Annotated in this window: 101 protein-coding genes and 3 tRNA genes (2 of these 104 only partly in view); 41 read left to right on the top strand and 63 right to left on the bottom strand. The window is 71.4% G+C overall.

Going from position 1 to position 112,639, the window contains the following annotated elements; genetic code table 11:
• Positions 1-378, top strand: the 3' portion of a protein-coding gene (locus ACZ7OU_RS42015; protein WP_470245873.1) for a hypothetical protein. Its footprint begins 240 nt before the window's first position; the window shows 378 of its 618 coding nt (coding positions 241-618); its start codon lies beyond the left edge, outside the window; it ends in the stop codon at positions 376-378.
• Here ACZ7OU_RS42015 and ACZ7OU_RS42020 read toward each other — a convergent pair.
• From ACZ7OU_RS42020 to ACZ7OU_RS42035, 4 genes are read right to left on the bottom strand one after another with little or no spacing between them, the layout of a single operon-like run.
• Positions 375-1,412, bottom strand: coding sequence for a thiamine-phosphate kinase (locus ACZ7OU_RS42020; RefSeq protein ID WP_470259568.1), 1,038 nt, complete (start codon positions 1,410-1,412; stop codon positions 375-377). The two genes, ACZ7OU_RS42015 and ACZ7OU_RS42020, sit on opposite strands and share 4 nt — an antisense overlap.
• The gene (dcd, locus tag ACZ7OU_RS42025) at positions 1,396-1,980 is read right to left on the bottom strand and encodes a dCTP deaminase (RefSeq protein ID WP_470259569.1); all 585 of its coding nucleotides are present in this window, start codon (positions 1,978-1,980) and stop codon (positions 1,396-1,398) included. The genes ACZ7OU_RS42020 and dcd overlap by 17 nt, the downstream gene beginning before the upstream one ends.
• Positions 1,981-1,985: 5 nt before the next feature.
• Positions 1,986-2,735, bottom strand: coding sequence for a hypothetical protein (locus tag ACZ7OU_RS42030; protein WP_470259570.1), 750 nt, complete (start codon positions 2,733-2,735; stop codon positions 1,986-1,988).
• A gap of 13 nt (positions 2,736-2,748) precedes the next feature.
• A complete protein-coding gene (locus ACZ7OU_RS42035) occupies positions 2,749-3,969 on the bottom strand; it encodes a helix-turn-helix transcriptional regulator (protein ID WP_470245869.1) in 1,221 nt (406 codons plus the stop codon).
• Between the two features lie 336 nt (positions 3,970-4,305).
• On the opposite strand from ACZ7OU_RS42035, the gene ACZ7OU_RS42040 reads away from it, so the two are divergent.
• The 4 genes from ACZ7OU_RS42040 to ACZ7OU_RS42055 all read left to right on the top strand — a co-directional run bounded on the left by ACZ7OU_RS42040 (position 4,306) and on the right by ACZ7OU_RS42055 (position 8,698).
• Positions 4,306-4,623 carry a hypothetical protein gene (locus ACZ7OU_RS42040; protein WP_470245868.1) on the top strand — a complete coding sequence of 106 codons (318 nt, stop codon included), beginning with the start codon at positions 4,306-4,308 and terminating at the stop codon, positions 4,621-4,623.
• Positions 4,620-5,192, top strand: a complete 573-nt coding sequence (locus ACZ7OU_RS42045; protein ID WP_470245867.1) for a hypothetical protein — start codon at positions 4,620-4,622, stop codon at positions 5,190-5,192. Before ACZ7OU_RS42040 ends, ACZ7OU_RS42045 begins: the two co-directional genes overlap by 4 nt.
• A 405-nt stretch (positions 5,193-5,597) precedes the next feature.
• A complete protein-coding gene (locus tag ACZ7OU_RS42050; protein WP_470259571.1) occupies positions 5,598-6,854 on the top strand; it encodes a bifunctional glycosyltransferase family 2/GtrA family protein in 1,257 nt (418 codons plus the stop codon).
• Positions 6,854-8,698 carry an ArnT family glycosyltransferase gene (locus ACZ7OU_RS42055; RefSeq protein WP_470259572.1) on the top strand — a complete coding sequence of 615 codons (1,845 nt, stop codon included), beginning with the start codon at positions 6,854-6,856 and terminating at the stop codon, positions 8,696-8,698. Before ACZ7OU_RS42050 ends, ACZ7OU_RS42055 begins: the two co-directional genes overlap by 1 nt.
• 40 nt (positions 8,699-8,738) lie before the next feature.
• On the opposite strand, the gene ACZ7OU_RS42060 is transcribed toward ACZ7OU_RS42055, so the two are convergent.
• Together ACZ7OU_RS42060 and ACZ7OU_RS42065 are read right to left on the bottom strand one after the other, a co-directional pair.
• Positions 8,739-9,305 (bottom strand): hypothetical protein, encoded by a 567-nt coding sequence (locus tag ACZ7OU_RS42060; protein ID WP_470259573.1) that lies wholly within the window; start codon positions 9,303-9,305, stop codon positions 8,739-8,741.
• A gap of 51 nt (positions 9,306-9,356) precedes the next feature.
• Complete coding sequence (locus tag ACZ7OU_RS42065) at positions 9,357-9,779, bottom strand: nuclear transport factor 2 family protein (protein ID WP_470259574.1); 423 nt, start codon at positions 9,777-9,779, stop codon at positions 9,357-9,359.
• An 85-nt stretch (positions 9,780-9,864) separates the two neighbouring features.
• On the opposite strand from ACZ7OU_RS42065, the gene ACZ7OU_RS42070 reads away from it, so the two are divergent.
• Positions 9,865-10,623, top strand: coding sequence for a hypothetical protein (locus ACZ7OU_RS42070; protein ID WP_470259575.1), 759 nt, complete (start codon positions 9,865-9,867; stop codon positions 10,621-10,623).
• On the opposite strand, the gene ACZ7OU_RS42075 is transcribed toward ACZ7OU_RS42070, so the two are convergent.
• Positions 10,602-11,330: an AfsR/SARP family transcriptional regulator gene (locus ACZ7OU_RS42075; protein WP_470245861.1), complete on the bottom strand. Its 729-nt coding sequence runs from the start codon at positions 11,328-11,330 to the stop codon at positions 10,602-10,604. The two genes, ACZ7OU_RS42070 and ACZ7OU_RS42075, sit on opposite strands and share 22 nt — an antisense overlap.
• A 113-nt stretch (positions 11,331-11,443) precedes the next feature.
• Here ACZ7OU_RS42075 and ACZ7OU_RS42080 point away from each other — a divergent pair, with 113 nt between their 5' ends.
• The 3 genes from ACZ7OU_RS42080 to ACZ7OU_RS42090 all read left to right on the top strand — a co-directional run bounded on the left by ACZ7OU_RS42080 (position 11,444) and on the right by ACZ7OU_RS42090 (position 15,824).
• The gene (locus ACZ7OU_RS42080) at positions 11,444-12,154 is read left to right on the top strand and encodes a PP2C family protein-serine/threonine phosphatase (RefSeq protein ID WP_470259576.1); all 711 of its coding nucleotides are present in this window, start codon (positions 11,444-11,446) and stop codon (positions 12,152-12,154) included.
• Between the two features lie 83 nt (positions 12,155-12,237).
• Positions 12,238-14,265 (top strand): hypothetical protein, encoded by a 2,028-nt coding sequence (locus ACZ7OU_RS42085; RefSeq protein ID WP_470259577.1) that lies wholly within the window; start codon positions 12,238-12,240, stop codon positions 14,263-14,265.
• A gap of 20 nt (positions 14,266-14,285) precedes the next feature.
• Positions 14,286-15,824: a type 1 periplasmic-binding domain-containing protein gene (locus ACZ7OU_RS42090; protein ID WP_470259578.1), complete on the top strand. Its 1,539-nt coding sequence runs from the start codon at positions 14,286-14,288 to the stop codon at positions 15,822-15,824.
• Here ACZ7OU_RS42090 and ACZ7OU_RS42095 read toward each other — a convergent pair.
• The 7 genes from ACZ7OU_RS42095 to ACZ7OU_RS42125 all read right to left on the bottom strand — a co-directional run bounded on the left by ACZ7OU_RS42095 (position 15,810) and on the right by ACZ7OU_RS42125 (position 22,179).
• Positions 15,810-16,295: a DUF2127 domain-containing protein gene (locus ACZ7OU_RS42095; RefSeq protein WP_470259579.1), complete on the bottom strand. Its 486-nt coding sequence runs from the start codon at positions 16,293-16,295 to the stop codon at positions 15,810-15,812. The genes ACZ7OU_RS42090 and ACZ7OU_RS42095 overlap by 15 nt on opposite strands.
• Before the next feature lie 266 nt (positions 16,296-16,561).
• Complete coding sequence (locus tag ACZ7OU_RS42100) at positions 16,562-16,789, bottom strand: HC3 family zinc finger protein (RefSeq protein WP_470259580.1); 228 nt, start codon at positions 16,787-16,789, stop codon at positions 16,562-16,564.
• A gap of 24 nt (positions 16,790-16,813) precedes the next feature.
• Positions 16,814-17,368, bottom strand: a complete 555-nt coding sequence (locus ACZ7OU_RS42105; protein ID WP_470259581.1) for a TetR/AcrR family transcriptional regulator — start codon at positions 17,366-17,368, stop codon at positions 16,814-16,816.
• A 62-nt stretch (positions 17,369-17,430) separates the two neighbouring features.
• Positions 17,431-18,879: an amidohydrolase gene (locus tag ACZ7OU_RS42110; protein WP_470259582.1), complete on the bottom strand. Its 1,449-nt coding sequence runs from the start codon at positions 18,877-18,879 to the stop codon at positions 17,431-17,433.
• 221 nt (positions 18,880-19,100) lie between these two features.
• On the bottom strand, positions 19,101-20,657 hold the full coding sequence (locus ACZ7OU_RS42115) for an ABC transporter permease (protein ID WP_470259583.1): 1,557 nt from the start codon (positions 20,655-20,657) through the stop codon (positions 19,101-19,103).
• The gene (locus tag ACZ7OU_RS42120) at positions 20,654-21,562 is read right to left on the bottom strand and encodes an ABC transporter ATP-binding protein (RefSeq protein WP_470259584.1); all 909 of its coding nucleotides are present in this window, start codon (positions 21,560-21,562) and stop codon (positions 20,654-20,656) included. The genes ACZ7OU_RS42115 and ACZ7OU_RS42120 overlap by 4 nt, the downstream gene beginning before the upstream one ends.
• Positions 21,563-21,564: 2 nt before the next feature.
• Positions 21,565-22,179, bottom strand: a complete 615-nt coding sequence (locus ACZ7OU_RS42125) for a TetR/AcrR family transcriptional regulator (RefSeq protein WP_470259585.1) — start codon at positions 22,177-22,179, stop codon at positions 21,565-21,567.
• A 235-nt stretch (positions 22,180-22,414) separates the two neighbouring features.
• On the opposite strand from ACZ7OU_RS42125, the gene ACZ7OU_RS42130 reads away from it, so the two are divergent.
• On the top strand, positions 22,415-25,648 hold the full coding sequence (locus tag ACZ7OU_RS42130; protein ID WP_470259586.1) for a S8 family serine peptidase: 3,234 nt from the start codon (positions 22,415-22,417) through the stop codon (positions 25,646-25,648).
• A 157-nt stretch (positions 25,649-25,805) separates the two neighbouring features.
• Positions 25,806-27,194 (top strand): galactose-binding domain-containing protein, encoded by a 1,389-nt coding sequence (locus tag ACZ7OU_RS42135; RefSeq protein WP_470259587.1) that lies wholly within the window; start codon positions 25,806-25,808, stop codon positions 27,192-27,194.
• Here the strand turns inward: ACZ7OU_RS42135 and ACZ7OU_RS42140 are convergent.
• On the bottom strand, positions 27,182-28,345 hold the full coding sequence (locus ACZ7OU_RS42140) for an ROK family protein (protein WP_470259588.1): 1,164 nt from the start codon (positions 28,343-28,345) through the stop codon (positions 27,182-27,184). The genes ACZ7OU_RS42135 and ACZ7OU_RS42140 overlap by 13 nt on opposite strands.
• Positions 28,346-28,443: 98 nt before the next feature.
• Between ACZ7OU_RS42140 and xylA the strand changes: the two genes are divergently transcribed.
• Together xylA and ACZ7OU_RS42150 are read left to right on the top strand one after the other, a co-directional pair.
• Complete coding sequence (gene xylA / locus ACZ7OU_RS42145) at positions 28,444-29,592, top strand: xylose isomerase (RefSeq protein WP_470245847.1); 1,149 nt, start codon at positions 28,444-28,446, stop codon at positions 29,590-29,592.
• Positions 29,593-29,612: 20 nt separating this feature from the next.
• A complete protein-coding gene (locus ACZ7OU_RS42150; RefSeq protein WP_470259589.1) occupies positions 29,613-30,002 on the top strand; it encodes a VOC family protein in 390 nt (129 codons plus the stop codon).
• A gap of 43 nt (positions 30,003-30,045) precedes the next feature.
• Here ACZ7OU_RS42150 and ACZ7OU_RS42155 read toward each other — a convergent pair whose 3' ends face one another.
• The 11 genes from ACZ7OU_RS42155 to ACZ7OU_RS42205 all read right to left on the bottom strand — a co-directional run bounded on the left by ACZ7OU_RS42155 (position 30,046) and on the right by ACZ7OU_RS42205 (position 43,758).
• Positions 30,046-33,924 carry a carbohydrate-binding protein gene (locus ACZ7OU_RS42155; RefSeq protein ID WP_470259590.1) on the bottom strand — a complete coding sequence of 1,293 codons (3,879 nt, stop codon included), beginning with the start codon at positions 33,922-33,924 and terminating at the stop codon, positions 30,046-30,048.
• 104 nt (positions 33,925-34,028) lie between these two features.
• Complete coding sequence (locus tag ACZ7OU_RS42160) at positions 34,029-35,030, bottom strand: sugar phosphate isomerase/epimerase family protein (RefSeq protein ID WP_470259591.1); 1,002 nt, start codon at positions 35,028-35,030, stop codon at positions 34,029-34,031.
• Between the two features lie 11 nt (positions 35,031-35,041).
• Positions 35,042-36,409 carry a nucleotide pyrophosphatase/phosphodiesterase family protein gene (locus ACZ7OU_RS42165; protein ID WP_470259592.1) on the bottom strand — a complete coding sequence of 456 codons (1,368 nt, stop codon included), beginning with the start codon at positions 36,407-36,409 and terminating at the stop codon, positions 35,042-35,044.
• A complete protein-coding gene (gene eboE / locus ACZ7OU_RS42170) occupies positions 36,409-37,533 on the bottom strand; it encodes a metabolite traffic protein EboE (RefSeq protein ID WP_470259593.1) in 1,125 nt (374 codons plus the stop codon). Before eboE ends, ACZ7OU_RS42165 begins: the two co-directional genes overlap by 1 nt.
• Complete coding sequence (locus tag ACZ7OU_RS42175) at positions 37,530-38,381, bottom strand: TatD family hydrolase (RefSeq protein WP_470245841.1); 852 nt, start codon at positions 38,379-38,381, stop codon at positions 37,530-37,532. The genes eboE and ACZ7OU_RS42175 overlap by 4 nt, the downstream gene beginning before the upstream one ends.
• On the bottom strand, positions 38,381-38,926 hold the full coding sequence (locus tag ACZ7OU_RS42180; protein ID WP_470259594.1) for an EboA domain-containing protein: 546 nt from the start codon (positions 38,924-38,926) through the stop codon (positions 38,381-38,383). The genes ACZ7OU_RS42175 and ACZ7OU_RS42180 overlap by 1 nt, the downstream gene beginning before the upstream one ends.
• The gene (locus ACZ7OU_RS42185) at positions 38,923-39,744 is read right to left on the bottom strand and encodes a sugar phosphate isomerase/epimerase family protein (RefSeq protein WP_470259595.1); all 822 of its coding nucleotides are present in this window, start codon (positions 39,742-39,744) and stop codon (positions 38,923-38,925) included. The genes ACZ7OU_RS42180 and ACZ7OU_RS42185 overlap by 4 nt, the downstream gene beginning before the upstream one ends.
• A complete protein-coding gene (locus tag ACZ7OU_RS42190; RefSeq protein WP_470259596.1) occupies positions 39,741-40,580 on the bottom strand; it encodes an SCO3242 family prenyltransferase in 840 nt (279 codons plus the stop codon). Before ACZ7OU_RS42190 ends, ACZ7OU_RS42185 begins: the two co-directional genes overlap by 4 nt.
• Positions 40,565-41,674: an inositol-3-phosphate synthase gene (locus ACZ7OU_RS42195; RefSeq protein WP_470259597.1), complete on the bottom strand. Its 1,110-nt coding sequence runs from the start codon at positions 41,672-41,674 to the stop codon at positions 40,565-40,567. Before ACZ7OU_RS42195 ends, ACZ7OU_RS42190 begins: the two co-directional genes overlap by 16 nt.
• A 108-nt stretch (positions 41,675-41,782) precedes the next feature.
• A complete protein-coding gene (locus tag ACZ7OU_RS42200) occupies positions 41,783-43,054 on the bottom strand; it encodes an ROK family protein (RefSeq protein WP_470245836.1) in 1,272 nt (423 codons plus the stop codon).
• Positions 43,055-43,296: 242 nt separating this feature from the next.
• On the bottom strand, positions 43,297-43,758 hold the full coding sequence (locus ACZ7OU_RS42205; protein WP_470259598.1) for a MarR family winged helix-turn-helix transcriptional regulator: 462 nt from the start codon (positions 43,756-43,758) through the stop codon (positions 43,297-43,299).
• 135 nt (positions 43,759-43,893) lie between these two features.
• Here ACZ7OU_RS42205 and ACZ7OU_RS42210 point away from each other — a divergent pair, with 135 nt between their 5' ends.
• Both ACZ7OU_RS42210 and ACZ7OU_RS42215 read left to right on the top strand, forming a co-directional pair.
• Positions 43,894-45,078 (top strand): MFS transporter, encoded by a 1,185-nt coding sequence (locus ACZ7OU_RS42210; RefSeq protein WP_470245834.1) that lies wholly within the window; start codon positions 43,894-43,896, stop codon positions 45,076-45,078.
• Between the two features lie 23 nt (positions 45,079-45,101).
• Positions 45,102-45,935, top strand: a complete 834-nt coding sequence (locus tag ACZ7OU_RS42215; protein ID WP_470245833.1) for an aldo/keto reductase — start codon at positions 45,102-45,104, stop codon at positions 45,933-45,935.
• Between the two features lie 57 nt (positions 45,936-45,992).
• Here the strand turns inward: ACZ7OU_RS42215 and ACZ7OU_RS42220 are convergent, their stop codons facing one another.
• The 6 genes from ACZ7OU_RS42220 to ACZ7OU_RS42245 form a co-directional block, all read right to left on the bottom strand.
• Positions 45,993-46,832, bottom strand: coding sequence for an SAM-dependent methyltransferase (locus tag ACZ7OU_RS42220; RefSeq protein ID WP_470245832.1), 840 nt, complete (start codon positions 46,830-46,832; stop codon positions 45,993-45,995).
• Positions 46,833-46,968: 136 nt separating this feature from the next.
• Positions 46,969-48,063 carry a sialidase family protein gene (locus tag ACZ7OU_RS42225; protein ID WP_470259599.1) on the bottom strand — a complete coding sequence of 365 codons (1,095 nt, stop codon included), beginning with the start codon at positions 48,061-48,063 and terminating at the stop codon, positions 46,969-46,971.
• A 57-nt stretch (positions 48,064-48,120) separates the two neighbouring features.
• The gene (locus tag ACZ7OU_RS42230; protein ID WP_470259600.1) at positions 48,121-48,264 is read right to left on the bottom strand and encodes a hypothetical protein; all 144 of its coding nucleotides are present in this window, start codon (positions 48,262-48,264) and stop codon (positions 48,121-48,123) included.
• The gene (locus ACZ7OU_RS42235) at positions 48,261-48,572 is read right to left on the bottom strand and encodes a hypothetical protein (RefSeq protein WP_470259601.1); all 312 of its coding nucleotides are present in this window, start codon (positions 48,570-48,572) and stop codon (positions 48,261-48,263) included. The genes ACZ7OU_RS42230 and ACZ7OU_RS42235 overlap by 4 nt, the downstream gene beginning before the upstream one ends.
• Positions 48,523-49,116: an alpha/beta fold hydrolase gene (locus tag ACZ7OU_RS42240; protein WP_470259602.1), complete on the bottom strand. Its 594-nt coding sequence runs from the start codon at positions 49,114-49,116 to the stop codon at positions 48,523-48,525. The genes ACZ7OU_RS42235 and ACZ7OU_RS42240 overlap by 50 nt, the downstream gene beginning before the upstream one ends.
• Positions 49,113-49,541, bottom strand: a complete 429-nt coding sequence (locus tag ACZ7OU_RS42245) for a helix-turn-helix domain-containing protein (protein ID WP_470259603.1) — start codon at positions 49,539-49,541, stop codon at positions 49,113-49,115. The genes ACZ7OU_RS42240 and ACZ7OU_RS42245 overlap by 4 nt, the downstream gene beginning before the upstream one ends.
• A 168-nt stretch (positions 49,542-49,709) precedes the next feature.
• Here ACZ7OU_RS42245 and ACZ7OU_RS42250 point away from each other — a divergent pair, with 168 nt between their 5' ends.
• Complete coding sequence (locus ACZ7OU_RS42250) at positions 49,710-50,135, top strand: hypothetical protein (protein WP_470259604.1); 426 nt, start codon at positions 49,710-49,712, stop codon at positions 50,133-50,135.
• Positions 50,136-50,187: 52 nt separating this feature from the next.
• Here ACZ7OU_RS42250 and ACZ7OU_RS42255 read toward each other — a convergent pair whose 3' ends face one another.
• From ACZ7OU_RS42255 to ACZ7OU_RS42265, 3 genes are all read right to left on the bottom strand, one after another.
• Complete coding sequence (locus ACZ7OU_RS42255; protein WP_470259605.1) at positions 50,188-50,349, bottom strand: hypothetical protein; 162 nt, start codon at positions 50,347-50,349, stop codon at positions 50,188-50,190.
• A 123-nt stretch (positions 50,350-50,472) separates the two neighbouring features.
• A complete protein-coding gene (locus ACZ7OU_RS42260; protein WP_470245826.1) occupies positions 50,473-51,015 on the bottom strand; it encodes a type 1 glutamine amidotransferase domain-containing protein in 543 nt (180 codons plus the stop codon).
• Positions 51,016-51,091: 76 nt separating this feature from the next.
• Positions 51,092-52,645: a SpoIIE family protein phosphatase gene (locus tag ACZ7OU_RS42265; protein ID WP_470245825.1), complete on the bottom strand. Its 1,554-nt coding sequence runs from the start codon at positions 52,643-52,645 to the stop codon at positions 51,092-51,094.
• 139 nt (positions 52,646-52,784) lie between these two features.
• Between ACZ7OU_RS42265 and ACZ7OU_RS42270 the strand changes: the two genes are divergently transcribed.
• A complete protein-coding gene (locus ACZ7OU_RS42270) occupies positions 52,785-57,446 on the top strand; it encodes a HAMP domain-containing protein (RefSeq protein ID WP_470259686.1) in 4,662 nt (1,553 codons plus the stop codon).
• Here the strand turns inward: ACZ7OU_RS42270 and ACZ7OU_RS42275 are convergent.
• A tRNA-Gly gene (locus ACZ7OU_RS42275) sits at positions 57,401-57,471 on the bottom strand. The genes ACZ7OU_RS42270 and ACZ7OU_RS42275 overlap by 46 nt on opposite strands.
• Before the next feature lie 78 nt (positions 57,472-57,549).
• Here ACZ7OU_RS42275 and ACZ7OU_RS42280 point away from each other — a divergent pair.
• Positions 57,550-57,626 (top strand) — tRNA-Pro (locus tag ACZ7OU_RS42280).
• Positions 57,627-57,721: 95 nt separating this feature from the next.
• Here the strand turns inward: ACZ7OU_RS42280 and ACZ7OU_RS42285 are convergent.
• A complete protein-coding gene (locus tag ACZ7OU_RS42285) occupies positions 57,722-58,699 on the bottom strand; it encodes a hypothetical protein (RefSeq protein WP_470259606.1) in 978 nt (325 codons plus the stop codon).
• Between the two features lie 282 nt (positions 58,700-58,981).
• Between ACZ7OU_RS42285 and ACZ7OU_RS42290 the strand changes: the two genes are divergently transcribed.
• Positions 58,982-59,881: a pentapeptide repeat-containing protein gene (locus ACZ7OU_RS42290; RefSeq protein WP_470245824.1), complete on the top strand. Its 900-nt coding sequence runs from the start codon at positions 58,982-58,984 to the stop codon at positions 59,879-59,881.
• On the opposite strand, the gene ACZ7OU_RS42295 is transcribed toward ACZ7OU_RS42290, so the two are convergent.
• Complete coding sequence (locus ACZ7OU_RS42295) at positions 59,848-60,627, bottom strand: haloalkane dehalogenase (protein ID WP_470259607.1); 780 nt, start codon at positions 60,625-60,627, stop codon at positions 59,848-59,850. The two genes, ACZ7OU_RS42290 and ACZ7OU_RS42295, sit on opposite strands and share 34 nt — an antisense overlap.
• 17 nt (positions 60,628-60,644) lie before the next feature.
• Complete coding sequence (locus ACZ7OU_RS42300) at positions 60,645-61,424, bottom strand: SDR family oxidoreductase (protein ID WP_470245822.1); 780 nt, start codon at positions 61,422-61,424, stop codon at positions 60,645-60,647.
• Between the two features lie 66 nt (positions 61,425-61,490).
• Here ACZ7OU_RS42300 and ACZ7OU_RS42305 point away from each other — a divergent pair, with 66 nt between their 5' ends.
• Positions 61,491-61,862 carry a winged helix-turn-helix transcriptional regulator gene (locus ACZ7OU_RS42305; protein ID WP_470245821.1) on the top strand — a complete coding sequence of 124 codons (372 nt, stop codon included), beginning with the start codon at positions 61,491-61,493 and terminating at the stop codon, positions 61,860-61,862.
• A 31-nt stretch (positions 61,863-61,893) separates the two neighbouring features.
• Here ACZ7OU_RS42305 and ACZ7OU_RS42310 read toward each other — a convergent pair whose 3' ends face one another.
• The 3 genes from ACZ7OU_RS42310 to ACZ7OU_RS42320 all read right to left on the bottom strand — a co-directional run bounded on the left by ACZ7OU_RS42310 (position 61,894) and on the right by ACZ7OU_RS42320 (position 64,911).
• Positions 61,894-63,462 (bottom strand): carbohydrate-binding protein, encoded by a 1,569-nt coding sequence (locus tag ACZ7OU_RS42310; protein WP_470245820.1) that lies wholly within the window; start codon positions 63,460-63,462, stop codon positions 61,894-61,896.
• A 115-nt stretch (positions 63,463-63,577) separates the two neighbouring features.
• The gene (locus ACZ7OU_RS42315; RefSeq protein ID WP_470245819.1) at positions 63,578-64,030 is read right to left on the bottom strand and encodes a nuclear transport factor 2 family protein; all 453 of its coding nucleotides are present in this window, start codon (positions 64,028-64,030) and stop codon (positions 63,578-63,580) included.
• A 5-nt stretch (positions 64,031-64,035) separates the two neighbouring features.
• A complete protein-coding gene (locus ACZ7OU_RS42320) occupies positions 64,036-64,911 on the bottom strand; it encodes a TIGR03619 family F420-dependent LLM class oxidoreductase (protein WP_470245818.1) in 876 nt (291 codons plus the stop codon).
• 148 nt (positions 64,912-65,059) lie between these two features.
• Here ACZ7OU_RS42320 and ACZ7OU_RS42325 point away from each other — a divergent pair, with 148 nt between their 5' ends.
• Positions 65,060-65,878 (top strand): hypothetical protein, encoded by an 819-nt coding sequence (locus tag ACZ7OU_RS42325; RefSeq protein ID WP_470259608.1) that lies wholly within the window; start codon positions 65,060-65,062, stop codon positions 65,876-65,878.
• Between the two features lie 23 nt (positions 65,879-65,901).
• Positions 65,902-66,741 (top strand): type 1 glutamine amidotransferase domain-containing protein, encoded by an 840-nt coding sequence (locus ACZ7OU_RS42330; RefSeq protein ID WP_470259609.1) that lies wholly within the window; start codon positions 65,902-65,904, stop codon positions 66,739-66,741.
• Here ACZ7OU_RS42330 and ACZ7OU_RS42335 read toward each other — a convergent pair.
• Positions 66,729-67,538 (bottom strand): Fpg/Nei family DNA glycosylase, encoded by an 810-nt coding sequence (locus ACZ7OU_RS42335; RefSeq protein ID WP_470259610.1) that lies wholly within the window; start codon positions 67,536-67,538, stop codon positions 66,729-66,731. The two genes, ACZ7OU_RS42330 and ACZ7OU_RS42335, sit on opposite strands and share 13 nt — an antisense overlap.
• Positions 67,538-68,011: a ribose-5-phosphate isomerase gene (locus ACZ7OU_RS42340; protein ID WP_470259611.1), complete on the bottom strand. Its 474-nt coding sequence runs from the start codon at positions 68,009-68,011 to the stop codon at positions 67,538-67,540. The genes ACZ7OU_RS42335 and ACZ7OU_RS42340 overlap by 1 nt, the downstream gene beginning before the upstream one ends.
• Before the next feature lie 45 nt (positions 68,012-68,056).
• Between ACZ7OU_RS42340 and ACZ7OU_RS42345 the strand changes: the two genes are divergently transcribed.
• Together ACZ7OU_RS42345 and ACZ7OU_RS42350 are read left to right on the top strand one after the other, a co-directional pair.
• The gene (locus ACZ7OU_RS42345; RefSeq protein WP_470259612.1) at positions 68,057-68,779 is read left to right on the top strand and encodes a 2-phosphosulfolactate phosphatase; all 723 of its coding nucleotides are present in this window, start codon (positions 68,057-68,059) and stop codon (positions 68,777-68,779) included.
• The gene (locus tag ACZ7OU_RS42350) at positions 68,776-69,585 is read left to right on the top strand and encodes an MBL fold metallo-hydrolase (protein WP_470259613.1); all 810 of its coding nucleotides are present in this window, start codon (positions 68,776-68,778) and stop codon (positions 69,583-69,585) included. Before ACZ7OU_RS42345 ends, ACZ7OU_RS42350 begins: the two co-directional genes overlap by 4 nt.
• Before the next feature lie 7 nt (positions 69,586-69,592).
• Here the strand turns inward: ACZ7OU_RS42350 and ACZ7OU_RS42355 are convergent, their stop codons facing one another.
• Entirely contained in the window at positions 69,593-70,213 is a 621-nt protein-coding gene (locus tag ACZ7OU_RS42355) for a mycothiol-dependent nitroreductase Rv2466c family protein (RefSeq protein ID WP_470245811.1), read from the bottom strand.
• A 161-nt stretch (positions 70,214-70,374) separates the two neighbouring features.
• Between ACZ7OU_RS42355 and pepN the strand changes: the two genes are divergently transcribed.
• Complete coding sequence (pepN, locus tag ACZ7OU_RS42360) at positions 70,375-72,942, top strand: aminopeptidase N (RefSeq protein WP_470259687.1); 2,568 nt, start codon at positions 70,375-70,377, stop codon at positions 72,940-72,942.
• A 65-nt stretch (positions 72,943-73,007) separates the two neighbouring features.
• Here pepN and ACZ7OU_RS42365 read toward each other — a convergent pair whose 3' ends face one another.
• Together ACZ7OU_RS42365 and ctaJ are read right to left on the bottom strand one after the other, a co-directional pair.
• Complete coding sequence (locus tag ACZ7OU_RS42365) at positions 73,008-73,496, bottom strand: DUF5130 family protein (protein WP_470245810.1); 489 nt, start codon at positions 73,494-73,496, stop codon at positions 73,008-73,010.
• Positions 73,483-73,737, bottom strand: a complete 255-nt coding sequence (gene ctaJ, locus ACZ7OU_RS42370; RefSeq protein WP_470245809.1) for an aa3-type cytochrome oxidase subunit CtaJ — start codon at positions 73,735-73,737, stop codon at positions 73,483-73,485. Before ctaJ ends, ACZ7OU_RS42365 begins: the two co-directional genes overlap by 14 nt.
• 278 nt (positions 73,738-74,015) lie before the next feature.
• Here ctaJ and ACZ7OU_RS42375 point away from each other — a divergent pair, with 278 nt between their 5' ends.
• Complete coding sequence (locus tag ACZ7OU_RS42375; protein ID WP_284742168.1) at positions 74,016-74,387, top strand: hypothetical protein; 372 nt, start codon at positions 74,016-74,018, stop codon at positions 74,385-74,387.
• Between the two features lie 100 nt (positions 74,388-74,487).
• Here the strand turns inward: ACZ7OU_RS42375 and ACZ7OU_RS42380 are convergent, their stop codons facing one another.
• Positions 74,488-74,985, bottom strand: a complete 498-nt coding sequence (locus tag ACZ7OU_RS42380) for an HNH endonuclease (RefSeq protein ID WP_470259614.1) — start codon at positions 74,983-74,985, stop codon at positions 74,488-74,490.
• A 358-nt stretch (positions 74,986-75,343) separates the two neighbouring features.
• Here ACZ7OU_RS42380 and ACZ7OU_RS42385 point away from each other — a divergent pair, with 358 nt between their 5' ends.
• The 3 genes from ACZ7OU_RS42385 (at position 75,344) to ACZ7OU_RS42395 (ending at position 78,405) form a co-directional block, all read left to right on the top strand.
• A complete protein-coding gene (locus ACZ7OU_RS42385) occupies positions 75,344-76,333 on the top strand; it encodes a mechanosensitive ion channel family protein (RefSeq protein ID WP_470245807.1) in 990 nt (329 codons plus the stop codon).
• A 141-nt stretch (positions 76,334-76,474) separates the two neighbouring features.
• Complete coding sequence (locus tag ACZ7OU_RS42390) at positions 76,475-76,858, top strand: globin (protein ID WP_470246477.1); 384 nt, start codon at positions 76,475-76,477, stop codon at positions 76,856-76,858.
• Entirely contained in the window at positions 76,855-78,405 is a 1,551-nt protein-coding gene (locus ACZ7OU_RS42395; protein WP_470259615.1) for a glycoside hydrolase family 13 protein, read from the top strand. Before ACZ7OU_RS42390 ends, ACZ7OU_RS42395 begins: the two co-directional genes overlap by 4 nt.
• Here the strand turns inward: ACZ7OU_RS42395 and ACZ7OU_RS42400 are convergent.
• The 8 genes from ACZ7OU_RS42400 to ACZ7OU_RS42435 form a co-directional block, all read right to left on the bottom strand.
• On the bottom strand, positions 78,402-78,809 hold the full coding sequence (locus ACZ7OU_RS42400) for a hypothetical protein (protein ID WP_470259616.1): 408 nt from the start codon (positions 78,807-78,809) through the stop codon (positions 78,402-78,404). The two genes, ACZ7OU_RS42395 and ACZ7OU_RS42400, sit on opposite strands and share 4 nt — an antisense overlap.
• A 66-nt stretch (positions 78,810-78,875) precedes the next feature.
• Positions 78,876-79,124: a hypothetical protein gene (locus tag ACZ7OU_RS42405; protein WP_470245804.1), complete on the bottom strand. Its 249-nt coding sequence runs from the start codon at positions 79,122-79,124 to the stop codon at positions 78,876-78,878.
• A gap of 52 nt (positions 79,125-79,176) precedes the next feature.
• Positions 79,177-79,812, bottom strand: a complete 636-nt coding sequence (locus ACZ7OU_RS42410; protein WP_470259617.1) for a DUF8010 domain-containing protein — start codon at positions 79,810-79,812, stop codon at positions 79,177-79,179.
• Positions 79,805-80,224 (bottom strand): acyl-CoA thioesterase, encoded by a 420-nt coding sequence (locus tag ACZ7OU_RS42415; RefSeq protein ID WP_470259618.1) that lies wholly within the window; start codon positions 80,222-80,224, stop codon positions 79,805-79,807. The genes ACZ7OU_RS42410 and ACZ7OU_RS42415 overlap by 8 nt, the downstream gene beginning before the upstream one ends.
• The gene (locus ACZ7OU_RS42420; protein WP_470259619.1) at positions 80,221-85,206 is read right to left on the bottom strand and encodes an NAD-glutamate dehydrogenase; all 4,986 of its coding nucleotides are present in this window, start codon (positions 85,204-85,206) and stop codon (positions 80,221-80,223) included. Before ACZ7OU_RS42420 ends, ACZ7OU_RS42415 begins: the two co-directional genes overlap by 4 nt.
• 821 nt (positions 85,207-86,027) lie before the next feature.
• Positions 86,028-88,787 carry a hypothetical protein gene (locus ACZ7OU_RS42425; protein WP_470259620.1) on the bottom strand — a complete coding sequence of 920 codons (2,760 nt, stop codon included), beginning with the start codon at positions 88,785-88,787 and terminating at the stop codon, positions 86,028-86,030.
• A 16-nt stretch (positions 88,788-88,803) separates the two neighbouring features.
• Positions 88,804-90,480 (bottom strand): energy-dependent translational throttle protein EttA, encoded by a 1,677-nt coding sequence (ettA, locus tag ACZ7OU_RS42430; RefSeq protein ID WP_470245799.1) that lies wholly within the window; start codon positions 90,478-90,480, stop codon positions 88,804-88,806.
• 135 nt (positions 90,481-90,615) lie between these two features.
• On the bottom strand, positions 90,616-92,634 hold the full coding sequence (locus ACZ7OU_RS42435) for a bifunctional copper resistance protein CopD/cytochrome c oxidase assembly protein (RefSeq protein WP_470259621.1): 2,019 nt from the start codon (positions 92,632-92,634) through the stop codon (positions 90,616-90,618).
• A 56-nt stretch (positions 92,635-92,690) separates the two neighbouring features.
• Between ACZ7OU_RS42435 and ACZ7OU_RS42440 the strand changes: the two genes are divergently transcribed.
• Positions 92,691-93,329, top strand: coding sequence for a histidine phosphatase family protein (locus ACZ7OU_RS42440; protein WP_470259622.1), 639 nt, complete (start codon positions 92,691-92,693; stop codon positions 93,327-93,329).
• Here ACZ7OU_RS42440 and ACZ7OU_RS42445 read toward each other — a convergent pair.
• Positions 93,303-94,463 carry a sensor histidine kinase gene (locus tag ACZ7OU_RS42445; protein WP_470259688.1) on the bottom strand — a complete coding sequence of 387 codons (1,161 nt, stop codon included), beginning with the start codon at positions 94,461-94,463 and terminating at the stop codon, positions 93,303-93,305. The two genes, ACZ7OU_RS42440 and ACZ7OU_RS42445, sit on opposite strands and share 27 nt — an antisense overlap.
• Before the next feature lie 370 nt (positions 94,464-94,833).
• Between ACZ7OU_RS42445 and ACZ7OU_RS42450 the strand changes: the two genes are divergently transcribed.
• The 3 genes from ACZ7OU_RS42450 to ACZ7OU_RS42460 are packed head-to-tail and all read left to right on the top strand — an operon-like array spanning position 94,834 to position 97,711.
• Positions 94,834-96,150 (top strand): MDR family MFS transporter, encoded by a 1,317-nt coding sequence (locus ACZ7OU_RS42450; RefSeq protein ID WP_470259623.1) that lies wholly within the window; start codon positions 94,834-94,836, stop codon positions 96,148-96,150.
• Positions 96,105-96,335 carry a hypothetical protein gene (locus ACZ7OU_RS42455; RefSeq protein ID WP_470259624.1) on the top strand — a complete coding sequence of 77 codons (231 nt, stop codon included), beginning with the start codon at positions 96,105-96,107 and terminating at the stop codon, positions 96,333-96,335. The genes ACZ7OU_RS42450 and ACZ7OU_RS42455 overlap by 46 nt, the downstream gene beginning before the upstream one ends.
• The gene (locus ACZ7OU_RS42460) at positions 96,335-97,711 is read left to right on the top strand and encodes a YcaO-like family protein (RefSeq protein ID WP_470259625.1); all 1,377 of its coding nucleotides are present in this window, start codon (positions 96,335-96,337) and stop codon (positions 97,709-97,711) included. Before ACZ7OU_RS42455 ends, ACZ7OU_RS42460 begins: the two co-directional genes overlap by 1 nt.
• A gap of 3 nt (positions 97,712-97,714) precedes the next feature.
• Here the strand turns inward: ACZ7OU_RS42460 and ACZ7OU_RS42465 are convergent, their stop codons facing one another.
• Entirely contained in the window at positions 97,715-98,890 is a 1,176-nt protein-coding gene (locus ACZ7OU_RS42465; protein WP_470259626.1) for an MFS transporter, read from the bottom strand.
• Between the two features lie 221 nt (positions 98,891-99,111).
• On the opposite strand from ACZ7OU_RS42465, the gene ACZ7OU_RS42470 reads away from it, so the two are divergent.
• From ACZ7OU_RS42470 to ACZ7OU_RS42480, 3 genes are all read left to right on the top strand, one after another.
• Positions 99,112-99,495, top strand: a complete 384-nt coding sequence (locus ACZ7OU_RS42470; RefSeq protein WP_470259627.1) for a peptidase inhibitor family I36 protein — start codon at positions 99,112-99,114, stop codon at positions 99,493-99,495.
• A 757-nt stretch (positions 99,496-100,252) separates the two neighbouring features.
• Positions 100,253-100,329, top strand: a tRNA-Arg gene (locus ACZ7OU_RS42475).
• Between the two features lie 337 nt (positions 100,330-100,666).
• On the top strand, positions 100,667-100,870 hold the full coding sequence (locus ACZ7OU_RS42480) for a hypothetical protein (protein ID WP_470245791.1): 204 nt from the start codon (positions 100,667-100,669) through the stop codon (positions 100,868-100,870).
• A 389-nt stretch (positions 100,871-101,259) separates the two neighbouring features.
• Here the strand turns inward: ACZ7OU_RS42480 and ACZ7OU_RS42485 are convergent, their stop codons facing one another.
• Positions 101,260-103,671, bottom strand: coding sequence for a cytochrome P450 (locus ACZ7OU_RS42485; protein WP_470259628.1), 2,412 nt, complete (start codon positions 103,669-103,671; stop codon positions 101,260-101,262).
• A gap of 332 nt (positions 103,672-104,003) precedes the next feature.
• Between ACZ7OU_RS42485 and ACZ7OU_RS42490 the strand changes: the two genes are divergently transcribed.
• The 3 genes from ACZ7OU_RS42490 to ACZ7OU_RS42500 are packed head-to-tail and all read left to right on the top strand — an operon-like array spanning position 104,004 to position 106,460.
• Positions 104,004-104,546 carry a phosphopantetheine-binding protein gene (locus ACZ7OU_RS42490; RefSeq protein WP_470245789.1) on the top strand — a complete coding sequence of 181 codons (543 nt, stop codon included), beginning with the start codon at positions 104,004-104,006 and terminating at the stop codon, positions 104,544-104,546.
• Positions 104,547-104,548: 2 nt separating this feature from the next.
• Entirely contained in the window at positions 104,549-105,709 is a 1,161-nt protein-coding gene (locus ACZ7OU_RS42495) for a pyridoxal phosphate-dependent aminotransferase (RefSeq protein ID WP_470259689.1), read from the top strand.
• Positions 105,702-106,460, top strand: a complete 759-nt coding sequence (locus tag ACZ7OU_RS42500) for an SDR family NAD(P)-dependent oxidoreductase (RefSeq protein WP_470259629.1) — start codon at positions 105,702-105,704, stop codon at positions 106,458-106,460. The genes ACZ7OU_RS42495 and ACZ7OU_RS42500 overlap by 8 nt, the downstream gene beginning before the upstream one ends.
• Before the next feature lie 62 nt (positions 106,461-106,522).
• Here the strand turns inward: ACZ7OU_RS42500 and ACZ7OU_RS42505 are convergent, their stop codons facing one another.
• From ACZ7OU_RS42505 to ACZ7OU_RS42520, 4 genes are read right to left on the bottom strand one after another with little or no spacing between them, the layout of a single operon-like run.
• Positions 106,523-107,488 (bottom strand): LnmK family bifunctional acyltransferase/decarboxylase, encoded by a 966-nt coding sequence (locus ACZ7OU_RS42505; RefSeq protein WP_470245787.1) that lies wholly within the window; start codon positions 107,486-107,488, stop codon positions 106,523-106,525.
• Positions 107,489-107,504: 16 nt separating this feature from the next.
• Positions 107,505-107,759 carry an acyl carrier protein gene (locus ACZ7OU_RS42510; RefSeq protein ID WP_470245786.1) on the bottom strand — a complete coding sequence of 85 codons (255 nt, stop codon included), beginning with the start codon at positions 107,757-107,759 and terminating at the stop codon, positions 107,505-107,507.
• Positions 107,752-108,819 carry a 4-hydroxy-2-oxovalerate aldolase gene (gene dmpG, locus ACZ7OU_RS42515; RefSeq protein WP_470245785.1) on the bottom strand — a complete coding sequence of 356 codons (1,068 nt, stop codon included), beginning with the start codon at positions 108,817-108,819 and terminating at the stop codon, positions 107,752-107,754. The genes ACZ7OU_RS42510 and dmpG overlap by 8 nt, the downstream gene beginning before the upstream one ends.
• Positions 108,816-109,727 (bottom strand): acetaldehyde dehydrogenase (acetylating), encoded by a 912-nt coding sequence (locus tag ACZ7OU_RS42520; RefSeq protein ID WP_470259630.1) that lies wholly within the window; start codon positions 109,725-109,727, stop codon positions 108,816-108,818. Before ACZ7OU_RS42520 ends, dmpG begins: the two co-directional genes overlap by 4 nt.
• A 245-nt stretch (positions 109,728-109,972) precedes the next feature.
• Between ACZ7OU_RS42520 and ACZ7OU_RS42525 the strand changes: the two genes are divergently transcribed.
• Positions 109,973-111,295 carry a condensation domain-containing protein gene (locus ACZ7OU_RS42525; protein WP_470245783.1) on the top strand — a complete coding sequence of 441 codons (1,323 nt, stop codon included), beginning with the start codon at positions 109,973-109,975 and terminating at the stop codon, positions 111,293-111,295.
• Between the two features lie 33 nt (positions 111,296-111,328).
• On the top strand, positions 111,329-112,639 hold the 5' portion of the coding sequence (locus ACZ7OU_RS42530; protein ID WP_470259631.1) for an extracellular solute-binding protein. The gene runs 30 nt beyond the window's last position; the window shows 1,311 of its 1,341 coding nt (coding positions 1-1,311); its start codon is at positions 111,329-111,331; its stop codon lies off the right edge, out of view.

Consider the following 112,639-nt stretch of genomic DNA (forward strand, 5'->3'; position numbering starts at 1 on the left):
GCGGTCTTCGCCACCGCACTCGGCTGGGCGCTGCTGCGCCGCCGCCAGGTGCGGACCCGGATCCAGGCGGTCCGGCTGCAGCACCGCCTGCGCGCGGCGTTCCCACTGCTGCGCCTACCGGGCGGCCGCCTCCCGGCGATCCTGTGGAGCCGTCCCCGCGGCGGCGACGTGGTGGTGTCGCTGTTCGGCCGCGAAGCGTTCGAACACCTGCACCGCAACCGCGCCGTCCTCGCGGCGGCGTGCGCGGTCCCGGAGGTGTACGTCGACCGCCACCCGAGGTACGCGAGCCTCGTGACGCTGACGATCAGCCCGACCGAGGCCCCGCGCGAGCGGACGGTCCTGCCGAGCAACGTCATCCCCTTGCGGGCGCACAGCTAGATCCCCAGCACCTCGGTGACCAAAGTGGACAGTTCACCGCCGTGCCACGAACTGGCCGAGAACCGCTCCTGGGCAATGCCGCGCCAGGGAGCGGTTCCCTTCGTTATCGCGGGTTCCGGGGTGAGCTTGCCGATGTCCTGCACCGCGATGCCTTCTTCGGCCAGCGTCTTCTCGACCTGACCGGCGTCTTCGGCCACCACTACCAGGCCCCAGTCACCCCAGGTCTCGGCGAGGTCGAACGGCGCGACAGCACACTGGGCGGCCACTTCGGCCACGGGCTCGTCGAGGTCGAATTCGCCGGTGACCGTCGCGCCGAGGCTGTTCGCTTCGCACAGCGTGCGGACCGTGGCGAACAGGCCGTCGGAGACGTCCATCGCCACCCGTGCGTGCCCGGCCTTGGCCAGCACCTGGCCCGCCTTCAGCTGGGCCATCGGGCGGCAGGCGCGGTGCCAGATCTCGTCCCGCGCCGGGGCCGGGAGCGTCGCCCGCCCGGTCTCCAGCAGCGCCGCGGCCCAGAGGTACCCGGGGGAACCGACCAGCAGCAGGCGGTCGCCCGCCTTCGCGCCGGAGCGCCGCAGCCTGCTGTCCGGAGCACACTTCCCGATCGCGGTGGCCGTCAGCTGCATCGCCGCACCGTCGCGCAGGTCGCCGCCCGCGACCTTCGTGTCGTGGGCGACGCAGCAGGCGTCGACCCCGTCGAGCAGTCGCTTGAACGCCGCGACGGTGGTCGTCTTGGGCAGGGTGTAGTTGACGACCAGGCCCAACGGCTCGGCCCCGGCGGCGGCCAGGTCGGACAGGTTGATCGTGGCCAGCAGCCAGCCGGCGTTGTAGAGGTCGGGTTCGCGCAGGAGGTCGACCACCGGCGTCGGGCAGCTGTCGGTGGTCGCGACGAGCTCGCTCGGCGTGTCCACCGTCGCCAGGAACGCGCTGTCGTCGCCGAAACCTTCGGTGCCGCCGTACCTCGGCCGCAGGATTTCCCGTTGGATCCGCTGCTCACCCAGGTCGCCGAGGGTCGGCTCAGTCGTGCCGGACATGATCCGCCAATCGGGACGCGACGACCGCGTGGTCGCTCGAATAGTTGTGCGGCATGGCGCCGTAGGACCGCTCGCTCCCGGACGAAGCGAACAGCATCAAGTTGCAGATCCGGGCGCCGGGATACATCAGGACCGGATGCCGGAGGTGGTTGACGATCTCCAGCGTCAGCACGGCGCCGGTGTCGCGGCCGAAGCCCGGGCTGACCTGACCGCAGAGCACCACGCTGATCCCGAGCCGGGCGTAGTCGCTGATCCCGTCGACGAGACCGGCCAGGTTCTCCGACAGGCCGATCTTCTCCAGCGTCGGCGCCAGGACGACCTCGCCGGGTTCGACGGCCAGCCGGCCGCTCGCGTCCAGGGTCTTCGGGACCAGGTCGGGGTGGGTCGCGCGGTCCGCGACGTCGACCGGCCCGTCTGTCACCAGGGAGAACGCCTCGTGCCCGAGCCGCAGGCTGAGCGCCGCCGGCCGCACCAGCGCGGCGTCGAACGGATCGACCCGCAGCTCGCCGCTCGCGTGGGCCCGCCGGATGGCCCGGTCGGTCAGCACGCCGTGCTCGTACCGCTTCACCCGCATCATGGTGCGGCCTCGCCGTCGAGGTTCGCCAGTACCGCGGTCACGAGCTCGACGAAGTCTTCTTCGGTGAGGTCGAAGTTCGGCTGGTCGTCGCTCTCCCCCGGCTCGCAGTAGACGACGGTGGTGGGCGTCCGGCGGGGCCCCTGGACCACGACCGTCGCCGTGAGCCCGGCGTCGACCGGCCGCACCGTGTGCACGATCGAGGTGTCGCACGTGTAGACGTCGCCGCCCTGGACGTGCGGCGACGCGCGGCGTTTGAGCCGCACCCTGCCGTCCGAGACCAGCGCGGCCGGGTTCGCCGGGTCGGCGCCGTAGCGGAACCGCCCGAAGGGCTTGCCGCCCTCGGCGGTCTCGGTGAACTCGACCATGTGCATGCCGGTGCCGGCCAGCACGTGGGAGGCGAACTCCCAGCGGTGGCTGTGCGGGTTGGACTCGCCGCGCGACACCGTTTCGCTCTCCGGCCAGACGTGGAGCCGGACGCGGAACTCGGGCTCCACGCCGGTGTGGAGGACGATCTTCGCGAAGCCGTTGGGATGCCAGTACGAGCGTTTCGCGATCTCCGCGACGGCCGGGGCGTCGGCGGCCAGGTCGCGCAGCCAGTCCGCGAACGCGCCGCGATGGGCGCGGAGGTACTCGGCTGTCGTCCGAAGCTGGTCGAGGCCAGGTCGGGAACCGTTGCCGCGCAAGGCTTCCGCGAGCTTTCGTGGAAACGGGTGGTCGCCGTTGACCACCGGAGGTGTGGTGCTCATCGTGGGTGGATCTCTATTCTGCGACTGGCGGAGGCTGGAACTGCGGCGCCGGGAAGGCCAGTGCGATCGCACGCAATGCCGTCACGGCGTCCAAGGTCATCCAGATGGGAAGGTCGCCACTGCCCCAGGCCCACAGGCCCCGAGAGGGTTCGTAGCGTTCCCAAAGGGAATTGAGCGCGCGGCTCAACCTGGCCACCGGCACTTGTGGCGCCTCGGCCAACGCCTGGAGGACCCAGGCGGACGTGAAGTGCTTGATCGTGATCCGCACATCCGGCTGCCCGCCCGGCTGCGCCAAGGCGAGATCTTCCGACACGCCGTCATCGGGGTGCACCCGCTCGACGAGCCACCGGGTGCCGGTTTCAGCGGCGTCACGGACTTCGTCGCTGCCGTGCCCCGAGCGCAGCAGCTCGCGCAGGGCGACCACCGCACGCGCGGTGTGCGCGGTGGACGGCTCCGGCGCGACCAGCCCCTCTTCCTTCTTCTCGCCCCACAGCGGGACGCCGTCGAAGTCGAGCCGGGCCGCGAGGAGGTCGTCCGTCAGCCGCCGGGTGAGCGGGGCGTCCGGACCGAGCCGGACCGAAGTGCGCAACGCGGCCGCGAGCAGGAACGGCCGCGTCCGGGCGCGGTCGTCGAGCGAGTGCTCGAGGTGGGCCAGCCCCTCCTCGGCCGAAAGGATGGTGCTGGCCTGGAAGAGCGCGCCCACGACCGCCGCCGTGACTTCGGGTCGGCGCCCTCCCGACCGGCCTTGCCAGCCGAACTCCGAACGCTTCGCGTAGAGATCGTCGACGAGCGCGTGTAGGTCGATGTAGGGCTCGCCTACCACGACCATGGCCGAGATCCCGTAAGCGGTGGCGAGCGTCGTGTGCGCACCCCGCTTCTGGAGGTTGTGCCGCCAGCCGACCGGACGGCCGTCGCCGTCGCGGATCAGCTCCTCGGCGAGGGCGGCCCCGGCCCGGCGGAAGACCTCGAGCAGAGACCCGCCGGTGGTCAGGGTCCCGGCGGTCGCGGGGCCGGGCGAGCGGGCCGCTTCGGCCATCTCGACCAGGGAATTCGCCGCTCGGAAGTGATCGTCGAGCAGCCGGGCGTTCTCCGCCGACGGCAGGTAGCGCCCGGTCTCCCACTGCGTCAGGTTCGCGCGGCTCACGCCGACGACCCGGGCCAGGTCCGCCTGGGTCTGCCCGGCGGCCTTGCGCAGCCGGCGCAACTCGGCGCCGACGTCCTCCGCCGTTACCACATCAGTACCTATCGACCGTGCCCCGGTCGACGTAGAATGTAGGTAAGCACTCGACACCGGTCCTACCTACTCAAGTAGGCAGACGTAGGGAGGTGACAGAATGTGGACACAGAGCGCACTCTATCCCACCGGCGACTCTTTGTTGGTGCGGACTGGGGCCGACTCGCCCGAACGGGTTGAATCCCCAGCTCGCGGACCCCCTATTCGTCGCACCGAGTCGCGACCACGCGCAGCTGGGGCACTACGCAAAGTGCCCGGCGGCCTCCCCGAGCCGCCCGTGGGCGCCCCTTCCGGGCCGCCCGTCCGAGTCCGTGCGGAGTCGCCGGGGGTGTCACGATGCAAGACCACAACCTACCTACGTCCCGCGAGCCCGGTTGGTTCGACCGGCTGGTGCTCCGCATCGGCGAATGGCTGTTCGCCGCCGACGAAGACGCCCGCGCTTCCGCGCGTGGCTGGGAGGTCCGGCGCGGGGCCCGCGGCACCCGCGTCTACCGGGACCCCCGCTGGGACACCGTGCACGCCTGCGCTTCCTGCGGCGGCCACGGGCTCACCCGCACCGACGGCGTGGCCTGCCCGGCCTGCGCCGGCACCGGAGTCGTCCGCTCGGCGCCCGCGGTCGCGGCCGCCGAGACAGGGAAAGGAGCACGGCCATGACCCGCGAGCACCACGCCACCGAACTGGCCCGGCAGCTGACGCACGTCAAGCGGCCCAACCCCCTCCTGTGGCTGTACCACTGGCGTTACGAGATCCTCGCCGTGACGGTCCTGCCCTACGTCCTGATCACCGTCGCCCTTCAGCTCGGCTTCGTCTGGTCCCTGGTCGCGCTGGTGGTGGCGTTCAACTGGGTCTTCTACTGGCGCGCGGCCCGCCGCCACGTGCGGGGCCGGCTGCGCGCGATCGTCGTGCAGCACCGCCTCCGCACCGGCTTCGCGGGCGCGCGGATCTGCACCGTGGACGGCCGCCGCCCGGCGATCCTGTGGACCCGCCCGGTCGACGGCGACATCATGGTCTGGCTGTTCTGCCCGGCGGGCATCGGGTTCGAGCAGATCCACGCGGGCCGCGCGGTGCTGGCGGCGGCGTGCTTCGCGACGGAGGTCTACGTCGACCGCCACCCGAAGTACGCGGCGCTGATCACGCTGACGGTCTGCACCACGGCGACCCGGCGCGAGCCCGGCCGCGCGGTGTCGCCCGGCGAAGTCGTCCCGCTGCGGGCGCACAGCTGAGCCCCGGCCCGGCGTCCACCTGGTGGGCGCCGGTCCGGCGCACAGCAACCGCACAGGGCGATCACCAAGGCGGGACCGCGTTCATTCCGCGGGCGGTTCCTGGTCCTGCCGAGGGAGCCGAATTTGTCCTCAGGATCGGTGGCACGCGAGTACCGAAAAGCACTGACCACGGCGACGATCAAGAGTGTGGCCGCCATCGGCAGGACGGCAATGGCGTAGATGGTCGTCGGAGGGATGCCGGACAGTACGCGGGCCAGGGTGACGATCAGCGCCAGACCGCAGCTCAGCCTGGCCGCGCACGTAACCGTGGAATACTCGCCCGTTCATCCACGCCGGGTCCGGCGCACAGCAACCGCACAGGGCGATCACACGATCACCAAAGCGGGGCCCGCGACCGTATGAGGCATGACAGCCACCGCCTCCGCAGCACGGCCCGGGACCGTCCCGGTCGATCTGGCCGGTCCGCAGCCCGTCCTCGACGTCGTCATCCCGGTCTACAACGAAGAGACCGACCTCGAACCGTGCATCCGACGGCTGCACGCGCACCTGGCCGAACACGTCTCCTACCCCTACCGGATCACCGTCGCCGACAACGCGAGCACCGACGGGACGCTGCGGGTGGCCGAAAGACTCGCCCGGGAGTTCCCCGAGGTCGCCGTCCACCACCTCGACGAGAAAGGCCGCGGCCGCGCGCTCAACGCCGTCTGGCGGGCCTCCGACGCCGCCGTCCTCGCCTACATGGACGTCGACCTCTCCACCGATCTCGCCGCGCTCGGGCCGCTCGTCGCCCCTCTTCTCTCGGGGCACTCCGATCTCGCCATCGGCAGCAGGCTCGCCCGGGGCGCGCGCGTCGTGCGGGGGCCGAAGCGCGAGTTCATCTCCCGTGCCTACAACCTGATCCTGCGCTCGACGCTCGCCGCGAAGTTCAGCGACGCGCAGTGCGGCTTCAAGGCCATCCGCGCCGACGTCGCCCGCGAACTGCTGCCGCACGTCGAGGACACCGGCTGGTTCTTCGACACCGAACTGCTCGTCCTCGCGCAACGCGCCGGGCTGCGGATCCACGAGGTGCCCGTCGACTGGGTCGACGACCCCAACTCGTCGGTCAACATCGTCAAGACCGCCACCGCGGACCTCAAGGGCATCGCCCGCGTCACGAAGGCCACCTTCACCGGCGAGATCCCGATCAGCAGGCTGCGCGAACAGCTCGGCCGGCAGCCGATCGGCGTCGACGCGCCGGGGGTGCCGCCGCGGCTGGTGACGCAGCTCGTGCGGTTCGCCGCCATCGGCGTCAGCAGCACGCTCGCCTACCTCGTGCTGTTCCTGCTGCTGCGGACCGTCGTCGGCGCGCAGGCGGCGAACTTCACCTCGCTGCTGGTCACCGCGATCGGGAACACCGCGCTGAACCGGCGGCTCACCTTCGGCATCCGCGGGCGCTCCGGCGCCGGGCGGCACCAGTTCGAAGGGCTGATCGTCTTCGGCCTCGGCCTCGCCCTGACGAGCGGGGCACTGGCCCTGCTCAACGGATCCACCACCCCCGGCCTGGTCCTGGAGATCACCGTCCTCGTGCTGGCGAACCTCGCCGCGACGGTGCTCCGGTTCCTGCTCCTGCGCGGCTGGGTGTTCAACCCGCGCCGCCAGGCCGCTACCCAGAAGGAGTTCTGATGACCGCCGTCCTTTCCGACCCCGTGACGCAGGAACCGCGTCACCGCAAGGAATCCGACGCACACGCGCCACCGCGTTGGGTCCGCCCGTCGGTGTTCGGGCTGCTGGCCGCGACCGCCGTGCTGTACTTCTGGAACCTCACCGCGTCCGGCTACGGGAACTCCTTCTACGCCGCCGCCGTGCAGTCCGGGACGCAGGACTGGAAGGCCTGGCTGTTCGGGTCGCTCGACTCGGGCAACGTGCTGACGGTCGACAAGCCGCCCGCGGCGCTGTGGGTCGCCACGCTCTTCGCGCGCATCTTCGGGTTCTCCAGCTTCACCGTGCTGGCCCCGCAGGCGCTGATGGGCGTCGCGTCCGTCGGCATCCTCTACCTTGCGGTGAAACGGACTTCGGGCCCGGTCGCCGGGCTGATGGCCGGCGCGATGCTCGCGCTCACCCCGGTCGCGGCGCTGATGTTCCGGTTCAACAACCCGGACGCGCTGCTCGTGCTGCTCATGGTCGCGGGTGCCTACTTCGTCGTGCGGGCAACGGAAAAGGCGAGCCCGAACTGGCTCGCGCTGGCCGGCGTCGCGATCGGGTTCGGCTTCCTGACGAAGATGATGCAGGCGTTCCTGGTGCTGCCGGCGTTCGGGCTGGTGTACCTGATCGCGGCGCCGACGTCACTGGGCAAGCGGCTGCTGCACCTCGGTGGCGCGGTCGCGGCGCTGGTCGTCTCGGCGGGCTGGTACATCGCGCTGGTCGACCTCTGGCCGACGGCGTCGCGGCCCTACATCGGCGGGTCCGAAGGGGACAGTCTGCTCGAACTCGCCTTGGGCTACAACGGGTTGTCGCGGATCTTCGGCGGCGGCGAGGGTGGCGGCCCCGGCGGTGGCGGCGGCATGGGCGGCAACACCGGCTTCGGCGGCTCGTCCGGTCTCTTCCGGATGTTCGGGTCGAGCTTCGGCACGGAGATCTCGTGGCTGCTGCCCGCCGCGCTGATCGGGCTGGTCGCCGGGCTGTGGTTCACCCGCCGCGCGCCGCGCACCGACCGGACGCGCCTGGCGCTGGTCCTGTGGGGCGGCTGGCTGGTCGTCACGGCGGTGGTGTTCAGCTACATGAGCGGCATCGTGCACCCGTACTACTCGGTCGCGCTCGCCCCGGCGATCGCCGCTCAGGTCGCGATCTCGGGCCGCGCGCTGTGGCAGGGCCGGGACAACCTGGGCCCGCGGGCGACGCTGGCCGGGATGGTCGTGGCGACGGCGGTGTGGTCGTTCATCCTGCTCGACCGGACGCCGGACTGGTTCCCGGCGCTGCGCTGGATCGTGGCGGTGCTGGGCGTCCTGGCCGGAACGGTGCTGGTGATGGGTGTGCCGACGTTCCGCAAGGCGGCCACGATCGTGGCGGCGGCGGTGGTTCTGACGCTCGGTGTCTCGACCGCGGCTTACGGCGTCGAGACGGCGTCGGTGGCGCACAGCGGCTCGATCCCGACTTCGGGGCCGACGTCGAGCGCGATGGGTGGCGGCATGGGCGGCGGTGAGGACTCGTCATCCAGCGCGGTCGGCGAACTGCTGGCGAAGACGACGACGAAGTGGGCCGCGGCGACGACGGGCTCGCAGAACGCGGCTTCGCTGGAACTGGCCAGCGGCAAGGCGGTGATCGGCATCGGCGGCTGGAGCAGCTCCGACCCGGCGCCGACGCTGGACGAGTTCAAGGCGTACGTCGCGGCCGGCGAGATCAAGTACTACATCGACGGTGGCCGCGGCGGCGGCCCGGGCGGCGGCTCGTCGGAGATCACCGCGTGGGTGACGGCGAACTTCACCGCCACCACGGTCGACGGCCAGACGGTCTACGACCTGCAGAAGTGATACTCGGGGCCCGGGCTTCCGCGAGGAGGTCCGGGCCCTTTCACGCGATCCCCCGGGCTTCGCGGACCAACGTGTCACGGTGGACGCCGCGGAAGACCGTCGTCTCGACGAGGGCCTCGAAGTGCCGGTAGCCACCCAGTGCTTCCGCGTCGTCGAACGCCTCGGCGGCGGCCGCGGTGCCGTGGCCCCCGCACCCCGCGACGATCACGACCTCCGCGGTCGCCGGGGCGAACGGGTTCGCGGCGCGGATGACCAGGCCGTAGTCGACGCGCGGAGCACCGGCGTCGTCGTAGCGCGGCGAGGCCGCGAAGCCGGACTTGCGGTCGTACACCGACGAGCCGTGCTCGGCGAACCCGAGCGAAAGGACGCCGTCGAGGCGCTCGAGGACGGTTCCGGTGAGAGAATTGCCGTCCGGGCCGCCGATCAGGATGAGATCTTCGCGAATCTCGTCCTCGGTGAGCTCGTGGGCCTCGACGAGCCGCACCGCCGAGCCGAGCTGGGCCTGCAGCTCGACGGCGGCGAGCAGGTCGCCCTTGTCCACCATGCCGGTGTGGTCACCCAGGCCGAACACCATCAACGGCCGGGAGTCGTACGACGCTGCGCCCATGGCCGGCTCCTTCGGGTCGTTCCCCGAATGTCGTCGCAGGTCAGAGGGTCGTTACGGCCGGGGCCGCAGGTGGTGGCCGATGTTCCCGACGAGGTCGACCGCGGCCCGGCGTTCGGTGAATCGCCACCCGTCCGAGGTACGGGTGAAGCGGTCCGCGTACCGGCCCGCCGCGATCGTCTGCAGCGGCAACCCCGGCGCCGCCTGCAGCACGGTGAAGTACGCCTGCCCGGACGCCGTGTCGCCGGACACCTCCAGTGCGATGTTCGTCGTGACGTGCTTGGTGCGCGGGGTCCCGTCCTCGTAGACGATCACGGAGTCGCGCAGCATACGCGCGACCTCGGCGCCGCGGAAGGTGCCGCCGCTGCCCACGAACGCCCCGTCGGCGAACAGCGCGCCGACGCCCTCGAAGTCGCCCGCGTCGACCAGCGCGGCGTACGAAACGACCAGGTTCTCGAGCGCGCGGTAGTCGTCCACGGGGAACGATCGTACAGAGAAAGTATGGAAACCTTCCGTACCGTGGCGGCGACGGCGGCAGGGGGCCGCCGACGGGGGTGAATCCATGACGCTCGATCGCAGGAACCTGCTCAAACTCGGTGCGGGCGCGGCCGTCGCGGTCGCGAGCACCGCGCTCCTGACCGGCACGGCCGAAGCCGCGACGACCCTGCCGCCCGTGCCCGGCATGCTGGGCGACCGGAAAGCCAACGAACTCTGGTACCAGCTCGACGAAATCGCGCTCTACCACCCGGCCCAGGAGGTCCAGGACGCCTACGCCGTCCTCTTCCCCTTCATCCAGCAGAACGCTCCGCAGGGCCTGCCCGCGAAGTGGCGCGAGCTCAACCTCCAACTGGGTTACCCGCACAACTACGCCGAGTTCGTCACGCCCATCGAGCAGCCGCTGCGCACGCTGTCGGCCCTGCAGCTCGGGAACTTCGACCGCTTCTACCGCGGTGACGAGGACGGTCTGACGAGAGCCTTCGCGGCCTTCGGGCAGGGCGTCCTGTTCGACCCGCGGCGGGCCGACGTCGAGTCCGAAGTGCACACCATGGACGGCGATCCGCCGTCGGGCTACCACTTCTGGCACTCCGTCCAGCGCGCGCAGATGGTGCTGGACATCGACCGGCGGCGCTGGGCGCGGATCACCCCGATGCTCGGCTTCGCCTGGGCGCTGCAGTCGATCGCGCGTCCCGACCACCGGCACGTCAACCCGGGCCTGCCGCGTGAGCAGGTCCGCGCGCAGGCCCGGTACTGGCTGCCGCGGTCGACCGCCGAGCTCGACCGCGACTTCCACTCCTCGCCCTACCCGGACAGCACCCGCTGATACGCCGCCCGCAGCACCGGGCCTGGCGCGATCCCGAGCCGTTCGTCGAGGATCCGCCGGCCCCGGTGGTACACCGCCACCGCGTCCGCCGGCCGGCCGCTGGCGCAGAGCGCGGCCATGAGCAGCGCCCGCGCGCGTTCCCGCAGCGGGTGCTCCAGCACCAGCCCGGTGGCGTCCGGCACCGCCCGCAGGTGGTCGCCGGTCGCCACCTCCGCCTCGATCCGGCTCTCCAGGACGGCCAGCCGGAGCTCCTCGAACCGCGCCGACTCCCCCGCGCGCAACGGTTCGGCGATGCCGGCGAGGACCGGTCCGCGCCAGAGGTCCAACGCGGCGCGGAACAATTCCGCCGCGTGGCCGGCTTCGCCCGCGCGCAGCTCGGCGTGGCCGGAAGCGGACAGCCGCTCGAACTCCTCCGCGTCGACCGTGCCGCCGTCCGGCGCCAGCAGGTACCCGCCACCCGACCGGACCAGCCGCGCGGGCCGCCCGAGTCCCTTGCGCAGGCGGGAAACGTACGTGCACAGCTGCGCGTCGACCGTCGACGGCCGGACGCCTTCCCACAACAGGGAAATGAGCCGCTCATCGGGAACCACCCGCCCGCGCGCGAGCAGCAGCGCCGCCAGCAGCGTCCGCGGTTTCCGCCCGCCGAGCGCGGCCGGGCCGCCGTCCGCGCGGATCACCATCAGCGGCCCGAGAATCCGGAACTCCATGCCCCACCCCGTTCCCCAACCTACCCGGACCGACACCGCCGGCACAGGAAAGTCTCAGACGCCCCACAGGTTGGGCGCGGATCATGGAGGACAGAGGGGACGAGGAGGCCGCGATGATCACGACACGACCGGAGTACCCGCGCTGGCACACCGCGAGCGCCCAGGGGCCGCGCTCGCTCAACGCCGATGCCGTCGGCGCGTACGCCGCGGCCGGTGGCCCCGGCATCGTGTTCGCGCTCGCCGACGGCGTCGGGGACGAGCCGGCCGCCGCGCGGGCCGCCCGCACCGCCGCCGCGGCCGCCGCCCGCACGCCGGTCCACAAAGGACCGGTCGAAGCCGTTCTCGCCGCGCAGCGCGCGGTTCGCGAGCAGACCACCGGCGACGCCGTGCTCGTCGTCGCGATGCCGGCCGAGCACGGCGGGTACCGCATCGCCTGGGTCGGCGACGCCCGCGCGTACGCCTGGGACGGCACCACGCTCGGCCGCCTGACCACCGACCACACGCTCGCCGAGTACTTCCGCGCCCGCCACCAGCCGGTGACCCCGCGGATGGAGCACGTCGTCACCACGAGCGTCCGCACGACCAAGCCGGAGGAGATCGGCACGGCGGAGACGTCGGGCGCGGGGCTGCTGCTGACCAGCGACGGCATCCACAAGCCCCTCGCCAGCAGCGGGATCCGCGCGGTCCTGGCCCGGCCGGGCACCGGCGCGGCCGAGCTCGTCGAGGCCGCGCTCGCCCGCGGCGGCTCGGACAACGCGACCGCCCTCTACGTCGAACCCCTGGAGGCCGACAGCACGACGGTGCGATTTCCCGTCGCCGCGTAGGCCGGACGGAGCTGACAAAACTGGGCCAAACGGGGAAAGCTCGTAGCCGATTCGTCACGGAGTGTTTATCCTGGTAACCGGTCGTGGTCGTGGTTTACCTGGGGGAGTACACGCCGATGGTCGATGCGGATCATTCCGGTTCCGTCCTGCTGACCCGCCGCCTGCTGTGGAACGGCGTCGCCGGCAAGCCGCCGCGCCCGCAGCCGGTGGTCCTGCTGCTGGGCCCGGTCGGCGCCGGCAAGTCGCACGCGCTGTCCGGGATCACCGACCACCTCGGCTGGGGCGTCGTGCACGCGCGGTTCGACTTCGCCGGTGACGAACCCACGCCCGTCGACGTCCTGATCCGGCTCGCCTACAACCTTTCCCGCAAGTGGCGCCACCGCGCGCAGCCGCGGTTCCTGCGCTTCACCGTCGCGCTGATCGCCGTCGGCGCGCAGCTCTCCACCACCGACCGCGTGCGGGACAAGGAAACGCTGCGCCGGCTGCTCGTGGAGTTCAAGCGCAGCCGCTGGCCCGGGCGCCTCGACCCGCTGGTGCGCGTCCTGGCGAAGACGGCCGCCACCGCCGTGCCGGCGCCCTTCGGGGACGCGTTCGCCGCCGAGGTCCCGTCGCTGATCCAGACCGTCCGCCCGCGGCTGGGCCACATCCTGCGCTCGCTGACCGACTTCGACCGGTTCAAGGCCGGCGACGCCCTCGACGCGCTGGTCGACCTCAACTGGCTGGCGCGCGGGCACGAACCCGATCCCGACGGCGTCACCGCGTGGCTCACCGAAGCGTTCCTCGCCGACGTGCGGGAGAACCACCGCCGGATGTCCGCCCCGGAGCGGCACAGCCCGTGCGACTGCGTCAACCCCGGCAAGCAGTCCCACGTGCACAACTGGGTCGTGCTGCTCGACGACGTCGACCACCCCGGCGGGCTCGCGTTCCTCAAGGCGCTGACGGCGGCCCGCGACACCTACCGCCGCCGGCACGGCGACCGCGGCACCGGCGATCCGCTGCTGGTCGTGGCGACCAGCGGGAAGTGGGACGGCGAGTGGGAACGGGAGCTCGGCCGCGCCTGGCGGCCGCCGTGGCAGCCGGGCGGGACGGCGGCCCGCGTCGTGCCGAGCTGCCGCGACGCCTCCTACGACGACTGGGCCGAGCACCCGGAGACCGCCAGGCCGTCGGGCTACTACCCCGTGCTGATCGAACCCCTGGACGTCCACGAGGTCGCGGACCTGCTGGGCGAGGACGTGCCCCGCGCGACGGCCGCGTTCGTCCACCGGGCCACCGGCGGCCTGCCGAAGGCGGCCAAGCAGCTGGCCGAGGCGCTGGGCGACACCCCGGTCCGCGACGGCGCCCGCGACGTCCTCGGCACGTCCGGCCCGGACCCGTGGCGCAGCTGGCTGACCGACCTCCGGTTGTCCACTGTGGACACCGAAGCGCTGGTGACGGCGGCGCCGTTCGCCACCGCGCCGTGGCTGGTTCCGTTGCCCGAGCACGGCTTGGTCGGCCAGCCGCACGTCGGCCCGATCCTCACCGAGCTCCGCGCGTCGCTGTGGGTGAACGCGCCGGGCGCCGGCGGCGGCACACCCGACCACGTCACCCTGCACCCCTGGCTCGCCGGCAACCTGGTCTCGGCGCTGGCGCGGCGCAACGGCGGCGCGGGCCCGACCTACGCGGCCCAGTTCACCGCGCTGCGCGGCGCCCCGGGCGCCGACGACGTCCGGCTCGCGTACTGCCTGCTCGCCCTCGGCGACTTCCCGGCCGTCGTGGACCTGTTCGAACGGGACTTCCCGAAGCTCCCGCACCGCGAGTGGATCGACCGGCTCACCGTCGTCGTGCACGCGCCGGACGCCCAGCCGCTCGACGAGGACTACGAGCACCTCTACGGCAAGCTCGTCGACGCCGACGTCGAGCGGAAACCTCTCGACCGCACGGAAATCCGCAACAACCTCGCGCGGCTGCTCGCCGCGAGCTGGCTCAGCGCGAACCCGTTCGCGGTGCGCGGCCCGGACCAGAACCACGACATCGGCACCGCGCTGACCGCCCTGTCCTCGAAGTCGCAGCGCTCGGACACCAAGGCGCTCGACGACACCGCCAAGCTCGCCTCCCGCGGCCTCTGGCCCTGACGCGACGGAACGGAACGCCGATGCCCCGCACCGCGCTGCTCGACCGCCTCAGCCCGCGCACCCGGCCCGCCGGGCCGCCCGTCCGGCCGCGAAGCCTGCTTCACCGGCACTGGATCGCCGTCACCGTCGTCGTGGTGCTCGCGGTGGCCGGCTACCTGTGGGTCAACCCCCCGTGGCAGCAGTGCGGCGCCGGGCTGACGGAGCAGAACGACGTCTGCGTCGGCCTTTCCCTCGATTCCGGGCCGCTGCGCGACAACGATCCCCTCGCCGACCTCGAAGCCCTGATCGCCGGCCGCAACGCGCAGGCGGGCGAGAACTACAAGACCGTCGTGGTGCTGGAAAACCTGACGCCGGACCCGGACGTCGACAGCACGCCGATCGCGTTCATCCGGCACGAGGTCCAGGGCGCGATCGCCGCCGCCTGGCCACGTCCGGACACGACCGGCGTAAAGCTGCTGCTGGCGAACTTCGGCAGCAGCGCCGGCCACTGGCGCGAAGCGGTCGGCCAGATCGTCGCGAACGCCGAAAGCCGGCACATCGCGGCCGTCACCGGTGTCGGCATCAGCCTGCAGAACACCCGCGACGCGATCGCCGAGCTGTCCCGCCAGGGCATCGTCACGATCGGCGCGACGGTGACCGCCGACGACCTGAACGTGGACGCCGGCGGCAAACGGATCAAGAACTTCTTCCGCGTCGGGCCGACGAACAGCGACGAGGCGCACGCCGCGGTCAACTACATCGCGAAGCTCCCGAAGCGGCGCACGATGCTCGTGACGGACATCAACGAAGCCGACACGTACGCGGGCACGCTGGCCAAGGCGTTCACCGAGCAGCAGCTGGTGCCGATCCAGTTCTCGAAGAAGTACGACTCCCTGGAGGGGCAGCTCACCGGCACCAGCCGCGACGAGTACCTCCAGAAGCTGTTCCGCGGCATGCACTCCGACATCTGCAACGCCCAGCCCGACGTCATCTACTTCGGCGGCCGCGGCGTCGACCTGAGGTCGTTCGTCCACGCGCTGTCGAACGACGGCGCGTGCCAGCAGCTCCGCTCGGTCACGGTGATTTCGGGGGACGACACGGCGACGCTCGTCGGCACGAAGCTGCCGCTGTCCGGCGACATCGCCGTCACGCCGCTGTACACGGCGCTGGCCTACCCGGACCAGTGGAAGATGTTCACCGGCAACGACGCCGCGCTGACGTACCAGCAGAACTACACGGACTTCATCAACGCGTTCACCGGCACGCACGAGTTCGCGGCGGAGGACCTGGCCGACGGCTCGGCGATGATCGAGCACGACGCCGTCGCGACGGCGGTGAAGGCGGCCGAGGACGACCCGTCGGGCAGCCCGCGGTCGGTGACGAACTTCGTAGCGAACATCGACTGCAACTCGGCCGTGGCCGGCGCCACCGGCTTCATCGCGTTCCGGCAGGACAGCGGCAACCAGATCGACAAGGTGCTGCCGATCCTGCGGATCGGAGCGGACGGCTCGGCGAACCCGGTCGACCTGGTGTGGTCGCAGGGCCGGCCCCTGGACACGTCGCCGTCATGCACTTCGTGACCGCTTCAGCTGCCGGTATTCCCGCAGCACGAGCACGATGATCACGGCATCGAGCGCGGCGAAGAACGGCAGCGCGATCGAGTGGGTGTGGACGGCCCGGAAGACCTCGTAGACGACGAAGGCGGCAAGGATGACCGCGGCGACCGGGTAGGCGCGGACGATCTTCTTCGCGAGCGCCCAGACCAGGCCGAGCTTGATGAGGCCATGGGCGAGCAGGTACACGACGGCGAAGGTCTTGGTGTCGCCGTGGAGGAAGTTCTCCGTGGCCGACTCCAGGTGCCGCGCGAGGGTGCCGGAGGGGTCGCCGAGCAGGTCACGCGTGATGACGGCGTGGGTGAACCCACTGACGGTCGAGGCGGGGACGAAGGCAAGGATCAACGCCCCGACGACCTGCAGCGCGCCGTCGAGGCCCTTGATCGCGATCGCGATCCGGAAGAACTTCTCGGTCGCGTTCGGTTTCTGATCGGCCATGCCTCCAGCTCAGCACGAACGGCAGGTCAGCGCACCTGGAGGCACCTTTCGCACCGTTCGTGCCGGACTGTCCGGACGGTCGGGTCGGTGCCGGTCAGCACGGCGCGCTGCAGAGGGCCAGGAAGATCGGCCCGCACCGGAGATTGTCGGGCCGGGGTGCGTCGTCGTCGAGGGTGCGGGCCAGCCATGTGACGTCGTGGCCGAGCGAGCCGTGCAGGTCGCGGACGCGGTCGAGCAGCCGCTGGTCGCGATCGGATCGGTGCCGGTCAGCACCGGCCCAGCCACACGCCCCGGCATTCGATGCACGTCGGGTCGAACCAGTGGCCGCCTAGTTCCGGGACGTCGCGGACCGCGACCGTCACCTCGTCTCCGCACAAGGTCACGAACCGTTCTTCCGGACGCGGTGCGAAAGGGCCGTTCAACGCGTGCCGCTTTCCCTCAGCCTGCTGCCATCTCAACACAGTTCCATTGGAGCTGTTCTCGTTCGTGGACACCAAACGCTGAGCGGGTGAACGTCGTCAGCGGCTTTCCGCCCGCACCACGTCTTCCGCGAACGCGACCGCTGTCTTGGCCGCGTCGTCGCCGAAGATCGGGGCGTTCGCGTACAGGCCGTCGATGATCAGCATGACGCGATCCGCCAGCCGGTGCGGGTCCACCGCCGACGTCGCCGCGGCCAGCTCCCGCAGCTGCTCCCGCGCGCGGACCAGCTGGTCCACCGCCACGCGGTGCGCCGGGTGGTGCGAATCCGGGAACTCCGCCAGGGTGGCGCGGACGGCACACCCGCGCGAGCCGGGCCGGGTCGCCCGCACCCCGGCCTCGCGCACCAGCTCCACGAGCTGCCGCTCCGGCGTGGCGGCCCGGACGCCGGTCACGAGGCCGTCCCAGTCGGCGCCGCACCGGCCCAGGTACGCCACGATCAGCTCGTCCTTGCTCGCGAAGTGGGTGTAGAGCAGGTTCTTGCCGCAGCCGCACTCATCGATGATCCGCTGCAGCCCGACGGCGTGCACCCCGTGCCGGTCGAACAGCCGGGTGGCGGTTCCGAGGATGCGTTCACGGATGTCCGGCGTCGGCATGCGGGGGATCGTAACGGCCGCGGGCCGGGGTGTCGCTCCTTTGTGTACCGCAGCGCTCGGTCTCAGACCAGGTGCGTCACGTGTCCACCGAGGATCGTCGCCGTCACCGGGAGGGCTCGGAGGTCCGCCGGGGACAGCGATGACGGGTCCGCCGCCGTCACCATCAGGTCCGCCGCGTCCCCCACCGACACCCCACGACGGCCGCCCGAGGACGCCGCCAGTGCCTCCGCCAGCGGCAGCGACTGCTCCGGGTGCCAGGCCGGCCGGTCGTCATCCGTGCGGGAGACCGCCGACGCGATTCCGTCCCACGGGTCCAGGGGTGCCACCGGTGCGTCCGAGCCGAACTCCAGCCGGGCGCCCGACTCCAGCAGCGATCGGTACGGGAACGCCCGCGACGTGCGCCCGTGCCAATGGCGGTCGGCGACGTCGCGGTCGTCCGGCTGGTGCGCGGGCTGGACCGCCGCGATCACGCCCAGCGACGCGAAACGCGAGACGTCGGCAGGGGAAAGCAGCTGCGCGTGCTCGATCCGGCCGGGGCAACCGACCCGCGTGAACGCGTCCAGCGCGATCGTGTTCGCCTGGTCGCCGATCGCGTGGACCGCCGGGATGAGCCCGTGCGAGAAAGCCCGGTCCATCAACGGAACCAGCTCGGACGGCGGCAGCTCGAGGAGCCCCGGCGAATCCGAGCCGGGGTAAGGATCGTGGCAGTACGCCGTGCGGGTGTTCAGCGAGCCGTCCACGAAGAGCTTGAACGGGCCCACCGTCAGCAGCCCGCCGGAGTCCGGGAGGACGTCGCCCGTGCGGTGGCCGCGCTCGATCGCCTGGTCCAGCAGGTACTTCGCGATCACGCAGGAGATCCGGGCCGCCGGGGCACCCCGACGCGTCCAGTCCGCCACCGTGTCGGCGTACTCGTAGTCGACGATCTGCGTCACGCCCCGCGCCGCCGCCGCGGAAACCGCCTCCGCCACCCACTCGTCCTGGACGTCGATCGCGGCCGTCGGGAGCTGGGCCGTCGCGCTCATGCAGTCGTTCTCCAGCAGCACCCCGGTCGGGTGCTCGCGGCCGATCAGCTTCAGCGCCGCCGGGCTCAGCCACAGCGTGTGCAGGTCCGCGCTGAACAACGCCACCGCCCGCCCGGGCAGCGCCCGCTGCAGCAGGTCCTTGTGCGGCTTGTCCGGCCACAGCCCGTCGCGGAAGCCCGCGCCCACCACCAGCTCCGACTGCGGCGCCGGCGTCGCCAGCAGGTGCGCCAGCAGCAGCTCGATCGCCTGCCCCGCCGACCGCGCCGCATCGAGGGGGATCCGGCGGCGGGACGTCGCCCACTGCACCAGGTGGACGTGCGCGTCGACCAGCCCCGGCAGCAGCGTGCCGCCGTGCCCGTCGACGACCCGCGCCGCGAACCCGGCCGACCCCGGCTCGGTGATCGCCGTGACGCGGCCGTCGTTCACCCGGACGTCCGCGAGTTCCCCACCGAGCCCCGGCCGCACGCGGCGCAGGAGTAGATCATCCATGCGGGCCAGCCTGCCAGCTCGGCCCATCCGGGTGAAGCACGGAGTGAGACGGGAATGAGATGGGTATTAGCTACCGTTGTAAGAGATGGCAGCCGTCGCCCGCCGAAGGGTCAGGGCCGGTCCATGGGCGCCGCCCTCATAAGCCGCGCAGGGTTCGACTCCCTCGGTTGCCGCTCGCGATGCGTGAAGGCCACCTTGAAACCAAGGTGGCCTTCACACGTTCAGCCCACCGGCATGTCACGCCTTCGCAACGCCGTCAGGCCGCCGATCCCCGCCACCAGTGCGATCGCCACCAGCCAGAGCACCGGCGTCACCGAGAACGTCCCGCCCGGCAGCCGGGCCAGGTGCTGGAACGGGGAGATCCCCAGCACCGTCTCGTTCCACTGCAACGCCGTCCCCACCAGCGACAACAGCAGGAACGCGCCCAGCAGCCCCCACGCCGCCGCCGCGAAGCGCGGGACGAATCCGATCAGCAGCGTCGCCAGCCCGGCCAGCACCCACACCGCCGGCACCTGCGCCAGCGCCGCCGGGACCAGGGAGGTGCCGTACGCCGCGCCGGTCGCGAGACCGGTCACCACCAGCACGAACGCCGATCCCAGCACCGCGAACGTCAGGTGCGCCAGCGCCCAGCCGATCCGGCCGACCGCCGTCGCCAGCAGCGGCTCCGCCCGGCCCGCCGCCTCCTCCGCGCGCAGCTTCAGCGTCGCCTGCACCGCGTAGCCCGCCGCCGCCAGGCCGAACAGCGTCATCGTCCCCGCCAGGTACGCGTCCGTCACCGCGCCTCCGCCGCCGACGCGGGAAAACACGTCCGCGACGGCCTTGTTGTCCCGCATCATCTCCGCGACGTTCTTCCCGACGCCGCCCATCAGCAGCCCGACCAGCGCCAGGCACACGGTCCAGACCAGCAGCGTCCCCCGCTGCAGCCGCCAGGCCAGCGCCAGCGGCGACCGCAGCGACGCCTTCGCCGTCGGCCGCCCCAGCCGGGCCGGGAGGAGCGCCGCGCCGAGGTCCCGGCGCGCGGACAGCGCGACCGCCAAGACCACCAGCCCGCCGGTCGCGAGAACGCCCAAGGCGAGCACCCACCACCGCTCCCCCGCGAACGGCCGCAGCCGGTGCGCCCAGCCGATCGGCGACAGCCACGCGACCCAGCCGGCCGAGCCGTCGCTGTCCCCCGCGGCCCGCAGCAGGAACGCCAGCACCAGCACGCCGATCCCGATCCCGCGGGCCCCGCCCGCGCCCCACGTCAGCTGCGCGACGACCGCGCCGACGCCGGCGAACACCCAGCCCGCCAACGTGAATCCGAGCCCCAGCGCCAGCGCACCGGCGACGGGGGCGCCCTGCGCGGCCAGGCCGAAGCCGACCAGCAGCCCGTAGACCAGGCACGCTCCGCAGGCGGCGATCACCGCTGCGGCCAAGCCCGCGTGCCGTCCGACGACGGTCGCGCCGGTCAGCTCCCGGCGGCCCGCCTCCTCCTCGGTCCGGGTGTGCCGGACGACCGTGAGCACCGCGATCAGCGCGACGACGACCGGGACGAACCCGCACTGCCACGCCAGCAGGTTGCCGACCGACGAGCCGTACAGCGGGCCGTTGCGGACGACGAACGTCGCGCTGGAGGCGTTGAGGTCGTAGAAGTGCTGCCGCGACGCCGCATCCGGGTAAGCCGCCTCGATCGACGACAAGTAGCCCATCGGGGCGGCCGCCAGGCAGACGATCCACAGCGGCATCTGCAGCCGGTCCCGGCGCAGCACCAGCCGCAGCAGCGCCCACGTCCCGGTCATCGCGCCGCTCCGACCGGCTCGTCGTGGCGGTAGTGGCGCAGGAACAGCTCCTCGAGCGTCGGCGGGCGGCTCACCAGGTTCCGCAGCCCGGCCCCGGCCAGGTGCCGCATGACGTCGTCCAGCGACGACTGGTCGACCGACAGGTGGACGTGCGAGCCGTACGTGCTCAGGTCGTGGACCCCCGGCAGCGAAGCCAGGTCCTCGGGCACCCGTGCCAGCGAGGCGTCGATCGTGATCCGGCCCAGGTGCCGCAGCTCGTCCAGCGTCCCCGATTCGACGGTGCGCCCGGCCCGGATGATCGTGACGCGGTCGCAGAGCGCCTCGACCTCGGACAGGATGTGCGAGGACAGCAGCACGGTCCGGTCGCCGCGCTCGCGCTCCTCCTCGACGACCTCCCGGAACACCTCCTCCATCAGCGGGTCGAGCCCGGACGTCGGCTCGTCGAGCACCAGCAGCTCCACATCGGACGCCAGCGCCGCGACGAGCGCGACCTTCTGCCGGTTGCCCTTCGAGTACGTCCGCCCCTTCTTGCGCGGGTCGAGGTCGAAGCGCTCGATCAGCTCCGCGCGCCGCTTGCCGTCCAGCCCGCCGCGCAGCCGGCCGAGCAGGTCGATGACCTCGCCGCCGGTGAGGTTGGGCCAGAGCGTGACGTCGCCGGGGACGTACGCGAGCCGCTTGTGCAGCTCGGTCGCGTCGGTCCACGGGTTCCCGCCGAGCAGGGTGGCGCGGCCGCCGTCGGCCCGCATCAGCCCCAGCAGGACGCGGATCGTGGTGGTCTTGCCGGCGCCGTTCGGCCCGAGGAAGCCGTGCACCTCGCCGGTGTGGACGGTCAGGTCGAGCCCGTCGAGGGCTTTCACCGCGCCGAACGCCTTGGTGAGGCCGTCGGCGGTGATCGCTTCGGCCATCGTCATTCCTTCCGTTGGTAGGCGGCCAGCGCTTCGCGGGCCTTTTCGAGGACTTCGGGGGTGGCGAGCGGGTTCATGAACAGGTGCCCGGCGGCCATCGACATCCGCAGCATCGCCTCGTGCGTGCCCGGCTCCTCGCCGAGCGCGCGGGCGATGTGGTCCTGCAGGATCATCAGCCCGCCGGTCATCGCGGCGAGCGCGGCGGCGACGCCCCGCGGGTCGGGCATGTCCATGCCCTGCTCGCGGAAGTAGCGCTCGGTGCCGTCGACGATCTCGGTGAACTGCGCCTCGGCGGCCGGGGAGCCGTCGACCATGGCCCGGCCCAGGTACCGGCGGAAGAGCAGCTGGCGGGCGTCGAACGTCGGGAGGAACCCCGGGTTCGCGACACCCTTCGCCAGCACCTCCTCCTTGAACCTCAGCAGCTCGTCGAAGACGTACGTGTCGCACGCCTCGCGCAGGCCGTCCTTGGAGCCGAAGTGGTGGCGGATCAGGCCGCCGGACACCCCGGCGGCCTCGGCGATGTCGAGGATCGACGTCTTCTCCATGCCGCGCTCGGTGAACAGCTTGATGGCGGCGTCCCGGATGCGGGCCCGCGCGGTGAAGTCTTCGGTGCTCATCGGCGTCCTATACGTACGTGTAGCTGACTACACGTGAATATAGCTCCCTGCACGCTCGTGTAGCAAGGCGTGGCTTTCACGCGAAATGGACGCTTCGGGTGACCGCCCAACCGGGCAGCGGATTAGGCCATTCGGCCCGCGACCAATTGCGGGTGATGGGCTAACTGTCTGATTGCTGACGAAGATCTCACGATGTGTACTTCTCGGACGCATCTCTTCACGAAGGGTCGTTTCAGTGACACAGCACAGATCGCGCTGGAGACGGCGGGCCGGGATCACCGTCCTCGCCACCGCACTCGGCGCCTCCGTCCTCGGCATCGCCGTCCCCGTGGCGTCCGCCCAGCAGGCCCCGCCGACCTCGGGCGCGGCCGACGGAAAGACCCTCGACGAGCACGACCGCGCGCTCGTCGCCGAAGCCGAGAAGGCCGGAAAGCCCGATGTCACGCTGCTGATCGCGGCGGAGAAGGGCCAGACCGGCGCCGCCGTCAACGAGCTGAAGGCGCTCGGTGGCGTCGTCCAGTCCACCGACACCAAGCTCGACTACGTCAAGGTCAGCGTCCCGACGGACAAGGCCGAGAAGGCCGCGAAGCTCAAGTCGGTCAACGCCGTCGACGTCGACGGCCTCGTCTACCGCGACGACCCGAAGACCGACGGCGCGCAGGACCCGTCGCCGCAGCCCGCGCCGGGCAAGAACACCCCGCGCGTGAACCCGTACCTCCCCACCGGCGACACGTACGCGGCGCAGTTCGGCCAGGTCCTGCCCAACTGGGACGGCAAGGACACCACGGTCGCGGTGCTCGACTCCGGCGTCGACCTCGACTCCCCCGCGCTGGCCACCACCAGCCACGGCGAACGCAAGATCGTCGACTGGTACAACGCCAACGCCACCAACTCCGGCGACGGCACCTGGGTCGCGCAGTCGGCCGCGACCTACACCGGCACCTTCACCGCGAACGGCAAGACCTGGACGGCCCCGGCCACCGGCGGCCCGTACACGGTCGGCGTCTTCACCGAGACCGCGGGCGACCTGGGCGCCGCGGACAGCGAGACCGGCGGTGACGTCAACCGCGACGGCGACCGCGCCGACTCCTGGGGCGTGCTCGAGGACAGCGTGACCAAGGAGGTCCGCGTCGACCTCAACGGCAACGGCGACTTCACCGACGAGAAGCCGATGACCGACTACGCCAAGAAGTACGACGTCGGGTACTTCGGCACCGACAACCCGGCGACCGACATCGCCGAGCGGATGGCCTTCGTGGTCCAGACCGACAAGCCGGGCTTCGTCGGCATCGGCATCGCCGGCGCCGAGCACGGCTCGCACGTCGCGGGCATCGCCACCGGCAACGACCTGTTCGGCGGCAAGATGGACGGCGCGGCCCCGGGCGCGAAGGTGCTCGCGGTCAAGGTCTGCCTCACCGGCACCGCCTGCACGTCGTCGGGCCTGATCGACGGTGTCGTCTACGCGGCCAGCCACGGCGCCGACGTCATCAACATCTCGATCGGCGGCCTGCCGGCGCTCAACGACGGCAACAACGCCCGCGCGGAGCTCTACAACCGCACGATCGCCGAGTACAACGTCCAGATCTTCATCTCGGCCGGCAACAGCGGCTACGGGGCGAACACCGTCGGCGACCCGTCGGTGGCCACGGACGCGATCTCGGTCGGCTCGTACATCACCAAGGAGACCTGGCTCTCGAACTACGGCTCGAAGACCCAGAACGCCGAGTCGCTGCACCCGTTCTCCTCGCGCGGCCCGCGTGAAGACGGTGGCTTCAAGCCGGACATCATCGCGCCCGGCGCGGCGATCTCGACCACCCCGCGCTGGGAAGCGGGGAGCCCGGTGGCCGGCACGTACAGCCTGCCCGCGGGGTACGCGATGCTGCAGGGCACGTCCATGGCGGCGCCGCAGGCGACCGGCGCGGCGGCACTGCTGGTGAGCGCGTACAAGGCGACGCACCAGGGGCAGCGGCCGCCGGTCGCGCAGCTGCGCGCGGCCATCAAGTCGACCGCGCGGTTCGTGCCGGGCATCGGCGCGTACGCCCAGGGCGCGGGCCTGTTCAACGTCCCGGCGGCGTTCGTCGCGCTGTCGCTCAACCCGAAGCTCGACGCCGTCTCGACGTCGGTCGAGGTGCACACCGCGCTGTCGGGCCTGCTGGCCACCCCGAACACCGGCGTGGGCATCCACGACCGCGAGGGCGTGACCACGGGCAAGGCCTACACCCGCACGTACACGATCACCCGCACGACGGGCTCGGCGAAGCCGGCGCCGTACTTCGCGCGGTGGACGGGCAACGACGGGACGTTCTCCTCGGCGTCGACGGTGGTGCTGCCGCTGAACACGCCGGTGAAGTTCGACGTCAAGGTGAACCCGAAGACCGCGGGCGTCCACTCGGCACTGCTGTACCTGGACAACCCGCTGACCATCGGCGTCGACGTGCAGACCCTCAACACGGTCTTCGCGCCGCAGGAGTTCACCGCCGCCAAGGGGTACCAGGTCGACGTCTCCGGCAAGATCGCCCGCAACCAGGCGACCAGCTACTTCGTGCGGGTGCCGCAGGGTGCCAGCGCGCTGAAGGTGGACCTGGACGCCGGCGGTGGCGCCAAGGGCAAGGGCCAGGTCCGGTTCCTGCGCTACGACCCGACCGGCGTGCCGGCCGAGGCGAGCACGTCGACGACGTTCTGCTACCTGCCTGACGCGGGTGCGGGCTGCCCCGGCGGCACGCCGACCAGCCGGACCATCGCGAACCCGCTGCCGGGTGTGTGGGAGATCGTCGTCGAAGCGCGCCGGACGTCCGATGTGGACAACGCGGCGTTCAAGCTGACGGCTTCGGTGCTGGGCACGACCATCGCGCCCAACCCCGACACCATCGCCTCGGCCACGCTGAACACGCCGATCGCACGGTCCTACACCGTGACGAACACCCTCGGCGCGTTCACCGGCAAGCTGAACGGCGCCACGCTCGGCAGCGCGAAGGTCGCGCGGCCGTCGATCGCCGAAGGCGCGCAGCAGCAGTACCAGATCGCGGTGACGCCGGGCTCGACGTCGCTGACGGCCACGATCGGCAAGACGTCCGACGTCGGCGCCGACCTGGACCTGGTGCTGTACAACTGCACGACCGGCTCCTGCGTGCAGGCGGCGGTCAGCGCGGACGGCGACTCCGAGGAGTCGGTGACCGTGGCCAACCCGGCCGCGGGCGTCTGGGTCGCGCTGGTCGACGGCTACGCGGTGCCCGCGGGCACCACCGAGTACGACTACCTCGACGTGTTCACCAACCCGGCGTTCGGTTCGGTCGCGGTGACCGACGCGAACGCGGCGCGGGCGTCCGGTAGCTCGTGGACCGTGCCGGCGACGGTGACGGCCACGGCCGCCCCCGCGTCGGGCCGGATCCTGCGCGGTCAGCTGACCGTGCAGACCGACACGGGTGTCACGGTCGGCTCCTCGCTGGTGCTGGTCAACTCCGTGAGCTAGTCCCGCTCAACGGAAACCGCCCCGGGTTCGCCCGGGGCGGTTTTCGCTGTGTTGGTGGGTTTCCGACGCAAGTTTGCGTATGTGCGGTGAACTCTTGCCGTCTTTCGGCGGGTGTCCGTATGGTCTGGAACACTCCGAATCCACCGAGGGGTTGGCGATGCGACGGATTTCGACGCTGCTCTCCGTGCTTCTCCTGCTGTTGGCCACTTTGCCGGGGGTGGCGCACGCGGCGGCGCTCTCCGGCCGGACCCACTTGTTCTACTACCCTTGGTACGGCGGCGCTTCCACCGGCTACCGGCACTGGCAGCAGGGCGGCCACACGCCACCGGACGACGTCGGCGCGAACTTCTACCCGGTGCTGGGCCCATACGACTCCGGCGACTTCGCCGGCGCCGTCGAGCAGCACATGCGGTGGATCGAGCAGTCCGGCGCCGGGGTGATCGTCTACAGCTGGTGGGGTCAGGGGTCCTATGAGGACGGTCTGGCCGCCGGTGTGCTGGCGGCCGCGGCCCGGCACGGGATCCGGGTCGCCTGGCACCTGGAGCCCTACAGCGGGCGGACGGCGACGTCGACGGTCTCGGACATCGGGTACATCGAGAGTCGCTACGGTTCGAGCCCGGCCTACTACCGGGAGGACGGTCGCGGGGCGTTCTATGTCTTCGAAAGCCTGCGCATCACGGACTGGACGCCACTGGACCAGGTGCGGTCGTCGGCGATCGTGCTGGCGCAGACGACGGACACGAGCAAAGTCGCGCACTTCGGCGGGATGTACACCTACGACGCGATCGCCGGGGCCACCGCACCGGGCTGGCGCGAGGCGGGTGCGTACTGCGAGGCGAACGGGCTGGTGTGGGCGCCGTCGGTGGGCCCGGGGTACGTCGACGACCGCGCGGTGCCGGGCAACACGACACCGACACTCGGCCGTGACAACGGCGCGACGTACGACCGGGAGTGGCAGAACGCGCTTTCCGCCCAGGCGGACTGGGTTTCGGTGACGTCGTTCAACGAATGGCACGAAGGCTCGGTCATCGAGCCGGCCCGGTCGTCACCGCCTTCGGGAGCGTACGAAACGTTCAACGGCGCCTACGGGACTTCGGGTGCGGCATCGGAAACCGCGTACCTCGACCGGACGCGCTACTGGGCCGCGCAGCTCGGCGGACCACCGCCCGCGTCGGTGAACCTCGCGCAGGGCAGGCCGGTCACCGCGAGCGGGTCGCAGGGCGGCTACCCGGCGGGCAACGCGGTCGACGGCAACGCGTCGAGCTACTGGGAAAGCACGAACACCGCCTTCCCGCAGACGTTCACGGTGGACCTCGGCGCCGCGGCGAGCAGGCTGGTGCTGAAGCTGCCGCGGTCGTGGGGCGCCCGGACGCAGACGATCGCGGTGAACGGCGGCAGCCCGGCGGGGTACGTGTTCGACCCCGCGAACGGGAACACCGTGACCATCCCGGTGTCCGGCACGGATCACTCCGTGCGGCTGACCTTCAGCGGCAACACCGGCTGGCCCGCCGGCCAGCTGTCCGAGGTGGAGGCCTACGCCTCCTGAGCCCGGCTCACGAAGGGCGCCGGGTCGGCGAGCACCCGGTGCACGATCCGCCCGGCCGCGCCCAGCGTGGCGGCGTCACCGCCGAGGCGTGACGCCGACAGCACCGGCGGCGCGCCCCGGAGTCCGCCCAGGCGGGCGGACAGCACCCCGGACACCGGCTCGGCGAGCCACGGGTACAGCTGCGTGAAGACGCCGCCGAGCACGATGCGGTCGAGGTCGAGGAGGTTCACCGCCGAAGTGAGGGCGACGCCGAGGGCTTCCCCGGCGGCCACGCACGCCGCCCGTGCCGCGGGGTCGCCGGCTTCGAGGGCGGTCAGGAACGCCGGGAGTGTCGGAGCGTTCCCGGCTGCCAGCAACGCTTCCTGGCCCGCGAACGTCTCCAGGCACCCGCTGCCGCCGCACCGGCACTGCGGCCCGGCCGGCGCCACGACGACGTGGCCCAGCTCGCCGGCCAGCCCGCGCGCGCCGGAGAACAGCGTGCCGTTGACGACCAGACCCGCGCCGATGCCGACCTCGCCCGACACGTAGAGGAAGTCGCGCTCGCCGTCGCCGAACCAGAGCTCGCCCAGTGCCGCGAGGTTCGCCTCGTTGTCCAGCTCGACCGGGATGGGCAGGCGCAGCAGGTCGGCCGGGCGGACGTCCTGCCAGCCGAGGTTGGGGGCGCTGAACAGCACGCCGTCGCCGACCGGGCCGGACACCGCCAGCACCGCACCGGCGACCTCCAGCCCGAGCCGGTGGGTCTCGGTCAGCGCCTCCGACGCCAGGGCCTGCAGCTCGGCCAGGACCTTCTTGGGCCGTGACCCGCGGTTGTCCCGTTCGCGGCGGGCGGCGAACCGGACGCCGCCGGTGAGGTCGAGCACGCGGACCGCGAGGTAGTCGACGTTGATCTCCAGCCCCAGCGACGCCACCCGCGCGCCGCTGAGCACGACCTCCACGCCCGGCCGGCCGCGTTCACCCGCCCGCGCGGGCCCCGTCTCGGCCAGCAGCCCCGCGTCCACGAGGTCGCCGACGAGCTTCGAGACCGTGGACTTGGTCAGCCCGGTGAGCTCGGCGAGCGCGGCACGCGTCAGCGGGCCGCCGCGGCTGACCGCGCCCAGCACGACCTCGAGGTTGCGGGCACGCATCTCCTCGTGCCGCACGGCCTGGGTCATCACGTCCCTCCTGAGAAGCACTCTAACCGGCCTCTTGACGCCCGGGACCGCCGCGGCGCATATTTAGTCTACAACGTGAACTAAATGAAGGGACAGTCATGAGCGACTACGCTCCCCAGCCGGCCGACAAGTTCACCTTCGGCCTCTGGACCGTGGGCTGGACCGCGAACGACCCGTTCGGGGTCGGGACGCGGCCGCCGCTGGACCCGGTGGAGAGCGTGCACCGGCTGGCGGAGCTGGGCGCCTACGGCGTGACGTTCCACGACGACGACCTCCTCGCCACCGAGCCCGACCGCGACAAGGCGATCGAGCGGTTCCGCAAGGCGCTGGCCGAGACCGGCCTGAAGGTCCCGATGGCGACGACGAACCTGTTCACCCACCCGGTGTTCAAGGACGGCGGCCTGACCAGCAACGACCGCGACGTCCGGCGCTACGCGCTGCGGAAGGTGCGCCGCAACCTCGACCTCGCGGCCGAGCTGGGCGCGGAGACCTACGTCGTCTGGGGCGGGCGCGAAGGCGCCGAGTCCGACGCCGCGAAGGACGTCCGGGCGGCGCTGGACCGCTATAAGGAGGGCCTGGACCTGCTCGCGGACTACGTCGTCGAGAAGGGCTACTCGCTGCGGTTCGCCCTCGAACCCAAGCCGAACGAGCCGCGCGGCGACATCCTGCTGCCGACGATCGGGCACGCGCTGGGCTTCATCTCGCAGCTTTCGCGCTCCGAGATGTTCGGGCTCAACCCGGAGGTCGGGCACGAGCAGATGGCCGGGCTCAACTTCGTGCACGGCATCTCGCAGGCGCTGTGGCAGGGCAAGCTGTTCCACATCGACCTCAACGGCCAGCACGGCCCGAAGTACGACCAGGACCTGATCTTCGGCCACGGCGACGTCAAGAGCGCGTTCTTCCTGGTCGACCTGCTGGAGAACGGCGGCTACGAGGGTCCGCGGCACTTCGACTACAAGCCGCTGCGCACCGAGGACCCGGCGGACGTGTGGGTGTCCGCCGCGGCGAACATGCGCACCTACCTGATCCTCAAGGAGAAGTCGGCCGCGTTCCGGGCGGACCCGGAGGTCGCCGAGGCGCTGGCGGCGTCCCGGGTCCCGGACCTCGCGACGCCGACGCTGGCGCCGGGCGAGTCGTTCGACGACCTGCTGAACGACGACTTCGACCTCGACGCGGCGGCCACGCGCGGCTACCACTTCACGCGCCTGAACCAGCTGGCCCTGGAGCACCTCCTCGGCGTCCGCTGAAAAGCGGTTAGCCTGAGGCGATGCTGAGCGACGCGCGGATCGAAGCCCGCATCCCCACCCAGGACCTGGCCCGAGCCCGCCGGTGGTACTCGGAGAAGCTCGGCCTCGAACCGGCCGAGGAGCGGGAAGGCGGTCTGCGCTACGAAGGTGCGTCGGGCGTGTTCTGCCTGTTCGCCTCGGCGGGCGCGTCCGACGGTTCTTTCACACAAATGGGCTTCTACGTCGACGACGTCGAAGCCGCGGTCGCCGAACTGCGGACGCGCGGAGTCGTCTTCGAGGAGTACGAAGGCGCGGTGGACGGGATCATGGACATCCGCGGCAACTACCCGAGCAAGGGCCGCGGTGAACGCGCCGCGTGGTTCCGCGACAGCGAGGGGAACATGCTCGGCCTCGCCGAAGTGACCCCGTGACGGAGAAGGGCCGCCGTGCGGACACGGCGGCCCTTCTCCGGTCTTACGACACCGTCAAGGTGTCGATGTCGAACAGGGATCCCGCGCCGCCCCGGAAGACCAGGTGGAGCGGGCCCGAGCCGGACGACACGGTCGTCGAGACGGCCTGGAACGTCTCCCAGCTGCCCGTGTTCGGCACCGCGACCGTGCCCAGGAGGGCGCCGGTCGCCGAGCCGTCGCGGATCTCGATCGTGCCGCCCGCGCCCGCCGAGGACACGACCGCGCTGAACCGCGTGATACCCGCCGTGCTCACCGACGCGTACCCCGCCCAGTCGCCGTTCTCGATGTAGCCCAGGGTGTTGCCGCCGCTCGCCGGGGCGTGCGGCGCCACCTGGACCCCCGAACCCGACGTGAACGACTCACCCTCCACTGTGGACGACGAAGCGACCCCGCAGTCCGCCTCGACGACCCCGGCGGCGTACCGGATCCCGCCGAGCAGCTCGGCGCGGAACGCGGTGTCCGAATAGGACTCGATGGTGTGGCCGAGCCCGGTGTAGAACGCGCGGCCGCCGCCCTGCGGGTGGCACCACGTGATCGGGTGGTCGGCACCCATCTCACCGCCGGTGTAGCTGGACTCGTCCAGCGTCTGCAGCACGTGCACGCTGCCCCGCGGGTTCGTCCGGTAGTTGTACAGCTCGTCGGTCCGGGTCCAGACGGCCGGCAGGTGCGCCGTCGCCGGGTGGGTGGCGTCTTCGGTCACGAACCGGGCCTGCTGGATCGCCGGGTGGCTCTTGAAGTAGGCGCCGACGAGCGTGCCGTACCACGGCCAGTCGTACTCGGTGTCCGCCGCGGCGTGGACGCCGAGGTAGCCGCCACCACCCTCCACATAGGACTCGAACGCCGCTTGCTGCGTGGCGTCCAGGACGTCACCGGTGGTCGACAGGAAGACGACCGCCTGGTACTTGGCCAGTTCGGTGGCCGTGAACACCGAAGCGTCCTCGGTCGCCGTGACGCCGAAGCCGTTCGCCGCACCCAGCTCACGGATCGCCTGGATCCCCGCCGGGATCGCGTCGTGCCGGAAACCGGCCGTCTTGGAGAACACCAGCACGTCGTACGCGGGATCGACCTGGGTCGGCATGCTGCTCAGGCTAATCGTGTCGATGTCGAACAGGGAACCGGAACCGCCGCGGAACACCAGGAACAGCGGCCCGGAGCCACCGGACACCGACGCCGTCACGGTCTGGAAGTTCTCCCAGCCGCCGGTGTTCGCCACCGCGACCGTGCCCAGCAGCGTGCCGGTGGCCGAGCCCGACCGGATCTCGATCGTGCCGCCCGGACCGTCCGACGACACCCGCGCGGTGAAGGACCGCGCGCCCGAAGTGCTCACCGACGCGTACCCGGCCCAGTCGCCGTCGTCGATGTAGCCCAGCGTGTTGCCACCGCTCGCCGAGGCGTGCGGCGCGATCTGGACCCCGGAGCCGGACGTGAACGACTCGCCTTCGACCGGGCCCGCCTGGGTGGCGGTGGTGAAGGTGAACGCGTCGAGGTCGAACAGGTTGCCCTGCCCGGTGACGCCCTTGAACACGAGGTACAGCGTCGTCGTGCCGGACGGGCGGTTCGTCAGGTTCGCCGTGACGTTCTGGAAGACCTCCCAGTCGCCCGTGTTGGGCGCCGCCACGGACCCGAGCAGCGTGCCGGTCGGCGAGCCCGCCCGGACCTCGAGGGTGCCGCCCGGGCCGGCCGAGGACACCCGCGCGCTGATCGACGTCGCGTTGCCCAGCGCGTACGGCGTGAACGAGATCCAGTCGCCGTCGTCGGTGTACCCGACCGTCCGGCCGCCTTCGGCCGCGCCGTGGTCGGCGAGCTGGATCCCGGACTGGGCCGAGAAGTGCTCACCCTGGCGGTGCCGCGGCTGGAGCTTGCGCACGCTGTGCGACGTCAGCCCGCCGTTGTCGGTGTACTGCGCGTCGAAGACGCCGAAGATGTTCGCCGCGGCGTCATGCTCACCGTCGACCGGGACGGCGATCGAGCCGCTGCACCCGGTCGCCTGCGTGATCTGGTGCTGGTGGCTGTCGTGCCCCAGCAGGTACGTGACCTTCACCTTCGAGCAGTCCAGCGGCCCGTCCTCCGGGTCGCTGCCGGTCACCTGGAACGGCACGGTGTCCCCGAAGGAGAACAGCTGACCGTCCGCCGGCACACCCAGCGAGACCGTCGGCGCGGTGTTGCCGACCGTGACGACGAGGCTCGCGGTACCGGTCAGGCCCTCCGGATCGGACACCGTGAGCGTCGGCGAATAGGTCCCGTTGGTCGTGTAGGTGTGCGCCGGGTTCGCCGCGGTCGACGTGGCGCCGTCACCGAAGTCCCAGCGGTAGCTCAACGCCCCGCCTTCGGGGTCGCTGCTGCCCGCGGAGGAGAAGGTCACGGTCAGCGGGTTCGGGCCGGACGTCTTGTCGGAGGCGGCTTTCGCGACCGGGTTGCGGTTGGTGCCCGCCAGGTACTCGATCCGGTAGAGCGCCTGGTTGTCGTCGCCGGTGCCGTAGTCGAGGACGTACAGGGCGCCGTCCGGGCCGAACGCCATGTCCATGACCTGCGTGCCGGTCCAGGGGAAGTTCTCGATGCCACCGCGGGTGCCGTCGGCGTTGACGGTGACCGCCTTGATCCACTTGCGCCCGTACTCCCCCGCGAAGTACTTGCCGTCGAGGGACTGCGGGAACTTCACCGTGGACGTCGAAGCGGCGTCGTACCGGTAGACCGGCCCGCCCATCGGCGACTCCGAGCCGCTGCCGAACTCCGGCGGCGAGCCCTCGTCGCCCGCGTACTTGATCCACGCGGCCTTCGGCACCGGCAGCTGGGCGAGGCCGGTGTTGCGGAAGGAGGAGTTCGTCGGACCGCCCGAGCAGTCGTACTTCGCGCCCGACGGGCCGCTCGGGAACGTGAAGTGGTTGTACGTCTCGGTCGTGGTGTTCGAGCCGGTGCAGTACGGCCAGCCGAAGTTGCCGGCGGAGGTGATCCGGTCGAACTCGACCTGGCCCTGCGGCCCGCGGTTCGGGTCCGTGGTGCCGGCGTCCGGGCCGTAGTCGCCGAGGTAGACGACGCCGGTCGGTTTGTCGACACTCATCCGGAACGGGTTCCGGAAGCCCATCGCGTAGATCTCCGGCCGGGTGCTCGCGGTACCCGGCGCGAACAGGTTGCCGGACGGCACGGTGTACGTCCCGTCGGCCTGCGGGTGGATCCGCAGCAGCTTGCCGCGCAGGTCGTTCGTGTTGCCGGACGAGCGTTGCGCGTCGAACTGCGGGTTGCGCGTGGTCCGTTCGTCGATCGGCGAGTAGCTGTCGGAGGAGAACGGGTTGGTGTCGTCGCCGGTGGTGAGGTAGAGGTTGCCGGCGGCGTCGAAGTCGATGTCCCCGCCGACGTGGCAGCACTGGCCGCGGTCGTTGGCGACCTTGAGCACGACCTTCTCGCTGGCCAGGTCGAGGGTGTTGTCGGTCTTCAGGACGAACCGCGACAGGTGCAGCTCGCCCTTGAACGGCGCGAAGTCGGCCTCGGTGCCGTCGGTCGGCGCGTCACCGTCCGGTGTGGACAGACGCGGCGAGAAGTACAGCCAGATGTACCGGTTGGTGGCGAAGCCGGGGTCGGCGGCGACGCCCTGGAGGCCTTCCTCGTCGTGGGTGTAGACGTTCAGCTTGGCCGCGACGGACGTCGCGCCGGCCGCGGTGGTGACGCGGACGGTGCCGTCACGCGAGGTGTGCACGACCGAGCGGTCGGGCAGCACGGCGAGCGACATCGCCTCGCCGAGCTCGGCCGCGCCGGTGGCGAGCGCGACCTGCTGGTAGTCGGCGGGCGGGATGTCCGCGCGGGCCGGCGTGTCGACGGTGAGCAGGAGGCCGGCGCTCAAGAGTGCGGCGCCGAACAGCCTCGCCCACTTCGGTGGGGACGGAGACATTTCGGGGTCCTTCCTGATTTTGAGCGTGCTTCGCCCCGGAGTGGCGCGAAGCCGGTTTCGATCACCTTCCGACGGGGCTGGCGGTCACCCGTTGAACAGAAGCACTACTTCGAAGAGAACGCGGCGTCGAAGGCAGCCGTGGGTGGGGTGAAGTTGAGCTTGCGGACGAACTCCAGCGCTTCCGGCGCGCCGATGAGCCGGTCCATGCCCGCGTCCTCCCACTCGATGGAGATGGGGCCGTCGTAGCCGATGGCGTTGAGCATCCGGAAGACGTCCTCCCACGGGACGTCGCCGTGGCCGGTGGACACGAAGTCCCAGCCGCGGCGGGGATCCGCCCAGGGCAGGTGGGAGCCGAGCCGGCCGTTGCGGCCGTTGAGCTGCTTGCGGGCCTCCTTGCAGTCGACGTGGTAGATGCGGTCCTTGAAGTCCCACAGGAACCCGACCGGGTCGAGGTCCTGCCAGACGAAGTGCGACGGGTCGAAGTTCAGCCCGAACGCCTCCCGGTGCCCGATCGCCTCCAGCGTCCGGACGGTGCTCCAGTAGTCGTAGGCGATCTCACTCGGGTGCACCTCGTGGGCGAAGCGGACGCCGACCTCGTCGAAGACGTCCAGGATCGGGTTCCAGCGCGCGGCGAAGTCGGCGTACCCGCGCTCGATCATCGACGGCGGCACCGGCGGGAACATCGCCACCGTGTGCCAGATCGACGAGCCGGTGAAACCGACCACAGTGGACACTCCGAGCTTCGCCGCGGCACGGGCGGTGGTCTTCATCTCCTCCGCCGCCCGCTGCCGGACGCCCTCGGCTTCGCCGTCACCCCAGATCCGGGCCGGCAGGATGGCTTCGTGCCGCTCGTCGATCGGGTGGTCGCAGACGGCCTGGCCGAGCAGGTGGTTCGAAATCGCCCACACCTTGAGGTCGTACTTGGCCAGCGTCTCCAGCTTCGCCTGGACATAGCCGTCCTCCGCCAGCGCGCGGTCCACCTCGAAGTGGTCGCCCCAGCAGGCGATCTCCAGGCCTTCGTAGCCCCAGCCGCTCGCCAGCTCGCACACCTCCTCGAACGGCAGATCGGCCCACTGCCCGGTGAACAGGGTCAACGGTCGTGCCATGTCCTGACCTCCTACTCGGTTCGGATAGCCGCCAGCAGCAAGTCCTTGACTTCGGTGGCGTGGATCTTTTCGCGCGCGAGCGCGGGGTCCGAGCACAGCAGCACCGGCCCGTCGTCGGGCGAGTCGGGCAGCCGCCCGTGACTCCCGCGAACCGGCGCGGGGTCGAGCGGGACGACCTGCATCGAGTACCGCAGGCCGAGCTTCTTGCGGGCGAGCGCGGACGCGGCCTTCAGCTTCACTCGCGGGTCGTCGGGGTCGAAGAACAGCTCGGCCGGGTCATAGCCGGGCTTGCGGTGGATCTCGACAGTCTTCGCGAAGTCCGGCGCGCGGTCGTCGCTCAGCCAGTAGTAGTACGTGAACCAGGCGTCCGGCTCGGCGATCGCGACCAGTTCCCCGGCCCGTTCGTGGTTGATCCCGATGCCCGCCTGCGCCTCGCGATCGAGGACGACGTCCACTCCGGACAGTCCGGCGACGATGTCCCGCACGCGCGGGATGTCCGCGGGGTCGGCGACGTAGACGTGCGCGACCTGGTGGTCGGCCACCGCGAACGCCCGCGACGTCCACGGGTCCAGGTACTCCATGCCGGCCTGGACGTAGACGTTGAGCAGGCCTTCACGGCGTAGCGCCCGGTTGATGTCGACCGGCCGGTTCGCGTTGGTGATGCCGTACTCCGACAACGCGACGACGGTGTGCCCACCCGCGGCCGCCTGGTCCAGCAGCGGCTTCAACGCCGTGTCGATCTCGCGCGCGGCAGCCGCGGCCTGCGGCGCGTCGGGGCCGAAGCGCTGGAGGTCGTAGTCCAGGTGCGGGAGGTAGACCAGCGTGGTGTCGGGCTTGTCTTCCGCCATGATCTTCTGCGCGGCCGCGATGATCCACTTCGACGACGTGATCGCGGCCGTCGGGCCCCAGTAGGTGAACAGCGGGAACTCGCCGAGCGCGCCGACGAGGCGGTCGTGCAGCTGGGGCGGGTGGGTGTAGGCATCCGGGGACTTCTTGCCGTCGGCGTGGTAGATCGGCCGCGGGGTCACCGTCAGGTCGACGTCCATGCCCATCGCGTACCACCAGCAGACGTTCGCCACGCGGTGCCCGGCTTGCGCGCGACGGGCGGCGTCCCAGAACTTGTCGCCCTGGACGAGCTTGTTGTGCTGGCGCCAGAGGAAGATCTCGCCGAGGTCGCGGAAGTACCAGCCGTTGCCGACGATCCCGTGTTCGGCCGGTTGCAGGCCGGTGAGGAAGGTCGACTGCACCGAGCACGTCACCGCCGGGAACACGGTGTCGAGCTGCGCGGTGAAGCCGGGTTCGGCCATCCCGCGCAGGTTCGGCATGTGCGGGAGCAGCCGGGGCGTCAGCCCGACGACGTCGAGGACCAGCAGACTCATCAGTGCACCTCTTCCAAGCCCAGTCCGACAAGGGAACGGCGCGTCCAGTCCAGCTCGGCCGCGATGCCCGCGACGAGCCCGGCGTCGTCGGCGGGTGCGTCCGGGAGCACCTGCCAGGTGTAGGTCTCGACCTCGACGTGGTCGGTGCGCGCGCTCGCACCGCCGAACAGCTCGGCCAGCGTCGCGGCCAGCACCGGCCGGGTCGACGTCAGCGGCGGCGCCGGGTCGGCGTGCAGCGGCACGTGGAAGTGCACGCGCCACGGCGCCTCCCCCGGAAGCTCACCGGCCAACGCCAGGTCGAGATCGTCCGCGCCCGGCGGAGCGCCTTCGTTGCTCTGGTGCAGGAACCGGGGTTCCACAAAGGACTCCAGTGCCTTCCGGGTCGCCGGATCGGCCGGGTTCGCGGCCTCCAGCGCGGCCGACGCCTGGAGCTTGACGACGTCGAGCCCGGCCGCTTCGAGCCGCCCGAGCGCGGCGGCCGGGTCCTCGAACCCGACCGCGAGGTGACACGTGTCGAGGCAGACACCCAGCCAGTCCTTGTCCACTTCGGACAGCAGCGACGCCGCCTGCGCGGTCGTCTCGATGACGCACCCGGGTTCGGGCTCGAACGCCACGCGCACCGGCCGGTCCTGCTTCGCCAGCCCCTTCGCCAGAAGTTCGAGCTGGCCGCCGTCTGCACGCCATTCGGTGCGCCAGCCGAGCGGCAACGTCGAGACGCTGCCGCGCACGGCGTCGTCCGGCATCAGCTCGGCGAGCAGCCGCGCCAGGTCGAGCGTGTACCGCGTCCGCTCGGGTGTCGACCAATCCGGCCGGTACACCTTGTGCTTGACGACCGGATCGTGGAAACCCTGGTACGGGAACCCGTTGAAGGTGACGACCTCGAGGCCGCGCGCGGCCAGCTCGGCTTTCAAGGAGACGACCGCGCCCGGATCGGCGACCAGTTCGGACGCCACCGGCCGGGCCAGCCACAGCCCGAGCCCGAGCCGGTCCACCCCCAGGCGTTCCCGCACCGGCTCCCCGAAGCGGGCCAGCTGGGTGAGCACGCCGTCGAGGTCCTCGGCCTGGTGCACGTTGGTGCAGTAGGCGAGGTGGACGAGTGAGCCGTCGCGATGCCGGAACCTCACTTGCGCGCACCTCGCAGGATCGAGTTGCCCGCGAACTCCGCGTCCACGGTGTCGGACTCCAGCGAAAGGCGCCCGCTCTGGCCGTAGAACTCCACCGGGTTGCGCCAGAGGACGAGGTCGACGTCGTCCTCGGTGAACCCGGCGGCCAGCATCGCGTCACCGGTCTTGCGGGTCTTGAGCGGGTCGCTCTTGCCCCAGTCCGCCGCGGAGTTCACCAGCACCCGCTCGGTGCCGTACTCCTTCAGGATCGCGACCATCCGCTCTTCGTCCATCTTCGTGTCCGGGTAGATCGAGAACCCCATCCAGGAGCCCGACTCCTTGACCATCGCGACGGTCACCTCGTTGAGGTGGTCCAGCAGCACGCGCCCGGGCGCGATCCCCGACTCGCGGACGACGGCGATGCTCCGCTCGGTCCCGGCCGCCTTGTCGCGGTGCGGGGTGTGCACCATCGCCGGCAGGCCGTGGTCGATCGCCAGCGCGAGCTGCGCGGCGAACACCTTGTCCTCCTCGGCGGTCATCGAGTCGTAGCCGATCTCGCCGACCGCGACCACGCCGTCCTTCTCCAGGTACCGCGGCAGCAGGTCCAGCACCGGCGCGCACCGCGGGTCGTTGGCCTCCTTGGGGTTGAGCGCGATCGTGCAGTGGTGGGCGATGCCGAACTGGCTCGCGCGGAACGGTTCCCAGCCGACCAGCGCGTCGAAGTAGTCGGTGAAGCTGCCGACGTTCGTGCGCGGCTGGCCCAGCCAGAACGCCGGCTCGACGAGCGCGCGGACCCCGGCGGCGTGCATGGCCGCGTAGTCGTCGGTGGTGCGGGAGCTCATGTGGATGTGCGGGTCGAAGATGCGCATCAGACGTCCTGTTCGGTCAGCAGCGGACGGAGGTCGGCGGGCACGTCCCGGCCCGCGGCGGTGCGCTCGGCGGCGAACGACCGCATCATGCGCAGGAGCTCCGCGTCGGTCCGGCGGTCCAGCCCGGCCACCTCGGCCAGCGGGATGCCCATGAAGACGCACTTGAGGACGCCGTGGCGGTAGGCCGCGTCGTCCAGGTGGGTGGCCGCGCACTCCCCCATCGCCGCCGTGACGAGCCGGGTGTCGTTGGTCCGCAGGGCGTCGGAGACGAGGGCTAGACCGGCGTCGCCGATGTCCACAACGGACAGTCCACGGAGGACGGCCCGCTTCTCGGCGGCGTCGCCGTAGCGGTAGAGATCGGGCATTTCCGCCGCGGCCCCGGGAGCCGCCCGAAGCAGCTCAACCCGGGCGACGTCGTCGACCGTCCAGCCCGGGACGTCCGACGGTCCCCGCCCGACCCGGCGGCCGACCCCGGGGAACAGCGTCCGCAACGCCGACGCGTCACCGGCGACCTGGGTCCGGGCTTCGTCCAGCCAGTCGTTCACGCCGCCACCGCCTTCCGCAGGAACTCCAGGGACTCGCGGGCGATCCGCGGTGCGGCGTGGCTGTCGCGCGGCAGTTCCACGGCGACCAGCCCGGCGTACGGCGCCAGCGCGGCCAGCACCGGCGGGAAGTCGATCTCGCCCGTCCCGAACTCCAGGTGCTCGTGGGTGCCCCGGCGCATGTCGTCGATCTGGACGTTCACCAGCCGCGGCAGCGCGCGCCGGACGCAGTCGGGCACGGACGCCGTCTCGTTGCACCGGCAGTGCCCGATGTCCAGCGTCAGCCCGAACCGCTCCGGATCACCGAGCCGGCGCGAGAGCTCGAAGTACCCGGTGAGGTCCTCGACGAGCATGCCCGGCTCGGGCTCGAAGCCGAGCTTGACGTCGTGTTCGTCCGCGGCCTTCAGCACGTCCGCGCAGCCGGCGACCAGGAGCTCCCAGGCGTCCGAAGTGGACAGCCCGGCCGGCTTGGTCCCGCTCCAGAACGAGACGGCCTCGGCACCGAGGTCCGCGGCGATCTCGACGGCCCGGGTCAGGAAGTCGATGCGCAGCGCCCGATCCGGGTCGAGGAACGTCGGCGCGTGCTTGCGCCACGGGTCCAGCAGGAACCGGGCCCCGGTCTCGATCACTACGGCCAGCCCGAGCCGGTCCAGCTCGGTGGCCAGCGAAGCGACCCGGCGGGCGAGGTCCGGCCCGAACGGGTCGAGGTGCTGGTGGTCGAGGGTGAGCGCGACACCGTCGTACCCGAGGTCCGAGAGCACGCGCAGCGCGTCACCGAGGCGGTGGTTGGCGAAGCCGTTGGTGCCGTACCCGAACCTCATGTCGGCGACACCTTCCGGCTCAGCGCCCGCGCGATCGGGAACGCGGCGGCGACGGCCAGCGCCGAGCGCCACGCGCCGGTGCGGGCGATCAGCCCGGCCTGCAGCGGGATCATGCCGTGGATGCCGGCGCCGACCGCGCGCCGGATCTTGGGCGCGACCGGGTCGCGGACGGCGTCGTACTGCGCCCGCCCGGTGGTCAGCGCGTACGTCCCGAGCAGCGCCGAGGCCAGTGGCCCGACGCGGCCGGCGGCGACGCGCACCCCGGCCGTGGCGGCGAGGGTCACCGCGGGCAGGGCGGGCTTGGCACCGGTGACCTCCGACCTTGACAACGTCGTCACGGCGTACGTGTGTGCCCCGACCGTCAGCGCGGCCGGTAGGGCCGCTCGGGCACCGCCCCCGCCGAGCAGCACGTCCAGTGCGCGGGCGGCGGCCATCGCGGCCGGCCCGAACACCGTCTCCTTGAGCACGAAGTCGTACGCCCAGACCGTCGCGGCCAGCGGCAGCGCGACGCGCAGCGCCTGCTTCCCACCGGCGGCCGCGGCGATGCCCAGGCCGCCCGCGGTGAGCCCGGTCGCGACGCCGAGCGCGGTGCCCGGCGTGACCCGGCCGGACGGGATCGGCCGCTCGGGCCGTTCCATCGCGTCGAGGTGGCGGTCGGCGTAGTCGTTGAGCGCCATGCCCGCCCAGTAGATGCAGACGGACGCGCCGGTCAGCGCGAGCGTGCGACGGCCGAAGGGCCAGCCCGCGGCGGCGGCCCCGGCGACGGCGTCCCCGGGCACGGTCAGCGCCGCGGGCGCGCGGACGAGCTCGACGAGCGCCTTCACCGGTGCGCCCACTCGCGCAGGGCCGCGTACTGCGACGCGAGGTCGTGCGGGCCGTCGCCGACGGGATCCTTGAAGAAGAACCCGAACTCGGGCACCGGCCCGGCGACGCCGTCGCGGCACGCCTTCCCGGTCAGCCGGGCCAGGTCGAGCACCAGCGGCGCGGCGAGCGCGGAGTCGCAGCCCTGCCAGGTGAGCTGCAGCGTCATGCGCGTGCCGAGGAACCCTTCGAACAGCACGTGGTCCCAGGCGGTCTTCCAGTCGCCGAGCGCCGGGACGTAGTCGATGTGCACTTCGCCGTCGACCTCACGCCCGAGGTTCTGCGCGAGCACCTGCTGCTTCGACGCGTTCTTGCTCGACGCCGCACCGGGGTCGGCGAGCGTGGCGCCGTCCCCGCCGCCGAGCAGGTTCGTGCCCGACCAGGACAGGACGTTCAGCGCGCGCTGGGCGAACATCGGCGCGAGCACCGAGCGCAGCAGCGTCTCGCCGGTCTTGCCGTCGCGGCCCGCGTAGGGCTGTCCGGTCGCGCGGGCGAGCTCGTCGAGCGCGGGCAGCCGCGCGCCGGTGGACGGCGTGAAGTCGACAAAGCCACAGCCCGCGCGGAACGCGGCGTAGGCGTACAGCGAACTGGGCGGCAGAACGTCCAGTTCGTCCTCCAGCGCGGCCAGCGAAGCGTGTGCCGGGTGCGGCGCACAGGGCGGTTCGGTGGAGGAGACGTTGAGGACGACGGCGTGGTCCAGACCCTCGCGGAACTCGGTCAGGTCGGCGACGGCCTGCTCGACGGCGGCGCGGCCGCTCCCGGCCGGTGCCGGCCGCAGCCGGGACTCCGCGGCTTCCAGCTCGGCCGCGATCGGGCCGGGCAGCGTCGCGGGCAGCACCCCGGCCGCCGCCAGCTGTTCCGCCCGCTTGACCAGCGGGGTGCCGACGACGTCGTGGCCGCCGAAGACCAGGTCCCCCAGGCCGGGCAGGTCCGCGCCGGCGAAGTCCGGCAGCTCGGTCACGCACCCCGTGCGCGCGGTCAGCCCCGCCCGCATCGCGGCGGCCCCGGCGACGGCCGTCGTCGCCACCGAGCCGCGAGCCCCGATCAGCCAGACACCGATCTTCCCCATGGTTTCCTCCCTGTTGGGTGGATCAGCCCGCGCCGGCAACGGGTTTGCCGGACGTGCGGCCTCCCACTCGATCTCCATCGCCGGTCCCGGGCAAGCGTTTCCCGCCGGTCATCCGCTGTCCCTTTCCGGCCGCACCGGCACCAGCGCCGGATCGTCGAACACCGCTTGCAGCGCGACGTGCGCGCCACCGCGCGAAGCCGCGGAAAACCCGAGCCAGGACAGCTCGACGCGACAGCCCCCGATGCCCGGCGCGACCACCCGCGCCTCGAGCTCGGTCAGCATCGGGCCGAGCAGGTACGGGCCCAGCTGGGCGAAGTAGCCGCCCAGCAGCACCACGCGCGGGTTGAAGACGTTGACCAGCACGGCCGCGCCGACCCCGAGGCCGGTGCCGACCTGAGCGAGCGCGTCGAGCGTCCGCTTGTCCTTCAGCTCGGCGCGGCGGCGGATCATGTCGAGCCGCTGTTCGAGGTCGAGCGACGGGTCGTGCACCGGGTCGCTCGGCGACGCGGCGTGCCGCAGCATCCCGGCCAGCCCGACGAGCGTCTCCCAGCAGCCCCGGCGCCCGCAGCCGCACACGCGGCCCGTCGGATCGACCTGGATGTGCCCGACCTCGCCGGCGAACCCTTCCGCACCACCGAGCAACCGGCCGCCGGAGATCACGCCGCCACCCACACCGATCTCGCCGGTGAGGTACACGAGGTCGGCGGTCCCGGCGACGCTGCCCATCGCGTACTCGCCGAGCGCGCCGAGGTTCGCGTCGTTGGCCGTGCGGATCGGGAACGACGGCGGGCCGAGCCGCCGGGTCAGCCGGTCGGTGATGCCGCGGACCACCGCCACGTCGGTCCAGTGCAGGTTCGGCGCGAAGGCCACGGTGCCGCTCGTGACGTCGACCAGCGCCGGGATGCCGACGGTCACGCCGGCCGGCACCACCCCGAGCCGGCGGCATTCCCGCAGGGCCCGCGCGGTCAGTTCCGCGCCCGCGTCGAGCACCTTCGCCACCGGCAGGGCCTGCACGTCGAGCGCCACGCGTTGTTCGAAGAGCACGGTGCCGGTGAGGTCGAGGGCGAGCGCGGTCAGGTAGTCGACGTTGATCTCGACGCCGATGCCGCCGACGTCGCGGCCGTCCAGCTCGACGATCGTGCCCGGCCGGCCGACCGCGCCGGCGCGTTCCCGCTCGCCTTCGCGGGCCAGCCCGCGCTCGACGAGCTCGGCGACGAGGCTCGAGACGGTTCCCTTGTTCAGCCCGGTGTCCGCGGCGATCGCCGCGCGCGAGCGGGGTCCCGCGTCGCGCAGGTGCCGCAGCACCAGCGCGAGGTTGCTCCGGCGGACGGCGGCCTGGTCGGCCGGGCGCACCGGCTTGAGCGAAAAGGAGGAGTCCACGCCGACACCACCCCGGTTCGTCTGGTGGTTCAACAAATTAGGTGCGGCGAAACGATCCGGTCAACGCGCCCCAGTGCGGACAAAAGCCGGACAAACGGTGCTGACCAGCGAAACTATCGAACAATGCAAGCGAAAGTGTCCCACGGATGGAGCACGGGTTAGGGAGCTCGGACACCTAATCCCCCCACCGAACGGGCCGTACCGCTCAGCGGGAGTGTCGGGCGGGCTTGCGCAAGTTTTCGTCAGACCGAGGGCACGACCGGGAAGGAAAGCTTGCCCAGGGCGGCAACCAGCGGCGAAAGTTCCGGCAACCCCTCGGCGTCGGCGAGGGCTTCCGCCAACGCCGTGTCGTGGGTCGGACGCGCCGCCGTCAGCAGGGCCTGGCCCGCCGGCGTCACCTCCGTGTAGATGCCGCGACGGTCGTCCGCGCAGAGGTAGCGGGCCAGCAGTCCCCGCGCCTCCAGCCGCGTCACCAGGCGGGTGGTCGCCGACTGGCTGAGCACCACCGCGTTGGCGAGCTGGTTCATCCGGAGGTGGAAGCCGTCCTGGCGGGCGAGCGCGTCGAGCACGCTGTACTCGCTCACCGACAGCTCGTGGTCGCGCTCGAGCGCGCGCTGCAGCCGGTCCTCGATCCGCGCGTGCAGCGCGGCCAGCGTGCGCCAGCCCTGAGCGCGGGCTTCGACGGCGTCGTCGTCCAGTGACACGGTTCACCTCTCCCGGGCTTGCCGCATACGGTTGCGCGCGGCAGTATCAAGCCTGTGCAATATACGGCGTGTGCAACTATCTCGGACGCTCGTAGTTGCTCACGCTCACAAGCCTACCCTGGAAGAAGGAAGTCCATGCCCGCCGCTCTGCTCGCCCTCGCGATCAGCGCTTTCGGGATCGGCACCACCGAGTTCGTGATCATGGGCCTGCTGCCCGAGGTCGCGACCGACTTCGGCGTCTCGATCCCGTCCGCAGGCCTGCTCATCTCCGGCTACGCGCTCGGCGTCGTCGTCGGTGCCCCCGTGCTCACCGCGCTCGCCTCGCGAGTGCCGCGCAAGACCGTGCTGGTCGCCCTGATGGGCCTGTTCATCGCGGGCAACGTGCTCTCGGCGCTGGCCCCGAGCTACGGCCTGCTGATGACCGGCCGGGTCGTCGCGGCCCTGTCGCACGGCGCGTTCTTCGGCGTCGGCTCGGTCGTCGCCGCGTCGCTGGTCGCCCCGGCCAAGCAGGCCGGCGCGATCGCGCTGATGTTCACCGGGCTGACCGTGGCCAACGTCCTGGGCGTGCCCGCCGGTACCGCGCTCGGCCAGGCCTTCGGCTGGCGCTCGACGTTCTGGGTGGTCAGCGTCCTCGGCGTCGTCGGCGCACTCGGCGTCCTCGCGCTCGTGCCGCACCAGGCGCCGGACCCGGACGCCGGCCTGCGCCGCGAACTCGCCGTGTTCCGGCGCCCGCAGGTGTGGCTCGCGCTGGCCATGACGGCACTCGGCTTCGCCGGGGTCTTCGCGTCCTTCACCTACATCGCCCCGATGATGACCGAGGTCGCCGGCTTCTCGAGTGGCGCCGTCACCTGGCTGCTCGTGCTCTTCGGCGCCGGGCTGTTCGCCGGCAACCTGCTCGGCGGCAAGGCCGCGGACCGCAAGCTGATGCCCAGCCTGTACGTCATCCTCGCCGCGCTGGCGCTCGTGCTGGTGGCGTTCGTCTTCACCGCGCACGCGAAGGTGCCGGCGGCGATCACGATCGCGCTGTTCGGCGCGGCCGGTTTCGCCACCGTCCCGCCGCTGCAGGCCCGTGTGATGGCCAAGGCCGAAGGCGCCCCGGCGCTGGCCTCGGCGGCGAACATCGCCGCGTTCAACCTCGGCAACGCGGGCGGCGCGTGGCTCGGCGGCCAGGCCATCGGCGCCGGCCTCGGCTACACCGCCCCCAACTGGATCGGCGCCCTGCTCGCCGCGGCGGGCCTCGCCGTGGCGCTCGTCTCCGGCCTGCTCGACCGCAAGGCCCCGGCTAGTTTCGAAGCCGGGGAACGGGTACCCGCCCGATGAACCACCCACCGAAAGGAACCCTCGTGACCAGCGTGCCCGTGATCGAACTCAACAACGGCGTACGGATGCCCCAGCTGGGCTACGGCGTGTTCAAGGTCCCGGACGACGAGACCGCCGCCGCCGTGAAGGCCGCCCTCGAAGCGGGCTACCGCAGCATCGACACCGCCACCGTCTACGGCAACGAGAAGGGCGTCGGCCAGGCCATCGCCGAGTCCGGCATCGCCCGCGACGAGCTCTTCATCACCACGAAGCTGTGGAACTCCGCCCAGGGCTACGACTCGACGCTCAAGGCGTTCGACGAGAGCATGGAGAAGCTGGGTCTGGAGCAGCTGGACCTGTACCTGATCCACTGGCCGACGCCCGAGCGCGACAAGTACCTGGACACGTGGAAGGCGTTCGAGAAGCTGCACGCCGACGGCCGGGTCCGCGCGATCGGCGTGTCCAACTTCCAGCCCGCGCACCTCACGCGGCTGCTCGACGCGGCCGACGTCGCCCCGGCGGTCAACCAGATCGAACTGCACCCCTACCTGCAGCAGCAGGAGGTCCGCGAGTTCGACGCGAAGCACGGGATCGCGACCGAGGCGTGGAGCCCGCTGGCCAAGGGCGGCTCGCTGCTGGGCGACCCGATCATCGCGGAGCTGGCGGTCAAGCACGGCCGCACGCCCGCGCAGATCGTGCTCCGCTGGCACCTGCAGCTGGGCAACGTGGTGATCCCGAAGTCCGTGACGCCGTCGCGGATCGCGGAGAACTTCGACCTGTTCGGGTTCACCCTCACGGAGGAGGAACTGGAGTCGCTGACGCCGCTGGACCGCGGCGAGCGCACCGGCCCGGACCCGGACACGTTCAACGCCGCCTGACCCCGTCGTGAGTGGGAAACAGGGTTAGAACACTGTTTCCCACTCACGACCCGGGCGTCACTGCTTGCGGGCGACTCCGCCCAGCGTGAGGAAGTTCAGCTCGCTCAGCGGGTGGATGCGGGGGCCGTCGGGCCACCATTCGTGCAGGTAGACCAGCCCCGGCCGGAGCAGCTCCGTGCCGTCGAAGAACTCCGTGATCTGCTCCCGGGTGCGGAACACGCTGCCCAGCCCGGTGCCCTGGAAGCTCGTCTCCAGCAGCCGCGCCAGCTCCTGGCGGGGCGAGTCCTCTTCCGGGTCGAAGTTGTGCGTGAGCAGCAGGTACGAGCCGGGCACGAGCGCCGCCACGTACTCCGCGACGATCGACTTCGCACGCTCGAAGTCGTCGATGTGGTGGATGATCGACGTCAGGATCAGCGCCACCGGCCGGGTGAAGTCCAGGTACTCCTTGACGACCTCGTCGGCCAGCGTCTCCGCCGGCCGGGTGAGGTCGGCGCCGGTCACATGGGTCAGGTAGTTCTCCTCGAGCAGCGCCCGGCCGTGCACCTGCACGACCGGATCGATGTCGACGTACACCACCTGCGCGTCCGGGTTGTACCGCTGGGCCACCTGGTGGGTGTTCTCCGCCGTCGGCATGCCCGAGCCCAGGTCGAGGAACTGGTCGATGCCGCGTTTCCCGGCGAGGAACCGGACCGCGCGCACCAGCCAGTCCCGGTGCTCCTTCGCCATCGTGCGCGCGCCGGGCGCGATCGCGAGCAGCCGCCGCATCGCCTCACGGTCGACCTCGTAGTGGTCGTGGCCACCCAGCAGTGCGTCCGACAGCCGGGCCAGGCTCGCCTTGGAGAAATCGAGGGAAGCCGAGCCCCCCTCGGTTCCGGACCGCAGGTCGCCAGGCGTCATCGACTGTTCTCCCTCGTCTGTGGAGCCGGCCCCTGCCCGGGTCCGGCCACCTGTGTCCGGCAACGGACAGTGCTCAGACTACGACATGGCGTTCACCAAGTGAACCAGGCCGAAGGGCCTTACCTGCCAGGGACAACTACCCGATCGTCACTTCGCGCCAGATGTGTCCGCCGTCCGTGGTCCGGTACAGGGCGGAGCCACCGTCGGCGTCCGGCTGGCCGTCGACGACCACTCCGGTGCCCCGGCCGGGGAAGTCGAGATCGGTCAGGCTGAGCCCGCGATCGGACAGCACGGTCGTGGTCCAGGTGCGGCCGCCGTCGGCCGTGCTGTGCAGGAACCCGCTGCCGCCGCCCTCGGCCGCGACCGTCGCGGACGCCGGGGAAGCCGCGCCGAAGCCCTGCGTGATCCCGGCGAAGGGCGCCGCGTCGGCACCGCTGAACGTCCCGCCGAGCTGCGCCGCGTGCCGCAGCCGGCGCTCGGTCGACCCGGGCTGCGGCGAGCCGGGACTGCCGCTGCACAACGCCACGACCTGCCGGTCGCGGACCCCGGCGAGCGAGGCGACCGACCCCGCCGGGCACGGCGGTTCGGCGGGGGTGAAGCGGACGCCGTCACGCGAGGTCCAGTACTTCTCCGTCCCGTAGTCCGCGCCGAGCGCGACCTGCAGGCCGCCGCCGACGGCCAGGTCGCCGTAGGTGATCCCGCCCGCGGCCGCGAAGCCGGGCACCGGGACCAGCACCGGCGAGCCGGCGGCACCGGAGTACAGCCGCGTCGAGCCGTGACCGTCGCCGAAGGTGGTGAGGACGGCGAAGACCCGGCCGGCGGTTTCGGTGATCTTCGAGAGGTAGTAGGGCTCCCGGGCGCCCACCAGGCCGACCGGGTGCCAGCTCGCGCCGCCGTCGCGGGTCGTGCGCACGTGGACGCCGTCGCTGACGTACGCGACGCGGTCGCCGGCGAACGTCAGCGCGACGTGGTTGTGGTTGTCCGGCAACGCCATCGGCGGCGCGCCCAGCCGGCGCCAGTGCTTCCCGCCGTCGGTCGTGCCCAGCAGCGCCGGGCACCACGACTCAGCGCACGGCGAGTACCCCAGGACGTACCCGGTACCGGGGCCGGTCCAGCTCGTCGAAGCGGGCCGGAACCCTTGGGGGACAACGGTTTCCGCCGTCGCGGGCGAGCCGGACACGGCCAGCAGGGTGAGGACGGACGCGAGCAGCGCCGGGATTCTCATGATCACCTGGACGTGCCGCACGGGACGGGGTTGCCCGTCGCGCGCGAGGTTCCACCGCGCGGATCAGCGCGCCGCGGCCGGCCGGGCGTCGAGCTCGGTGTGCATGTCGAAGAACCGCGCGGGGAACCGTTCGACCGGCACGACGAGGACGTCGGCCCCCTGGCCGTAGGTGAACCACACCGCGGTGCCGTGGCGCCGGTCGATCACGATCCCGCTCCCGTCAAGAACTTCGCCGCGGCGTCCGCCCAGCCGGGCAGGAAGTGCCCGGCGTCCTCGGCCAGCCGGACGTCGGCGGCCGGCAGGGCCCGCCGCAGCTTGGCCGCGGCGTCGCGCTGGTCGAGCAGGACGTCGTGCGCGCCGAAGTGGGCCTGCACCGGCATCGGCAGCTCGCCCAGCCGCTCCACCGGGAAGACCGGGATCTTCTCCAGCCGCGGCTTGAAGTGCTCGAACGTCGCCAGCGTGAACTCACCGACCGCGCGCCGCCCCGGGTCGGCGGGGCCGCCCTTCGCGACCATGGCCAGCGAGCGCCGCCGTCCCCCAGGCACCGAACCGGCTGTAGGCGGCGAACTTGAGCAGGGGCGCGACCCGGCCGCGGCCGATCCCGGACGGGTTGACCAGCACCAGCGCCGTGACGCGCGCCGGGCGGCGCAGCGCGAGGTCGAGCGCCCACCAGCCGCCCAGTGAGGTGCCGAGGAAGGCCGCGCGAGGCAGTTCGAGCGCGTCGAGGACGTCGTCGAGCCACTCGGCGTGGGCCGGCGACCCGAGCGGCGGCCGCGCTTCGACGGTCCGGCCCGGCTCCCCGGGCGCGTCGACGGCGTGCACCCGCAGGTTCTCCGCGAGCGTCGCGATGTCGGGCAGCCAGTGCGCGGCGGTGCCGCCGGAGCCCTGCAGCGCGACGACCGGCGGCGCGCCCACCGGGCCCGAGACCACGGCGAAGGTGTCACCGAGACGGGTCTTCAACGTGGACGTCTCATGCGGCACCGGCCAGCTGTCGAGAAGCGCGTCGTAGCGCCGCCGGACCGCCTCCGCGCCCTCGGCCGAGCGGTAGACGGTGCTCACGCCAGGCCTTCGGTGAACGAGGCCACGAAACGCAGCAGATCCGCGCCGGCGGCGAGGTCGCCGAGCACGATGATCTTCAGGGTGGCGCGCTCCTTGTCGTAGATGGTCTCGACGCGCAGGGGCCGCTCACCCCCGTCCCGCGGCCCGTTCACCGAGGCGACGACCACGGTGGCGATCCGGTCGGCCATCGCCCGGTCGACGCCGCTGACCTCGGCGACGCTCGAAAGTTCGGCGACGGGCCGGTCCGGCCGCGGTTCGGCCACCGGCAGCCCGGTGAAGGCCTCGAGGTCGTCGGCGGCGATCCGGTACTGCTTGCCGATCCGGACCGCCTTGAGCCGTCCGTCCCGCACGTAGTTCCGGACCGTCCGGACGTGCAGCCCGAGCTTCGCGGCGACCTGGTCGACGGAGAAGACCTCCTGCGCCATGACCCTCCTTGTGTTCCTCAAACTACCCTACCATGTCACCATTCAGGGAAGTTTGGGGAACGGGCGGTTTGCCCGCCCGGGTGCCGGGTATTCCCCGGTGTTGCTCCCGCTCGCCCAGGTACGTCCGCAGTGCGTCCACATCGGACAGTCGAAAGGACGGCGACGTCGATGCCGTATCCCCCGCCCCCCGAGCCCTACGAACCGCCGTACGAGCCGGCCCCGGCCGAAGAAGTCGTGGAGCGCACCCACCCGCGCATCCGGATCGTGCGCACGGTCAACGCCCTCATCCACCTCGTCTGCGCGGTGTTCGCCCTGGTGCTCGCCGTGCACATCCTGCTGGTGTTCGGCGAGGCGAACGCGGCGAACGGCTTCGCGCACCTCATCTCCGAGTGGTCGTCCGGCGTCTCGCTCGGCCTGCGGAACCTCTTCACCCCGGACAACGAGAAGTTCCGGGTGTTCTGCAACGACGGCCTGGCCGCGGTGATCTGGCTGGTCATCGGGGCCGTGCTGACCGACGTCATCACGCGCATCGGCGTGCCGGGCCCCAAGCGGGTCTGGTACCGCCGCCGTCGCAACACCAGCTACTACGGCTGACGGACGAGAAGCCGCCCCGGCCTGGACCGGGGCGGCTTCTTCATGAGCTGGGTCAGCCTTTCGGCTGTTCGGCGACCGGTTTGACGGGCTCCGGCTCGGGCCGCGACGGGACCTCGGCGACATCGGCCGGCCGGGGAGCGGGAACGCTCTGAGTGGCGACCACGTCGAAGTGCTCCCGGCACCAGCGGCCGTAGCGGCGTGCCTGCACTGTCATGGTGTCCACCTCCTCTCCGCGAGCGATCCTGGTCACACCCCCAGCGTCCTCCGCCGGGCCACCGAAAGCCAACACATTTAAGCGGGACTTAACACACGGCCGGGTGAACGTCTACAAAGGACTTCAGCCCGCGAACTCCCGCACGACCGTCCGGCAGAACGCCGGCAGGTCGTCCGGGTTCCGGCTCGAGACCAAGCCGTTGTCGACCACCACTTCTTCGTCGACGACGGTGGCGCCGGCGTTACGCAGGTCGGTCCGGATGCTGGGGTAGGAAGTCAGCGTGCGGCCACGGACGACATCCGCTTCGACGAGCGTCCACGGACCGTGGCAGATCACCCCGACCGGCTTCCCTGCGCGCACGAAGTCGCCGACGAACTTGACCGCGTCGCCGTCCGTCCGCAGGTTGTCGGGGTTCATCGTGCCGCCCGGGAGCAGCAGCGCGTCGAAGTCGCCGATGCCGACGTCGGCCACCTTGCGATCGACCGCGAACCTGTCGCCCTTGTCGATGTCGCCGTTCATCGCCTGGATCTCGCCGGTGTCCAGCGACACGAGCTCGACGGTGGCGCCTTCGTCGAGGACGGCCTGGCGCGGCTGCTCCAGCTCGACCTGTTCGACGCCGTCCGCGGCCAGGATCGCGACCCGGCGGCCTTGCAGTGAGTTCGCCATGAAACTTTCCTCCGTGAGATCAATGCACGGAGGAATTACCCGCTCGGAACCCGGTCAAACCCGGTCCACAGTGGACTCAGTCGGAGCACTCGATCGCCAGCACGGCGATGTCGTCGTGGGCCGAACTCCCCAGCCAGTCGCGCACGGCCTGGCGCAGCCGCCGCACGACCTCGCGGGCCGGCTGGCCCGCCGCCGTCGCCAGCACCGCGCGCAGCCGGTCGTCGCCGAACAGCTCCGTCGGGTCGTGGCGGTTGCGGGCCTCGGTGATGCCGTCGGTGTACAGGAGGCAGACGTCGCCGCGCTCCAGCCGCACCTCCGCCTCGGCGAACCGGGCCTGCGGCGAGATCCCGACCAGCGTCCCGGGGACGGTGACCTCCTCGACCACGCCACCCCGGCGGACGATCAGCGGCGCCGGGTGCCCGCCGGAGGCCAGGGTCAGGCCGACGCCGCCGTCCGACGGCCGGGCCGTGCCGAGCACCAGCGTGGCGAACCGGCTGCTGCCGCCGGCGATGAGCAGCTCGTTGAGCAGCCGCAGCAGCGTCCGGCCGTCGCGCTCGACCATCGCGAGCGCGGTCAGCGCGTGCCGGACCCGCCCGGTCAGCGCCGCGGCCTCGGCGCCCTTGCCGCAGATGTCGCCGAGCACCAGGAACGCGCTGCCGTCGTCGTGCGGGAGGACGTCGTAGAAGTCGCCGCCGACCGCGAGCACCCCGGCGGCCGGCTCGTACCAGGTCTCGAACCGGGCGCCGTCGAGCTCGGGCGGGTCGACCGGGCGCAGCGTGGTCTCCAGGCCGCGCGTGGCCTCCTCCTGGCGGGCGTAGCGCTGCGCGTTGGCCAGCGCCGTCCCGGCCGCCTTGGCGAACTCGACGACCGCGCGGCCCTGCTCGGCGCCGAACTCCGGGTCCACCTTGCGGCCCAGCAGCAGGGCGCCGGTGACGCCGGCACCGCCGCTCGGGCCCAGCGACACCACCACCACCTCGGCGTGGCCGGCGAACCGGTCGGCCACGACCGACGGCAGGGTGGCGACCTCGGGCGCGGGCACCGGTTCCGGCCGGGGCTTGCCGGTGGCCGCGAACGTCGCCGCCAGCACCGGCGCGACCTGCGCCGGGACGCGACGGATCCGGCCGTGGCCGTGCGCCGACGGGCGCTCGCAGCTCCACCACTCCCACCGGCCGCGCGTGGTCGGCAGCAGCACGAAAACGGTCTCGGCCAGCGCGGACGCGGCCAGCTCGGCGATCACCCGCGCCGTGCCGTGACGCCCGCGCGCGCCGGCCAGCCGGGGCCCGGCCTCGGCGAGGAAGTCGCCGACGTGCCGCTGGGGGACGTCTTCCGCGGGCACGGTCCAGGCGTGCCAGCCGCCCGGCAGGGCTCGGATCCGGGCGGGACGACGATTACCGGCCACCTCGACGTGCCCCGAGGTCTCGGCGATCGGGTGCAGGCGCGGCTCGGCGCCGCCGGTCAGCGTGCGTGCGGCCGGGTTCGCCCAGCGCAGCGCGCCGTCGGTGTCCTGGAGGAACACCGCGTCGCGCACGTCTTCGAGGACCGCCCGCCCGAAGGCGTCGAAGCCCGGCGGCGCGTCCTCACCGGTCATCGGCGGCAGGGCCGCCGAGGCCGGGGCCGGACGTGACACCATGCACGGACCTCCTGCCTCCGGACTGCTATCGCACGGTTACCGCGTGAGCGGGCGGACTGGCTCGAAGTGTAGGGCGAATCATGACACGCTGGGTCGAGGACCATGGCTGGCGCATGCGTGGTGGAGAGGGTCGGCACACATGACAACGGAATCCCAGAGCGAGGCGGCGGCGCTGGAGCGGCTGCTCGTGGCGGTGCGGGATCTCGGGGACGGCAACTTCCGCCGGCGGCTCGTCCCGCACGGCGACGGCATCTCGGCGCAGCTCGCGGTCGCGTTCAACGACATCGCCGAGCGCAACCAGCGGCTGGTCAGCGAGCTGCTGCGGGTACGCGCGGCCGTCGGCCAGGACGGCAGGCTGAGCGAGCGGGTGGAGGCCGAGGTCGGCCCCGGCGGCTGGACCACGGCCGTCGACAGCGTCAACGGCCTGGTCGAGGACCTCACCCGCCCCACGATCGAGCTGGACCGGGTGCTCGGCGCGGTCGCCGAGGGCGACCTGTCCCAGCCGATGACCCTCACGCTGGACGGGCGCCCGCTGCAGGGCGCGTACGCGACGCTGGCCAAGACGGTCAACGGCCTCATCGCGCAGCTGTCGCGGTTCGCCGCCGAAGTGACGAGGCTCTCCCGTGAGATCGCGGGTGAGGGCCGGCTCGGCGGCCAGGCGGTCGTCCCGGGCGTCTCCGGCACCTGGCGCGACCTGACCGACTCCGTCAACTTCATGGCCGACAACCTCACCGAGCAGGTCCGCAACATCGCCCAGGTCACCACCGCCGTCGCGCGCGGCGACCTGACCCAGAAGATCAACGTCGACGCCCGCGGCGAGATCCTCGAGCTCAAGAACACCATCAACACGATGGTCGACCAGCTGTCGTCGTTCGCCGACGAGGTCACCCGCGTCTCCCGCGAGGTGGGTTCCGACGGCAAGCTCGGCGGCCAGGCGCAGGTGGCCGGGGTCGCCGGGACGTGGCGCGACCTCACCGACTCGGTCAACCAGATGGCCGACAACCTGACCGACCAGGTCCGCGGGATCTCGCAGGTGGCGACCGCGGTGGCCAACGGCGACCTGACGAAGAAGATCGAGGTCGACGCCCGCGGCGAGATCCTGCAGCTGAAGAACACGCTGAACACGATGGTCGACCAGCTCTCGGCGTTCGCCGGTGAGGTCACCCGCGTGGCGCGCGAGGTCGGCAGCGAGGGCAAGCTGGGCGGGCAGGCCGAGGTGGCCGGCGCGGCCGGGACGTGGCGCAGCCTCACCGACTCGGTCAACGGCATGGCCGACAACCTCACCGACCAGGTCCGCAACATCTCCCACGTGACCACGGCCGTGGCGAAGGGCGACCTGACCCAGAAGATCACCGTCGACGCGCGCGGCGAGATCCTCGAGCTCAAGACGACCATGAACACGATGGTCGACCAGCTCTCGGCGTTCGCCGACGAAGTCACCCGCGTCGCCCGCGAGGTCGGCACCGAGGGGCAGCTGGGCGGCCAGGCGCAGGTCCCCGGCGTCGCCGGCACCTGGCGCGACCTCACCGGGTCCGTGAACTTCATGGCGAACAACCTGACCACCCAGGTCCGCAACATCGCCCAGGTCGCCACGGCCGTCGCGCGCGGCGACCTGACCCAGAAGATCGCGGTGGACGCCCGGGGCGAGATCCTCGAACTGAAGACCACGCTCAACACGATGGTCGACCAGCTCTCCGCGTTCGCCGACGAAGTCACCCGTGTGGCGCGCGAAGTCGGTACCGAAGGCAAGCTCGGCGGCCAGGCCACCGTGCCCGGCGTCGCCGGCACCTGGAAGGACCTCACCGACAACGTCAACTTCATGGCGAACAACCTGACCGACCAGGTCCGGAACATCGCCACGGTGACGTCGGCGGTCGCGAAGGGCGACCTGACCCAGAAGATCTCGGTCGACGCGCGCGGCGAGATCCTCGAACTGAAGACCACGCTCAACACGATGGTCGACCAGCTCTCCGCGTTCGCCGACGAAGTCACCCGCGTCGCCCGCGAAGTCGGCACCGAAGGCAAGCTCGGCGGCCAGGCCACCGTCCGCGGCGTCGCGGGCACGTGGAAGGACCTGACCGACAACGTCAACGTCATGGCCACCAACCTGACCGACCAGGTGCGCAGCATCGCCACCGTGGCGGCCGGCGTGGCCAACGGCGACCTGTCGAAGAAGATCTCCATCGTCGCGCAGGGAGAGGTCGCGGCGCTGGCCGAGACGCTCAACGGCATGGTCGAGACGCTGCGCGCGTTCGCCGACGAGGTCACCCGTGTGTCGCGCGAGGTCGGCACCGAAGGCATCCTCGGCGGCCAGGCGCGGGTCCCCGGCGTGGCCGGGACCTGGAAGGACCTGACCGAGAACGTCAACTTCATGGCGCACAACCTGACCAGCCAGGTCCGCAACATCTCCCAGGTGACCACCGCGGTCGCGAAGGGCGACCTGACGAAGAAGATCGACGTCGACGCCCGCGGCGAGATCCTCGAGCTCAAGACCACGATGAACACGATGGTCGACCAGCTCTCGGCGTTCGCCTCGGAGGTCACGCGCGTGGCGCGCGAGGTCGGCACCGAGGGCAAGCTGGGCGGCCAGGCCGAGGTCGACGGCGTGTCCGGCACCTGGCAGCGGCTCACCGAGAGCGTGAACCAGCTGGCCGGGAACCTGACCACGCAGGTCCGCGCGATCGCGCAGGTGGCGACGGCGGTGACGGCGGGCGACCTGACCCGGCACATCGCGGTCGACGCGTCCGGCGAGGTCGCGGACCTCAAGGACAACATCAACCAGATGATCGCGAACCTCAAGGAGACGACGAGGACCAACCGCGAGCAGGACTGGCTGAAGACGAACCTCGCGCAGCTCTCGGGCCGGATGCAGGGTCACCGCGACCTGGCGTCGGTCGCGGCGCTGATCCTGTCCGAGCTGGCCCCGCTGGTCCGGGCGCAGCAGGGCGCGTTCTTCCTGGCCCGCGACGACGACCGCGACGGCACGGTGCTCGAGTGCATCGCCGCCTACGGCCTCGCCCAGTCCCGCGCCGGCCTGCGGTTCTCGATCGGCGAGTCGCTGATCGGGCAGGCCGCCGTCGACCACCGCACGATCCTGGTCCAGGACGCGCCGCCGGAGTACGCGCTGGTGTCGTCCGGGCTCGGGTCGGCGTCGCCGGTGAACCTGATCGTGCTGCCGGTGCTGTTCCAGGGCGAGGTGCTCGGGGTGCTGGAGCTGGCCTCGGTCAACGAGTTCAGCACGGTCCACCAGGACCTGCTGGAGCAGCTGCGGCACACGATCGGCGTCAACGTCAACACGATCCTGTCCAACTCGCGGACCGAAGCGCTGCTGACGGAGTCGCAGCGGCTGGCCCAGGAGCTGCGGGCGCGGTCGGAGCAGCTGCAGGCCCAGCAGGGCGAGCTGCGCCGGTCCAACACCGAGCTGGCCGAGAAGGCGGCGCTGCTGGCCCAGCAGAACCGCGACATCGAGGTCAAGAACAGCGAGATCGAGCAGGCGCGTCAGGAGCTGGAGGAGCGTGCCGGGCAGCTGACGGTCGCGTCGCAGTACAAGACCGAGTTCATGGCGAACATGTCGCACGAGCTGCGCACGCCGTTGAACAGCGCGTTGATCCTGGCGAAGCTGCTGTCGGAGAACCCCGAGGGGAACCTGACGGAGAAGCAGATCCAGTTCGCGAAGACGATCTACGCGGCGGGCTCGGACCTGCAGCAGCTGATCAACGACATACTGGACCTGGCGAAGGTCGAAGCGGGCCGCCTCGACCTGCAGATGACCGACATCACGCTGCCGGAGCTGGTGGACTACGTCGAGTCCCTGTGCCGGCCGTTGACGGCGGACAAGGGCCTGGAGTTCGCGGTCCACATCGACCCGCCGGTGCCGGGCAGCGTCCACACCGACGAGCACCGCCTCCAGCAGGTCCTCCGCAACCTGCTGTCGAACGCGGCGAAGTTCACCGACGAGGGACGCGTCCGCCTCCACATCCGGGCGGCGGACCCGGCGGAGGTCGAGCAGGAGGCGCTCCGGAACGCGCCGGGCATCATCGCGTTCGCGGTCGAGGACACGGGGATAGGGATCCCGGAGGAGAAGCTGGCGGTGATCTTCGAGGCGTTCCGCCAGGCGGACGGCACGACGAGCCGCAAGTACGGCGGAACGGGCCTCGGGCTGAACATCAGCCAGCAGCTGACGGAGCTGCTCGGGGGCGAGCTCCGCGTGGTCAGCGAACCGGGCGTGGGCTCGACGTTCACGCTGTACCTCCCGGTGGCGGCATCCAACCTGGTCGACCCGGCGGTGACGGCCCTGTCATCCCCGCGGCTGCCCCCGGTCCCGAGCACGGTCCTGGTGGCGGCCCCGGACGTGACGCCCAAGAGGTTCCACGGCGAGAAGGTCCTGATCGTCGACGACGATTTGAGGAACGTGTTCGCCCTGGCGGCGGTCCTGGAGCAGGCGGGCCTGGAGGTGGTCTACGCGGAGACGGGCGTGGACGGAATCAGGGCCCTGGAGCGCCACGAGGACACGGCGCTGGTGCTGATGGACGTGATGATGCCGGAGCTCGACGGCAACGCGACGATCGCGGCGATCCGCGCGGAAGCGGTGAACGCGGACCTGCCGGTGATCGCGGTGACGGCCAAGGCAACCGCGGAGGACCGAGCCCGCACCCTGGCCAGCGGCGCCGACGACTACATCACGAAGCCGGTGGACACGGACAAGCTGCTGGACGTGATCGCGGCGTCGTTGGAGGCGGACGCAGCGTCCTTCGGAGCGGGTGACGGGAATCGAACCCGCGTAGCTAGTTTGGAAGACTAGGGCTCTACCATTGAGCTACACCCGCGTGCCCCCGAGGTACCCGGGTGCGAGGTCAGCTTAGCGTGACCCGCTAGGCTGACCACACACCCCCCTGGGGGTGTCACGGGATGTGGCGCAGCTTGGTAGCGCATCCGCTTTGGGAGCGGAGGGTCGCAGGTTCAAATCCTGTCATCCCGACCAGTCAGTCCGCGATCGATCCAGGTCCCGGACCGTGTCGGCGTTCGACGTCGGCGTTCGGCGAAGACCTCACTGAGGCCCTTCTCGAGTCCTCTGCTCTAGGCCGCCCGCGATCGCTTCTTGGTGTCGCGGTCCAGCAGGCTCCCTACCCACCGTTCGTTGAAGCCCGCCAGGAAGCCGGCCGCCGCCCAGAAGAAGCCCGTGGTGGTGTCGAGAGGCGCCGTGTCGGTGGTCTCGGGCTGCTTCACGATGTCCACGACATGAGCTTTGAGCAGCAGGAGGAGCCCCAAGGCGAACAGCATCCCGAGCACGACGCGAAACGCGGCCGAACCGAAGCTCCCTTCCTCGGGGCGCAGGCGGTCCAGCTTGCGGAGACGGAAGAGGACGCTGGTCGCCGCGCCCATGGCGCCGCCTCCGAGACACACGAGGAGGTCGCGCACAGCCGCGACGCCGGAGTCTCCGAGTCTCATCGCTCCGCTGAAGTCCACCAGGGCCGCGGTTACGGCAATCAAGATCAGGAGTACCAGTGCCCCGACGTTCGAATACAACAGACCGAGCGCGAGCTGTCTTCTGGCCATCAGGTCGGATCGCCGGTCCACAAGCGACTCGATCCTGGTCGCCGTGTCCTTGAGAATTCCCCGCGCGACCTCCAGTTCTTCGTGCGGTTTCACCTCGGTTCTGCGCGCCCGTCCGAAATGGGACAGCACCCGGGCGAGTCGCGATTCACGTGTCCTCAAGTCAGCCATCCGGTGTGCTTCGTGTTCGCGAAGCAGCGCACAAGCTCCGGGCAGCTGTGAAGCGATCATCGCTTCGCAATGCTGCACGTCCTTGGCCTTGAGGTCCCGCTGAGCACGGACGTAGCTGCTGGCGATGATCGTGATGGCCTCCGGCGAATACCGGTACGCCAAGTCGATGTCGTCATTCCCGACGCGTTCGCCCGCCGCATCGAGCAGTGAACGCACGCCCGGGGTCTCGCCATTCTCGGCACGGCGCTTCTGCAGGATGTCCAACGCGATCTCCGCGGCGTTGGACAACGTCCGCGTCGAAGTCAGCAAGCTCGTCGTCATCGAGTCCATACCCGCGGGTCGTTCGCCGGGTTCGGGAAGTTACGTTCGCGGAAAAGTGTCGCGCAACCGAAGCAGGACGGTTATTCGGTCGCCGAAGAGAGTCGATCCCCGGATAGGGTGTCGCGAGCACACGGGTGGGCGGGTAGGAGGCGCGACGCGATGGGTGGGTTCGAAGACCGATTTCCGCCACTCCCCGGCCATCCTCGGCGGGATGAGGTCGCTCCTGAGCCGCCGCGGCGGCGGTGGCTCGGTGCTCGGGCCGGGCTCTCGCTGCTTGCTCTTGGTGTCGTTGTGGCGTTTGTCGTCCTGGGGCCGCGGTGGATTCTCGACTGGGATCTCGGCGGTGCGGGGAGCGGCGATCGGGCCAAGGCCGTCACCGATGTCCGGGAAAGCCTGCTCAAAGCCTTCGGTGGACTGGCGGTCATCGCCGGGGCCACGGCCACCTGGCGGCAGCTGAAGCTCAACCGCCACAGCCAGGTCACCGATGCCTTCTCCACCGCCATCACCCAGCTCGGTGATCCCGTTCTCGACGTACGGCTCGGCGGGATCTACGCACTCGAACGGATCGCCCGCTCCTCCCCTGCCGATCTTCGCGCCGTCGAGGAGGTGCTGTGCCTGTTCGTCAAGAACCGCCCCCGGGGCACGGACGTCGACATCGCCGTGGTCGTGCTCGGGCGGCGGGAAACCCGGAAACCGATCAGGCCGTTGCAGCTGGACCGGGTGAAGCTGCCGGAAATCCGGCTGCGGTTCGCCGTCCTGCCCGAAGCGGACCTGCACTTCGCCGACCTCAGCGGTGCCGTCCTCTACCGCGCGGACCTCACCCGCGCCGATCTCACCGGCGTTTCCCTCAAGGGCGCTGTGCTCGTGGAAGCCTTGCTGTACCAAGCAGACCTGCGGGACGCGGTGCTCACCGGCGCCTTCGCCGAGGGCGTCGACCTGCGCGGCACCGATCTGAGCCGGGCGGATCTCACCGGGGCACGGCTCACCCGGGCCAAGCTGACGGACGCCGATCTGCGTGCGGCCGATCTGACGGACGCCGAGCTGACCGGGGCGGTCGTCGAGGGCGCCTACGTCGACGCCTCGACGACCTGGCCCGAGGGCTTCGAACCCGAAGGTGTGGTCAGCCGGGACGACCTGCCGCCCATCCGGCCGCGGGACTACGACGAAGCCACCCGGCCCGCCGGTAGCTGAGCCAGCCACGACGCCACCGTCGAGGCGATCAGCTCCGGCTGCTCCTCTGGTGTGTGGTGGCCCGCCACGACCGGGTGGTGGACCACCTCCAGCGACGCGAATGTCGACGACATCCAGTCCACCATCGGCGGGGTCAGCATTGTGTCGAAGCCCGGGTCGAACGTGATCAGGAGCTTCGGGACCGAACGCGACGATGCCAGCCAACCGTCGAACGACTCGATCCGGGACACCACCTCGGCCGGTTCGCCGCCCAAGGGCATTGAACGGGCCCAGCGCAGCAACGGGATTCGGGACTCCCGTGTCGGGTACATGCCTTCGTACTCCGGTGGGAGCGACTTCAAGAACATGTCGATCATCGGATCGGCTGTGCCGGGGGTCTTGAGTGCGCGGAACACCTCCGCTCCCGCCGGTGGGAACTCCTCCCACGTCATCGGCTTCAGGACCGCCTCCGTGAACGCCAACCCGCGGACTCGCGATGGGTGCCGCGACGCCCAGTCCGCCGCCAGCGCTCCTCCCCAGTCGTGGCCTACCAGGACCACGTCGTCGAGGGACAGGGCGTCGAACCACTCGTCCAAGTAGCGCGCGTGGTCGTCGAACGAATACTCGATGGGTGGGCGCTCCGAGGACCCCATGCCGATCAGGTCCGGTGCCAGACGGCGGCCCGGTACCAGTGGCATTACGTTGCGCCACAAGTAGGACGATGTCGGGTTGCCGTGCAGGAACACCACCGGTGCACCCGCACCCATCTCGCGATGGAACAGTTTCATTTGAACGCCGCCGCGTTCCGCGCCGCCCAGTCGGCGAACGGGCGGGGTGGGCGGCCCAGGATCTGCGCGACGTCCGGGCTCACCCGTTGCTCCGCGGGCGACGGTGAGCCCAGGATGTCCAGCGTTGCCTCCGCGACCTCCGGGGGCATGAAGTTCAGGAACGACGAAAGCGCTTCCGAACGAGTCTGCGGGATGAACCGCACCGGCTCGCCCAGCGCTGTACCGATCGCCGCCGCCTGGTCTCGTGGGGAAACCAGTGCAGGGCCTGTCAGTTCGTACGTGCGGCCCGTGTGCGACGGCGAAAGCAGCGCCGCGGCCGCCACCTCGGCGATGTCCGCCGGGTCGATCACCGGCAAACCGACGTCGCCGAACGGGGCGGCCACAACGCGGGAAGTACGCACGCTTTCCGCCCACTGCACCGCGTTCGACGCGAACCCGCCCGGCCGGAGGATCGTCCACGGGAGACCCGAGCCGCGCACCTCGTCCTCGAAGAACGACGGGTGCCGGCCGGTTCCGACTCCCTGCGATGACAACAACACGACCCGCGCGCCGTCGGCCGACGCGAGTATCGACGAAAGCGAACCGTGAAAACCCGGTGGCAGCAGCAAAAACACCGCCGTCGCGCCCTCGAAGGCCGGACGCAACGATGCCGCGTCCGCCAAGTCACCCGGGAACGGCCCCTTGCGGGACACCGCCCGTACCTCTTCCCCTGCCGCCGTCAGAGCCTCCACCAAGGGCCGTCCGACGTTGCCTGTCGCTCCCATGACTGTGATCATGCGAGTGACGCTACATTCGGACGTATAGTAGGTACCTAGAGGAAAGTATTGGACGGAGAGGCCAAAGTGACCGAGACCACACCCGAGCTCGCCTGCCCGATCGCCCCCGTCGTCGACATCGTCTTCAGCCGCTGGACGACGCCGATCCTCTGGGCGCTCAACGAATACGGGCGCCAGCGGTTCGTCGAACTGCAGCGCCGGATCGCCAGCATCACCCCGAAAGTACTCACCCAGCGGCTGCGACAGCTGGAGCGCGACGGCCTGATCACCCGCACCTACCACGCCGAAGTCCCGCCGCGGGTCGAATACGAGATCAGCGAACTGGGCCGCAGCCTCGGCCCGATGTTCGCCACCCTCGCCGAGTGGTCGGCCAACCTCGCCAAGGTCGAGGAAGCCCGCGCGGACTACGACGACCGTTCGCGCAGCTCCGCCAGGTAGTCGTCGGCCACCGACGCGCGCAACCCGAGCGTCACGGAGAACTGATGTCCAGGTAGTCGAGGTTCGCCGGGCCGTCGGCGGTCGTCGCCGTCACGCGGACCGTGTGCGACCCCGCGGCCAGGGACAAGGCGCGAGTCACCGTGCTCCACGTCGTCCACGCACCGGTCGGCGGGAACTGGACCCCCGTGGCCACCACCGTGCCGTCGACCGCGATGTCCACCGGACGCGCCGCCGTCGTGCCGTTCGCGTAGCCGAACGTCAGCGCCGACGCCGGGCCGGTCACCTGCCACTCGACGTAGCTGCCGGCCGCGTTGGCGCCGTTCGCGAAGCCGGTCCCCGAGAAGCCCGCGTGGTTCGCGTCGACCGTGCCGCCGGCCGAGAGCGTCGCCGACTCCGCTTCATAACGAGCACCGCTGGCGCGGGAAACCCGGTACAGCACCGTCGCGTGCGAGGGCACCGACGCGCTGATCGCCCCCGACGTGGCGCGAGAAGCCTTGCTCCACAAGTCCTTCAGCGTGTACGACGACGCGCCGCCGATGCCCGTCGCCGATGCCGAAGTGCTGATCGTGGCCGTCGCGGAAGTTTCGTTCGACAGCGCCACCGCGCGGTCACCGTTGGCGAGAATCTTGCTGTAGACGACCAGGCCTCCGTTCGAGCTGAGCACCGTCGCCTGCTTGCCCAGCGGGTCCTGGTCGAGCGCGATCACATCGGTGTTCTTCAGGATCGAGAAGCTGTCGTCGGACACCTTCCGCAGGTCGCTGCCGATGAGCAGCGGCGCCGCCATCATCGCCCAGAGGCTGAAGTGCGTGCGGTACTCGGCCGCGGTCATGCCGCCGTTGCCGACCTCCAGCATGTCCGGGTCGTTCCAGTGCCCGGGGCCGGCGTACTGCGCGAGGCCGCGGTTGGTCTGGGCCTTGCCGATCATGCTCGACCACTTGTCGGAGATGTCACCGGTGGTGCGCCACAGGTTCCCGACCGGCGCCGCCCAGGTCCACGGCTGGTTCTGGCCCCACTCGCAGATCGAGTACGCGATGGCGCGGCCGGACTTCGCCAGCGCGTCCCGCATCGCCTTGTAGCGCTGCTGCGCGTCGACACCCTGGTTGTTGCAGTTGTCGTACTTCAGGTAGTCGACGCCCCATGAGGCGAAGAGGTTCGCGTCCTGCTGCTCGTGGCCGAGGCCGCCGGGGAAGCCGGCCTTGTTGCAGGTCTTCGTGCCGGCGCTGGTGTAGATGCCGAACTTCAGGCCCTTGGCGTGCACGTAGTCGGCCAGCGACTTGATGCCACTGGGGAACCGCGCGGGATCCGGCACCAGGTTGCCCGCCGAGTTCCGCGAGGGCAGCGCCCAGCAGTCGTCGATGTTGACATAGGTGTAGCCGACGTCCTTGAGCCCCTTGCTCACGAAGAGGTCGGCGATACCTCTGATCATTGTCTCGTTGAAGTCGGCTTTGCACTGCGTGGAGTTCCAGTTGTTGAACCCCATCGGCGGCGTGCGCAGGAGCCCGTTCTCCAGCGCGGAAGCCGGGGTCTGACTGAGGACGGTGCCGCTGGCCGCGAGCGCGAACGCGGCGACCGCGACCGCCGTGCGCCGGAGGAAGGACATGCTTGCTCCCTGGTGGAGACATCGGAGGTCTACACCAGTTAGTAAAGGGTCCTGCCTAACCGGGCGTCAAGAGATCATGTATCAGATATGAAATTGGGGTTCCGCTGGCCGGGACCTACTCCTCCGCCGTCACCTGCCGGGCCGTCGCCATCGCGCGCTCGGTCTCCCAGAACGCCCGCATCGACGTGATCAGCCCGTCCTCGCCGACGCGGTAGACGAACACCCCGTCGGTGTCGACGCGGTAGCCGCCGGCCAGGTACGTCGTGATCGTGCCGACGTTGGCGCACTCGTCCCCCGCCGCGTGGGAGTCGCGGATGGTGAACTCGAAGCGCTCCACGTTGGCGATCGTCTTGTCCCAGAACGCGCTGATCCCCTCGCGGCCGTGGTGCCCCTTGCCCTCCTCGTCGAAGAACGACGGCCCGACGGGGTCTTCGACGACACCGTCCGGCGCGAAGAGGTCCAGCCACGCCTCCTTGTCCCCCGCCGTCACCGCGGTCATCGACGCCAGCGCCGCGCGCCGGGCGGGCGGCTGCTCGGCCGACTTGTCCCAGCTGACCTGCACACCCATGCCCGTCACTCCTCGAACTTGGCGATGATCTCGGTCCCGAACCTGCGGATGGACTCCAGCTTCGGCTCGATCGGCGCGTCGAACCCGACGCCGTCGAACACCCACGGCATGGTGATGATGTCGGTGACGCCCACCTCGGCCTGCTCGCGGTAGCCGTCGAGGCCGAACTTGTCGATGCAGACCGCCTGGTACTCGAACGGGTCGTCGGCGCGGCCGCGCTCGGCCAGCAGCTCCTTCAGCCGGGCGATCGTGTCGCGCAGCTCCTCGAGCTTCATCATCGCCGACGACCAGCCGTCGGCGACGCGGGCCGCGCGCTTCAGCGCGACCTCGGTGTGGCCGCCGATGTAGAACGGCACCCGCGACGGCGGCGCCGGGCTCATCTGGATCTTGTCGAAGTCGTAGAACTCGCCGTGGTACTCGACCATGCCGCCGTCGAGGATCAGCCGGAGGACGTCGATGGCCTCGTCGACGCGCTTGCCGCGCCGCTCGAACGGCACGCCGCAGTACTCGAACTCCTGCGGCAGCCAGCCGACGCCGAGCCCGAGGCCGAACCGGCCGCCGGTGAGCACCGACGCCGAGCCGACCTGACGGGCCAGCAGCACCGGGTTGCGCGAGCCGAGCTTCAGCACCGACGTGTAGAACTCGATGCGGCTGGTGACCGCGCCCATCGCCGCGGTCGCGACGAGCGGGTCCACCCAGGGCGTCTCGCCGGTCCAGAACCGGCTGCCGTCGGGGGTGTACGGGTAGTCCGTGTCCACCGTCTCGGCGTAGAACAGCGAGTCCGGCAGGGCGATGGAGGCGAAACCGGCCTCTTCGGCGGCCCGGGCGAGCTCGCCCAGCTGATCGAGGGGGTTCATCGCGATCGACAGGGTGAACTTCATAGCGTCGAACTATAACGTGTTCTAGTTTACTCGGCCAGCTCTGACGGTGTGCCGGATCACTCTCCGGGAACCCTCCGCGTAACGTCCGCGTTGTCCGAATCAAAGGTGGCTTCCGGTCACCGAGCACCCGAGCTTCTGGGAGTGGTCCATGGGCACCGCGATCTTCCTGATCGTGCTCGTCGTCGTGATCGTCGGTGGCGGCCTGTATTTCTCGCGGCAGCGCGCCGCGGCCCGGCAGCGCGAGCTGGACGACGCCAAGGCCGACGCGCGGCGGCTCGTCGAGCGGCTCGGCGGTCAGGTCCTCAACCTCAACGGCAACGACACCGCGTCGATGCAGGCGATGGCGGACGCCGCCGAGCGCTACAACGCGGCCGGCTCCCAGATGGAGCAGGCCCGCACGATCGAGCAGGCCCGCCTGGTCAAGGACACCGCCGTCGAGGGCCTCTACTACGTCCGCGCCGCGCGGGTCGCGATGGGCATGGACCCCGGCCCGCAGCTGCCGGAGGAGGCCGAGCGCGAGCGCGCCGGCAAGGTCACCGAGCGCCGCGACGTCGACGTCGAGGGCCAGCACTACGCCGCCTCGCCCGACGCGGGCCAGGACACGCCGTACTACTACCCCGGCGGCCGCGTGGCCGGGCGGCCGGTGCCGCAGGGCTGGTACAGCGAGCCGTGGTGGAAGCCCGCGCTCGTCGCCGGTGCCTGGGGTCTCGGGTCGATGTTCCTGTTCAGCGCGATGTTCTCCGGCATGGGCGGCATCGCCAGCGCCGGGGCCTGGGAGTCCGGCTACGACGCGGGCCAGCAGGACGCGCTCGAGTCCGGTGACGCGGGCGGCGACGGTGGCGACATGGGCGGCGACGGCGGAGGCGACTTCGGCGGCGGCGACGGTGGCGGCGACTGGGGCGGCGGCGGTTTCGACGGTGGCGGGTTCGACGGCGGGGGCTTCGACGGGGGCGGCTTCGACTTCTGAGGTCGCGCTGGCATTCTCGCCGCATGGCGACTGTCCTGATCCCGGTCCCGGCACGCGACTCGGACCCGTCCGAGGTGGCGGTGAGCCACGCGGTGCTCACCGCCGCCGGGCACACCGTGCGGTTCGCGACGCCGGACGGCACGCAGGCCGCCTGTGACGAGCTGATGGTCACCGGCCGGGGCCTCGACCCGTGGGGCCGCGTGCCGGGCTTGGGCGGCCTGGTCGCGATCGGGCGGATCCTGCGAGCCGACAGTGCCGCGCGGGACGCCCACCGCGCCCTGCTCGCCGATCCCGCGTGGCAGTCGCCTTCGAGCTGGGACGAGGCCGAACTCGAAGATGGCCTGCTGCTACCCGGCGGGCACCGCGCCCGCGGGATGCGCGAATACCTCGAAAGTCCCGTGCTGCAGGGCGTGGTCGCCGAGGCGTTCCGCCGGGACCTCCCGGTCGCGGCGATCTGCCACGGCGTCCTGCTCGCCGCGCGCAGCCTCGACCCGGACACCGGGCGCTCGGTCCTGCACGGCCGCAGGACGACGGCGCTGACCTGGCAACTGGAACGCACGGCCTGGCGGCTCGCGCGGCGGACCCGGTTCTGGGATCCGGACTACTACCGCACCTACCGCGAGGAACCGGGGCAGCCCGAGGGGTACATGTCGGTGCAGCAGGAGGTCACGCGGGCGCTGGCGCGGCCGGCGGACTTCCGCGACACGACCGACCGCGTCCAGGCGAGCGGCCGGGCCCGTGACCGGCTCGACGACCCGCGTCCGGCGTTCGTCGTCGAGGACGGGAACTACGTGTCAGCGCGCTGGCCCGGTGACGTCCACACGTTCGCGAAGACCTTCGCCACCCGCCTTCACGCCGGCTGACAGGTCGGGCACCAGTAGAGGTTGCGGCCCACCAGCTCCGAGTTCGCCACCGGCGTCCCGCACACCAGGCACGGCTCCCCGGCCCGCCGGTAGACGTACACCTCACCGCCGTGGCGGTCCACGCGGGCCGCGCGGCCCATCGCCTCCGGCAGGTGCTCGGGGCGGACGGTGTCGATCCGGCCGACGCGGACGCCGTCGCGCATCAGCAGCACCAGGTCGGCCCAGATGTCGTCCCACAGCGCGCGGTCGAGCGCCCGGCCCGGCGTCAGCGGCGCGACGCCGTGGCGGAACAGCACCTCGGCGCGGTAGACGTTGCCGACACCCGCCAGCACCGCCTGGTCCATCAGCAGCGCCGCGATCGACGTCTTCGACCGCGAGACGCGCGCCCACGCCTGCTCGGGTTTCGCGTCGCGGCGCAGCGGGTCGGGTCCGAGACGTGCCTTGATCGCGTCCACCTGGTCCGGGGACAGCAGTTCGCAGCGAGTCGGGCCGCGCAGGTCCGTCCAGTGGGTCCGCCCGGCCAGCCGCAACCGGACCTGTCCCACCGGCTCCGGCGCCGGCAGCGGGGACTCGCCGAAGGTGCCGTAGAGCCCCAGGTGGATGTGCACGATCCCGTGTGGACCGTAGTCGTGGAAGAGGTGCTTGCCGTACGCCTGGGCGCCGACGAGCACCTGACCGTCCAAACGGGACGCCTCGGTGGCGAACCGGCCCTGCGGGCTGCTCACCTCGACCGGGGCGCCGGCGTACCGGCGCTTGTGCAGCCGCGCGAGCCGGTGGAGCGTGTGCCCCTCGGGCATCAGGCCTCCGGCAGCGCCGGCGGGGTGCCGGTCCGCTCGTAGTCCAGCAGCTGCTGGACGCGGCGCGCGTGCCGCTCCTCCGGCGAGACCTCGGTCGCCAGGAACGCTTCGACGATCTCGGTGGCCTGCTCGACGGTGTGCATCCGGGCGCCGACGCCGATCAGCTGGGCGTGGTTGTGCTCCCGGCACAGCTGGGCGGTCTCGACGCTCCACGCGAGGCCGCACCGCGCGCCGGGGACCTTGTTCGCGGCGATCTGCTCGCCGTTGCCGGAGCCGCCGACGACGATGCCGCGGCTGCCCTCGTCGGCCACCACGCGCAACGCCGTCTCGACGCAGAACGCCGGGTAGTCGTCGGCCGCGTCGTAGACCCGCGGGCCGATGTCGGTGACCTCGTGGCCCTGCTTCTCCAGGTGGGCGACGAGGTGGTTCTTCAGCTCGAAACCGGCATGGTCGGATCCCAAGTAGACACGCACGGCTGGGAGTCTGCCATCAGGGCCGGTTTCGGGCATGCTCCGGGGGTGGGGATCTGGGAGCAGCCGGGGTACGACGTCCGGCTCGACTGGGGTGCCGAAGGCGTGGCCGCGCTCGGCCGGGAGTGCGCTGTGCTGGTCGTCGTCGACGTCCTCTCCTTCGGCACCACCACGGATCTCGTGGTGAGCCGCGGCGGCTGCGTGCTGCCGGTCCGCTGGCGCGACGAGCGCGGCGTCGCCCAGGCGCGCGCGGCTGGCGCTGTCATCGCGGGCGAAGGCGCGTTCACCCTCAGGCCGTCTTCTGTGACGGAAATCCCGCCCGGGACACTGCTCGCGCTCCCCTCGCCCAACGGCGCGACACTGTGCGACGCCGCCGCGGCGACCGGCGCGCGGGTCCTGGCGGGCTGCCTGCGCAACGCCTCCGCCGTCGCGGCGAAGGCCCACGAGCTGGGCGGCCCGATCGGGCTCATCGCGGCAGGGGAACGCTGGGGCGTGAACATCTTCGGCACCGGCGACACCTTCGGGCCGCTGCGGCCGTGCGTCGAGGACCAGATGGGTGCGGGCGCGATCGCCACCGCACTCGCCGGGTACGGCCTGTCGTTGTCCCCCGAAGCCGCGCTCGCCGCCCGTTCGGTCGACGTCGCCGCGCTGGCGGACTGCGTGTCCGGCCGCGAGCTGGCCGAGGCCGGGCACGTCGGAGACGTCACGCTGGCCGCGCGGCTCGACGTGAGCGATGCTGCTCCCGTACTGAGCGAAGGAGTACTGGCATGAGCGGGCGCTGGATCGAGGTCGCCGAGGGCGTGCACGCGCGCCGCTACGAGGAACTGGACCTGACCGTCGGGCTGGTGGTGGGCGCCGACCGCTGCCTGGTCGTCGACACCCGCGGCGACCTGGAACAGGGCGCCGAGCTGGCGGCCGCGGTCCGCGAGCTGACGCCGCTGCCGTGGTCGGTCGTGTTCACGCACGCGCACTTCGACCACACCTGGGGCACCGAGCGGTTCGCGCCCTGCGCCGTCTGGGCCCACGAAGGCTGCCGCGCCGAGCTGACCGAGTACGCGGAAGACGCGCGCGCGAAGTGGATCGCCTACTACCGCGAACAGGGCAAGGCGCAGACCGCCGACGCCATCGCGCGCACGACGTTCGTGGTGCCCGACCACCTGTTCACCGACCGGACCGAGCTCGACCTCGGCGGCCGCACGGCCGTCCTGCTGCACCCCGGCCGCGCCCACACCGACCACGACGTCGTCGTGCACGTGCCGGACGCGGACGTGCTCTTCGCGGGAGACATCGTCGAGAACGCCGAGCACGGCTTCAGCGCGTTCTCGTTCAGCCCCGAGTCGGACCTGACCGCCTGGCCGGACACCCTCGACACGCTGCTCGCGCTGAAGCCGCGGGTGATCGTGCCGGGGCACGGCGACCCCGTCGATGCCGACTTCGTCCGCTACCACCGCCACGGCCTGCACGAGCTGATCGCGCTCAAGGCCGGGGTCGGGCGCGGCGAGACGACCGAGGTGGCCGCCGTGGCAGCGTCCCGCTACCCCAGCGACGTCACCCTGGCCGCCTTGAACACGCCTTGAAGGCGGCTCAGTCGAAGTTCAGCTCACCGGACCGGGTGCGCTTGAGCTCGAAGAAGTCCGGGTAGCTCGCCAGCGCGACGGCGCCGTCGAACACCTTGAGCGCGTCTTCGCCGCGCGGGATCGAGCTGAGCACCGGGCCGAAGAACGCGACGCCGTCGATGTGGATCGTCGGGGTGCCGACGTCCATGCCGACCGGGTCCATGCCCTCGTGGTGGCTCTTCTTCAGCGCGTCGTCGAACTCGGTCTTGTCCGCGGCTTCGTAGAGTTCGGCCGGCGCGCCGATCGCGGCCAGGGCCTCCTTGATCACCGCGTCGCGGTCCTTGTTGCCCTCGTTGTGGTAGCGCGTGCCGAACTCGGTGTAGTAGTCCCGCAGCGCCTTTTCGCCGTTGAGCTGCGCGAGCGCGACCGCCACGCGCACCGGGCCCCAGCCCTTCGCCAGCAGCTCCTTGTACTGCTCGGGCAGCTCGTCGCGGCCCTCGTTCAGCACCGACAGGCTCATGATCCGGAAGTTCAGGTCCAGGTTGCGGTGCTTCTCCACCTCGAGGATCCAGCGCGAGGTGATCCACGCGAACGGGCAGATCGGGTCGAAGTAGAAGTCGACCTTCGTGGGCTGCTCGGCAGCGGTCATCAGGTTCTCCTGTGCGAAGTCAGGTCCGGTCCGGGGGCGGGCACACCCCCACACAGCGGGCCAACACCCGGGGGCCCGGGCTTGTTCCCCATCGCCCACCACCCCGTCCCCATGATTGGATGCGAGGAGTTGAAAACCGATACCAACGACCAGAGGTGCCTGTGCCCGCCCCCAACCTGACCCGCGACCAAGCCAAGCTGCGCGCGGACCTGCTCGATGTCACCGGATACGACATCGAGCTGGATCTCACCGACGGCCACGGCGGCCCCGGCGAGAAGACCTTCGCGTCGAAGACGACCGTCCGGTTCTCCAGCGCCCGGGCCGGCGAGCGGACGTGGGTCGACATCGTCGCCGACCGCGTGCGCTCGGCCACGTTGAACGGCACGGACGTCGACACCAGCGCGTACGTCGAGGACAAGGGAATCGCGCTGGCCGGCCTGGCCGAGGTGAACGAGCTCACCGTGACCGCCGACTGCCGGTACATGAACACCGGCGAGGGCCTGCACCGGTTCGTCGACCCGGTCGACGACAGCGTCTACCTGTACACGCAGTTCGAGACGGCCGACGCCAAGCGGATGTTCGCCTGCTTCGACCAGCCCGACCTGAAGTCGGTCTACCGGCTCACCGTGATCGCGCCGAAGGACTGGAAGGTCATCGCGAACACCGTGGCGGAGTCCGCCGAGGAGACGCCCGAAGGCGCCGTCCGCACGGTGTTCAAGGAGTCCGAGCGGCTCTCGACCTACCTGGTCGCGCTGATCGCCGGCCCGTACGCCGAGTGGCGCGACGAGTACACCGACGAGCACAAGACGATCCCGCTGGGCCTCTACTGCCGCGCCTCGCTGGCCGAGCACATGGACGCCGAGCGGCTGTTCACCGAGACCAAGCAGGGCTTCGGCTTCTACCACGAGAAGTTCGGCACGCCCTACCCGTTCTCCAAGTACGACCAGCTGTTCGTGCCCGAGTTCAACGCGGGCGCGATGGAGAACGCCGGCGCGGTGACGTTCCTCGAGGACTACGTCTTCCGCAGCCGCGTCACCCGCTACGCCTACGAGCGGCGCGCCGAGACGCTGCTGCACGAGATGGCGCACATGTGGTTCGGCGACCTGGTCACCATGCGCTGGTGGGACGACCTGTGGCTGAACGAGTCGTTCGCGACCTTCGCGAGCGTCCTGGCCCAGGCCGAGGCGACCGAGTACAAGAACGCGTGGACCAGCTTCGCGAACATCGAGAAGTCCTGGGCCTACCGCCAGGACCAGCTGCCCTCGACGCACCCGATCGCGGCCGACATCGTCGACCTGCACGCGGTCGAGGTGAACTTCGACGGCATCACCTACGCCAAGGGCGCGAGCGTGCTCAAGCAGCTCGTCGCCTACGTCGGGCTGGACCACTTCCTCGACGGCCTGAAGGTGTACTTCGGCAAGCACGCCTGGGGCAACGCGACCCTGGCCGACCTGCTGGGCGCGCTGGAGGAGGCGTCCGGGCGCGACCTGTCGTGGTGGAGCGCGCAGTGGCTGGAGACGACCGGGCTGAACTCGCTGAGCCCGCGCTACGAGGTCGGCGCGGACGGGACGTTCAAGTCGTTCGCCGTCGTGCAGTCGGGCGCGAAGCCGGGCGCCGGTGAGCTGCGCACGCACCGCGTCGCCGTCGGGATCTACGACGAGGACGGCTCCGGCAAGATCGTCCGGACCCAGCGCGTCGAGCTGGACGTCGACGGCGAGCGCACCGAGGTGCCCGCCCTGGTCGGCCGGCCCGCGGGCAAGCTCGTGCTGGTCAACGACGACGACCTGACGTACTGCACGATGCGGCTCGACCCGGCGTCGCTGACGACGCTGATCGACCGGGTCGCGGACATCACCGAGTCGCTCCCGCGGACGCTGTGCTGGTCGGCGGCGTGGGAGATGACCCGCGAAGCCGAGCTGAAGGCCCGCGACTTCGTGACGCTGGTGCAGCGCGGCATCCACACGGAGACCGAGGTCGGCGTCGTCCAGCGGCTGCTGCTGCAGGCCCAGACGGCCCTGAACTCCTACGCCGAGCAGGAGTGGGCGGCGGCGCGCGGCTGGCCGGCGTTCACGACGCGGCTGCTGGAGCTGGTCCGGGCCGCCGAACCGGGCTCGGACCACCAGCTGGCGTTCGTCAACTCGCTGGCCGGGTCGGTGCTGGACGCCGCGACGCTCGCGGTGGTGGCCGGCTGGCTCGACGGGTCGGCCCCGCTGGACGGCCTGACGGTGGACACGGACCTGCGCTGGCGCCTGCTGCACACGCTGGTGGCGCACGGCCAGGCGGACACCCCGGAGATCGACGCCGAGCTGGCCCGCGACAACACGGCGACCGGCCGTCGCCAGGCGGAGCGAGCCCGTTCCCTGCGCCCGACCGAAGAGGCCAAGGCCGACGCGTGGCAGCGCGCGGTGTACGACGACGAGCTGCCCAACGCGGTCAGCGACTCGCTCATCTCGGGCTTCTCCCACCCGGGCCAGAAGGCGCTGCTGGGTTCGTACGTGGGCCGGTACTTCGAGGTGATCGACGAGGTGTGGCAGCGGCGCTCGAGCGAGCGCGCGCAGCCGATCGCGATCGGGCTGTACCCGTCGTGGGCGGTGGCCCCGGAGACGGTGACGGCCTCGGACGAGTGGCTCGCGGGCGAGCACTCGCAGGCACTGCGTCGGCTGGTTTCGGAGGGCCGGGCGGGCATCGTGCGCGCCCTGGCGGCGCGGGACTTCGACGCCCAGGGCTGAGCCCGAGCCGAACGTGAAAGAGCCCCGCACCTCGGCCGAGGTGCGGGGCTCTTCGTGTGCCTGGGTCAGCGGGGCGCGGGGCCCGCCTGGTCGGACAGCATGCGCAGTGCGTTCGCGAGGCCGTTCACCAGTCCGCGTACGAGGTCGCCCTCCTTGAAGGACGCCACCATGCTCGCCACCGCGAGCTTGCAGCCGCGGTCCGGGAGACGGACGTGGGCCGTCTTGCCCGTGACGATCTCGATCAGCTTCTCGCCCGGGCTGACCGCGATCAGGACCGCGTTCGCCGGGTTCGCCGTCGTCGAGTGGAGCTTCTCCGCCGCCGATCGGCTGTCGGTGCCCAGCTCGCCGAGGTACAGGCTGAAGTCGAGGCCGGTCTCGCGGCTCGCGAACGTCAGCGCCTCGTCGAGGCGGGCCAGCTGGCGGGTCGTGAAGGGGCTCGTCGGCGCTTCGGGCTCGTACATCTTCGCGGCCGACACGCGACCGCTGGACGTGAGACCCTCGCCGTAGCCCAGTTCGGACTCGTCGACGCGCTTCGTCAGCTCACCAGTTGCCACGAGCGCCTCCAGCCGCGGTCGGGGCGCCCTCGGGCGCGTTGTTCTCGGCGCCGGCCTGCCGGTGCCCGGCGCCGACCCCGTCGGGGTTGGCGCTCCACCACATGGCCGGGTAGTCCCAGGCCTGGCCGGACCGGTACCGCGCGGCGCCGCCGGACCTGCGCCGGAGCGTCAGCAGCCCGGCGAGGCCGTAGATGGCCAGCGGGATCACGGCGAAGACCAGGATCGTCTCGACGATGTTCACGGCGCTGAGCGTATCGGATGGGCTTCGAGCACACCGCGCGCGCCGCACTCGACCGTTCGTCGTAAGCCGAGTGCCGTCCGCCGCTTGGCTCGCGGCCACTGGAACGTTGGGGCGAAGACCGTCGGGCCGAAAGGTTGCAACTCAACGTACAGGCGGCCGCACCCGCCGCTGTCGCCTTGTCGCAGCCTTGAAATCCTCGTAGCTTTTTCACCTGTACGGGCCTTGCGCCCCGCTCCCCAGCCCCAGCAGGTTACGCACCGGTCCCAGGAGGCCCTGCCATGAACAGCGTCCACACCCCCGCACAGGCGATCACCGAGGCCACCTCGTCACCCAGCGAAATCGAATTCGTGCCCGGAACGCGTGTGACGGCGGGCACAAGGGTTACCCGCGGTACACGCGTCACTCGCGGTACACGCGTCACGGCGGGAACGCGCGTGACCATGGGCACCCGGGTGACGGCGGGGACGCGGGTCACGCGGGGTACGCGGGTCACCAGGGGCACCCGCGTCACGATGGGCACGCGCGTGACGGCCGGCACGCGCGTCACCTGCGGCACTCGCGTCACGCGAGGCACGCGGGTCACCCGCGGCACGCGCGTCACCATGGGGACCCGCGTCACCTGCCAGAGCGACTACGCGCTCGCTGCCTGACCTGCACTCCAGGGCCGCTCGCACCACCTGAACACGCGCAAGCACCCGGCTCGCCCCGGCCGTCGCAAGGCAGCCGGGGCGCCGTTATGTCCGGGGTCCGTCAGGCGGCGGAGCCCAGGTAAGGCTGCCAGAGCGGGTCGGCTTCCTTCGAGTGCGCGAGCAGCCGCCAGTGCGGGCCGTGCGGGGCCCGCGGGACGACGCGCAGCCGCCAGCCGATCTCCGCGAGCAGCCGGTCCGCCTTGCGGTGGTTGCACTTGGCGCAGCAGGCGACGCAGTTCGTCCAGGCGTGGGGTCCGCCCCGGCTGCGCGGGATGACGTGGTCGATCGTCTCGGCCCGCCCTCCGCAGTAGGCGCAGCGGTACCGGTCGCGGTGCATCAGCCCGGCGCGGGTGAGCGGCACCTTCGCCCGGTACGGCACGCGCACGTACGTGCTGAGCCGGATCACGGACGGCACGGGCAGCGACACCTTCGCCGAATGCAGCTCGATGCCACCCGGGTCGCCGTGCACCACCTCGGCCTTGCCGCACATCACGAGCACGACCGCGCGCCGTAGCGGCAACGCGGTCAGTGGCTCGAACGTGGCGTTGAGCAGGAGCACCCGGCGCCGGCCCCAGGCCGGGACCGCCGGATCCCGGCCTCTACTACGCTGACCGGGCGGACGGGTAATGCCCCCTGGGCGGTTCCCCGGCCCGGCCGGGACGGGACCGCCGGATGCGGTACCCCCCGGATAGGCGCGCAGGACCACCTCTGGCGTCTCGGCGGCCATGGCTTGGCCGGAGACGCCGCGGGGGCTGGGTTGTCGGTCTGGCACTCGACCACCTCCAGGGGCGTAGGCATAGTCGACCACAGAACAGGCCCCCAGCGCACGTGTGTTACAAGACGTGTCACATCCGCGCGACCCAACATCCACTCGAAGTTGGGAAAACCGACCTGATCGGAAGGATGATCGAACTCCCGTGTCCCTTTTGCTGTCCTCCGCCAAGACGCCGTGCGTCGACGACCTGAGCACCCTGTGCTCCCAGGTCTACAAGGCCACCGGCAACGAGTGGCTGGCCGGCTCGACGAACTGGCTGCTGACCAAGCCGCTGAAGATCCTGATGATCATCGTGATCGCGTTCGTCGTGCGGCTGCTGATCAGGCGGATGATCAACCGCGTCACGACGCTCCCCCGAGGCAGCGGCAAGCTCCCGGCCCTGCTCCGCCCGCTGCGTGAGCGCGCCCCCGAGGTGCTCGGCTCCGCCGTGATCGAACGGCGCCGCCAGCGCGCGCAGACCATCGGGTCGGTGCTGAAGTCGATGGCGACGTTCCTGGTCTACGGCCTCGCCTTCATCCTCGTGCTGGGTGAGCTCGGCCTCGACCTCGGCCCGATCATCGCGTCGGCCGGCATCATCGGCGTCGCGATCGGGTTCGGCGCGCAGAACCTCGTGAAGGACTTCCTCTCCGGCATCTTCATGATGGTCGAGGACCAGTACGGCGTCGGCGACGTCGTCGACGTCGGCGAGGCGACCGGCACCGTCGAGGCGGTCGGCCTGCGGATCACCACGCTGCGCGACCTCAAGGGCACGGTCTGGTACGTCCGCAACGGCGAGGTGCTGCGCGTCGGCAACTCGAGCCAGGGCTTCGCGGTCGCGGTCGTCGACGTCCCGCTCGGCTACACCGCCGACGTCGAGCGCGCGACCACGGTCCTCGGCGAGGCGGCTTCGACCGCGACCGAGAGCGACGCGCTGAAGGACAACATCCTGGAGCCCCCGGAGATGCTGGGCGTGGAAAGCGTCACCCCGGAGGGCCTGCAGCTGCGCCTGACCGTGAAGGTCCGGCCGGGCAAGCAGTGGGCCGTCCAGCGGGCGCTGCGGGCCCAGCTGCTGGCGGCCCTGGAAGAGGCCGGGTTCGAGCCCCCGCTCGGCCGGCTCTTCCCGAACTCCGCCGCGGTCGTCGAGAAGAAGTAGCCTCCCGCGCCGGGTCGTGAGCTGCCTCACGACCCGGCCCGCGTGGTTACGCTGGGAAACGGGTTCGCGACCTTCCGGCGAGGGGTGGGACCGGGCGTCGGGAACCCGCACCCGGAGGGCAAGATGGAAGGCGTGTCTGCAGTGAGCGAACCGGCGAACCTCTACGAAGCGGTGGGCGGCGAACCCACGTTCCACCGGATCGTCGCGCGGTTCTACGAAGAAGTCGCGAAGGACGAGATCCTGCGCCCGCTCTACCCCGAGGAGGACCTCGGCCCGGCCGAGGAGCGCTTCCGGCTGTTCCTCATGCAGTACTGGGGCGGCCCGCACACCTACTCCGAGCAGCGCGGGCACCCGCGGCTGCGGATGCGGCACGCGCCGTTCAAGATCGGGCCGATCGAGCGGGACGCCTGGCTGCGCTGCATCCGGATCGCGGTCGACGAGGAGAACCTCGAGGAGCCCTACCGCGGGCAGCTCTGGGCCTACCTGGAGATGGCGGCGCACAGCATGATGAACAGCTTCGTATGAGAGCCGGCGCCTGGTGGCAGGACGCCGTCTTCTACCAGGTCTACGTACGTTCGTTCGCCGATTCGGACGGTGACGGCGTCGGAGACCTGGAGGGCATCCACTCCAGGCTCGGTTACCTTGAGCTGCTGGGCGTGGACGCGCTGTGGCTGACGCCGTTCTACCGCTCGCCGATGGCCGACCACGGCTACGACATCGCCGACCCGCGGGACGTCGACCCGATGTTCGGCACCCTCGGCGACTTCGACGTCCTGCTGACCGAGGCGCACAAGCGCAACATCAAGGTCACCGTGGACGTGGTGCCCAACCACACCAGCAACCAGCACGCCTGGTTCAAGTCCGCGATGGCGGCCAAGCCGGGCAGCCCGGAACGCGACCGCTACGTCTTCCGCGACGGCGTCGGCCCGAAGGGCGAGGACCCGCCGAACAACTGGGTCAGCGCGTTCGGCGGCCCGGCGTGGACCCGGGTCCCGGACGGGCAGTGGTACCTGCACCTGTTCGCGCCGCAGCAGCCGGACCTCAACTGGGCCAACCCGGAGGTCGCGGCCGACCTCGAACGCACCCTGCGCTTCTGGCTCGAACGCGGCGTCGACGGCTTCCGCATCGACGTCGCGCACGGCATGGCCAAGCCGCCCGGCCTGCCGGACATGGACCCGCGCGCCGACGCGCTCGGGCCGAGCCACTACTACGACCCGCGGTGGGACTACGACGGCGTCCACGAGATCCACCAGATGATCCGCAAGGTGCTCGACGAGTTCCCGGAGACCATGGCGGTCGGCGAGATCTGGGTGACCGACGAGGAACGCCTCTCCCGGTACCTGCGGCCCGACGAGCTGCACCTGGCGTTCAACTTCCGCCTGGTGCTGACCCACTTCGACGCCGACGCCATGCGCACGGCCATCCAGCGCTCCCTGACGGTGCCGGCGAAGGTCGGCGCACCCGCGACCTGGACGCTGGGCAACCACGACGTCTGGCGGCAGGTCAGCCGCTACGGCGGGGGTCCCGCGGGCGTCCGGCGCGCGCGGGCGATGGCGCTGGTCGAGCTGGCGCTGCCCGGCGCGGTCTACCTGTACAACGGCGAAGAGCTGGGCCTGGCCAACGTCGACATCCCGGTCGCGGAGATGGCCGACCCGCGCGCGAAGACCAGCGGAGCGGAGTTCGGGCGGGACGTCTCCCGGGTACCGCTGCCGTGGGAGGGCGACCTGCCGCCGTTCGGGTTCTCGCGCAACCCGCGGACGTGGCTGCCGATGCCGGCTTCCTGGGCCGGCTTGACGGTGGAGAAGCAGATCGAGGACGCCGACTCGACGCTTTCGCTGTACCGCCAGGCGATCGAGCTGCGGAAGACGCACTCGGCGTTCAGCGGCGAGGAGCTGGAGTGGTACGGCGCTCCGGCCGGCTGCTTCGCGTTCCGCCGCAAGAGCGGCGGGCTGGTGTGCGCGCTGAACACGTCCGCCTCGCCCATCGCGCTGCCGCCCGGCGAGCTCCTGCTGAGCAGCAGCCCGCTGGTGGACGGGAAGCTGCCGGCGGACTCGGCCGCCTGGCTGGTTTAGAGCGGCACCCACCGGCCGGGCTTGACGACCTCGGCCGCCTCGGGCACCGGCGCGTGGGTGATCTGGTTGACGCGCTGGTGCGACAGCCCCAGCAGGTCGGCGATCGCCCGTTGCGAGATCTGCCCGTTCAACGCCGACACCAGGCGGGCGCGGACCCCTTCGCGCCACTCGGCGACGTCCTCGGCGATCCGGTGCGCCTCCTGGTACTGCAGGACGAGGTCGGTCGCGTCCTCGTCGTCGAACTCGTAGCGCCAGCGGAGGTAGAACCGCTCAGGCGGGAGGTCGGTCAGGTTCGCGATGATCTTCCGCATGCCGGGGTCGATGTCGGTGAACCGCTTGAAGTCGCCCGCGGCGTCGAGGCCGTCGGTCACTTTCGCGGTCCACGAGCCTGCTTCGCGGGTCACAGTCACGGTGAACGCCGGAAACCTCATCGTTCGCCTCTCCCACGGGAAGGCGCGGACTCTAGCACGTCAGCCGCTCTGGTTTCCCGACCCGTCGTCGAAGCCACCGCTCGCCAGCCACGCCACCAGCGCGGCGGCCTGGAGGTAGGGCGCCGCCTGGGCGGCCGCCCGGCCCGCCGCACGCGTGCGGCCCCACCTCTCAGGACGCTCGGCGCGCTCCGGCGCCTGCTCCCCCGGCGGGCGGTCGCGCCGCCACGGCGTCTCGTCCGCGCGGACTTCGTCGAGGAAGTCCGCGGTCGGATCGTCGTCCGGGGTCATGGCTCCAGGGTGCCACCGAAAACCGGCCCACGCCCCTGCCGTAAGGAAACCGTCAGAACAGCAGCGGCAGCAGCGCGTGGCGGCGCCGGACGATCGCGCCGTACCGGGCGTCCAGGCGCATCCACGAGTCCGTCGCCGACACGCGGACGACGTCGCCCGACAGGTCCGAATCCACGAAACCCATGCCCGACATCGCGAACAGGCAGCGCATCTGGACCTTGACCTCGGTCGTTTCGCCGGACACGGTCAGCACCGCCTGGTCCATCAGCGACGCCGGCGGGTTGCCGTGCGGGCCCGCGTTGTCCCTGGCCAGCGTCACGCCCCGGTCGGCCAGCTCCGCGACGACGCGCGCCGGCAGCTCGTCCACCAGCGGCCAGCGGCCGGACGGCGGCAGCTCGCCGTGCCACAGCAGGTCGCGGGCCGGGCCCGGGTCCATCTTCGGGCCGCCCGCCACCGTCAGCGCCGCCAGGAGCTCGTTGCCGGACACCGTGACGTCGCCGGGGGTCACGTCCCCCGCCACCGCCCGCGTCGCGAAGCACTCGAACGGCGTCGCCGTCCAGGCCTCGACCACGCCGTCACCGCGCTGCCGCAGCCGGACGGCCGTCTGGCCGTCCAGCCGGACCGCGCGGGCGACGAACGCACCGAGGGTCTCCCGGTCCGCCGCGTCCGGCACGAACAACTCAGGCATCCGCGAACCCCTGCTTCAGAAACTCCGACTCGGGCGGGCTGAGCCTACGCGGCCGCAGCGCGACCGTGTCGTACGGCGCCAGCACCGTCTCCGCGATGACCGCCACCGGGTCGGTCTCCGCCGGCCCGGTGTGGACGCGGTAGGCCAGCGTGAAGCTCGCCGCGCGCAGCTCCGTCAGGTCGATGGCGACGCGCAGCTCCTGCCCGGACACCACGATCGGCGCCTTGTAGGCGATCTCCAGCCTGACCACGACGATGCCCTTGGGCAGCTGGTCCAGCCCGGCCTCGACGGCGCCCTTGAACAGCAGCGGGATCCGCGCCTCTTCGAGCAGTGTCACCATCTTCGCGTGGTTGATGTGGCCGTAGACGTCCATGTCCGTCCAGCGCGGGCGGACGTGCGATACGTAGGTCACCGCACCGTGCTCCGGATCTGCCGGGCCGCCACCGACAGCGTCGCGAGGTCGAGCCGGCCGGACTTGTGGATCTCGTCCAGCGCGACGCGCGCCCGCTGCAGCCGCGAGGAGTTCGTCGTCTCCCACTGCGCGATCTTCGCGTCCCCGGACGAGCCGGGATCGCTGTGCCGCAACGCGTCGAGCGTGATCGCCCGCAGCGAGCCGTAGACGTCGTCGCGCAGCGAAAGCCGGGCGAGCGCGTGCCAGCGGTTGCCGCGTTCGAGCGCGCTGATCTCGGTCAGCATCTTGTCGACGTCGAGGTGGTCCGAAAGCGCGTAGTACAGCTCCGCGGTCTCGGCCGGGCTGTGCGTCGCGTCCACGCCGATCTGCTGCTCGGCGAGCTCGGCCACCTCGGTGACGTCGAGCAGGCCGTAGGTGTGCAGCAGCAGCGAAACGCGGCGCGCCAGCCCCTCCGGCACGTTCGCGGCGATCAGCTCGCTCACGTGCTTCTCCACCGACTCGGCCTCGCGGCCGCGCAGCAGGTCGCCGATCTTCGGGACGAGCTCGCCGAGCACCCGGCCGAAGCGCTTGATCTCGGACAGCAGCGCCAGCGGCTGCGGCCGGTTGGTGAGGAACCAGCGCGCGGCCCGGTCGAGCAGCCGCCGCGTCTCCAGCACCATCGCGTCGGCGACGTCGGTGTGCACGACGTTGTCGAGCGCGTCGATCTCCGCCCACAGCGACGGCAGGTCGAACACCTGCGTCACCACGGCGTAGGCGCGCACCGCGTCGGTCGCGGTCGCGTTCATCTCCTCCATCAGCCGGTAGACGAAGGAGATGCCGCCCCCGTCGACCACCTCGTTGGCGACCAGCGTGGTGATGATCTGGCGCTTCAGCGGGTGCTCGCCGATCGCGGGGCCGAACCGCTCGCGCAGCGGCTTCGGGAAGTACTCGGGCAGCCGCGCCGCGAACACCTTCGAGTCGGGCAGGTCGCTGGCCAGCAGCTCGCCCTTCAGCTCCAGCTTGACGTGCGCGAGCAGGGTCGCGAGCTCCGGCGAGGTGAGACCCTTGCCCGCCTTCTCCAGCTCGCGGAACTCGGAGTTGCTCGGCAGCGCTTCGAGCTTCCGGTCGAAGGCGCCCGCGGCGACGAGCGCCTGGACCTGGCGCGCGTGCACCGACAGCATCGGCGCGGCGTGCGCCCGGCTGACGCCGAGGACCGCGTTCTGCCGGTAGTTGTCGGCGAGCACCAGCGCGCCGACCTCGTCGGTCATCTCCGCCAGCAGCTCGTTGCGCTGGGCCTCCTCGAGCTTCCCGGTCTGCACCAGGTGGTCGAGCAGGATCTTGATGTTGACCTCGTGGTCGGAGCAGTCGACGCCGGCCGAGTTGTCCAGCGCGTCGGTGTTGATCTTGCCGCCGTTGCGGGCGAACTCGATCCGGCCGTGCTGGGTGAGGCCCAGGTTGCCGCCCTCGCCGAAGACCTTGACGCGCAGCTGCTTCCCGTCGACGCGCAGCGCGTCGTTGGCCTTGTCGCCCGCGGCGGCGTGGGTTTCGTTCTCCGCCTTGACGTAGGTGCCGATGCCGCCGTTCCACAGCAGCTCCACCGGCGCCAGCAGGATCGCCTGCATCAGGTCCATCGGGGCCAGCGCGGTGACGCCCTCCGCGAGTCCGAGGGCCGCGCGGACCTGCGGGCTGATCGGGATCGACTTCGCCGTGCGCGGGTAGATCCCGCCGCCCTCGCTGATCAGCGAGCGGTCGTAGTCGTCCCACGAGCTGCGCGGGAGGTCGAACAGCCGGCGGCGCTCGGCGAACGTGCTCGCGGCGTCGGGGTTCGGGTCGAGGAAGACGTGCATGTGGTTGAACGCGGCGACGAGCCGGATGTGCTCCGAGAGCAGCATGCCGTTGCCGAAGACGTCGCCCATCATGTCGCCGATGCCGACGACGGTGAAGTCCTCGGTCTGGGTGTCCTTGCCCAGCTCGCGGAAGTGCCGCTTGACGCTCTCCCAGGCACCCTTCGCCGTGATGCCCATGGCCTTGTGGTCGTAGCCGACCGAGCCGCCGGAGGCGAACGCGTCGCCCAGCCAGAAGCCGTAGCGCGCGGACATCTCGTTGGCGATGTCGGAGAACTTCGCGGTGCCCTTGTCGGCGGCGACGACCAGGTAGGAGTCGTCGGCGTCGTGCCGGACGACGCCCGGCGCGGGCACGGTCTTGCCCTCGATCCGGTTGTCGGTCAGGTCGAGCAGGCCGGAGATGAACATGCGGTAGCAGGCGATGCCCTCGTTGAGCTGGGCGTCGCGGTCGATGCCGGCGTCCCCGGTCGGGGCCGGCGGCATCTTCACGACGAAACCGCCCTTCGCGCCGACCGGCACGATCACGGCGTTCTTCACCGCCTGCGCCTTGACCAGGCCGAGGATCTCGGTGCGGAAGTCCTCACGGCGGTCGGACCACCGCAGGCCACCGCGAGCGACCTCGCCGAAGCGCAGGTGCACGCCCTCGACGCGCGGCGAGTACACGAAGATCTCGAACTTCGGCCGCGGCTCGGGCAGATCGGGCACGCCGGCCGGGTCGAGCTTGATCGCCAGGTAGGTCTTCGGTTTCCCGTCGGCGTCCGTGACGTGGTAGTTCGTGCGCAGCGTGGCCTGGATGACGGCCATCAGCCGGCGCAGGATGCGGTCTTCGTCGAGGCTGGTGACCTCGTCGATCATCGATCCGAGCTCGCTCGCGAGGGCGTCGGTGGCGGCTTCGCGGTCGGCGTCGCCCAGCTGCGGGTCGAAGCGGGCCTCGAACAGCCGAAGCAGCTTCGTCGCGACCTGGGTGTGGTTCAGCAGCGTGTTCTGGACGTACTCCTGGGAGAACGCGCTGCCGGCCTGGCGCAGGTACCGCGAATAGGCGCGCAGCACGGCGGCCTGGCGCCAGGTCAGCCCGGCCCGCAGGACCAGTCCGTTGAGCCCGTCGACCTCGGCGTCCCCGCGCCAGGCGGCCTCGAAAGCGTCCTGGAAGCGGCCGCGCAGCTGGTCGACGGCGTGGTCGTCGCCCTCGTCGAGCATCTTCTGCGCGACGCGCAGGCCGAAGTCGTAGATCCAGCAGGCGCCGCCGTCTTCGCGGTGCAGCTCGTACGGCCGTTCGTCGACCACCTCGACGCCCATGGCCTGCAGCACCGGCAGCACCTTCGAGAGGGTGACGCCCTCACCGCGCAGGTAGAGCTTGAAGCGCCGCTCGCCCGGCTCGGCGTCGGACGGCCGGTAGAACGACAGCGCGAGGTCGCCCTCGTCGGTCAGCGAGTCGAGGGCTCGGAGGTCGGCGAGCGCCTCCCCGGCCGAGAAGTCTTCCTTGTAGCCCTCCGGGAAGACGCTCGCGAAGCGCTGGCCCTGCTCGGTCGCCGACTCCTCGCCGAGGACGCCGACGGCCACGCCGCCGTCCGAGCGCTCACGGCGTTCGTCGAGGACCGCCTCGACCATCCGGTCGTCCCAGCTGCGGACGGCGCTGTTGAGCCGGTCCTGGATCTTCGCCGTGTCGGGCTCCAGCCGGCGCGCGGGGTCGGTGTGGACCATGAAGTGCACCTGCGCGAGGACGGTCTCGCCGATCCGGGCGCTGTACTCGAGCTGGGTGCCTTCGAGCTCTTCCAGCAGGACTTCCTGCATCGCCAGCCGCGACCGCGTCGTGTAGCGGTCCTGCGGGAGGTAGACGAGGCAGGAGTAGAAGCGGCCGTACGGGTCGCGGCGCAGGAACAGCCGCAGCCGGCGGCGGTCCGACAGCGTGATCGCGCCGGTCGTCGTCGAGTACAGCGAGTCGGTGTCGGCGGAGAACAGGTCGGCGCGCGGCCAGTTCTGCAGCACCTCGAGCATCCGCTGGCCGGAGAACGACTCCATCGGGAACCCGGCGCGGTGGATGACCTCGCGGACCCGCTTGCACACCACCGGGATGTCGAGCACGTTCTCGTGCAGCGCGGTGGTGGTGAACATGCCGAGGAAGCGGTGTTCGCCGGTGACGTTGCCTTCGCCGTCGAAGGTCTTCACGCCGACGTAGTACGGGTAGACCGGCCGGTGCACGGTCGAGGGCGCGCTCGCCTGGGTCAGCACCAGCAGCGTCGGCGAGAGCGCGGACGCGGCGGTGTCCGGGCCGGCGGTGAGGCCGCGGGCGGCGAGGCTGTCCTGGCGCAGCACGCCGAGCCCGGAGGCCAGCACCGCGCGCAGAGCCGGGTCGGCGGAGTCGGGGTGCGGGTTGTCGACGAGTTCGTAGCGCCGGTAGCCGAGGAAGGTGAAGTGGCCGTCGGCCAGCCAGCGCAGCAGGCGGGCGCCCTCGGCAACCTCGGCCTGCGGCAGGTTCGGCGGCTCGGTTTCCAGTTCGCTCGCGAGCTGGCAGGCCGTCTGGGCCATCTTCTCGGCGTCCTCGACGACCTCGCGGACGTCCCCGAGGACGCTGGAGAGGCGGTTGTCGAGCTCGCGGGCCCGGTTCGGGTCGGTGACGAAGTCGATCTCGATGTACATCCACGACTCGGCGGCCGAGTTCGCGGGCGGCTCGCCCGGGTCGGCGTCCGGGTGGACGTCCTGGAGCTCACCGGTCAGGTCGCGGCTGACGACGACGATCGGGTGGACGATCCGCTGCACCTGAACGCCGTCACGGGCGAACTCGGCGGCGATCGAGTCGACGAGGTAGGGCATGTCGTCGGTGACGACCTGCACGACGGTGGCCTCGCGCGCCCAGCCGTCTTCGGCGACGGTGGGGTTGAGCAGCCGCACGGCCGGGCGGCCGGGCATCCGCGACTTGGCGAGCTGCAGGTGCGAACGCACCGCGCCGACCAGGTTGACGGGCTCGTCGCCGACGATCTCTTCGGCCGGGATGTGCCGGTAGTAGAGCCGGATGAGCTCGCCGATCTCCGGCGCCAGGCCGGCGGCGGCGTCGATCAGGTCGTCCCTGATCTGCTCCGGGCTGGCCGGGGAGCGCTGGCCGAATTCGGGTTCGGTTTCGGCTCCGGTTCCGGGTGGGGACGAGACTCCGGTCGAGCTCATTTGAGGCAACTCTCCAGTATTCGTGAGGTGGCACCGCGCCGGTTCGGCGTTGAACTCCGGCCACCCCACACTAATGCGCCGCGGTCGGGGATCACATGAAGACCCGGGGGTTCCCCAGTGTCGGAAAACCCTTCCGGGCCAGCGGATTCGCGTGATCGGTCAAGCTACTGACGGGTTGCGTTCGAGCGGCCCGCGCGCCGCTGACCAGCCGGGCGCGCCGGGCATTACCCGACGTAGAGCCAACATGATCGGTTCAGCTGACGCGCGGAGCGGCCGTTCGGCGAACGTTGTCGGCCGGTCGGCGACACCGGACTGCGACGGACGACACTGTCTCGGGGCCTTCGGCAGGTCGGCGACGAATAGGGGTGTCTCGCCGACGCGGGGGTGGGTGGGCGGCGGTGCGGGGCGGGCGAATCCGGCAATTCGGCGACCGGTCGGGGTGGTTTGGGGACGGTCGCTCGGCCGGTGCCTCGCGTTGCGTGGAGCTGCCCGGGGTGACCGGCGTTGCTGAGGTGGGCGAGTGAGTTGCCCGGCGCGACCGGCGTTGGTGAGGTGGGCGAGCGAGTTGCCCGCCGCGACCGGCCTTGCCGAGCCCGGCGAGCGAGTTGCCCAGGGTGAGCGGCCTTGCCGAGCCCGGCGAGCGAGTTGCCCAGGGTGAGCGGCCTTGCTGGGCTGGGCGAGCGAGTTGCCCTCCGCGACCGAGCTTGCCGAGCCGGGCGAGCGGCGCATCGGCCGGGCTTCGCCGTGTGGCAGCCACGCCGCCGTCGACCGAACGGCGCCCGGTGCCAGCGGGGACGCAGCCGGGGGGGCGATGGGCTTCGTCAGTCGCCTGTGCCGTGGCGGCGGGAGTCCGGGACCTCTGCTCCGTGGCCGTTGCGGCCGTGACCGTTGCGGCTCGTGTCCTTCGAGCCCAGCTTCTTGACCAACGCCGCCGCGCTCGCCGTGCCGGCCTGGTGCTCGGCCAGCGCGCGGGCCAGCAGGTCGGCGAGGCCCGCGTCCGGTGGGGGCTCGTCCTCGGCGATCGCGCGCGCGTAGCTCTCCGGGAACGGTGCCGTCGCCGGTGTCCAGTGGCCGAAGTCCTCCATCGGCTCCAGCGACGGTGGCATCCGCAGCCGCGGCAGCCAGGGCTCGGCTTCGTCGCTGTAGTCCGACGCCGGCGGCGGCTCGTCCTCCGGCCGTGGCGGCGGTGCCAGCTCCGGCTCGGGACGCGCGCGACGCGGGCTTTCCTCGCCGGTGTCGGTTTCGCGCGGGCTGTCCGCGTCCTCCGCCCGGCGACGGCCCCCGCCCGCACCGGCCGACGACGAGATCCCCAGCCGGTCCAGCACCGACCGGGCGGCCACCGAACCGTGCTCGGCGTCGTGCCGGGTCGACGGCTGCGGATCGCGCCGCGCCTCCGGCTCCCACGGCTCCCGCTCGGCGGCGGGCTCGGGAGCGAGCGGCAAGGCCGGCGTGATGCGTGTGGGCGCCGACTCCCGTTCGGCGGCGGTCTCCCGCAGCCGCGACTCGGCGAGCGCGGCCCAGGAGAACTTGGTCTTCCCGTTTTCGGCGGCCGCGGGCTTCGGCTCCGCCTGGAACTCGGGCTCACGAGGACGCTCGGCTCGAACTTCAGGCGCTGGCCGCACCTCGCCCGGCTCCGGCTCCCGGCGACGCCCCGCCGGCTGAGCCTCAACGGACTCCGGCTGCCGACGGCGCCCCGCGGACGAATCCTCAGTCCCCGGCCGCACTTCGATCTGCTCCGGCTCCCGGCGACGGCCCGTCGGCTGAGCTTCGATGGGCTCCGGCTGCCGACGACGCCCCGCAGACGAATCCTCAGTCCCGGACCGCACCTCGATCGGCTCCGGCTCACGGCGACGCCCCGCCGCCGGAGCCTCGACGGACTCCGGCTGCCGACGACGCCCCGCAGGCGAATCCTCGGTCTCCGGCCGCACCTCGACCGGCTCTGGCTCCCAGCGGCGACCCGTCGCCTGAGCCTCAGTCTCCGACCGCACCTCGACCGACTCCGGCTCCCAGCGACGGCCCGTCGCCTGAGCCTCAGTCCCCGACCGCACCTCGATCGGCTCCAGCTGCCGACGGCGGACCACCGACGGATCCTCGATCCCCGACCGCACCTCGATCGGCTCCGGCCGGACCGGCGCCGGACGTCGCTCCACCACCACCGGCTCCGGGCGCACGCGCGGCTCCGCGGGCTCGTCCCGCACCGCCGGCATCACCGATGTCTCGGCCGCGTCTGCGGTCACGCGCGGCCGCTCGAACGACCACGCCGGCGCCGCCGGCTGGGACTTCGGGCTCTCCTCGCGGCCGAACGACCACGCCGGCGTCCGCGGCGAAGCCTCCGGAGCAGCAGGAGCCGGAACCGCCACTACCGCCGGCACGACCGGCACCGGCCGCGACGGCACCGCCTTCAGCACCTCGTCGAGATCGACCGACGCCGGCTCCCCCGTGCCGAACTCGCCCGCCAACACGCCACACGCCTGCCGCCGGGTCCGTGCGTGGAGCTGCTCGGCCGCCCGCGACCGGTACAGGCACGCGATCGCTTCCTCGGCCTGGCCGAACCGCTCCTGCAGCTGCGCCAGCTCCAGCCACAGCCGGGCCGTGATCGCGGAAAGCCCGTGCCGGTCGGTGCTCGCCACAGCCTCGCGGACCAGCTCCATCGCCGCCTCGCCCGAACCCGCGGGCAGGTGGATGCGCGTCGCGACGGCCAGCCGCAGCCAGCCCATCGGCGCGACCCCGGCCGCCCGTACCGGCTCGGCCAGGATCGGCTCGGCGATCTCGTACGCCATTTCCGCGTCGCCGCGGTCGAGCAGCGTGCTCACCAGCAGCAGCACCAGCCGGATCCGGACGAGACCGCCGTCGTCGGCCGGGTTGTCGAGCTTCTCCAGGAAGCCCAGGCCCGTGCGGGCGGCGTCGGCCGCCGCGGTCAGGTCGCCGTGACGGCGCCGGTGTGCGGCCGTCCCGACGCGCAGCAGCGCCCGGACCAGCAGCTGGGTGTCGGCGCCCAGGGACTCGTCGCCGAGGACGAGCTTGTCCGCCTCGACGAGGGCCCGGTCCAGCTCGGCCTTCCGGCCCAGCAGCCCGAGGCCGCCGACCAGGTGACACAACGCGGCGGCGCGGTGCACCGGCGACACGACGGGGTCGGTGAGCACCGGCCGGAGCGCGGCGAGACCGGTCAGCGGCACGCCCAGGCTGCGGGCGCACACGGCGAGGTCGATGCGCAGCCGCGCGGCGATGTCGCCGTAGCCGGCGTGCTCGGCCGCGCGCAGGGCCGCGACCGCCCGCCCGACCGTGCCCGGCCGCTCGCCGAGCCGGACGCGCGCGGACACGACCAGGCTCTCGGCCCGGATCCACTGTTCGTCGGCGCCGGCCGCTTCCGCCAGCGCGGCCGCGCGCTCCCCCAGTACCAGTGCGAGCTCGGGCGCCCGCAGGTGCAGGGCGTCCGCCCGCTCGATCAGCCGTCCGACTGCGGAGAGGGTTCCCCCGGCATTGGCGGAGCGCCCGCTCTCGCGCCCCGCCGACGCACGTCCTCCCGCGGAGGCGGCATCGGACAGAGCCGGGCCCGTCAAGTGCTGCTTGCTGGCTTCCACGGGGAAACCCGCCCCCTCAGTCGCGGGTCAGCTTGCGGTGGGTGACACGGTGCGGGCGGGCCGCTTCGGCGCCCATCCGCTCCACCTTGTTCTTCTCGTACCCTTCGAAGTTGCCCTCGAACCAGAACCACTGCGAGGGGTTCTCGTCGGTGCCTTCCCAGGCCAGGATGTGCGTCGCGACCCGGTCGAGGAACCACCGGTCGTGGGAGATCACGACGGCGCAGCCGGGGAACTGCTCCAGCGCGTTCTCCAGCGAGCCCAGCGTCTCGACGTCCAGGTCGTTCGTCGGCTCGTCGAGCAGGATCAGGTTCCCGCCCTGCTTGAGCGTCAGCGCCAGGTTGAGCCGGTTGCGCTCACCACCGGAGAGCACGCCCGCCGGCTTCTGCTGGTCCGGGCCCTTGAAGCCGAACGCGCTGACGTACGCGCGCGACGGCATTTCGGTCTGGCCGACGTGGATGTAGTCCAGCTCGTCGGAGACGACCTGCCAGACGGTCTTCTTCGGGTCGATCCCGCCGCGGTTCTGGTCCACATAGGACAGCTTGACCGTCTCGCCGATCTTGACGATGCCGTCGTCCGGCTCCTCGAGCCCGACGATCGTCTTGAACAGCGTGGTCTTGCCGACGCCGTTCGGGCCGATGACGCCGACGATGCCGTTGCGCGGCAGGTCGAACGACAGGCCGTCGATGAGGACGCGCTCGTCGAAGCCCTTCTTGAGCTTCTCGACCTCGACCACGACGCTGCCCAGGCGCGGGCCCGGCGGGATCTGGATCTCTTCGAAGTCGAGCTTGCGGTGCTTGTCCGCCTCCGCCGCCATCTCCTCGTAGCGGTCGAGCCGCGAACGGGACTTGGTCTGGCGGGCCTTGGCGTTGGACCGCACCCACTCGAGCTCGCTCTTGAGCCGCTTCGCGAGCTTCGCGTCCTTCTTGCCCTGGACGGCGAGACGTTCCTGCTTCTTCTCCAGGTACGTCGAGTAGTTGCCCTCGTAACCGACGAGGCGGCCGCGGTCGATCTCCATGATCCACTGGGCGACGTTGTCGAGGAAGTACCGGTCGTGGGTGACGGCGAGGACGGCGCCGGCGTAGCGGGAGAGGAACTGCTCCAGCCACAGGACACTCTCGGCGTCCAGGTGGTTGGTGGGCTCGTCGAGCAGCAGCAGGTCCGGCGCCGACAGCAGCAGCTTGCACAGCGCGACCCGGCGGCGCTCACCGCCGGAGAGGTGCGAGACACCCTCCTCGGGCGGCGGGCAGCGCAGCGCGTCCATGGCTTGCTCGACGGTCGAGTCGAGCTCCCAGGCGTCGGCGTGGTCCAGCTCCTCCTGGAGCTGGCCCATCTCCTCCATCAGCTCTTCGGTGTACTCGGTCTCCATCAGCTTGAGGACCTCGTTGTACCGGTCGAGCTTGACCTTGATCTCGCCGAGGCCCTCTTCGACGTTCCCCCGGACCGTCTTCTCCTCGTTGAGCTCCGGCTCCTGCATGAGGATGCCGACGGTCGCCCCGGGCTGGATGAACGCCTCGCCGTTGCTGGCCTGCTCGATCCCCGCCATGACCTTGAGAACGGTGGACTTACCGGCACCGTTCGGCCCCACCACGCCGATCTTGGCGCCGGGGTAGAACGCGGTGCTGACGTCGTCGAGGATGACCTTGTCCCCGACGGTCTTGCGCACCTTCTTCATGGTGTAGATGAACTCGGCCATACCCACGATCGTAGAGCGCACGTGATCGCGACCCGACGCCGGTCACCACCGGACTACCGAAAGTCAGCCGGGGATCACCGGAACGACCGTTTTCGCGGTCTCCGGACACCCTCGACCTCAACTGGAACCCGAGGGTCAGTCGGCGTGCTTGCCCTCGGCGAGGTTCTTCAGCATCGCGTTGTAGGCGTTCAGCTCTTCGTCGCCGGTCGCCGCTTCGCGCCGGTCACTCCGCTTCGCCTCGCGCTCATCCTGACGCGCCCACTGCACCAGCAGCGCGATCAGCACCAGTAGCACCGGGATCTCGCCCGACGCCCACGCGATGCCGCCGCCGAGCCGCTGGTCGGTGAGCAGGTCACCGACCCACGGCAGGTGCAGCTGGCTGTAGAACGCCTGCCCGATCACCGTCTGCTTGCTCATCAGGATCACGCCGAAGAAGGCGTGGAACGGCATCGCGGCGAACATCATGCCGAGCCGCCCGAGGTACGGGATCCGCCGCGGCGCCGGGTCGACGCCGATCACCGGCCAGTAGAAGACGTACCCGGCGAGCAGGAAGTGCGCGTTCATCAGCAGGTGCGCCCAGTGGTAGTTCAGCGCGTTGTCGAAGATGCCGGAGAAGTAGAGCGCGTAGAACGAGCCGACGAACAGCAGCAGCGCGACCACCGGGTGGGTCAGGAACCGCGACACCGGGGAGTGCACGAACGCGACGATCCACTCGCGGGGCCCCGGCGGGGCGTCCTTGCCCGCGGCCGGCAGGGCGCGCAGCGCGAGCGTCACCGGGCCGCCCAGCACGAACAGCACCGGCGTCACCATCGACAGCAGCATGTGGCTGCCCATGTGGACGCTGAACATGGCGGGCGAGTAGCGGCCGATGCCCGACGACGTCGCGATCAGCAGCACCACGCAGCCGCTGATCCAGGCGATCGTGCGGCCGACCGGCCAGGTGTCGCCGCGGCGCAGCAGCCGCTGGACCCCGGCGAGGTACAGGCCGCCGAGCACCAGCGCGAGGGTGCCGTAGACCAGGTCGAAGCGGGTGTCGAAGAGCAGCCGCCACACCGTCGGCTCGCCGTCGAGGTTGTAGCCGATCAGCAGCTCGGTGGTGGACGGCTGGGTGACCGCGTCCGCCGGCGGCGGTGTCCTGGCCAGCCCGGACGCGATCCCGATCGTGACGAACATGATCAGGATCTCGACCGCGGCCAGCCGCATCAGCTGGCCCCCGCCCTTGCCGTCGACGAGGTCCGCGACGCCCTTCCGGCGCTGCTGGTGGCCGAAGACCCCGAGCAGCAGCAGCGCGACCGTCTTGGCGACGACCAGGAGTCCGTAGTCGGTGGTGAACAGGTCGTTCAGGCCGATCCGGACCAGCGCGTTGACCACGCCGGAGATCGCCATCACGATCCAGCAGACCAGCGCCAGCCGCGAGAACCTCTGCGCGGCCAGGCTGAGGTGGTTCCCGCGCCGGTAGGCCAGGGCCAGCAGCGCGATCAGGCCGCCGACCCAGAGGGACGCGGCGACGAGGTGGAACAGCAGGCTGTTGGTGGCGATGTCGTGCGCACCGCCGCTGGCGGAGTGCCCGGTGACCGCGACCGGGACGAGCCCGCCGACGGCCAGGAAGAACAGCACCGCCGTCCAGCCCCAGGAGAGCGCGAGCCTGCAGCCGAGCGCGACGAGGACCGCGATCAGCGCCGTCCACAGCCAGGCCTTCGGCTGCTCGATGGCGCCGACGAGGTCGAGCAGCGTCTGCGGGTCGAGGACCTCGCCGAACGGCTTCCCGGCGGTGTCGGCGGCGGTGAAGGCGACCGAGAGCAGGGCCGCGCCGAACCACACCCAGGCGGCGACCCCGGCCGCGCGCAGGGCGCCGTAGCCCTCCGGGCCGAGCGTGCCGGACTTCTGCGGCGGCACCAGGAACCCGGCCAGCAGCAGCGAGCCGACGCAGATCACCGACGCGGCTTCCGACAGCACGCGCATGACCGTGATGCCGTACTTGGTGACCAGCCCCGGGTCCGGCAGGCCGGCGATGACGTAGCCGGCCCCGCCGGTGAGCGCGATCAGCCCGATCGCGACGACGGCGGCCAGCAGCACGCCGACCGCGAGCAGGGGCAGCACACTCGCCCGGCGCTGCGTCGGGACGTCGGATTTCGTCACGCTCTCGCTGGACACGCCCCAGAGGGTATGCCCAGCCCCGGTCAGACCCGTGTGACGGGCAGGATGGGGACGTGAAGATGATCCTGCTGCGGCACGCCGAGTCGCTCGGCAACGTCGACGAGCTCGCCTACACGCGGATCCCCGACCACGCCCTGCCCCTGACCGAGCAGGGCGAGCGGGAAGCGCTTGCGGTGGGCCCGGAGATCGCCCGGCTGCTCGACGGCGAGCGGCCCGCCGTCTACGTCAGCCCGTACCTGCGGACGCGGGAAACGTTGCGGCTGCTGGACATCGAGGCGTCGTGCGAGCGGCTGCTGCAGGAGCCGCGGCTGCGCGAGCAGGACTGGGGCAACCTCCAGGACCCCGCCGACCAGGAGGTCCAGAAAGCGCGGCGCAACGAGTTCGGGCACTTCTTCTACCGGCTGCCCTTCGGCGAGTCGGGCGCGGACGTCGACGACCGCGTCGCCGCGTTCCTCTCGGACCTGCGCCTGCGCGACGAACGTCACCCGGAGACGGTCCTGATCGTGTCGCACGGGCTCACCGTGCGGCTGCTGTGCCGCCGTCTCTTCGGCTGGAGCATCGAGCTGTTCGAGTCGCTGTCCAACCCGGGGACCTGCGAATACCGCGTCCTCGAGGAGCAGGACGGCAAGTGGACGCTGGACCGCCCGTTCGCGCAGTGGCGCGACTCACCCGACGGGGAAACGCAGCTCTAGCGGCGCGGTCAGCACGACGCGGGTGCCCTGGCCGGGCGCCGAGTCGATGCGCGCGGTGCCGCCGATCTCGGCCAGCCGGGCGTGGATCGAGTTCTCGATGCCGAACCCGCCGCGGTGCGCGCCGACGTCGAAGCCGGTCCCGTGGTCGCGCACGGACACCGTGACGATGCCGTCGTGCTCTTCGAGGCACATGACGGCTTTAGGCGCCTTCGCGTGCTTCAACGTGTTTCGCAGCGCTTCGCGAGCCGCGTCGTGCAGGGAGTTGACAACGCTTTCGGGGACTTCGGTGGGCTTCGCGAGCGAGACGAGGTCGACGCGCAGGCCCTCCGCCGTCATCTCGACCGCCAGCGCGCCGAGGCGGTGCTCGAGGCCGCCCGGCTCCGCGGGCGCGTCACCGTCGAGGCTCAGCCGCAGGCGCAGGGCGTGCGCGCGGGCGATGCGGCGGACCTGGTCCAGGCTGCCCACCGGGTCGAGCGCGTCCCGGGGCGCCGGCAGCGCGAGCGACTCCATCACCTGCAGGACGGTGTCGTGGACGTCGCGCCGGTGCCGCTCCCGTTCGGCGGCGCGGCCGCGCTGCTCCCCCAGCCGGTGCGCGAACCGCATCGCCCCGGCGATGAGCATGACGATCGCCAGCGCGGTCGCGGCGGCCGCGACCAGGGCCAGCACGATCCACGTCGCGGGCGCCGACGTGCCGGACACGACGGCCATGCCGTAGCGCAGGAGCACGGCGCCGGTGATCGCGATCGCCCCGGCGGGGGCGCCGCGCAGCAGCGTCCAGACCATGACCGTGCCCATGATGTTCGGCCAGGTCAGGGCGAGCAGGCCGGGCGCGTGCGCGGCGAACACCGCCGCGGCGACGCTCGTGACGAGCGTGTACGCGGTGTCGGCGGCGAGGACCGGCTTGATCCCGGTGCTGCGGTGGAAGACCCAGGCCACCTCGGCCAGGTTCGGCACGAGGTAGAGCACGATGGCGAGGCCGAGCACCGGCGCGCTCAGCGGGCCGCCGGCCCAGATCGCCTGCAGGAACAGGGCGAGCCGGAACGCGACCGGCACGAGCACGAGCCTCGGCACCGCCCCCTGCACGAGCGGGAGCCCGGCTCCGCCGGCGAGCGCCCCCGCGCCGCCGAGCAGCACAACCCTCACGACGTCCTCCCCGGGTCAAGGCCCCTACCCTGACCAGCCCACCTGAACTCGTAACGTCGGCGCATTCATTTCAGCTAACGACGCGCTCAGCTTGCCCCGCTTGGTTCCGCACTGTCAACGGGGCTTCGGCGATAGGGGCCGTACTGGGAAGAGACGCGGGCCGGGAGCCTGCGGCTCCCGGCTTTTGGTCACGATTCGGCCGTCAGCGGAGTTCGTCCGTTCGCGCCGCAATCGACAAGACGTGCGGGGTGCCCGCCCGAAGCCATGCTTTTCTCACGAGTTCGGGGTGCGCCTCCCAGGGGAGATCCACCCGGAAGGCACCCGGCTCGCCGGCAGGAACCACCGGAGGGAAGGGGGCACGGTGACGACCACGAATCAACGCCGGGGCCCCCTCGACCTCCCGCCGGTCTTCTGGTGGATCTGGGTCAGCGTCCTGGTCAACTGGGCCGGGGCCTTCACCCGGCCCGTGCTCGCGCTCTCGCTCACCGCGGGACACGGGTATTCGGTGACCTACGCCGGGTTCGTGATCGCGTTGATCGGCCTCGGCGGCCTGCTCGGCACGGTCGCCGGCGGGGTGCTCGCCGACCGGCTGGGCCGGCGCCCGACCCTCGTGCTGGCGCACCTGGTCACCGCGGTGGCGATGGTCGCGCTGGGCACGGCGGACGGGCGCTGGCAGATCCAGGTGGCGGCGTTCGCCGTCGGGGCCGGCTCGACGGCCGCCCGGCCGGTGATGAACGCGGCGCTCGCCGACGTCGTGCCGCAAGCCGACCGCCAGCGGGCGTTTTCCTTGAACTACTGGGCGGTCAACATCGGGGTCGCGGTCTCCTCGGCGCTCGCCGGGCTGATGGTGACCCAGGGCTACACGCTGGTATTCGTCGCGGACGCGGCGGCGACGGCGCTGTGCGCGCTGGTGGTGCTGCTGAAGGTGCCGGAAACCCGGCCCGCCTTCGCACCGCCGGTACACCGGGAAGCCCGGACGCGCATGCGGCTCGACCGCCGGTTCGTGGTCTTCCTGCTCGCCACCCTCGCGATCGCGTCGGTGTACGAGCAGAGTGCCACGACCCTGCCGGTCGTCATGGTCGGGTCGGGACTCGGCGCCTGGACCTACGGCGTGGTGCAGGCCTTGAACGGGCTGCTCATCGCGCTCCTGCAGATCCCGCTGACGCGGTGGGCCCGCCGGCACTCGCGCCGGGCGGTCCTGGTGGGCAGCGCCCTGCTCGTCGGGTGGGGCTTCGGGCTCAACGCGTTCGCCGGCGGCCTGCTCGGCTACGCGATCGTCGCCCTCGTCTGGACCGTGGGCGAGATCCTGCAGATGCCCATCGGCAGCGCCGTCGCCGCCGACCGGGCACCCGCCACGCAGCGGGGCCGATACGCGGCGCTTTACACCGGAGCGTGGTCGGCCGCGGCCCTGCTCGGCCCCATCGGCGGCGGGTGGCTGCTCGACGGCGGTGGCCCGGTTTCCGTCTGGCTCGCCTGCGCCGTGCTCGGCGCGGTGGCCGCCGCCGGTTTCGCGTTCGCGACCGGCACCAAGCTCCCGCGTGAGGCCGGCACCTCCGGCGCGCGGGCCGGGGAGGACTCCCCGGAACCCGTCACCAGGACCGGTGGCGGGCCCCCACGGGAAGGACAGCAAAAATGCAGCAGCAGTTCGTCGTCAACACCTGCGTCGCAGCCCGCCTGACCCCGAACACCTGCGTGGCAGCCCGCCTCGCGGTGAACACCTGTGTCACGGCCCGCCTCGCGGTCAACACCTGCGTCACCGCCCGCCTCGCGGTCAACACGTGCGTCACCGCCCGCCTCGCGGTGAACACCTGCGTCGCGGCCCGCCTCCCGGTCGAGACCGGCCGGTCGGCGTCGATCTCCTGATGACCGCCGTTCGCGAAGGGGTGCCCGGCCGGAGTGGCACGAGCCACTCCGCGCCGGGCCGCGGCCCGATCGTCACGCGGGTGCAGTCCTTCGCCGGCCTGCCCGGCACCCCGGAGTCGCTGCACCTCGCGGTGGCCGACATCCGGGACGTCCGCGCCGAAGTTCCGTGGCAGGGCGACCTTCAGGGCTTCGGCACCTCCTGGGACGACCCCGGCCACGCCCGGCTCGCGGCACGGGGCGAAGCGATCGAGCGCTACTGCGGCGTCTGGCCGCCCGACCCCCGGGAACTCGTCCACGGCACCCACACCGACCTGGTCTCACGCGGCCTGACCGCGGTCTCCCCCGACCGGCTCACCCGCTACTCGCCCCGCCAGTACACCACGCCGGGTTTCCCCTTCACCCCGTTCACCGCCGAGTCCCCCGTGCACTGGGTCCGCGCGACGTCCCTCGGCGACGGCAGTGAGGTCCTCGTTCCGGCCTTCGCCGTCCACACGAACTGGCCGCACATGGCGAAACCGGCCGAGGAACCGCTCCACGCTTTTCCGGTGATCGGCGGCACGGCGGCGGGCGAAACCCTCGAGGACGCGATCCGGTCCGGGCTGCAGGAAATCGTCGAACACGACGCCACGGCGGTCTGGTGGCTCAACGGAGCGCCCCAGCCCACCCTGGCCCCGACCCCGGGTCTGGCCCGGCTCGCGGCCGGGACCGACGAGGTCCACCTCTGGCCGATCGGCAACGACTTCGGCGTGCCCGTGCTGGCCGCGGCCGTCCGGTCGCCCGAAGGCTGGCTGACCGTGGGCACCGCGATGCGGGCCGACCCCGAGCAGGCCGCGCGGAAGGCCTTGGCCGAGGCCTACACGCTGCAGATCACGTGCCGGACCTTGGACGACCGCGAGGCCGTCTCGGCGATGATCGAAGGGTACGGCGGCCACAGCCCGCTGCACCCGTGGCGGGCCGGCCGGGACTACGCCGACCAGTACCGCGACGACTCCGCCGACATGGTCGAACTGCTGTGCCACCAGCAGTTGCACCTCGACCGGCGCGTGGGTGACGCCGCGCTGGCGTGGGCCGCGGGCGGGCCGGCCGGTGACTGGGCGGCGATCCCGCGTCCGGCCGACGACTCCCTCGCGGCGTTGCACGCGTGCGTCGCGGCGGCCGGGCACGAAGTCCTCTACGTCGACCTGACCACGCCGGAGGCGGCCGACGAGGGAGTCACGGTCGTCCAGGTCCTCGTGCCGGGCACAGTCGGCACCGCGCCGGCCGCGTACCCGCCGCTCGGGGCGCGCCGCGTCCAGGACCTCGGGGCCCGGCTCGGCTGGTACCCGGAGCCGCTCGGCGAGGAGGAGCTGAACCGGCGTCCGATGCCGCACGGCTGAGGCTCAGCGGACGGCCGCCGCGTCGTCTTCGCGACGGCGTGACCGCCGGGCGGCGACCGCGGCGGGCAGGATCAGCGCGGCGACGACCGCGACGAACACGAAGGCCACCCCGAAGTCCGTCACCTGGGCGATCCCGCCGACGATCGGCGGGCCGCCGAGGAAACCGGTGTAGGCGATGGCCGTGACGAAGCCGATCTCGCGTTCGCCGCCGGTGCCGTCACCGCGCTTGCCCGCGTCGCCGGCGAGGCCGAGGGCGAGCGGGAAGGACGCGGCGAGCCCGGCGCCGGCGAGCGCGAACCCGGCGTACCCGGCGGCGGCCACCGGGATCGCGGCCGCGGCGAGCAGCCCGGTCGCGGCCAGCGCCGACCCCGCGGCCAGGCACCGGGTCGGGCCGAAGCGGCGCTGCGCCCACGAACCCGCGAGCCGGGTGAGGGTCATGACCAGCTGGAACCCGGCGAACGCCAGCGCGGCCGCGCCCGGGCCGACGCCGCGCTCCGCCGTCATCAGCAGCGCGGACCAGTCCGAGGACGCGCCCTCGGCGATGGCCGAGCACAACGCGACCGCGGCCAGCAGCCACAGCACCGGACGGCGGATCGGCGCCCGGCGCGGCGCGGGTGCTTCCGTGTGCTCGGGACGGCTGCCGGGAACCGCGCGGAGCACGGTCAGCAGCACCGCGACGGCGACGACGGCGGCCACGGTCAGGTGGCGTCCCGGTGGCCAGTCGTGGCCGGCGGCGAGGCCCGCGGCCAGCGAGCCGGCGAGCGCGCCGACGCTGAAACCCGCGTGGAACTCCGGCATGATCGGGCGGCGGATCCGGCGTTCGACGGCCACCGCGGCGACGTTCATCGCGACGTCGAGCATCCCGACGCTCACGCCGATCGCGAACAGCGCGCCGGCCAGCAGCGGCACCGTCGGCGCGAAGCCGATCAGGACCAGCGAAGCGGCGGCGAGCACGGTGCTCCCGGCGACGACCGCGCGGGCACCGGCCCGTTCGATGATCCGGCCGGACACCGACGCGGCGGCGAGCAGCCCGGCGCTGGCACCCAGCAGGGCCAGGCCGAAGACGCCGGGGGCGGCGTGCACCCGCGCCGCCAGCGCGGGCGTGCGCGACGCCCAGGAGCCCAGCGCGAGGCCGTTGACCGCGAAGACGACGAACACCGCGATCCGGTCTCTTCCCATGGATCCAGCGTGGCCGAAGTGCTTCGGAAGGTCCATGGCCGATTAGCACCTCCTTCGCCCTTCCACAAGGCCGTTCGCGGATCTGTGGACAACCGGGTCCCGCCCGGCGACCTGTCCACAGATTCGAAATCGCGGGCTGACAAATCTTCCGCCGCCCGTCAATCTGGAATCACCAGTTCACCGCGGCCCGCGAAGCCGCGATTCCAGAGGGGAAATCCACGATGTCTTCACGCCGTCTCCGCGCCCGCCTTCCGCACTTGCTGATCCTGGCCGCACTGGGTCTGCTGACCAGCGTCGGCACAGCTCAGGCCGCTCCCGCCCAGGACGAACCGGGGTGCCAGAAGGGTGAATTCTGCCTGTGGCCGACCGGCGACTACGGCGGCGAGGTCCAGCGGTTCGACCTGCGCACCGCGAATCCCGGGGAATGCATTCCCCTGCCCGGGGGATTCGCCGGATCGTCATTCGCGAATCTGCTGACGCGCGACGTCACGGTGTACCAGAGCGAGGAATGCTCGACCGAGGGAGATTTCGTCACCTACCCGGGTGGCGGCACTTTCGTCCCGGACGCGCCGTTCCTGGTCCGCGGGATCCAGATCTGGGAGTGACCACCTGACCCGGGCCCGCACCGCCGCCTGCTCCCGAGGGGGAGAGCCGGCTCGCGGCGGCGGCCGGACCCGACCGGGGCCGCTCCCCCGAAAGCGGCCCCACCCCGTGGGCGCGCCTCAGCGGCGGGGCGCGCCCACGGGCCCCCACGCCTCCCCCGGTGGCCGGCGGGCCCGGCTTCAGGCACACCGCCGGTCCTTCCCCGGCCGGCGGCGTGCCTGATCCCCGTGGCTCGCGACCGGTTTGTGCCGCCACAGGAGGTCCGTGCGCGGCCGAACGAGCCTTCGAGAGGAGTGGGAGCGAACTTCGGGCCGCGGGGGCGGTCACGGGCTTCTCAGCCCGCCGACGGGCTGACCAGGGCAAACGGGGAGGAGGCAGTGGAGCACCGTGCCGTCCACTGCACCGGGCAAGCAGCGGCGTGCGGACGCTCGCGGCGCTGCCTGCCCGGCCGCGGGACGTGCGCGCGAGCACGGTCTGGCTGGACAGCAAGAGCCTTCTGATCGTCAGGTTACAGGTTCGCGGCGCGGCAGGAAGCCCGCTTCGTCACCCTCAGCACTCCACTCGACACAGGAAGGGGTCCACACCACGCGTCACCCGCACGAGTCACCCGCGGCCGGACGCCGGTCGTGACGGCTCACCGGCCGAACTTCCGAATTCCGTCGAACGAGACCTGAAACGATTCGCCGGTGTCGAACGATCGAGAGGATGGCGACGACTAAGCTGCCGGTGCCGGGTTACCGGCAGCAGCCGTCGGCGCGGGCCCTCGTAGCTCAGCTGGATAGAGCAAGAGCCTTCTAATCTCTAGGTCGCAGGTTCGAGTCCTGCCGGGGGCGCCACCAGGGAAGACGTCGTGCGCGGCAGCGCACGACGCACCCTGGCCTTCCATCGCCTGAGGCCCTTCTCCCGCACCGCCGGCGTACCCCCACTGTGGACGGTCACCGTCCGTGTTCTCCGCGCGAAGAGCCCGGAAGTCGCACCGCGTGAGCGGCCAGGTGGCCCAACGGTCCCGACCGAGCCCATCCCGAGACAACCTTGTTACCTGAGCGGCGAGTGTGCTGTTCCGCACCCGAATCGTCACGCCCAGCGATGACACCCCGGGTACGCCCGACGCCGGACACGACAACCCGATCGAGTGAAGCGACCTCGACCGAACGAAGGAGGCGAAACACCACCGTGGCCCACGAAGAACCGGGCGGACGACACCGGCGCCGCCGGGCCAACCGCGTGACGCGCAACGCCCTGGACGAAGCCCGGCGAGCCGGCCTGGTCCGGCGGCACCTGACCAAGCTCCGGTACCTAGCCGAGCGCGCCGCCCGCGCACCGACGCCCGAAGGGACGGCCACCGAGGGCCCGCCCTCCACATCGGACGCCGCCTGACCACCCCACGCACACGGCCGATGCGACGCCGGGCGCGGCCGTGACTCCGGCGATCCGATGTGTACTCCGGCGGCCGACCGGTCGGCGGCCGACCGGACCTCCGGCGCGGTCCGGACCACCAGCCGGACCTCCAGCGGTCACCCCGATCACGCTCGGAACGAGCCGCCCAGCGCGGTCCGCACCACCAGCCAGGCCGAACCGGCCACGAACGCACGAAACTCGACCGCCGCCCGGTCGGCGGACGAGCAGACCTCCGGCGAGCACGCTCGGAACGAGCCGACCGGTGCGGTCCGGACCACCAGCCGGACATCCAGCGGTCACGAACCCACGAAAGGCGACCTCCGACCGGCACTCGCCAGTCGGAAGCCGCCTCTCGCAAGCGGTCTGAGCTACGCCGTCGTGACCGGCTGGTCGCCCTTCAGGTGCACCGGGAGGGCTCGGTGGCCGTTCATGATGAACGTCGAGAGGGGCTGGAGGTCGGCCGGGTCGACCGCCAGGGCCAGGTTCGGGTACCGCTCGAACAGGGTGGACAGGCCGACCGTCGCCACCAGGCGGGCGATGCCGGCGCCGAGGCAGAAGTGCGGGCCGTGGCCGAACGACAGGTGTTCCTTGTCCGCTCGGGTGATGTCGAACTCGCAGGCCGATTCGCCGTGGACGGCCGGGTCGCGGCCGATGGCGGCGTAGTTGACCAGGATCGCGTCGCCCTTGGGGATCGTCACGCCTTCGCCGAGGTCGAGGTCCTCCATCGCGTAGCGCAGCGGGAGGGAGGCGAGCGGGGACTCGACTCGGAGGGTCTCGTCGATGACGTCGGCCCAGGTGGCGTCGCCGGACTTGACGAGGGCCAGCTGGTCGGGGTGGGTGAGCAGGGCCGTGATCGCGTTGTCGAAGAAGTTGATCGTCGTCTCGGAGCCGGCGCCGAGGATCGCGAAGATCGTGTCGGCCAGCTCCTGCTCGGACAGGCGTGAACCGTCCTCGTCGCGGGCGGCGATCAGGTCGCTGGTGATGTCCTCGCCCGGGTTGGCGCGCTTGGTCGCGATCAGCTCGGCCATGGAACCGCGCCAGCCGGCGAGGGTGGCCTGGGCCTGCTCGGGGGTCACCGTGGTGTCCACCATCATGTCGATCACCTTGGCGGTGGCCGCGCGGGCCTGCTCGTCCATCCCGATCAGCTCGGCGACCAGCATCGCCGGCAGCGGGTAGGCGAAGCGCTCGCGGAGGTCGACCACCTCGTCCGGGCCGGCGGCGGCGAGGGCGTCGAGCAGCATGTCGGTCAGCGCCACGATCCGCGGGCGGATGGCCTCGGTTCGCTTGGGGGTGAAGGCCTTTCCGACGAGGCGGCGCAGCCGGACCTGGTCCTTGCCGGTGGCGGTGACCATGTTGTCCATCGCGACCCAGCTGATCATCTCCCAGTCGGGCGGGATCTCGCCGTTGATGAACTTCGGCCAGTAGTTGCGCGCGTTCTTGGTGACGCGCGGGTCGGCGAGCAGCTTCTTGATCACCTCGGCGCGGGTGACCGACCAGGCGACGACCCCGCCGGGCAGCTCGACCTGGGTCGCGGGGCCCAGCGCACGCAGGCGGGCGGCCTCCCCGTGGATGTCACGCCCCGTGGTGTCGAGGACCGGGCAACGGCTTTCCATGGGCTCGCCTTTCGAAGACGGGAGAGAACGGGAAAAGGAACGGAGGTCTCCGATGAGCAGGTCGGGCTGCTCGAGCGCGGCGAAGTGGCCGCCGCGGTCGAACTCCGTCCAGCGCCTGAGCGTCGGCAGGTCGCGCTCGGCGAAGCTGCGGATCGGCCGGACGAGGTCCTTCGGGAAGACCGCGACCGCGATCGGGACGGTGGGCGCCGGCGGGTTTTGGCCGGCGGCGAGAGCTCGCGCCGCGGCGCCCTCGTAGAAGAAGTCCGCGGACGTCGCCGCCGTCGCGGTCAGCCAGTGGATCGAGACCGCGTCGAGGATCTTGTCGCGGCTGATCGCGTCCTCGGGCACCGTTTCGCAGTCGGTCCACTCCTTGAACCGCTCCACCATCCACGCCAGCTGGCCGACCGGCGAGTCGGTGAGCGCGTAGCCCGGCGTCCGCGGCCGGGTCTCCATGAGCCGCACGTAAGGAGACGGGTCCTGGACGAAGCGGCCGAACGAGGCGAGGCGTTCCTGGTCGTCCTCGCTGAGCGCGGCCAGCTCGGCCGGGTCGTCGCCCGGGACGGTGATCAGCATGCTGACGTGCGCGCCCGCGCAGTTGCGCGGGTCGACCGTCGCCACGGCCTGGGAGATCACCGAACCGATGCCGCCGCCCTGGGCGAGGTAGCCGCGGTAGCCGAGGCGGTGCATCAGCTCGGCCCACGCGGCGGCGATGCGCGACACGTCCCAGCCGGTCGAGTCCAACGGGGAGGAGAACCCGAAGCCGGGCAGCGCGGGGATCACCAGGTGGAAGGCGTCGGCGGGGTCGGCGCCGTGCGCGCGGGGGTCGGTCAGCGGGCCGATCAGGTCGAGGTACTCCGCGACGGAGCTCGGCCAGCCGTGGGTGAGCAGCAGCGGGCGGGCACCGGGCTCCGGCGAGCGCACGTGCAGGAAGTGGACGGGTGCGCCGTCGATCTCGGTGACGAACTGCGGGTGGCTGTTGAGCGCCGCTTCGGTGGCGCGCCAGTCGTAGGAGTCGCGCCAGTGCTCGGCGAGCTCCTTCAGGTAGGCGAGCGGGACGCCTCGGTCCCACCCGGTGTCCGGCGGTTCCGCCGGCCAGCGGGTGTTGTCCAGCCGCGCTCGGAGATCGTCGATGGCTGCCTGCGGGATTTCGACTCGGTACGGCTGCATGCTCGCCTCAAATCGGTGCAATCACGGCTGATGCGGAATCGGCCGGAATGGGGATCCCGAGGTCCGACCCGCACTCATCCTCGCGCTGCGCCGAATGGCGGCGCACCTCCCACGTTGCCCGGTCTCCGGTGCGACGGGAGGCCGGGCTGTCGCAGGTGGACCCGCGATTCCCGGGTCAGGCAGTACCGTCGCCCGCGGGTCGCGCGATTCACGTCTCTTGAATTGCCGAATCGCGGAAGGAATCTTCGCAATGCGGAAGGTTGCCCGCCACGGCACGCCTGCGAAGGTGGTTCGAAGAGACTCTCGAATCCCGAATGGAAGGTGAGCGGCTGATGGCTGTTACCTCGATCCAGGACGTGCGGGACGTGCTGGCCGCCTACCCCGAAATCGCGGACTTCGCGGTCCTGGCGCACGTCCAGGAACCCGTCGGCGAGGTCCTGGTGGCCTACGTCGTGCCCGGTGGCCCTGGTTTCGACCTGGCCGCGCTGCACACGTACCTCCGGGAAAACCTGCCCGGCAGCGCGGTGCCGGCCACCATCGTGGTCGTCGACGCCATCCCGGCGGACTCCTCGGGAACCCCGGAGCCGCAAGCACTCCCCGCGCCCGACCTGCGTGGCCTGCTGCCCTACCGGTCGCCCGACACCCCCCGCCAGGAAGCGCTGTGCACGATCTTCGCCGAAGTGCTCGCCAAGACCCGGTGCGGTGTCGACGACGACTTCTTCATCATGGGGGGCGAGTCGATCGACGCCATGCTGATCGCGAGCCGCGTGGGGCCGGCGTTCGGCCTGGAGATCTCCATGAACGAGCTCTTCGACGCGCCCACGGTCGCGGAGCTCGACCAGCTCCTGGACCAGCTGAGCAGCACCGAGGCGTGACGATGATCAAGGTCGCCACCAGGATGCGGGGCCTGCAGCAGTCCACCCTCGGGGCCATGACGGTGCGCTGCCGGGAGCTCGGCGCCCTCAACCTCGCGCAGGGGCTCAGCCAGGTGCCGCCGCCCGCTTCGCTGCTGGCGGAGGGCGCACGGGACTTCGCGGCCGTCGGGCATTCCTACACCCAGCCCGAAGGCCTCGCCGTCTTCCGGGAAGCCGTCGCCGGCAAGGTGAAACGGTCCAGTGGGCTCAGCGTCGAGCCCACGACCCAGGTGCTGGCCACGGTCGGCGCGACGGGCGCGCTCATGGCGACGCTCACGGCGTTGCTCGACCCGGGCGACGGCATCGTCGTGTTCGAACCGTTCTACGGCTATTACCTGTCCTCGGCCAAGGTACTCGGCCTGTCCCCGCAGCCGGTCCGGCTGACCGGGCCCGACTTCCGGATCACCGAGGACACACTGCGGGCGGCGATCACCGGCCGCACGCGGGCGATGATCATCTGCACGCCGAACAACCCGAGCGGGCGCCGGCTCACGGCGCCGGAGCTCAAGATCATCGCGGCCGTCGCGGAAGAGCACGACCTGCTCGTCATCAGCGACGAGGTCTACGAAGACATCTTCTTCGACCCGGACCCGCACCTGGCCGCCGCGACGGTCGGGAACCTCGCCGAGCGGACGGTGACGTTGTCGTCCCTGGGGAAGTCGTTCAGCATTCCCGGCTGGCGGCTGGGTTACGTCTGCGGCCCGGAACAGCTGATCGGCGCGATCCGGGTCGCGGCCGACTCCCTCGTCGTCTGCGCACCGGCTCCGCTGCAGGAGCTCGGCGCGCGGGCGCTGAACCTGGGCGACGACTACTACCACGACCTCCGCGCGATGTACGACCGGAAGCGGCGCACCCTGGCGGAGGGCTTCGCCGCCGCCGGGTTGCCGCCCAACGAACCGGAAGGCGCCTACTACCTGTTCGTCGACTGCTCGCCGCTGGGCGTGACGACCGGGGTGGAAGCGGCCGAGATCCTGCTGGAGAACTGTCTCGTCGGGACGATCCCCGGCGAGGCGTTCTACCTGGACTCGCCGGACCGGCCGTACGTGCGCGCCTGCTTCTCCCTTCCGGACGACGTGCTGGCCGACGCGGTCGGCAGATTGGCGAACGGGCTTACCCATGGTTGAGAACGTGAACGGCCGCGCGGTGCTGGTCACCGGGGCGGCACGCGGCATCGGCTGGGCCATCGCGCAACGGTTCGCCGCGGCCGGCGACCGGGTGGCGATCCTGGACCGGGTGCCGGAGGAGGACGCCGGGAAGCTGGTGGCCGGGCTCGAGGGCGACGGGCACGTCGTCGTCGAAGCCGACCTGCTGGACGGCGAAGCCGTGCTGGCGGCGGTGGACTCGGCGGCCGGGCAGCTCGGCGGTCTGGACGTCCTGGTGAACAACGCCGGCATCTTCACCGCGCACCCCATCACGGAGGTGGGCTACGCGGCCTGGCAGGAGTACTGGCGCACCACGCTGGGCGTCAACCTGATCGGCGCGGCCAACGTGACCTGGTGCGCGGTCCGGCACCTGAAGGAGCACGGCGGGCGGATCGTCAACGTCACGTCGCGGGGCGCGTTCCGCGGTGAGCCGGACGTGCCGGCCTACGGGGCCAGCAAGGCGGGCCTGAACTCCTTGACCCAGTCGCTGGCACTGGCCCTCGCGCCGCACCGGATCTCGGTTTCGGCCGTGGCACCCGGGTTCGTCGAGACGGACATGACCACCGAGTACCTGAAGCCGCCGGGCGGCGACGAGATCCGGGCGCAGAGCCCGTTCGGCCGGGTCGCCCGGCCGGCGGAGATCGCCGCGGGCGTGTTCTACCTGGCCTCCGCCGAGGCCCAGTGGGCCAGCGGCACGATCCTCGACCTGAACGGCGCTTCGTACCTGCGTTAGGGCGCAAAGCGAACGGGCCGCCCGGCGACTCCGGTCGCCGGGCGGCCCGCTGCCGTACGGGGTTACCGGTCCGCGGCCTTGCCCGCTTCGATCTCGATGGCGGTGACCGCGAGCAGCTGACCCGTGGTGGAGTCGCGCAGCGCCATGTCGGCGATCTCGGTCTCCGGCCGGGTCGTGTTGCGCCAGTTGCGCACCGTGATCGTGAAGACCGCGCCGGGGTCCGCGTTGCCGAAGTAGCCGACCTTCTGGTCGATCACCCGGCGGCGCAGGAACTGCTCGTCACTCCGGCCGAGAGAGCGCCACAGGCGCAGCAGCGCGGTGTCGAAGATGGAGAAGTAGGACGCGAAGTAGACCAGCCCCGCGCCGTTGATGTCCCGCGTGACGTCCAATGTGTACTCGAAGGTCAGCTCGGGGCCGGCCACGACGAACCCCGTCGGGTCGGGCGCGCAGAAGCCGCCCGCCTCGCGGGCCCGGCCGACGAGCGTGCGCGGCGAGTACTGGTTCGGCAGGCGCGGCAGGTCGGCGAAAGCGAAGTCGGGGGGCGAGGTCCGGGCGAGGCCCCGGTTGCTGTCCGGGCGGCTGCGCGCGATCCACCGGTTGAAGTTCTCGACGTACATGCAGTCCGGGTGCGGGTCCTCGTACACCTCCGCCGGATCCAGGGGCGTGTCCGGCAGGTCGAGGTCGGCGGGCGCGAGCCGGTGCAGCGTGAGCACCGACTGGCTGCCGAACTGGAACACCCGCGAGCTCACCCCGAGCTCGTCCCCGAACGTGAGGCCGTGCGGGTGGATCGTCTTCCCGCCGCGCACCCGGTAGTAGTAGAAGGACAGGTAGGCGGGCTGTCCCTCCGCCGTGCGCGCCGCGTGCACGTTGGTGCGGCAGGCCGCGGCCACCGCCTCCCAGGTCCAGTCCCCGATCCGGCCGAAGACGAGCGACCCGCCGCTGCACATCCCCGGGGAGACGACCACCCGCCGGGACAGGGAGCTTTCGTCCGGCCTGCGCACGGACTCCGTCGTGCTGTCCACTGTCATCAGTTCACCACCGTTGTCAGGCCGCCGCGGCGGGATCGACCGGCTCGGCGAGACGGCGTTGCTCCATCAGCCGGGCGACATCGCCGACCGTCGCGAGCTCCAGCAGCTCGTAGTCCTGGATCTCGATGCCGAGCCTGCTGTTCAGCACGACCGAAAGCTCCACCGCGGTCAGGGAGTCCAGCCCCACCTCGGCGCAGCCCGCCGTCGGTGAGATGTCCTCCGTCCGCAGGAACAGGTCGTCCACCAGGATGCGTTTGAGCACCTCATACATGGCTTGCCCTCCTGTCGGTGGTTCCCGTGCCGGATTCGCGCAGGGCCAGCGCCACGTCCACGATGAGGTCCTCCTGGCCGGCCACCGCCTGGCGGCGGCCGAGCTCGAAGAAGACGTCACGCGGGTCGACGCCCTCGCGCGCGGAGATGTCGAGCACCCGGGCCTTGAACCCGGAGAACACCCCGGCCAGGCCGCTGACGATGGAGATGGAGTCGACCTTGGGCGGCGCGGGCATCAGCTCGCGTTCGGCGATGTCCGCCGCGTCCAGGAGCCGGTACAGGTCGATGCCGGTGCGGTAGCCGACGCGTTCGAGCACCGGCACCAGCACCTCGAGCTGGGTGTTGCCGGCCCCGGCGCCGAAACCCCGGGCGCAGGCGTCCAAAATGGACGCTCCGGCGTCGGCGGCCGCGATCGAGTTCGCGACGGCCATGCCGAGGTTGTTGTGCCCGTGGAACATCACCGGCACGTCGACCGCGGCGCACATGGCCGTGATCCGCTCGGTGACGTCGGCCGGCAGGTAGTGGCCGGCGGAGTCCATGATGCCCACCCCGGTGGCCCCGAACTCCACCAGGTGCGCGCAGTGCTCGGCGAGCTGCGCGGCGCTCGCCATGTGGCTCATCAGGAGCACGGCGTGCGCCTCGACCCCCCGGTCGCGCAGGAAGCCGAGGTGCCGTTCGGCCAGGCTGGACTCGGTGCAGTGGGTGCCGATGCGCACCAGGTCGACCCCGTGGGCGACGGCCTTCTCGAGGTCGGCGATCGAACCCCAGCCGGGCAGCATGAAGACGCCGAGCTTGCTGGTCGTCAGGCAGTCCCGGGTGATCGACAGCATCTCGTCGTCGCTGAGCCGGGCCCGGCCGACCTGGAGCGAGGAGGCGCCCAGCCCGTTGCCGTGCCCGACCTCGACCACCGGGATGCCCGCGGCGTCCGCGGCCAGCGCGTAGGCACGCAGCTGGTCCGCGCCGAGGCTGTGCCGGACGGCGTGGTGGCCGTCGCGCAGGCTCGGGTCGTGGATCAGGATCGGCTTGCCGTCCGCGACGTCCGCGGTCGTTGCCTCGGTCATGAGTTCACCACGCCTGCCATCCGGAGCCGGTCCGCCGCGTAGCTCTCCGCGACCAGGAGCGCGGCGGAATTGATGATGTCGAGGTTGCCGGCGTACCGGGGGATGCGGTCCCCGTGCGAGGTGACCTCGACGGCGACGAACGCCTTGTCGCCCTCGGCCGTGCACGCCTTCACCTCGTAACCCCGGGCGAAGGACCGGACTTCGGCCGCGGCGCGATCGACCGCCGAGCGCACCGTTTCGAGGGTGAGGTCCTCGCCCAGCAAGGACATGGCGACGCGGAAGGTCGCCGGCGGCCGCGCCGGGCTGACGTTGAGGATCGCCTTGACGTCCTGGACGCCGGTGAAGGTGCGGACCGCTTCCGCCGTGGTGTCGATGTACTCGTCGAGGTTCATCCGCGTGCCGCGGCCGATGCTCAGGCTGGCGGCGGTCGTCACCACCTCGATGTAGTCGACCGCGCAGGCCCGCGTGATCGCGTGCAGGATCGGCACCGACGCCTGCCCGCCGCAGCTCACCATGCTGACGTCGCGGTGCGCCGCGATGTCCGCCCGGTTGACGGTCGGGAAGATCATCGGCCCGTTCCGGCTGGGCGTCAGGTCGATGAGCATCGTGCCGAGGGGCGAGAGCTTCTCCACGTGCTCGAGGTGAGCGGAAGCGTTGGTGGCGTCGAACACCACGTCGAACGGGCGTCCGGCGTCCACAAGGGACTGGACGCCGCCGGCCGCCACCGGCACACCGAGCTTGGCCGCCTGCCGCAGTCCCGAGGTGGCTTCGTCCCGGCCCGCGACGAGCTCCAGGTCGAGGTGGTCGGAACGGATGACCTTGGTCATCAGGTCGATGCCGATGAGGCCGGCGCCGAGCACCGCCACGGACAGCCGGCCTGCCGCTGTCCGCGAGCCGTTGTCGGTCATTCGTCACTCCTGACGCGAGACACCTGGTTGCGGGCCGGGCTTCGGCGTCGCATCGGCGACGTGGGAAGAGCACCCGACCGGCAACCATGGTCGCAGCCGGCGACGGCGGGCGACGTCTTCGAAGCTGCGAAACGGGTACGCACGGTGCGCAACAACGAAGGTGCCGCGCTCCCGCACCGTGAGCATGCTGAAAAAGAAATGCGACGACCGATCCGACGTCGACCGGTAGATGATGGAGCTGCACCGTGGATCAGTATCCGCTGAGTTCTAAGCAACAAGACCCGGCCGGCGAAGCGCGCTCACCTCGGCACGTCGTCGCACTCGCTCTCCGCATCAAGGGAGAGCTGCGCGTCGACGCCCTCCAGGGCGCGCTCGACGAGGTGGTGCGGCGGCAGGAAGCCCTGCGCACGCGGCTCAGCTACGACGAGCACGACGGCGCCGTCGGGTTCCAGGAAGTGCTGCCGCCGCAGCCGGTTCCGCTCACGGTGCACGAAACTCCGCTGCCCGCCGGCCCGGCTCGCGAAGAAAGGGCTTTCGAGGTGCACCGGGCGTTGCACCACGCGGAGCTCTCCTTCACCTTCACGCCGTCCTTGCGCACCGAGCTGTACCGCTTCGACGACGAGGACGCGGTGCTGACCCTGGTGACCCACCACCTCTTCAGCGACGGCTGGTCGTCCGACGTGCTCCGCCGCGAAATCGCGGCGTGCTACCGGGCCCAGGTGACCGGGGTCCCGCACACGCTGCCGGACCCGACCCCGTACCGCGAGTTCGCCGCCTGGCAGCAGGAGTACCTCGGCAGCGAAAAGGCGGCGGAGGACCGCCGGTTCTGGGGGCGCACGCTGGCCGGCGCCGAACTGTTCACGATGCCCGCCGACCGGCCGCACGGTCCCGAGACCCAGGCGCCGCGCAACGAGGTGCAGACCTTCTCGCTCGATCCCGCCGAGTTCGCCGAGGTCACCGCGGGCGCGGCCCGGCTCCGGTGCACCGCCTGGCACGTCTTCCTCGCGGCCTTCATGGTTCTCGCGGAAAGGGTCACCGGCCGGACCGACCTGACCCTGCTCACCATCAACAACGGGCGGCAGGCCGAGGAGTTCTATCACACCATCGGTTTCTTCACCGACCTCGTTCCCCTCCGGCTCGAATTCGGGGAATGCGCGAGTTTCCGCGACCTCATGCTCCTCGCGCGCCGGGCGGGTGCGGACACCCAGCGGCACCGGATGCCGTTCGGCTCGACCCTCGAGATCGCCCCGGACCTGATGAAGAGCGCTCTCGATCCGCTCGCGCTGGTGCCGGGCTTCAACTACGTGCGCTCACCGAAGGCGCGGGAGCACGCCGAGTTCACCACCAGCGTCGAACCGGTCGTGCCGCCGGAAGAGGTGTCGGTCTCCCACCACCGCGGCGCGCTCATCTGGACCTTCCTGGTCCTTCCCTCCGGCGGGTTCCGGTGTGTCATGGAGTACGAGCCCGACGCGGTCGACGCGGCCACGATCCGGCGCTGGGGCACCGAGTTCGTCGAGCTGGTCCAGGCCATCCCCGGCGCACCGGACCAGCACCGGAAAGACCGCTAGGAAACCCCGGCACCGAGTTCGTGGAGGTCGCTCATGCCGACAGACATCGACGTATGGCTCCAGGCGAGCCCGAACAACACGCTTCCCGAGTTCGGCGACCCGGTGGTGCTCGCGGCCGAGTCGTTCAACCGCGCCCACCCGGGGTACCGGGTCCGCATCCACCGCTTCGAGGCCCACCTGCTGCCCGGGAAGGTGGCCGAGGCGGTCGAGCGGGGAAACCCGCCGGACATCGCGGAGTACATGTACTCGTCGATGCAGACGGCGCTGGACACGCGAGCCGGCAACGGTGATCCGTTGTTCGTGCCGGTCGAGCGCGCGATCGACGGCCGGGCCAAGATCCTCGGGGAACCGGTCGTCATCGAGGACCTCGTGCCCGCCGTGCGCGACTACTACACCCTCGGTGGCGAGCTGGTCGCCGTCCCGAGCTTCGTGTCGACCAACATCCTGTTCGCGAACCGGACCATGCTGTCCGCCGCCGGGATCGAGCGGCTGCCGGTGACCTGGCAGGACCTCACGGACGCGTGCGCCGCCGTCGCCGAGCTGCCGGACGGCCCCGGGCACGGGGCCAGCTGGCCGAACTACGGCTGGGTGTTCCACCAGGAGCTCGCCGGGCAACGGGGGTTGCTCGTCAACAACGGCAACGGCCGGTCCGGCCGCGCCACCCGTGTCTTCCTCGACTCCCCCGAGCTGCTCGCCTACGCGCGCTGGTGGAAGCGGATGCTCGACGACGGCCACTACCTCCCCACCGAGGAGCTCCACTACTTCACCACGATGCAAGCGTTCGAGCGCCAGGAGATCGCGTTCGTGGTTTCGTCGTCGGCCATCGGCGGGATGATCAAGGAGATGGCCGCCGGGGCGGGCTTCGAGCTCACCGCGGGCCAGCTGCCGCGCCCCGTCGCGGACTGTTCGCCCGGTGGCCCCGTCGCCGGCGAGGCGCTCTTCCTCACCCGGGGCCTGCCGAAGGAGAAGGAGGACGGCGCCCTCGCCTTCCTGCAGCACCAGCTCAACGAGGAGCACGCGGTGGCCCGCCTGCACTCCCCCGGGAGCCCGGTGACGTCGTTGCCGATCACCCTGGCCGCCCACCGGCGCGCGACGGCGGCCGAGTGGGCCGATCCGTTTCCCGGCTACCGGGCGGCGATCGAGCAGGTCACCACGGCGGAGCGCACCTTCGCGGCGGCGGGCCCGGTGGCCGGCAACCTCAACGGCATCAACATCGCCCTCACCGAGGCGATGGCGGACGTGCTGCTCGAGGGGGCCGAGCTCGAGCCCCGGTTCCGCGCGGCGACCGAACAGGCCCAGCGGGTGCTCGACCGGTACAACGCCGCGGCCCTGGCCGACCCGCCG

This window comes from Amycolatopsis sp. NPDC114505, from assembly GCF_055633615.1.

Bases quoted from the DNA above. Each gene is read 5' to 3' on its own strand.
- ACZ7OU_RS42295 (WP_470259607.1), bottom strand. From the start codon at position 60,627: ATGGGTGCGGGTGCACCGGTGGTGTTCCTGCACGGCAACCCGACATCG.
- ACZ7OU_RS42165 (WP_470259592.1), bottom strand. From the start codon at position 36,409: ATGAGTCTGCTGGTCCTCGACGTCGTCGGGCTGACGCCCCGGCTGCTC.
- ACZ7OU_RS42300 (WP_470245822.1), bottom strand. From the start codon at position 61,424: ATGATCACAGTCATGGGAGCGACAGGCAACGTCGGACGGCCCTTGGTG.
- ACZ7OU_RS42090 (WP_470259578.1), top strand. From the start codon at position 14,286: ATGCCCCGCACCGCGCTGCTCGACCGCCTCAGCCCGCGCACCCGGCCC.
- ACZ7OU_RS42260 (WP_470245826.1), bottom strand. From the start codon at position 51,015: ATGGCGAACTCACTGCAAGGCCGCCGGGTCGCGATCCTGGCCGCGGAC.
- ettA (WP_470245799.1), bottom strand. From the start codon at position 90,480: ATGGCCGAGTTCATCTACACCATGAAGAAGGTGCGCAAGACCGTCGGG.
- ACZ7OU_RS42195 (WP_470259597.1), bottom strand. From the start codon at position 41,674: ATGGGGAAGATCGGTGTCTGGCTGATCGGGGCTCGCGGCTCGGTGGCG.
- ACZ7OU_RS42310 (WP_470245820.1), bottom strand. From the start codon at position 63,462: ATGTCCTTCCTCCGGCGCACGGCGGTCGCGGTCGCCGCGTTCGCGCTC.
- ACZ7OU_RS42245 (WP_470259603.1), bottom strand. From the start codon at position 49,541: ATGGCGCAGGAGGTCTTCTCCGTCGACCAGGTCGCCGCGAAGCTCGGG.
- xylA (WP_470245847.1), top strand. From the start codon at position 28,444: ATGAGCGACTACGCTCCCCAGCCGGCCGACAAGTTCACCTTCGGCCTC.
- ACZ7OU_RS42150 (WP_470259589.1), top strand. From the start codon at position 29,613: ATGCTGAGCGACGCGCGGATCGAAGCCCGCATCCCCACCCAGGACCTG.
- ACZ7OU_RS42235 (WP_470259601.1), bottom strand. From the start codon at position 48,572: ATGGTCGCGAAGGGCGGCCCCGCCGACCCGGGGCGGCGCGCGGTCGGT.
- ACZ7OU_RS42185 (WP_470259595.1), bottom strand. From the start codon at position 39,744: ATGAGGTTCGGGTACGGCACCAACGGCTTCGCCAACCACCGCCTCGGT.
- ACZ7OU_RS42060 (WP_470259573.1), bottom strand. From the start codon at position 9,305: ATGGGCGCAGCGTCGTACGACTCCCGGCCGTTGATGGTGTTCGGCCTG.
- ACZ7OU_RS42270 (WP_470259686.1), top strand. From the start codon at position 52,785: ATGACAACGGAATCCCAGAGCGAGGCGGCGGCGCTGGAGCGGCTGCTC.
- ACZ7OU_RS42325 (WP_470259608.1), top strand. From the start codon at position 65,060: ATGGGCACCGCGATCTTCCTGATCGTGCTCGTCGTCGTGATCGTCGGT.
- ACZ7OU_RS42055 (WP_470259572.1), top strand. From the start codon at position 6,854: ATGACCGCCGTCCTTTCCGACCCCGTGACGCAGGAACCGCGTCACCGC.
- ACZ7OU_RS42355 (WP_470245811.1), bottom strand. From the start codon at position 70,213: ATGACCGCTGCCGAGCAGCCCACGAAGGTCGACTTCTACTTCGACCCG.
- ACZ7OU_RS42120 (WP_470259584.1), bottom strand. From the start codon at position 21,562: ATGGCCGAAGCGATCACCGCCGACGGCCTCACCAAGGCGTTCGGCGCG.
- ACZ7OU_RS42220 (WP_470245832.1), bottom strand. From the start codon at position 46,832: ATGACGCCTGGCGACCTGCGGTCCGGAACCGAGGGGGGCTCGGCTTCC.
- ACZ7OU_RS42140 (WP_470259588.1), bottom strand. From the start codon at position 28,345: ATGACCCAGGCCGTGCGGCACGAGGAGATGCGTGCCCGCAACCTCGAG.
- ACZ7OU_RS42485 (WP_470259628.1), bottom strand. From the start codon at position 103,671: ATGCAGCCGTACCGAGTCGAAATCCCGCAGGCAGCCATCGACGATCTC.
- dmpG (WP_470245785.1), bottom strand. From the start codon at position 108,819: ATGACCGAGGCAACGACCGCGGACGTCGCGGACGGCAAGCCGATCCTG.
- ACZ7OU_RS42105 (WP_470259581.1), bottom strand. From the start codon at position 17,368: ATGCCGACGCCGGACATCCGTGAACGCATCCTCGGAACCGCCACCCGG.
- ACZ7OU_RS42040 (WP_470245868.1), top strand. From the start codon at position 4,306: ATGCAAGACCACAACCTACCTACGTCCCGCGAGCCCGGTTGGTTCGAC.
- ACZ7OU_RS42160 (WP_470259591.1), bottom strand. From the start codon at position 35,030: ATGGCACGACCGTTGACCCTGTTCACCGGGCAGTGGGCCGATCTGCCG.
- ACZ7OU_RS42510 (WP_470245786.1), bottom strand. From the start codon at position 107,759: ATGTATGAGGTGCTCAAACGCATCCTGGTGGACGACCTGTTCCTGCGG.
- ACZ7OU_RS42135 (WP_470259587.1), top strand. From the start codon at position 25,806: ATGCGACGGATTTCGACGCTGCTCTCCGTGCTTCTCCTGCTGTTGGCC.
- ACZ7OU_RS42020 (WP_470259568.1), bottom strand. From the start codon at position 1,412: ATGTCCGGCACGACTGAGCCGACCCTCGGCGACCTGGGTGAGCAGCGG.
- ACZ7OU_RS42070 (WP_470259575.1), top strand. From the start codon at position 9,865: ATGACGCTCGATCGCAGGAACCTGCTCAAACTCGGTGCGGGCGCGGCC.
- ACZ7OU_RS42335 (WP_470259610.1), bottom strand. From the start codon at position 67,538: ATGCCCGAGGGGCACACGCTCCACCGGCTCGCGCGGCTGCACAAGCGC.
- ACZ7OU_RS42050 (WP_470259571.1), top strand. From the start codon at position 5,598: ATGACAGCCACCGCCTCCGCAGCACGGCCCGGGACCGTCCCGGTCGAT.
- ACZ7OU_RS42045 (WP_470245867.1), top strand. From the start codon at position 4,620: ATGACCCGCGAGCACCACGCCACCGAACTGGCCCGGCAGCTGACGCAC.
- ACZ7OU_RS42030 (WP_470259570.1), bottom strand. From the start codon at position 2,735: ATGAGCACCACACCTCCGGTGGTCAACGGCGACCACCCGTTTCCACGA.
- ACZ7OU_RS42125 (WP_470259585.1), bottom strand. From the start codon at position 22,179: ATGAGCACCGAAGACTTCACCGCGCGGGCCCGCATCCGGGACGCCGCC.
- ACZ7OU_RS42315 (WP_470245819.1), bottom strand. From the start codon at position 64,030: ATGGGTGTGCAGGTCAGCTGGGACAAGTCGGCCGAGCAGCCGCCCGCC.
- ACZ7OU_RS42095 (WP_470259579.1), bottom strand. From the start codon at position 16,295: ATGGCCGATCAGAAACCGAACGCGACCGAGAAGTTCTTCCGGATCGCG.
- ACZ7OU_RS42490 (WP_470245789.1), top strand. From the start codon at position 104,004: ATGGCTGTTACCTCGATCCAGGACGTGCGGGACGTGCTGGCCGCCTAC.
- ACZ7OU_RS42395 (WP_470259615.1), top strand. From the start codon at position 76,855: ATGAGAGCCGGCGCCTGGTGGCAGGACGCCGTCTTCTACCAGGTCTAC.
- ACZ7OU_RS42350 (WP_470259613.1), top strand. From the start codon at position 68,776: ATGAGCGGGCGCTGGATCGAGGTCGCCGAGGGCGTGCACGCGCGCCGC.
- ACZ7OU_RS42505 (WP_470245787.1), bottom strand. From the start codon at position 107,488: ATGACAGTGGACAGCACGACGGAGTCCGTGCGCAGGCCGGACGAAAGC.
- ACZ7OU_RS42455 (WP_470259624.1), top strand. From the start codon at position 96,105: ATGCAGCAGCAGTTCGTCGTCAACACCTGCGTCGCAGCCCGCCTGACC.
- ACZ7OU_RS42155 (WP_470259590.1), bottom strand. From the start codon at position 33,924: ATGTCTCCGTCCCCACCGAAGTGGGCGAGGCTGTTCGGCGCCGCACTC.
- ACZ7OU_RS42285 (WP_470259606.1), bottom strand. From the start codon at position 58,699: ATGGACTCGATGACGACGAGCTTGCTGACTTCGACGCGGACGTTGTCC.
- ACZ7OU_RS42255 (WP_470259605.1), bottom strand. From the start codon at position 50,349: ATGACAGTGCAGGCACGCCGCTACGGCCGCTGGTGCCGGGAGCACTTC.
- ACZ7OU_RS42495 (WP_470259689.1), top strand. From the start codon at position 104,549: ATGATCAAGGTCGCCACCAGGATGCGGGGCCTGCAGCAGTCCACCCTC.
- ACZ7OU_RS42330 (WP_470259609.1), top strand. From the start codon at position 65,902: ATGGCGACTGTCCTGATCCCGGTCCCGGCACGCGACTCGGACCCGTCC.
- ACZ7OU_RS42075 (WP_470245861.1), bottom strand. From the start codon at position 11,330: ATGGAGTTCCGGATTCTCGGGCCGCTGATGGTGATCCGCGCGGACGGC.
- ACZ7OU_RS42175 (WP_470245841.1), bottom strand. From the start codon at position 38,381: ATGCGCATCTTCGACCCGCACATCCACATGAGCTCCCGCACCACCGAC.
- ACZ7OU_RS42115 (WP_470259583.1), bottom strand. From the start codon at position 20,657: ATGACCGGGACGTGGGCGCTGCTGCGGCTGGTGCTGCGCCGGGACCGG.
- ACZ7OU_RS42110 (WP_470259582.1), bottom strand. From the start codon at position 18,879: ATGGATGATCTACTCCTGCGCCGCGTGCGGCCGGGGCTCGGTGGGGAA.
- ACZ7OU_RS42265 (WP_470245825.1), bottom strand. From the start codon at position 52,645: ATGGTGTCACGTCCGGCCCCGGCCTCGGCGGCCCTGCCGCCGATGACC.
- ACZ7OU_RS42410 (WP_470259617.1), bottom strand. From the start codon at position 79,812: ATGCCTGAGTTGTTCGTGCCGGACGCGGCGGACCGGGAGACCCTCGGT.
- ACZ7OU_RS42470 (WP_470259627.1), top strand. From the start codon at position 99,112: ATGTCTTCACGCCGTCTCCGCGCCCGCCTTCCGCACTTGCTGATCCTG.
- ACZ7OU_RS42465 (WP_470259626.1), bottom strand. From the start codon at position 98,890: ATGGGAAGAGACCGGATCGCGGTGTTCGTCGTCTTCGCGGTCAACGGC.
- ACZ7OU_RS42520 (WP_470259630.1), bottom strand. From the start codon at position 109,727: ATGACCGACAACGGCTCGCGGACAGCGGCAGGCCGGCTGTCCGTGGCG.
- ACZ7OU_RS42500 (WP_470259629.1), top strand. From the start codon at position 105,702: ATGGTTGAGAACGTGAACGGCCGCGCGGTGCTGGTCACCGGGGCGGCA.
- ACZ7OU_RS42080 (WP_470259576.1), top strand. From the start codon at position 11,444: ATGATCACGACACGACCGGAGTACCCGCGCTGGCACACCGCGAGCGCC.
- ACZ7OU_RS42460 (WP_470259625.1), top strand. From the start codon at position 96,335: ATGACCGCCGTTCGCGAAGGGGTGCCCGGCCGGAGTGGCACGAGCCAC.
- ACZ7OU_RS42405 (WP_470245804.1), bottom strand. From the start codon at position 79,124: ATGACCCCGGACGACGATCCGACCGCGGACTTCCTCGACGAAGTCCGC.
- ACZ7OU_RS42320 (WP_470245818.1), bottom strand. From the start codon at position 64,911: ATGAAGTTCACCCTGTCGATCGCGATGAACCCCCTCGATCAGCTGGGC.
- ACZ7OU_RS42375 (WP_284742168.1), top strand. From the start codon at position 74,016: ATGAACAGCGTCCACACCCCCGCACAGGCGATCACCGAGGCCACCTCG.
- ACZ7OU_RS42250 (WP_470259604.1), top strand. From the start codon at position 49,710: ATGCCGTATCCCCCGCCCCCCGAGCCCTACGAACCGCCGTACGAGCCG.
- ACZ7OU_RS42420 (WP_470259619.1), bottom strand. From the start codon at position 85,206: ATGAGCTCGACCGGAGTCTCGTCCCCACCCGGAACCGGAGCCGAAACC.
- ACZ7OU_RS42210 (WP_470245834.1), top strand. From the start codon at position 43,894: ATGCCCGCCGCTCTGCTCGCCCTCGCGATCAGCGCTTTCGGGATCGGC.